Genomic DNA, 112,806 nt, shown 5'->3' with positions numbered 1-112,806 from the left:
AGGGGTCCGGATGCACCGGAACATACGCACGGTCGACGACGTCATGCTTCTCCTCGACGGCCTGTTCGCGCCGGGAGCCGACCGCTGGACCGCCGGCGCCGCCGACTGGTGGGACGGCTTCTACGAAGACCGCTCCCGCGAGATTCCGTTCTTCGTGGCGAAGCCCGACGAGAACCTTGTCTCGTACCTCGACCGGGGCTTGATCGAGCCTCGGGGCCGGGCCCTCGACCTGGGCTGCGGACCGGGCCGCAACGCCCTCCATCTCGCCTCCCGAGGCTTCCGGGTGGACGGTGTCGACCTCTCCCCGACCGCCGTCGCCTGGGCCGAGGAGCGGGCCCATGCTGCCGGGGCGGACATCCGGTTCCACTGCGGCGACGCCTTCGGTCCCGCGGCGGACGAACTCGGCGGTCCCTACGACCTGATCCACGACTCGGGCTGCTTCCACCACCTGCCGCCGCACCGCCGCGTCAGCTATCTCGCGCTGGTCGACCGCGCCCTCGCGCCCGGCGGCCACCTCGCCCTCACCTGCTTCGCCGCCGGAGCCGACGGCACGGGCTCCGAGCTGCCCGACGCCGACTTCTACCGCGCCTGTGGCCTCCAGGGCGGACTCGCCTACACACCGGAGTCGCTGCGCTGGATCTTCTCCGACTTCACGGAGGTCGAACTGCGCCGCATGCGTGACGAGCCCCCTCAGTCCCCGCACTTCGGCGAGCCCTTCCTGTGGACGGCGCTGTTCCGCCGGGCCGCCTGAGGTCCGCCTAGGCTCTGCTCTCGTGAAACACCACATCGACCCGGCCGAACTCGCCTCCGTCGGCGGATTCTTCGCCCTGCGCACCGAGCAGCCGCCGACCGGACCCCAGATGACATCGCTGGCACGGGTGTACGCGGGTGACAGCGGCCCCCTCGCGTTCCGCGTCGCCAAGGTCGGCGCACGGCTCGCCGCGCCCGACGAGCGCGTGGCCGTGTCCGTGGCGCAGTTGGGGCTCGCCGCGAGGTTGTGGTCGGTGGCGCTGGGCGCGGCCGTGCTGCACGGAGCGGTGCCCGGCCTCGACCCGGCGCGGCTGCACTGGGACGCGGACGGCAGCTCGCCCGACGACCTGTGGCTGACGGACCTCACGACGCGCCCCGCCGACGCCGCCGCCGTCAGGGATGTCGTGCAACTCGGCCATCTGGCGCCGCTGGCCGACGCCTTGCGCGCCCGGTACCGCATCTCCCCGCGCCTCCTGTGGGGCAACGCGGGCTCCGCGCTCGCCGGCGCGGCACGCGAACTGGACTCCTGGGCGCGGCGCACGGGCCGCCCGGACGCGGGGGAGCGCGCACGGGCCCTGGCCATCGACCTCTTCGACCACCCCGACCTGCGCGGCACCGGAACCCTCGACGGCACGGCCTTCCGGCGCCGCAGCTGCTGCCTCTACTACCGCTGCCCGAACGGCGGCCTGTGCGGCGACTGCTGCTTCGAACGGCCGCCCCAGAGGTCGGTGCGGGACTCTTCCCCGCCGGGCGCTTCTGGGTGACCATGAGGGAGCGAACGGCCGACGGCGAGGGCGGACGGACGGAGGGTTCTGCGTGCGAGTGGGACTGCTCACCCGGGAGTACCCGCCGGACGTGTACGGCGGCGCCGGCGTCCATGTCGAGTTCCTCGCACGGGAGTTACGTTCCCTGGTGGACGTCGACGTGCACTGCTGGGGAGAGCGGGGGGCCGCCGACGGACTCGTCCGCCATCAGGCCTGGGACGCGCTCGACGGCGCCAACGACGCCCTGCGCACCCTCTCCGTGGACCTCTCCATGGCGGCCGCGCTCACCGGCTGCGACCTCGTCCACTCCCATACCTGGTACGCCAATCTCGCGGGCCACGTCGGCAAGCTGCTGCACGGCGTCCCGCACGTCATGACCTCGCACTCGCTGGAACCCCTGCGGCCCTGGAAGGCCGAGCAACTGGGTGGCGGCTACGCCCTGTCGAGCTGGGCCGAGCGCACGGCCGTCGAGTCCGCGGACGCCGTGATCGCCGTGTCGCGCGGCATGCGCGCCGACATCCTCGGCTGCTACCCGGCGGTCGACCCGGCGAAGGTGCGCGTCGTCCACAACGGCATCGACACCGACCTGTACCGCCCCGACCCCGGCACGGACGTCCTGGAGAGCCTCGGCATCGACCCGAAGCGGCCCTACGTCCTGTTCGTCGGCCGCATCACCCGGCAGAAGGGCGTGCCCCATCTCCTGCGGGCCGCACTGAACCTGGACCCGGCGGCCCAGCTCGTCCTGTGCGCCGGAGCCCCCGACACCCCGGAGATCGACGCCGAGTTCCGCACCCTCTTCGAGGAGTTGAGCCGCTCGCGCGGTGGAGTCCACTGGATCCCGGAGATGCTGCCGCGTCGTCAGATCGTCCAACTCCTCACCCACGCACGGGTGTTCGTCTGCCCTTCGGTGTACGAGCCGCTCGGCATCGTCAACCTGGAGGCGATGGCCTGCGGCACGCCCGTCGTGGCCTCGGCCGTCGGTGGCATCCCGGAGGTCGTCACCGACGGCGCCACCGGGCTCCTCGTCCCGTACGGGGAGCGGGCGCCCGAGGCCTTCGAGGCACGGCTCGGGCACGCCCTGAACCACCTGGTCGCCGACCCGCGGACGGCGAGCGAGATGGGCGCCGCGGGACGCGAGCGTGCCGTGACGGAGTTCGGCTGGGCCGCGGTCGCCCGGCGCACCACCGATGTGTACGAGGAGTTACTCGAGTCCAAGTGATCCCAAGTCAGGGGGCGGCGCGATGCGCGGTGGACCTTCGGTGCTCGGAATCGTCCTGGCGGGTGGTGAGGGCAAGCGGCTGCTGCCCCTCACCGCGGACCGGGCCAAACCAGCGGTCACGTTCGGCGGCACCTACCGCCTCGTCGACTTCGTGCTCTCCAGCCTCGTCAACGGCGACATCCTGCGGATCTGCGTGCTCACCCAGTACAAGTCGCACTCCCTGGACCGCCATGTGACCACGACCTGGCGGATGTCCAGCCTGCTCGGCAACTACGTCACACCCGTCCCCGCCCAGCAGCGCCTGGGTCCGCGCTGGTACTCCGGCAGCGCGGACGCGATCCTGCAGTCGCTCAACCTGGTCCACGACGAACAGCCCGACTACATCGCGGTGTTCGGCGCCGACCACGTCTACCGCATGGACCCCCGGCAGATGCTGAACCAGCACTTCGAGAGCGGCGCGGGCGTGACCGTCGCCGGGATCCGGGTGCCGCGCTCGGAGGCCTCGTCGTTCGGCGTCATCTCTCCCGCACGGGACGGCACACGGATCGACCGCTTCCTGGAGAAGCCCACCGACCCTCCGGGACTGCCCGGCAACCCGCACCAGGTGTTCGCCTCCATGGGCAACTACGTCTTCACCACGAAGACCCTCGTCGACGCGCTCCAGCAGGACGCCGAGGACGCGCACTCGGTGCACGACATGGGCGGCTCCATCCTGCCGATGCTCACCGAACGCGGACTTGCCCAGCTGTACGACTTCGACGACAACCACGTCCCCGGCGAGACCCCACGCGACCACGGGTACTGGCGCGACGTCGGCACCCTGGACGCGTACTACGAAGCGCACATGGACCTGATCTCGGACCAGCCCGTCTTCAACCTGGACAACCGCCGCTGGCCCATCTACACCCATCCCGGCGGCCTGCCGCCGGCCAAGTTCTGCGCGGGCGGCATCGCGAGCGAGTCCATCGTCAGCCCCGGCTGCGTCATCCGCGGCCAGGTCACCCGCTCCGTCCTCTCGCCCGGCGTCACCATCGAGGAGGGCGCCGTCGTCCAGGGCTCGGTCCTGCACGACAACGTACGCGTGGGAAGGGGATCGGTGGTGCGGGGTGCCGTCCTCGACAAGAACGTGGACGTCCCGCCCGGCGCGACGATCGGCGTCAACCCCGAGCGGGACCTGGAGCTCTACACGGTGTCGAAGAGCGGCGTGATCGCCCTCGGCAAGGGACAGGTCGTGCCGATGTAGCCCCCGGACCACGCCCCTACAGCACCCGGCGTCTGCGCCCCAGCCACGTCTGCGCGACCACGACGACCGCCAGGAAGGCCCCGCTGACCACCTGCTGGTAGGCGGAGTCCAGCGAGCCGATCTGGTTGATGACGTTCTGGATCACCTTCAGGAGGAGTACGCCGACGAGCGAACCGCTGATGAAGCCGAATCCGCCGGTCAGCAGTGTGCCGCCGATGACGACCGCGGAGATCGCCTCCAGCTCCATGCCCGAGCCGAGGATGGTGACGCCCGAGACCAGCCAGGCCGCGTTGAGCGCGCCCGCAAGGCCCGCGCAGAGCCCGGAGAGCGTGTACACGGCGATCTTCGTGCGGGCCACGGGCGCGCCCATCAGCGCCGCGGCGTCCTCGTTGCCGCCCACCGCGTACACGTACTGGCCGAAACGGCTGCGGCGCAGCACCACCGCGCCGGCCACGAAGAGCACCAGGGTGATCCAGACGGGCGCGCCGACGCCGAGCAGCTTGCCCTGGCCGAGCGTCGCGAAGAACGAGTCCTTGTCGACCAGGTACGTCGTCGAGCCCTCGTCGGTGATCGACAGGAGGATGCCGCGCGCGCCCAGCATCGCCGCGAGCGTCACGATGAACGGGGCGAGCCGCGAACGGGCGATCAGCAGCCCGTTGACCAGGCCGATGAGCCCGCACACGGCCAGCGGAAGCAGCAGCGCCACCGCCGTCCCGTACCGCGAACCCCACGCCGCGAGCACCCCGCCGAGCGCGAACAGCGAGCCCACCGAGAGGTCGATGCCGCCCGTCACGATCACGAAGGTCATGCCGAGCGCGACGACGGCGAGGAAGGCGGAGGAGACCGCCATGTTCTCCAGGTTGTCGCCGGTCAGGAAGGTGTCGAAGCTGAGGGACGCCGCGATCACGGCGACGACCAGCGTGACCAGCGCGCCGTGCTGCTGCGCCAGGGCGCTGATCCGCTCGGAGCGGCTCGCGCCCGGCGGCTCGTCGTCGGTGCTCTTGGCGGGCTGCGACGCCTCGGAAATCACGGTGCCGGTCACCGCTTGCCCCTTTCCCGTGCCGCGTAGACGGCGAGAACGATCACCACGGCCTGGGCGATCTGCGTCCAGGAGGGCGGCAGATCGTGCTTGATGAGCGTGGCGGTGAGCAGTTGGATCAGTACGGCGCCCGCGACGGTGCCGCCGATCCGCACGCGCCCGCCGCTGAGCGGAGTACCGCCGACGACGACCGCGGTGATCGCCGAGAGCTCCATCAGATTGCCGAGCGACGTGGGGTCGCTCGCCGTGAGCCGGGCGGTCGCGAGGACGCCGGCGATCGCGGCGAGGGCGCCGGAGCAGACGTACACGAGAATCAGGACGCGGCGTACGGGGAGACCCGCGAGCCGGGCGGCCGGGCGGCTGTCGCCGATGGCGAGGAGCTGCCGGCCGAAGGTGGTGCGCCGCACGACGAACGCGACGAGCAGCGCGAGCGCCGCCGCGATCAGCACGAGATAGGGGATCCCGAGGACCGCCCCGGAGCCGAGTGACGCCATGTTCGGGTCGCGTACGTCCTTGAGCTGGGGGAGCAGCACCAGGGCGAGACCACGGCCCGCGACCATCAACGCCAGTGTGGCGACGATGGGTTGGACCCCGACGAACGCGACGAGCGAGCCGTTGGCGACGCCGATCACCGCTCCGCCGATGACGGCGACGAGCAGCGCGATCCACATCCCGTACCCGAGATAGAGCGAGAGGAGGGAGGTGGACAGGGCCATCACCGAGCCGACGGAGAGGTCCACGCCCTCGCTGCCGATGGCGAGTGCCATGCCCAGGGCGACGATGAGGACGGGCGCCACCTGGACGGCCTGGGTGCGGAAGTTCTCGGCGGAGAGGAAGTGCGGAGTGAAGGCGATGTTGACGAGGAGGAGGACGGCCACGCCCAGGTAGACGCCGTAGGTCTGCAGAAGCCGGAGCGCGCGGTCGCGGTCGGCGGTGAATCGGCCCAGGGCCAGCTCAGTCATGGGTCCCTCCGGCCGGGGTCGAGGCGATGGCGCGCAGGAGGGCTTCCTCCGTCACCCGGGGGCCTTTGAGCTCGTCGATCACTGTGCCGTCCTTCAGGACGACGACCCGGTCCGATCCCTCGATCAGCTCCTCGGAGTCGGAGGAGATGAGGAGGACCGCGAGCCCGTCGTCGGCCAGTTCGTCGATCAGCTTCTGGACCTCGGCCTTCGCGCCGATGTCGATGCCCCGGGTGGGCTCGTCGAGGAGCAGGACCTTCGGGTTCATCGCCAGCCAGCGGGCCAGCAGGACCTTCTGCTGGTTGCCGCCCGACAGCTCGCCCACCTTCTGGTGGGGGCCCGATGCCTTGATGCGCAGCCGCTTCATGAACGTGTCCACGATCGCGTCGATACGGCCCTCGTCCACCAGGCCGAAGCGGGCCAGGGACGGCAGTGCGGCCAGCGCGATGTTCTCCCGGACCGAGAGGCCGGGGACGATGCCCTCGGCCTTGCGGTCCTCGGGCAGCAGACTGACCCCGGCCCGGATCGCCGCGGGCGTCGAGCCGGTGCGGACCGGGGCGCCTGCGACGAGCACCTGCCCGGAGTCGGGCGGCAGCGCACCGGCGATGGCCTTCGCGGTCTCGCTGCGGCCCGAGCCGAGCAGACCGCCGAGGCCGACGACTTCACCAGACCGGATGTCGACGGACACGCCGTGCAGTTGGTGTCGGACCATCAGATCCCGTGCCTGGAGGACGGGTTGGGACTCCGCCTCGTGGCTCCCGGAGAATTTGGTCATGCCCTCCTCGCGTACGTCACCGATCTCGCGGCCCAGCATCAGCGACACCAGGCGGAGGCGGTCCAACTCCGCGATGGGGCCCGTATGCACGAGCTTTCCGTCCCGCAGCACCGTGACCGTGTCGCACACCTCGTACAGCTCGTCGAGGCGGTGGCTCACATAGATCACCGCGATGCCGCGGTCCCGCAGCATCCGGATCACCCCGAAGAGCGTCTGGACCTCGCGGGGTTCGAGCGACGACGTGGGTTCGTCCATGACGACGACCCGCGCGTCGACCGAGACCGCCCGGGCGAGCGCCACCATCTGCTGGGTGCCGACGCCGAGTTCGCGCAGCGGGCGGCGTACGTCGACCCGGATGCCGAGCCGCCGCAGCGCCTCGTCCGCCTCCCGGTGCATCCGGCGGAAGTCGATCAGGCCGAACCGGCCGCGCGGCTCCCGGCCCAGGAAGAGGTTGCGGGCCACGCTCATCAGCGGGACGAGATTGACCTCCTGGTAGATCGTGGAGATCCCCGCGTTCTGTGCTTCGAGGGGGGTGGAGAAGGCGATCTGCCGGTTCTGGTACGTCAGTTCGCCCGCGTCCGGCGCGTACACGCCCGTGAGGACCTTGATCAGTGTCGACTTGCCCGCGCCGTTCTCGCCGATCAGGGCGTGCACCTCACCCGCCCGCGCGGTGAAGTCGACGGCGTCCAGGGCGCGTACGCCCGGGAACGTCTTGGAGAGCCGGGTGACGGAGAGAACGCCGGACATATCAGTACGCCTTGCCCAGATCCGACTTGGCGTTGTCCTTCGTGTACGCGCTGTCCTTGATGACGATGTCCTGCGCCACCTTCTCGCCCTTGGTGAAGGTGTCCAGGGTCTGGAAGGCGAGCGGGCCGAAGCGCGGATTCGACTCGATGACGCCGTGGATCCAGCCGTCGACGATGCCCCGCACGGCGTTGCGCGTGCCGTCGACCGTCACGATCTTGACGTCGCCGGGCTTCTTGCCCGCGCCCTTGAGCGCGTTGACCGCGCCGAGGCCCATCTCGTCGTTCTCGGCGTAGATCCCGTCGATGTCCGGCTTGGACTGGATGAGCTGCTCGGTGACCTGCTGCCCCTTCTCGCGGGCGAATTCGCCGGTCTGCTTGAAGACGACCTTCAGTCCCGGCGCCTTGGCCTTGATGCGGTCCTCGAAGCCCTTCGTGCGTTCGGTGGTGACGTTGTTGCCCGCGGCGCCGAGCAGGATCGCGACCTTGCCCTTGCCGCCCGTCGCCTCGATCATCTGGTCGGCGGCGCGCTTGCCCTGCTCGACGAAGTCGGAGCCGATGAAGCTGACGTAGTCCTCGCAGGCCTTGGCGTTGATCTTCCGGTCGATGGTGACGATCGGGATGTGCTTGGCCGCCGCCGAGCGCAGCACCGGCTCCCAGCCGTCGGAGTTCAGCGGTGCGATGACCAGCAGGTCGGCGCCCTTGGCGATGAGGTCCTGTACGTCGCTGATCTGCTTGGAGAACTGCGACTGGGCGTTGGCGGTGAGCAGGTCGACGCCGCGCTTCTCGGCCTCGGCCTTGATGGACGCCGTCTCCGCGATGCGGAAGGGGTTGGCCTCCTTCTCCGACTGGGAGAAGCCCACTTTGGCGCTCCTCAGGTCCAGCTTCTTCCCGCCGTACGCGTCGATGGCGCAGGTCGCTCCGCCCGCGCCGGGCTCCGAGACGACCTGGCCAGAGTCGCCCTGGTCCTGCGACGCGGAGCTCTCGCCGCCGGTGCTGTCGTCCTCGGACTTGGCGCAGCCGGCGGCGAGCGCGAGGCTCGCGGCGAGACCGGCGGCGAGGAGGGTCCTGGCTGAGGTACGGCTGAGAAGTGTGGTCGGCTTCATGGAGTCCCCAAAACGGCACGGCCCCGGCGCTGAGAGCGCTCACGGGAAGATCGGCACTTGCGGTCAACTCGGCGGTACGGGGAGCTTTTTACATCGTTGGAAGGAGGCTGTAAACCCTCCGCGCAAGCTGCTTCCGCGCGGCTGTGCGCCGCCCGCTCACCGGCGGCCGAGCGTGCTCTCCCGCTCCACCAGCCGGAATTCCGCGGTGAGTTCACGCCCGGCGGGCTCCTTCGAACCCTCCAGGCTGCGCAGCAGCGAGGCCACCGCGAGCCGCGCGATGGCCTGCTTGTCGGGGGAGATCGTGGTCAGCGTGACCGCCCCGAACTGCCCCTCCGCCAGGTCGTCGAAGCCCACCACCGCCACGTCCCACGGCACGCGGAGCCCTCGCTCGTGCAGCACCCGCATCGCGCCGATGGCCACCAGGTCGTTGTACGCGAACACCGCGTCGGGCCGCACCCCCGCGTCCAGCATCCGCGCCATCGCCTTCGCCCCGTCCCAGCGGTCCCAGCCGCCGACCGGACCCACCAGGGAGTCCGGCGTCTCGATCCCGGACTGCGTCAACTCCTCGCGCCAGCCCTGGAGTCGCAGGTGGGCGGGGCGGTTCGCCGAGTCCGTGCGGGCGCCGAGATAGGCGATGCGGGTGCGGCCGCGCCCGACGAGATGGCGTACGGCGGTGCGGGCCGCGGCCACGTTGTCGATCGCGATGTGGTCGTACGGCAGCTCGTACTGCCGCTCGCCGAGCAGCACCAGCGGTACGTCGTCCTCGCGGGCCCGCAGGTCCTCCGCCTCCAGCTCCAGCGGGCTGAGGATGAGCCCGTCGATGACCCGCGCCCGGAAGCCCTGGCTGACCAGGACCTCCTGTTCGCGCTCGCCGCGGGTGTGGTCGAGCAGCACGGTGAAGTCGTGCTCGGCCGCCGCGTCGATGACCGCGCCGGCGAGCTCGGCGAAGTACGGGTTGCCCAGTTCGGGGAGGGCGAGCGCGATGATTCCCGTACGCCCTTTGCGCAGATGACGGGCCGTCAAGTTCGGTCGGTAGCCCAGCTCGTCGATGGCCTCCTGTACCCGCGCCCGCATCGCCGGGGTGACGTGCTGATACTTGTTCACCACGTTGGAAACGGTCTTGATGGAGACGCCCGCGCGCTCCGCGACATCCTTGAGGCTAACCCGCACGTGCAGCTCCCTGCGTCTCGATGCGCCCCCGACCGGGGGCGTTTGTCATGACCCTGGACAGTCCGCCCGGGGGCGTGCTGTCATGCCAACTGCCGTTCCTTCCAACGTTGTACAGACTCGTTGTACCGACTGGAGCGACGAGCCGCCACCCTTCCTCGGCCTTCCGGCACCGCCTTCAAGCAAGGAGGATCCGTGCGCCCCATCCCGAACCGAAGAATCCCGCACCGAAGAGTCCCGGACCGAGGATTCTCGGACCGAAGAAGCCCGCACCGACGGCTGCGGCACCGGATGATTCTGCTGCTCGCCGTCGCGCTCGCGTTCGCCGGTCTGACCGCCGTACCGGCCGCGACCGCAGCCGACGACGACCCGCCCGAAGTCCACGGCCTGAAGGGCGAGTACTACACCCAGTCCGCCCCCGGAGCCTTCGACTTCCACGAGCTGAAGGCCACCGGATTTGACCCCGGCATCGACTTCGACAACCTCGAACCGCGGCTGACCTTCGCCACCGGAAAGGCCGACGACGCCACCGTCCGCTGGACCGGAAAGGTCGTACCGGAGAAGACCGGACCGCACACCTTCTCCATGATCGGCGACAACGGCTTCCGTCTCTGGGTCGACGGGAAGCTCGCCATCGACCACTGGGTCGACGACTGGGACAAGGAACAGACCGCCCAGCCCGTCGAATTGACGGCAGGTCAGGCCTACGACATCAAGGTCGAGTACTTCGAGCACTACGGCGGCTCCAACCTCCATCTGCGCTGGACCGAGCCCGGCGGCAGCAAGGAGGCCGTCCCGCAGTCGGCCTTCCGGCTCCCCGACGGCTTCGAATACGACGGGGCCACCGCCGCCACGGTCCTCAAGGACGGCCGGACACTCAGGCTGGACTTCGCCCAGAAGCTGACCGCGCCCCCGAAGGGCCTCGCCGACCACATCGAGGCGGTCATCGGCGGCGCGAAATGGCCGCTCGGCACCGTCGAGCCCGACCCCGACGACCCGCGCGCGCTCCTCGTAGGCCTCAAGGAGCCCGTGGTCGGCAACAAGGAGGGCACGGCGAAGGGCACCGCCGAGGTCCGCTACGACGGAAAGGGCGGCCTGGCCGGCGACGACGGCAAGACGGTCGGCGCGTTCTGGAGCAGCGGCCCCAACCACTCCACGCACCAGCTGCGCACGAAGTGGGCCGACGAGGTGGGCCCGGACAACGCGCTGCCCGAGTACCCGCGCCCCCAGCTCACCCGCGACGCCTGGCGGAACCTCAACGGCTCCTGGCAGTTCGCCTCGGCGAAGGCGGGGGAGCGGCCCCCGTTCGGCAGGCAGCTCGACGAGAAGATCCTGGTGCCCTACCCCGTGGAGTCCCAGCTCTCCGGCCTCCAGCGGCACGAGGACCGCATGTGGTACCGCAGGACTTTCACCGTGCCCGAGGGCTGGAAGGTCGGCGACGGCAAGCGCCTGAGGCTCAACTTCGGCGCCGTCGACTGGCACTCCGAGGTGTACGTCAACGGCACCAAGGTCACCGAACACAAGGGCGGCTACGACAAGTTCAGCGCCGACATCACCAAGGCCCTGAAGCCCGGCCGCACCCAGGAGCTGATCGTCGGCGTCTACGACCCGACCGACTCCAAGGACGGCGAGAACCCGCCGGTCGGCAAGCAGCGCCTGGACCCGAGCGGCATCTGGTACACCCCCTCGTCCGGCATCTGGCAGACGGTGTGGATGGAGCCGGTGGCGGCCGACCACGTCGACTCCCTCAAGCTCACGCCGGACGTGGCCGCCAAGGAGGTCACCGTCGAGCCCAAGGGCGTACGCGACGGAGTGCCGGTCAGGGCGGTCGCGTACGAAGGCAAGACGAAGGTCGCGGAGGCGAGCGGCCGCACCGGGCAGCCGCTCAAGCTGAAGATCGCGAAGCCCCACCTGTGGTCGCCGGACGACCCCTTCCTGTACGACCTCAAGGTGACCGTCGGGAGCGACCGCGTCGCGAGCTACTTCGGGATGCGCTCCATCGCCGTGGAGAAGATCGACGGCACCCCGCGCACGATGCTGAACGGCAAGCCGCAGTTCCTGATGGCCACGCTCGACCAGGGCTTCTGGCCGGACGGCTTGCACACGGCCCCGACCGACGAGGCACTCGCGTACGACCTGAAGATGCACAAGGAGATGGGCTTCAACTCGGTCCGCAAGCACATCAAGGTGGAGCCCGACCGCTGGTTCTACTGGGCGGACAAGCTCGGCCTGATGGTGTGGCAGGACATGCCGTCGATGCGCTCCGACCGCAACCCGAGCACGGAGGCCCGCGCCCAGTACGAGCGCGAGATGAAGCAGATGATCGACGAGCACGCGAGCCACCCGTCGATCGTCATGTGGGTCACCTTCAACGAGGGCTGGGGCCAGTACGACCAGGGCCGTATCGCCACCCAGGCCAAGTCCTGGGACCCGACACGGCTGGTCAACGGAATGTCGGGCCTCAACCTCGGGGCCGACGGCGGCACCGGCGACATCATGGACGAACACGGCTACCCGAGCCCGGCGCTGCCGCCGCACCCCGACGGCAGACGCGCCCTGGTCAACGGCGAGTACGGCGGCCTCGGACTCGCCGTGCCCGGCCACGCCTGGTCCGTCCAGCAGAGCTATGTCGACGTGGACCCGGCGACGTACACGGACGACTACCTCACCAAGCTCGACGAGGTACGGGCGCTCGCCTGCAAGGGCGGCAACGGCGCCGTCTACACCCAGATCTCCGATGTGGAGGGCGAGTTGAACGGTCTGCTCACCTACGACCGGAGAGTCGTCAAGCCCGACGTGAAGCGGCTCAAGGCGGCGCACGAGTCCTTGATCGGCGACGTGTCGCGGCCGGATCCGGCGGGATGCACCGGTTCCTGAGGCTCCTGAGACGGCGCTGAGCGCTCCGGTCCCCGGCGGGCCGGAGCGCTCAGCACCTGAGGGATTCAGGGTGCGGGGTGCCTTGGGCCGGTCCGGCGGATCGCCGGTCGGTCAGCCGTGCGTCTCCTCAACTGTGCGGCGGTGGCGTCGTGCCGGGCTGGACCAGCCCGCATTGGTATGCCGCCGCGACTGCCTGAGCACGGTCGCGCACCCCCAGCTTTATGACGATCCTGCTGTAGTGCGTCTTCACCGTCGTCTCACTGATCACGAGGTGCCCGGCGATCTCCGCGTTCGACATCCCATGGGCGACCAGCGTCAGCACTTCACGCTCGCGAGCGGTGAGGTTCTCCATCTCTGCCGGAGTCGGCAGCAGCCGGTCAGGGCGGGCGGCGAACTCACGCAGCAGTTCCGGAGTGACGGAGGGGTCGAGCCATGCGTCACCGTCGGCCACCGCCCGCACCGCGCGGACCAGTTCTTCCGGCGCCGCGTCCTTCAGCAGAAACCCGGAGGCTCCGGCCCGCAGCGCCTGGATCACCGCCTCATGCACGTTGTACGTCGTGAGCACCAGCACCCGTACCGGAATGCCCTGCCCATTCGAGAACTGGTCCGCGGTAATGCGCCGTGTGGCCTCTACGCCGTCGACGCCGGGCATCCTGATGTCCATCAGGACGACGGTGGGCTGCAAATGTTCGGCGAGTTCGATGACCTGGGCCCCGTCATGGGCCTCACCGACAACCTCGATGTCCGGTTCCGCCGAGAGCAGCATGCCGATACCGGAGCGCACGAGCGGCTGGTCGTCTGCCAGGATCACACGGATCACGGGGCAGGTCCCTCCAATGTGGGGTTGAATCGTGTGGCTTCGGGGATCGGCAGGATCACGGAGAGCCTGTACCCCTCGCCGGTTGAGGCCACTGACAGGCTGCCGCCGAATACCTCGACGCGTTCCCGCAGGCCGGTGATGCCGTGCCCGGTGGACAGTTCGTCGGGCCGGGCGGACGGAGTTCCGGCGCCGTCGTCCTCGATCCCGACGCGCAGCGACGTGTCGCTCCAGAGCAGCGAGACCACTGCGCGGGAACCGGGTCCGGCGTGCTTCGTCACGTTCGTCAGCGCCTCCTGGACCACTCGGTAGACGGTCAGATCCAGGCTCTCCGGCACCTGGGGCCGACGCCCACGCTCTTCGCACACCACGGACACACCGGTGCGCCGCACGCTCTCGAAGAGCTGGTCAAGGCCGGCGAGTCCGCAGTGCGGTGAGGAGGTGGCGGGCTGGTCCGCGGCGCGCAGCAGTGTCAGCATGCGGCGCAGCTCACCCATCGCGTTTCTGCCCTGACTCTCGATGTCGCCGAGGGCAAGGGAAGCCCGGTCCGGGTCGCTGCGCAGCACCCGCTGCGCGCCGCCCGCCTGAAGGACCATCACGGTCACCGTGTGGGCGACGATGTCGTGCAGTTCGCGGGCGATACGAGTGCGCTCGTCGATGATCGTCCGGCGGGCCTCGGCGAGCCGGTTCCGCGTGTGCTCGGCCTTGGCTCTGCTCACCTGGACCCAACGGCCGAACAGGAACACTTCGATGTAGAGCGCCAGAAAGAACGTCAGCAGGCCCGCCAGGGCATGCCACCGTCGCTCGGCCGGCACGTGAATCAGGTCGAGCAGGATGGTCAGCCCCATGGGGACGACCGACACGGTCAGGGCCGCGAGTGCGGCTCGCAGGGGGCGTGTCACCACCACACTGAAGAGCCCTGCCAGAACCGTGAAGACCGGGCTGTAATCGAGCACCGAGACCAGACTGATCAGGCCGCACAGCACGGCGTGGAGCCAGAGCGCACAGAATCCGGCGACGGGCGCGGCCCGGAGCAGACACAGGGCCGCGCACGACGGGAGGGCCGCAAGCACCGTGATCAGTGCCTGGTAGCCGGTGGTGTCCGGGGCCACCAACCGGCCGAAGGCCACCATGTCCGGCACGACAACGGCCAGTGCCCGCCAGGCATCCTGCGCCGCCATACGCCCCAAACGAGTCGGATACCTCATGGTCAGGGCCGACGGCCGCCATCAGCCGGCGGCCGCTTTGGCTCGTGGCAGCATCCGCAGGCATTGCAGCCGCTGTCGGCGAATGTGGCGATGCTGTCGTGCATTTCGGCGGCCTTTCCCTCCTGGCCCGCGAAGGACCGAAGGGCCGGCACGGATTCCGGTACGCCGTCCCGGCTTGCGACGGCGGGCACCCCATAGCCGAGTGAAGAAAGCGCGGCCCACAGGTCGCCCTCGTGGTCCGTGATGGCCTCGCCGAGCTTCGCTGCCGAGTACTGCGGCACCTTCCGGCGCAAGGCGGACGGCTCGGCGAGAGTGAGCACCGCCAGACAGGCCCTGACCTTGCCGTCGTCCAGGCCCAGCAGGCGTACGTCAGTGACGCCGGTGGACTCGTTCCGTGGTCCGTCCGCCGAGCCGGACGTGATCACGACGTTCAGCTTCGACGCGGTGAGCAGGTGTGCCGGTGGATGCGGAACGAACACGACGTCGTCCGCGACGAGAACACCGGACGCGGTCGACGCGTCGTCCGACCGGACGGTGACGAGCGGCCAGTCAGTGGATGACTCAGATTTGTCGATCATGATGAACTCCGGGTGGGACGAGGTCAGCAGGACTGTGGGGGCCGGGGCCGCCCAGCGTGGCAGGTCGGGCACGCTGCGTGATCGAAGTCAACATCACGGCGGCGGGAGAACCTCGATGTCCGTCCGCCGCCCGGGGGCGGCACCTGGACCGGAGTACTGGCTGCGATCGGGGACCCGACGGCCATTTCGCGGCACACACCGATTGTCATCGGCCCTCCTTCGCCCTGCGTCAGCCCTGTGGCGTATTCACCGGATCGGGGCAGGCGACGACGCGGCGGGCCCGTGTACACCCCGGGGACGACGCGCCGGATCGGGGCAGAGGCGGACGCGGCGGGCACGGGCGGCGGTGGATGCTCTGAAGCGGATCGTCGGCCGTGAAAGCGCCATTGCCGCCAACCTCAGGCCATGGGGAATCGGCAGGCCATCACGGTGTACACCACCTTCGCAAAAGCCGAGGAGTCACCATGTCTGAAATCAGGGAAAAGACCGCGGGCACCCTGACGCACGCCGATGTCCAGTCGGTCGTCGACGGCACCTGTCTCGCGGTGCACATCCCGGGATTCGTTCCTCGAGTCGCCCTGGAAAGCGCCCGTGAAAAACTGCTCCATCATCCGGATCGCGGTGGTCTGAGTCAGGCGGAGGAGTTCGAGCGAGTAGGTTTCGCCTTCTCCGAGATAAGCGACGAGGCATCCCGCGACCGGTACTACGCGGAGGCCCGCGGAAACATCCAGCGCATGCGCGACCTCTTCGCGCCGTATGCCGCACCGAGCGATGTGCTGCGGCTGTTGCTGGAGGAGTCATGGGGCCCCGGAGCCAACCTGCTCCAGCTCGACGGGCGCAAGGCGTTCATCGGCATCTGCCGCTATCAGGGCAAGAGCGTCGACCTCAACCCGCACACCGACGCCCTCGAACGGAACCTGCCCGCAGAGTCCCGCCACACCCTCAAGGCCCAGCTGTCGGTCAACGTCTACATCAACATCCCCGAGGTCGGCGGCGAACTGGAGTTGTGGGGAGTGGAGCCGACCGCGGACGAGTACGACCGACTGCGCGGGCAGCGCACCTGGGGCATCGACCGCGCCCTGCTCGGCCCGCCCCGGACCGTGTTCAAGCCGGCCCCCGGTGACCTGCTGCTGCTCAACCCACGGCAGATCCACGCCGTTCGCCCCTCCGGCGACCAACCGCGCATCACCCTGGGGCACTTCATCGGCTACCACGGCGACAACCGTCCGCTCGAACTGTGGAGTTGAGGTCATCATGACCGAACAGAACACCGAGCACGTGCTCGACGGCCGTACCAAGGCGAGCTTCGGACAGGACGGCCGGAAGAACGATCTGTCCGGCCGCCGGGCCATCCTGCTGATCAGCGTGGGCCAGCGCTATCACGAGGGCGACAAACTCCGGGCCACCGTGGAACTGCTCAACCGCACAGGCTTCGGCCAGGTGACCATAGCGGTGGCGGACACCCTCCAGCGCACCAACTATCTCGCGTCCGATCCCGCCGATGCCCGTCGTCGCGCCCTGCGCGAGGGCGACGAATGGCTGGAGCGAAACGGCAAGATCCTCGGTCGGCTGAGCGTGCCGAATGACGTGCTCCGCTGGGACGACGCCCTGCTGGATCCGGATTACCCGCGCTTTCTCCGGCGCATCCGGGACACCTACCGGGACGATCCCGGATACCGGAGAGCGGTGGACTCCACCATCGGGAAATTCATCGACCGCATGATATCCCGGGACCCGCGCGTCGACATCCGCAAGGCATTCGACGGCTGCCTGTCCTATCTCATCGAGGAGTGCCCCATCATCCAGCCGATGTGGGCATACCAGGGGTATGACCACGTCGTCTACCCGCATCCCATGACCGATGCCATGGCCGCGACTCACCGGCTGTTCGTGGTCCACGAATATCCGGGCAAGGGCATCTGGCTCTCACTCAGGTTCAAGAAGCGGGCGGCCTCTCCGGCGGCCGCCTGACCCGACACAATCCGGCGTAGAGGACGCGTTCTGTGAATCCAGCAGCGAATGACCGCAAATGGTGGGCCTTCACCGGTGTCGGCCTGATCAGTTTCCTCGGCTGCATCGACCTGACCATCGTCAACACCGCGGCGCCACGCATCCAGGCCGACCTCGGGGCTTCGGTGACGGAGCTTCAGCTCATCGTCAACATGTTCATCGTCGCCCTGTCGATGTTCATGGTGGCGATGGGCCGGCTGGCCGACGCGCACGGCCGCCGCCGCGTCCTCTACGCCGGCACCGTCGTCTTCGCCCTGGCCTCCCTGGGAGCCGGTGCCGCTCCCGACACGGGCTGGCTGATTGCCTTCCGCTTCCTTCAAGGTGCCGCGTGCGCCGTGCTGTACACCTCCACCGGCGCCATCGTGCAGAACGCGTTCCCGCCCGAGCAGCGTGGCCGGGCGATGGGCGCGCTGTACGGCGTCAACGGCTTCGGCCTTGCCATCGGCCCGCTGCTCGGCGGAATCCTGGTGTCGGCGGCAGGCTGGCGCTGGGTGTTCTGGCTCAATGTGCCGCTCGTCGTGCTCGCTCTCGCGGTGTGCTTCTTCAGTGTCCGTGAGTCACGCGACGAAACGGCCGACGGCCGCCTTGACTGGCCCGGCCTCGTGCTGTCCGGCCTCGGCATCCCCGCCGCCGTCCTCGCCTTCACGCTCGGCGGCACCTGGGGCTGGACCAGCACGGCGACACTTGCCCTCGGCGCCTTCTCCGTCATCGCCCTGCTCGCCTTCGTCGTCGTCGAACGCCGCAGTGCCAACCCACTGCTGCACCTCGCCCTGTTCCGCAAGCCCGCCTTCGTCGGCGCCCTGTCCTCCGACTTCGCGCTGGCCTGCTTCTACACCACCGTGCTCTTCCTGATCCCGCTCTACCTGAGCGCGGTGCGCGGTCTGGACGGGTACGCCATCGGCGCCCTGTTGCTGCCGTGCACCGCCGTGATGGCGGTGCTTTCCCCCTTCATCGGACGCCTCATCGACCGCTTTGGCCCACGGCCGCTGCTGGCAGCAGGCTTCACGGCCTTCACCGTCTCGGCGCTGCTCCAGACCAGGCTGACGGCCGGCACCCCCCATCACCAACTGGCCTTCGCCCTGGTCGTGATGGGTGTCGGCTGGGCCTGCGTCCTCAGCCCGGCAACCGTGTCCGCATTGTCGGCTGTGCCGGAGCGGCAGGCAGGTCTGGCGGTCGGTTCCTCCTGGACCTTCCACAATCTGGGCGGTGCGATCGGTCTGGCCGCCTCGGTGGTCCTCTTCCGTTCCTTCGCCACCGACCGGCTGGGCAGCGAGCTGGCCCAGCACCACCAGGCGACCGGCTCCTGGACCGACGCGGTGGTCACCAACCCCGAGCACGCCGCCGATGTACTGGCCCGGGAGACCACGTTGTCCTCCGCGGAGGCTGGCCAGGTCTTCGGCGCGGCGTTCAGTCATGGCGTGCAGGCCGCGATGTGGCTGCTGGTCGCTGTCTCCCTGGCCGCCCTCGCCGTGGTCGCCTTGCTCTCCCGCCGGACGGGCGACGAGACCGCGGATGAGCCGGAGAACGTTCCCACGAGGCAGGCCACGTAAGGGTGCTGCGGTCCCGGACAGTCCCTAGGCGGAGGCCGCGGCCACAAAGAACGGAACGGCGATGAAGAGGCGGTCGGCCTCGGCGCGCCGGCGCTGCTCGGCGAGCCACGCGTCGGCCCGGTCGCGGCTGACGGCGCCGCTCGCGCAGGCCGGTTCGGCGAGCCTGGTGAGCAGCGACAGCATCGAGGGATCGGCGAACACGCTGGTGTGCGCCTCGACGGTGACGTCGTGGAAGCCGCCGTCCAGAAGCAGGTTGCGGTACTGGCGGCCGGCGCGGGGCGTGCCGAGGAGGTCGGCGCGGGCGTGCACGATGGTGCGCGTGAGGGTCGCGTCATCGGAGTCGACCATGATGGCGTCCCAGTCCTGCCCGACCAGGACGATCCGGCCGCCCGGACCGAGTACGCGCCGCGCTTCCGCCACCGCCCGCCCCGGCTCTTGCAGTACATGGAAGACCTTGTCGGCACGGTAGCCGCGCACGCTCGCGTCGGCGAACGGCAGATCCTCCGCCCCCGCCTCCCGGAACTCGCCCGCTGACGGCCACCGTTCCCGGGCCGCGGCCAGCATCCGCGGGTCGGGATCCACGCCCACCGCGTGCACACCGCGTTCGGACAGCTCGGCGACGGCGCGCCCGGCGCCGCAGCCGATGTCCACGACGGTCGAGCCCGGGACGGGAGACAGCAGTTCGTAGGTGCGGTCCCGCAGCCGGGTGGCGTCCGGCATCCGGTCCGCCGCGTCGAGGACGGACAGCAGGGCCTCGGTGTCGCGGTGTTCTCCCACCGCTTCCTGGTTCTTGGACATGGACCTCAGCCTGCGACTTAATGTCGGCATGAAGTCAAGCGCGGACAGCGGCGGTGGGATGAGCATCGGTGCTCTCGCGGCACGGTTCGGCCTGGCCACGCATGTGCTGCGGCACTGGGAGTCGATGGGGCTGCTGCACCCCGTACGGGACACGGGCGGGCGCCGCCGCTACGGCCCGGACGACCTCACCCGCGTGGCGACGATCCTCCTGCTCAAGGAGGCCGGGCTCGGCCTGGACACCATCAGGACCCTGTCCACCGCGGCCGACCGCGCCACCCGGCACGAGATCCTGCGCGCCGAGGCCGAGGCGCTCCGGTCGAGAATCGCCGCGGCCCGCGCCTCGTTGGAGCTCATCGAGGGCGGCATGAACTGCGAGTACGAGGACGTCACCCGGTGCCCGAACCACCGGCGGCTCATCGCCGAACGGATCGGTTCCCCGGTACCCGGCGCGCGGCCGGACCCCCACCGGGCTCAGGACGATTCCGCGGCGACCCGCCGAGCGTGATCGGGTTGAATGAGGTCGGTGGGGCAGCAGTGACCGAGGCCTGCGGGCGAGACGGGGGAACAGTGAGCGAGTGGGTACGGGCCGCGGCCCGCAACAACGCCGAGTGGTGCGACGCGGTCTGCCGTGCGCATGATCTGCCGGGGGAGTTCGGCGCCGGGGCGTGGAGCAACGCGCGGCGCACCCCGCCGCTCTATCCCGACGCGGTGACGCTCGGCCCCGATGTGTCGCCGGCCGATCTGGTGTCGCGTGTCGACACCGATTCACCCGGCTGCTCGGTGAAGGACAGCTTCGCCTGCCTGGACCTGGCGCCGCTGGGCTTCGAGGTGCTGTTCGAGGCGCAGTGGATCCACCGTGCGGCGGGAGAGCCGGTCAAGTCCCCTCCAGTGGACGTGAGTTGGTCATCACTCGTCGATGCGGACGCGCTGCCCGCGTGGGAGACGGCGTGGGGAGGCGGCGAGGAGGCGACCGGTCTGTTCCGCGAAGAGCTGCTCTCGTCCGGGGACACCACGTTCCTGTCCGGCACGGACCGCGAAGGGCGGATCGTCGCGGGTGCCGTCGTCAGCCGCAGCGATTCCGTCGCCGGTGTCTCCAACCTCTTCGCCCTGGGCGACGAGGAGGCCGCCTGGGCGGGCTGCCTCACCGAAGTCGCCCGGCGCTGGCCCGGCTTGCCCGTCGTCGGATACGAGGGCGGGGAGAGCCTGGAGGCGGCCGTCCGGCAGGGCTTCACCCCCGTCGGCCCGCTGCGGGTGTGGCTGCGGTCCGCCTGAGGCCGGGATGTGGGTGGGGGGTTGCCCCGAAGCCGCCTCCCACCCCTTGACGCGCGCGACGCGACCCCCGAAGAATGATCGCGTTCCGCACTCTGACAACGTTGTCCAAGGATGTCCAAGGAGGCGTTCCCACCCATGAGATGGACTCGACGGCTACGCGGCAGCGGGGTGGCGGTGGCTTCGGCCGCGCTTCTCGGGGGAGCCCTGGCCCTTCCGGCGGCACAGGCCGCCCCGGCGGGGGACGGGCAACTGACCGATCTGGTCAACCCGTTCATCGGCACCGAGAACGAGGGCAATACCTACCCCGGCGCCGCCGTGCCCTTCGGCATGGTCCAGTTCTCCCCGGACACCGGCCACAACACCGGATACGACCACTCCGACACGCACATCCGCGGCTTCTCGACCGTCCATCTCTCCGGAGTGGGCTGCGGGTTGGGCGGCGATCTGCCGGTCCTGCCGACCGTGGGGGACGTCAAGGAGACGGACTACGCCAAGTACGCGGCGGAGTTCAGCCATGACGACGAGAAGGCGAGCCCCGGCTCGTACAAGGTGGGCCTGAAGTCCGGCATCGACGCCGAGCTGACCGCCACCAAGCGCACCGGGGTGCAGCGCTACACCTTCCCGTCGACCGACAAGGCCAACGTCCTGCTCAACGCGGGGCAGTCGCTGCACAAGACGGGCTCGACCAAGGTCGAGATCCTCGACAGCCGCACGGTCCGTACGGCGATCACCGGCAGCGGCTTCTGCCAGGACACCAAGCCGTACACGGTCTACACGATCACCCGCTTCGACCGGCCCTTCAGCACGTCCGGCACCTGGAAGGGCGACACCGTCACCGAGGGCTCCAAGGAGTCGTCGGCGGGGGACGAGCGCAACGGCGCCTTCGTCCGGTTCGACACCTCCGAGGACCGCACGGTCGAGGCGACGACCGCACTGTCGTACGTCGATGCCAAGGGCGCCGCGCTCAACCTCCGTACGGAGGGCGGGCGTTCGTACGACCGTGTCGCGCAGGCGGCGCAGTCCGCGTGGGAGGACCGGCTGGACGACGTACAGGCGCGGGGCGGCAGCGAGACCGTGCGCCGGACCTTCTACTCGTCCCTCTACCGTTCCTTCCTCGCCCCGAACATCGGCAGCGACGTCGACGGCCGCTACACCGGCTGGGACCAGAAGGTCCACCGCGCCAAAGGATTCACGTACTACCAGAACTGGTCCCTGTGGGACACCTACCGCACCCAGGCCCAGCTCCTCGCGCTGCTCGCGCCGCGCGAGTCACGGGACATGGCACGCTCCGTCCTGAAGATCGACGAGGAGAGCGGCTGGCTGCCCAAGTGGGGCTACGGGACGGTCGAGACGAACATCATGACCGGCGACCCGGTCACCCCGTTCCTCACCAACGCCTACCAGCAGGGACTGCTCAAGGGGTACGAGGAGGAGGCCTACCGCGCGCTGAAGAAGAACGCGGACGGCGTGCCGCCCGCGGACTCCGCGCCGGTCGGACGCGAGGCGAACAAGGAGTACCTGAGCGACGGTTTCGCGCCGTTCATCAAGGGCCGCCCGCACGCCAAGCCCGGCGACTCCGACTACGACCACGGGGCGTCCGCCACCCTGGAGTACGCGCTCTCGGACGCGATGCTCGGGGAGATGGCCCGTGACCTGGGGCATGAGGCCGACGCGAAGCGGTATGCGGCACGGGCGCAGAACTACCGGAAGATCTTCGACGCCTCGACCGGATTCTTCCGTGCGCGGGACGCGGCGGGGGCCTTCACCGGTCCCGCCGACCCGGCCAAGAGCGAGGGCTTCCACGAGGGCACGTCCTGGCAGTACCAGTGGCTCGTGCCGCAGGACCTGCCCGGCATGGTCGGCCTGATCGGCGGCAAGAAGGCGACGAACGACCGCCTCGACTCCTTCTTCGCGTACGAGCAGCTCCTGAAGGACCCGGCGAAGACCGCCCGCGAGGTGTGGGTGAACGGTCCCTACGACTACTACAACGCCGACAAGTACAACCCGCAGAACGAGCCCGACCTGATCGCGCCGTACACCTATCTCTCCACGGGCCAGCCGTGGAAGACGACCGACGTGGTGCATGCGGCGCTGACCCTGTTCACCGACACCCCGACCGGCATGACCGGCAACGACGACCTCGGCACCATGTCCGCCTGGAACGTGCTGTCCTCGATCGGCGTCTTCCCCGTCCAGCCCGGCACGGACACCTGGGGCCTGTCGACGCCCGTCTTCGAGCGCGTCGACATCTCGCTCGACCGCCGCTACTACCCGCACGGGCGCCTCACCGTGAAGGCGCCGGGCACCTCGGACACCGACCGGTACATCCAGTCGGCGAGCAAGGACGGCGCCGACTACGCCAGGACGTATCTGACCACCGACGACATCCGGGACACCCGCGAGCTGTCCTTCGCGGTGGGCGACAAGCCCTCCGGGTGGGGCACGTCGGCGGACGCGGCGCCGCCGGCGCTGGGGTGACGTAGTCCACACGTCCCGCCCGTGCCCCAAGGGCGCCACATCAGCACCACGAGGCCCGCCTTCCTCAGGGAGGCGGGCCTTAATCTGTTGTTAACTGTGCGTAGCTTGATCGTACTTGACCGTAGTCGTCCGGCGGCGATTGACTGCTCGCTCCACCACACACCACCCCCCGCACCGCCTCCGACGCGAGAGCAGACACGTGACGACGACGACTCGGACAGCTGAGACCTCCTCCGACCTGCTCGCACCCCTCGACCTCGCCTTCTGGAACATAGAGACCGCCGAACACCCCATGCACCTGGGAGCCCTCGGCGTCTTCGCGGCCGATGCACCCGGCGCGGCCGAGCGCGCCGCCCGGCTCCTCGCGTCCCGCGCGGCCGCGGTGCCCGGCCTGCGGCTGCGCATACGGTCCGTCTGGCTGCCGGTCGGCGGGGCCGTCCGCGCGGTCGCGCCCGGCTTCGACCCGCTGGACCACGTCACCCTCGCCCCGCCCACGGCGGACTTCCACGCCGCCGCCGGCGCCCTGATGCAGCGCCCCCTGGAGCGCGGCAGGCCGCCGTGGGAGGCGCATGTGCTGCCGGGGCGGGACGGCACGTCGTTCGCCGTCCTCTTCAAGTTCCACCACGCGCTCGCCGACGGGCTGCGGGCCCTGATGCTCGCGGCGGCGGTCATGGACCCCACCGAGCTGCCCGCCGCGCGGCCGCTCCCCGAAGCCCCCGCCCCCTCCCGCTGGTCCTGGCTGCCCGACCCGCGCAAGCTGCCCGGCCTGGTCCGCGACACCGTCTCCGACGTCGGGCAGGCCCTGGACATCGGCACCTCCGTCGCCCGCGCCACGCTGGATGTGCGCTCGTCGGACGCGCTCACCTCCGAGGCCACCGGCACCCGCCGCACCGCGGGGGTGCTGCTCGACCTCGACGACGTGCACCGCGTCCGCAAGACCACCGGTGGCACCGTCAACGACGTACTGATCGCGGTGGTCGCCGGAGCCCTGCGCCGCTGGCTCGACGAGCGGGGCGACGGCAGCGAGGGCGTCGAGCCGCGCGCCCTCGTCCCCGTCTCCCGGCGCAGGCCGCGCGGCGCACAGCCGCCGGGCAACCGGCTCTCCGGGTATCTGGTCCGGCTGCCGGTGAGCGAACCGGACCCGCTGGCCCGGCTGCGGAGCGTGCGCGCCGCGATGGACCGCAACAAGGACGCGGGCCCGAACCGCGGCGCGGGCGCGGTCGCCCTGCTCGCCGACCACGTGCCGCCGCTGGGGCACCGCATCGGAGGCCCGGTCGTCGCACAGGCCGCCCGGCTGCTCTTCGACGTCCTGGTCACCAGCGTCCCGCTGCCCAGCCTCGGGCTGCGGCTCGGCGGCTGCCCGCTCACCGCCGTGTACCCCTTCGCCCCGCTTGCCCGGGGGCAGGCGCTCGCGGTGGCCGTGTCGACGTACCGGGGAGGCGTGCACTTCGGTCTCGTCGCGGACGCGGCCGCCGTGCCCGACCTGGACCTTCTCGCGGAGAGTGTCCGGGAGGAGATCGCCGGGCTCGTCACGGCGTGCGCCGAGGGCACGAGTTTGGTAGAGGGGGCCGCCGCTACGTAAAGTTGTCTTCTTTGGAGCTATCGCGGTCACCCTGACGGCCGCGAACCGAGTGACGCGAGGACAGCGGCGATGACGGTGACAGAGGACAGCCTGGAGGCTGCCGGTTCGGCCGATCCGGCCGGTGAGGCCGGCACGTACGGCCCCGGCATCGACCCCGACCGTCTCGCCGTCTGCCTCAGCGTGCTCGACGAGCTGGACCAGCTGGACGTCGACCACCCCGACGCCATCGCGGTGCGCCGCGCCACGGCCGGCATCTACCGGACCGTGAAGCAGCGCCGCCGCCAGGAGCGCAGGGCCGCCAAGACCGCCCACGACAAGGCGGTCACCGAGGCCACCGCGACGGGCTCCGCCGAGCGCATCGACGACGAGACCGAGGGCCTGCTGCCCTCCTCGCAGACCGAGGAGGGGCGGATCGCGGGGATACTCCAGCGCCCGCGCTCCTGCTACACCTGCAAGACCCGGTACGTGGAAGTCGACTACTTCTACCACCAGCTCTGTCCGGACTGCGCCCGCCTGAACCGGTCCAAGCGCGACGCCCGCGCCGACCTCACCGGCAAGCGCGCGCTGCTCACCGGCGGCCGGGCCAAGATCGGCATGTACATCGCGCTGCGGCTGCTCCGTGACGGCGCGCACACCACCATCACGACGCGCTTCCCCAAGGACGCCATCCGCCGCTTCAAGGCGATGGACGACTCGGCGGACTGGCTGCACCGCCTGGAGGTCGTCGGCATAGACCTCCGCGACCCGGCGCAGGCCGTGGCCCTCGCCGAGCGGGTCACCGAGGCCGGGCCGCTGGACATCCTGATCAACAACGCGACGCAGACCGTGCGCCGGCTGCCCTCCGCGTACGCCGCACTGGTCGACGGAGAGGGCGCGCCGCTGCCCGCCGGTGAGCTGCCCGCGCATTCCGTGATCGGCGCCTTCAACTCCGGGGCGGTGGACGGCCTGGCCGCGCTGCCCGTCGGCATCAGTGGCCTGGACGCGCAGAAGGTCGCCGACCTCGCGCTCGTCGCGGGCAACGCCAGCGTCGCCCGGCACCTGGACGGCACCGCCATCGACGCGGGCGGCCTGGTCCCGGACGTCGTCGAGTCCAACACCTGGGTGCAGACCATCGAGCAGATCTCCCCGGTGGAGCTGCTCGAGACCCAGCTGTGCAACTACACCTCGCCGTTCATCCTGATCAGCGCGCTGCGCGCGGCGATGGCCGACGCGGCGAAGAAGGCGGGCAGCGGCCGGGCGTACGTCGTGAACGTCTCCGCGATGGAGGGCGTCTTCGGCCGCGGCTACAAGGGCGCGGGCCACCCGAACACGAATGCCGCCAAGGCCGCGATGAACATGGTGACGCGGACCAGCGCCCAGGAGATGTTCCAGACCGACGGCATCCTGATGACGTCCATCGACACCGGCTGGATCACCGACGAACGCCCCCACTACGACAAGCTGCGCCTCGCCGAGGAGGGCTTCCACGCCCCGCTCGACCTGGTCGACGGAGCGGCCCGCGTCTACGACCCGATCGTGCGCGGCGAGGCGGGTGAGGACATGTTCGGCGTCTTCCTGAAGGACTACGCGCCGGGTAAGTGGTAGTGCGTCAGCGGTGAGGGGCGAGGCCTGATGCCCTCAGGCCTCGCCGGGCGCCGCGCGCAGCCGCTCATGCACGGCGTACGAGGCGGTGGCGGCGCCGGACGACGCGGCCCGTACCCTCGTCCCGCCGTCCACCAGCAGGTCCGCCCCCGTCACCCATTCGGCCGCGTCCGACACGAGCCAGGCCACGGCGCGCGCCACGTCCTCCGGTTCGCCGATGCGGCCGAGCGGCAGGCTCTCGGCGAGGCGCTCCTCGGCGCCGTCCCAGACGAAGCGGGCCATTTCGGTACGAATGAGACCGGGTGACACGGAGTTGACGCGGACCGACGGCGCCAGTTCGCCCGCCAGCTGTGCGGTCAGGTGCAGCAGCGCCGCCTTGCTCGTGCCGTACGCGCCGACGTTGGGCCCCACGTGGGCGGCGCCCTCCGAGCAGACGTTCACGACACGTCCGCCGTGCCCGCCCATCCAGGAGTGCCAGGCGAGCTGGGTCAGGCGGAGCGCGGCCTCGACGTTCAGGGCGAAGGCGGTGCGCCAGGTGGTGAGGTCCACGTCCATCAGCGCGCCGTAAGGGGCATTGGTCGCGGCGTTGTTCACCAGGACGTCGAGCCGCCCGAACTCCCTTGTCGCCAGGGCCACGCAGGCCCGCGCGTGAGCGGGGTCGGCGACGTCGCCCGCGAGCCCGACGACCTCGGCGCCTTCGCGGCGCAGCTCCGTCACGGCCGCCCGCAGCGCTGCCCTGTCACGGGCGGTGACCACGAGGCGGTGCCCCGACTCGGCGAGGGCACGCGCGACCGCGAGCCCGATTCCCCGTGAGGCCCCGGTCGTCAGAGCCACCGCGCCGTCCTTCGCCGCCCGAGTCGTCATCGGCGTACGGTCCCACGAAGTCCGGGAAAGGCCCATGGCCCGGACTCCGGCAGGGAGTTCCGAGCGCGCATGGCCACTCCCACACCCTGACCAACTGTCTGAAATCCACCCCTTCGGCGGCACCCATCGAGCGCGGGCCCGCTCATTTGGTTAATCTGGGGCGAACGGACGGCCGCAAGGGATCTACAAGCTCCCCCAAGCCGCCCCGGGACAGGCTCGCCACCAGGGCCGCGGTCCCGCCAAAGAACCGGCGCCACCGCGACCGAACTGACCGAACAGCCCTGTCCTTCCGTTACGCGACACAAAGGAGTGCGCGGTGACCCCAGATCTGACGAAGCAGGAAAAGCGACCGGCGGAACGAGGCGGCGAGCGGGCCGGCAGGCCACGCAAGCTGAGCAACCTCGACTCGTGGGCGAAGGCGGCCCCGATCCGCCTGGCCGGCTACGAGGACGACCTCGCGGAGCCGCACATCCTCCCCGGCATCGACTGATCCGACTGCTTCGCCGCGTGCCCCCCGCCGTTCCTGGTGGGGGGCACGCGGCGTTCACGGCGGCGTGGGCACGCGGCGTTCAGCGCGGATCGGCGGGCCGCGCCGCCGCTGTGGCTCTGTTCACGCACCTTCGCAGCTTCTCGTCATTCATGCCGCGCAGCGCATCACTGGCCATGGTGGCCACCGCGCCGATGACCTCGAACCCCGAGGGATCGAGCACTCCGGCGGCATCAGCCAGTGCCAGGGATTTCTCATCGGCCAAGTGCGGGGCCAATTCGAGGATGAGGGAGATCGCCTGTTCCCCGGGCGCGGCCGTGGCCGCCTCGCCGATGTGATCTGCTCCGCCCGCCGCCGCCCGGAGCGCCTTGTCGCTCCAGTTCTTGGAGCGCAGCTCGACGGCCAGTTCCCGCGCCGCTGCCAGCAGTTCCGCGTCGTCGCGGGGGCCACGGAGCTCGCGGGGAGCCAGGATGTCGATTGCCGCGAACTTCTTCCCCGTCATGGCCGCGACGACGCGCTCGACATTCCGGATGACCTCGTCGATGCGGCCGCGCTGCTGTTCCGGATCTCCCGCGTATTTCTCGGCGGTGTGGATGGAGTCCATGAGGTCTCGGGCGCGATCACCGACCTGCCGCCTCAAGAACAAGGCGGGGCTGTCCGTCAGCCTCTCCGTGATGGAGGGCACTTCAGTCTTCCTGGGATTCTCCGGAGAGTTGTACCGGATCCTCCCGAATTCCTTTGACACCGCCGTACACCCTTCTGTGCCGCCGGGAATTCGAGGCTACGGCAGCAGGCGGTGCCCCCGCCATGGTTCGGCGGGGGCACGGTCGGGCGGGGATTCAGTCCGTCACCTCAAGCTCGTGCAGGCCGTTGTAGTCGCCCTTGCCCAAGTAGCTCTTGGCGTTGCTGCAGACGTCCGCCGTCGGGGCCATCGTCAGGTTCTCGTGGCCGCTCGGGACATGGCCGAGGCCGAAGGCGTGGCCGAACTCGTGGGTCATCGTGGCCTCCAGGTAGTACTCGCTGAGGCAGGTGTTGCCGGCCCGCAGGAACGGGGCCTCGCTCGGGTTGTCGTTGATCTCGATGTCGGCCTCGTCGATGTACCAGCCGAACCACCAGGACTCGTACGTGCAGGTCGAGGCCAGGACGCCCTGGCGCCGGTCACCGAATCCGACGACGTTGTCGCCGTCGTCGTCGTCACAGGTGTCGAGGCCGATGTCGGTGCCCTCGTCCGTCGTGCCCTCGTACACCGCGTCGTCGGAGTCGAGGTCCTCGGCGAGACCGCAGCTGTTGCGGCCGAAGTCGACGTTGTCGGCCGACTCGGTGACCTCGTTCCTGATGGTGTTCCCGTCGAGATAGCCGGGCACCGACCCCTGGTTGAAGCGCCACTCCATGGGGTCGTCGTCCCAGCTGTCGCCGTCGTTGTTGAACGAGTACTCGCCGTCGTCGCACTTGGCGGGCGCGGCCTTGGCGCTCGGCGCCGCGTCGTCGGCGCGCCGCACGGTGGTCGTCACCTTGCCGTCGTGGCGGCGGACGCTGATGCTCACCGGCTGGTCCTGCGCGGCGTTCTCGCCCAGCTGCACCGAGTAGGTGACGCCCTTGTTCTCCTGCGTGGGCACACGGACGCCGAGGTCCCCCACCTTGATGAGCCGGCCGCGCAGATCGCAGTCCGCGAGCGAGACCGTCCTGCCGATGACCGACACCGGGACGGCGCGGTCGCTGTCGCCGGCACAGTACGCGGACAGCGGCGACTTCTTCGCATCCGACGGGTTCTGTGCCGCCTGTGACGATCCGGTGGACAGGCCACCGAGAAGCCCGGCGAGCGCGACCGTGGTTATGGCCATCGTCCTGGTTCTGCTGCGCATGCATCCCCCTGAAGTGCGTGACGTGTCCATGTCAGGAAAGCATTTCTCATGAGCGGGCGTCGAGCCATAAACCGGTTCATCACGGGGAATGTCTGGATCCGGGTGCGTCGTGTTGGTAGGGCTTCGGAATTCATCCGACGGGTTCGCGCGAATGTCCAAGTCCCGGCCGTGTGCGATGCATTGACACTCTCAGAGGGCGCTTGAATCATCGGATGTCATGACCGAATCGCGCTCGACCTTCGCGCCCCGTTCCCGTTCCCGCCCGCGTCCAGGCCGAAGACGGCTGTCGGGTGTCGCCGTCGCCCTGCTGCTGCTCGCCGCACCTGTCCCGGCCGCCGCCCACGCGCCGTCGTCCGCCGCCGTGGGCCCGCCCCGCACCGTCCCCGCCCTCACCGACTGGACGCCGGGGGAGGGGAGTTACCGCTTCGGTACGGACACCCGCCTGGTCGCCCACGGGAAGGCCGCCCGCGACGTCGCCCGCACCCTCGCGGACGATCTGCGTGCCGCCGGTGAGGGACGGGTGCCGGTCGCCGACGGGGCCCCGCGCGACGGAGACATCGTGATCGACGTCGACCCCGCGCGGCAGCGGCTCGGCGGCGAGGGGTACGAACTGCGTGCCGGGGAACGCCTGGAGATCACCGGCCGGACCGAGGCCGGCGCCTTCTACGGGACCCGCACCCTGCTCCAACTCCTCGCGCAGGGCGACCGTGTGCCGGCCGGCCGCACCGTCGACGTGCCCCGCTACAAGGAACGCGGCGTCGGCGTCTGCGCCTGCTACATCCACGTATCGACGCCCTGGCTGGAGAACCTCGTACGCGACATGGCGTACAACAAGCAGAACCAGCTGCTCCTCGAACTGAAGGTCAAGAGCGACAGGCACCCCGAGGCCAACAGCTGGGGCTACTACACCAAGAGCGAGATCCGCCGCCTCGTCGCACTCGGCGAGAAGTACCACGTCACGATCGTCCCGGAGATCAACTCGCCCGGGCACATGGACCCCTGGCTGGAGAACCGCCCCGACCTCCAGCTCACCGACTCCGACGGGAAGCCGCAGCCGTCCCGCCTCGACGTCACCAAGGACGAGGCGTTCGCGTACTACACGAGCCTCGTCGACGAGTACGCCCAGGTCTTCCCCGCCGAGTCCTGGCACATGGGCGCCGACGAGTACATGCTCGGCTCCGACTTCGCCAAGTACCCGCACATCCTGGAGTACGCGAAGAAAAAGTACGGCGAGCACGCGACGCCGCAGGACGCCTTCGTGGACTTCATCAACCGCGTGCACGCCTACGCGGCCGGCAAGGGCAAGCGGCTGCGCATCTGGAACGACGGACTGACCGGAGCGAACACCGTCCCCGTCGCCGCCGGGACCACGGTCGAGCACTGGCTGGACGTGCGGACCAAACCGAGTCAACTCATAGCCCAGGGTTATCCCTTGCAGAACGCGGCGTACTCCCTCTATCTCGTACGCGGCGGATTCCACACCGACACCAGGGCGCTGTACGACCAGTCATGGGATCCGCGCAGCTTCGAGGGCGAGAAGCTCGCCTCGCGGGACGGCATCACCGGCGCGAAGATCAGCCTGTGGCCCGACAACGGCCGGGGCGAGACCGAGAACGAGGTCGCGACCGCCATGGCCCGGCCGCTCAGCCATATCGCCCAGGTCACCTGGGGCGCCGCGCACCCCGACCCGACGTACGCCGAGTTCACCGCCCGCGCCGACGCCGTGGGGCACGCGCCCGGATGGCGTGACCTGACACGGCCGCCGGTGGCCGACGGGACGTACACCCTGCGCGACACCGAGGGACACGCCGAGCCCGTCGCGTACGAGATCAAGCGCACCGCCGACGGCTACGTCACCCTCAAGTCCGCGGCGACCGGCAAGTGCCTGGAGACCCGCAGCGGCAAGCTCACCCTCAACGTGCCACTGCAGCCCGGTACCGCCGTCACCCAGGAGACCTGCGACGCGGCGAACACGCTGCAGCGGTGGCAGCTCGCCGGGAGCGCGGGCGGCCACCGGCTCACCAACGCCATCACTCGGATGAGCGTGCACGTCACCGACGACGGACGGCTGCTCCAGTACCCCGACGACCAACAGGCTCCCACCGCCTGGACGTTGACCGCCTCCTGAACCGACGTGACGTCGGACCGATCGCCGGTCACCGACCACCAAACACCGGTCACCGACCACCGAGCCCCGAGCCCTGAGCCCTGAGCCCCGAGGGAGACCCGTACCTCCATGACCGTCAGCAGACGCACCTTCATGGCCGCCGCCGTCACCACGGCCGCCGCCGCGTCGAGCGCCTCGCTCGTGCCGACCGCCTTCGCCGCAGCCCGCCCGGCCGGCGGCGAACCGCCGTACCGCATCCCGATCAGCACCGCCGACTCCCCGGACGAAGTCGTCGCCAAGGCCTCCCGCGTCCGTCCGACGGAACGTCAGATCGCCTGGCAGCGACTGGAACAGACCGCGTTCCTGCACTTCGGGGTCAACACCTTCACCGGCCTCGAATGGGGCACGGGAGACGAGGACCCGAACGTCTTCCAGCCGTCGGCCCTCGACACCGACCAGTGGGCACGGGCCCTGCGCGACGGCGGATTCAAGCTCGCCATCCTCACCGTCAAGCACCACGACGGCTTTGTGCTCTACCCCTCCCGGTACACCAGGCACAGTGTGGTCGGCAGCAGTTGGCAGGGCGGCAAGGGCGACGTGCTGCGCTCCTTCGCCGACTCGCTGCGCCGGTACGGCATCAAGGTGGGCGTCTACATCTCGCCCGCCGACGAGAACCAGTACCTCGACGGCGTCTACGCCAACGGCAGCAAGCGGGCGCCCCGCACCATCCCCACCCTGACGGCCGACGACGACCGGGCGGGCGACGACCTCCGCTCCTTCACCCTCGATGCCACGGACTACGGCGCGCACATGCTCAACCAGCTCTACGAAGTCCTCACCGAGTACGGTCCCGTCGACGAGGTCTGGTTCGACGGCGCCCAGGGGCGCATCCCGCCGGACAAGGTGGAGACGTACGACTGGGACAGCTGGTACACGCTGATCCGCGCGCTCGCTCCGGACGCCACGATGGCCGTACGCGGACCCGATGTGCGGTGGGTCGGCAACGAGGGCGGGCTCGCGCGAGAGGACGAGTGGAGCGTCGTCCCGGTCAAGGACTCGGGCAACGGCAGCATCGACTACGCGCTGAAGTACGACGCACCCGACCAGGGCAGCAGGGACGCGCTCGCCGAGGCGCGGGCGGTCGCCCAGTACGTGCAGTGGTGGCCCGCGGAGTGCGATGTGTCGATCAGGCCCGGCTGGTTCTACCACGAGGACCAACAGCCCAAGTCCGTCGAGCAGTTGACGGACATCTGGTTCCGCTCGGTGGGCCGCAACTCGGTGCTGTTGCTCAACGTCCCGCCGGACAAGCGGGGTCTGCTGCCCGACGCCGACGTGGCCCGGCTGCGGGAGTTCCGCGAGCGGATCGGGCGCGAACTGCCCGAGGACCTCGCGCGGGGAGCACGGGCGCGGGGTGACGGCCGCCGTGCCTCGAACGCGGTCGACGGCGATCCGGACACGGCCTGGGAGTGCCCGGCCGCCTCGCGCGGGACGCTCACCGTCGACCTCGGCGGTGAGCGGGAGGTCGACCGGATCCGGCTCGGCGAGGACATCCGCCGGGGCCAGCAGCTGGAGCACGCGGTGATCGAGGCGCGGGTGTCCGGCGCGGGCTGGACCCTGGTGACCGAGGTCGCCACGGTCGGCGCGAGCCGGGTGCTGACGCTGGCCGCGCCGGTGCGGGCGCGGGAGTGGCGGCTGCGGGTGACGGGGTCACGGAACGCGGTGGCGCTCGCGGAGTTCGGGCTGTATCGGTCGCGGGTGTAGGGCGGTGGTCGGGCGGGGCCGCGCGCATGGGTGCGGCCCCGCCTGTGGGGACGGTCGCGGGGGCTGCGGTCCCGTCCGTGCGGACGGTCGCAAGGGCTGCGGCCCCCGCCCGCCACGGCGCCCGGTGTTACCGTCCCGCCATGTCCAAGCATGAGATAGACACCCTGACCGCGGAGTTCTTCGGTGCCTTCGACAACCGGGGCGGCAGGGCTGCCGACGTCGCCCGCCTCCGCCGGCTGATGCTGCCCGGGGCTGTGATCGTCGTGACCGGGCCGGACTTCAGGGCCTACACGGTCGAGGAGTTCATCGAGCCCCGCGAGCGGCTCCTGAAGGACGGCCGGCTCGTCGAGTTCTCCGAGTGGGAGACGTCCGAACGGACCGAGATCGAGGGCGACATCGCCTCGCGGTTCGGTACGTACGCCAAGTCCGGCGTCCTGGACGGCGCGGCGTTCGAGGGCGGCGGGTCGAAGACCTTCCAGTTCGTGCGTACGCCGGAGGGCTGGCGGATCGCCGCGTTCTCCTGGCACGACAAGGCCTGACCGGAGGGGCGGTCGGGCTGCCGCCTACTGCCGGGCGACCTTGCCGTCGCGGACCATCAGCGGCTCCGGCCGGTCCTCCTCGTGGAACCTGGTCCATCCGACGAGGACACCGGCCGGGCCGACGCCGCCTTATCGCTGGTGGCGGTCGACCGCCTTCCCCGCCGGCCAGTCGAGGAGTTCGCCCACGAGGCCGCAGTCGTCCGGGTGGATCTCCTGCCGGGCCATCAGCGCCCAGCCTCACCGCTCGCCGCGGACCAGGACGGAGGTGAGCGCCCCGCCCGCCTTCCATGCCGTGCCCTGCCGGCCGAGGGGCGGCATCGGCTCGTCCTCCGTGACGAGTTCGCCCGCCTCGTTCTCGCCGACGACCGGGAACTCCCGCACCATGGTCAGCCGCTCCGGCCGCGGACCGGGGCCCAGATGCCGGCGGAGCTCGGCGATCTCCTCGTCGGAGAGGTCGTCGCGCAGGTCGAGGGCGACCGAGAGTTCGTGGATGTCAGCCACGCCGGGAGCGTACTGGCGGGATCCGACGACGCGGCCCGGCGCGAGGGCCGCTCAGCCGCCGAGCCGTCCCGTGCTCTCCCGCTCGATCAGCCGCGGCAGCGGAACCTGGACCGTGGCGGCCGGGCCGCCGTCGAGGAGAGCGAGCAGCTCCCGCGCGGCCGTCCGGCCGAAGGACACCGTGTCGCGGGAGAGCGCGGTCAGCCAGGGGTGCACCATCCGGCACAGCGCCGAGTCCTCCCACGCGACCACCGACACGTCTCCCGGCACGCTGAAACCCAGGGAGGACGCCGCGGCGACCCCGGCCACCGCCATCACGTCGTTGTCGTACACGAGGGCCGTCGGCGGTGACGGGGCGCCGAGGACCCGGCGAGTCACCGCCGCGCCTTCCGCGTCGGAGTAGTCCGTGGTCACCGAGCGGACCTCGGTCATCTCGCGCCGCCCGGCCTCGGCCCGCAGCGTGCGGATGCGGCGCTCCGTGTGGGCCAGGCCCGGCAGCCCCGCGATGTGCACGATGCGCCGGTGGCCGAGGCCATGCAGATGGTCCACGACGGAGGCCATCGCCCCCGCGTCGTCCGCCCAGACCGTGGAGAGCCCCGGATGGTCCGCGCCCGGATCCGGTGCGCCGCCGGCCACCACGGCCGGCAGGCCCAGCTCGTCGAGGAGCGCGGGGCGCGGGTCGTCCGTGCGCGGGTCCACGACCAGGACGCCGTCCACCCGGTGCTCCGCCCACCACCGCCGGTACACCGCGCACTCGGCGGCCACGTCCTCCACCACCTGGAAGAGCAGACCGAGATGGCGCTCGGCGAGGACCTCCTGGATGCCCGAGATCAGCTGCAGGAAGAAGGAGTCGACGCCGAGCGTCCCGGCGGGCCGGGCGACGACCAGGCCCACCGTCGCCGAGCCCTCGCCGGACAGGGCGCGCGCCGCCGTGCTCGGCCGCCAGCCCAGCTGTTCGGCGACTCTGCGGACACGGTCGCGGGTGACGTCGGAGACTCCGGGCCGGTCGTTGAGCGCGAAGGAGACGGCGCTCTCGGAGACTCCGGCGCGGCGCGCGATGTCCTTCATGGTCGGCCGGCGTGCCGGGGACCGCTTGCCTTGCACCCGTGTTGCCCCTTTCCCGTTGCGCGCATACTAATGCGCTTGAGCCCGCCCACTCTAAAGCGCATTAGTCGATCGCCGCAAGAACTTCAACAGACCTCTCTGACCTGCATAGTTGATGACCGCTGAGGCGATTTTCCGGCGAATCCGTCGGCATCCATTGACTTTGTGTCCGCGTTCCATGCAAGGTCTGCCTCACGCTGGGCCGAGCAAAGGAGCCGTTTCACCGTGCGCATCTCCCGACACCCCCGCATCCCCCGAAGGGCAGTCGCCGCTGCCGCCGCCGTCGCCGTGCTCCTGCCGCTGAGCGCCTGCGGTGACGGCGGGGACGGCGGCGGGTCCAACGACGCCTCCGGCAAGATCGAGGGCGAGATCACCTTCCAGACCTGGAACCTGAAGGCCAACTTCAAGTCGTACTTCGAAGGAGTCGTCGACGGCTTCGAGGAGAAGTACCCCGGCACGAAGGTGAACTGGATCGACCAGCCCGGCGAGGGCTACGCCGACAAGATCAGCGCCGACGCGGCGGCCGGCACCCTCCCCGACGTCGTCAATGTCTCGCCCGACCTGGTGGCCCCGCTGGCCAAGGCCGGACTCGCCCTCGACCTCGACAAGGCCGCCGGGAAGTACGAGAAGGAGTATCTGCCCGGCGCGTGGAAGAGCCACCAGATACCGGGCATGGAAGGGACGTACGCCTTCCCCTGGTACCTCAACACCGGGCCGCTCTTCTACAACAAGCGGCTCTTCAAGGAGGCCGGCCTCGACGCCGACAAGCCGCCGACGACGTACGACGAACTCTTCGACGACGCGCTGCAGTTGTCGAAGAAGAGCAACCGAAAGACCGCCACCCTCGCCAACATCCCGACCATCGAGGACTTCGGGCGCTACGGCGTCCCGCTGATGGACAAGGACGGCACGAGGTTCACCTTCAACGGCCCCAAGGGCGTCGAACTCCTCACGAAGTACAAGAAGTTGTACGACGCGAAGGCGCTGGACGGGCAGGCGCTGAACGCCACGCCGGAGTCGACGGGCAAGAAGTTCCTCACCGAGGCCGTCGCCATGAACCCCGGAAGCGCCCTGGATCTCGGCAAGTTCAAGAAGGAGGCGCCGAGCCTCTACAAGAACATCGGGATCACGCCGATGATCAGCAACACCGGCAAGGACAACATGTACGTGATGGGTGTCATGGTGAACACCCGCACCAAGCAGACGCCCGCCGCCGTGGCCTTCGCGCACTATGTGACGGACGCCCAGCACCAGATGTCCTTCGCGAAGAAGGTCGCGATCTTCCCGAGCACCAAGGGCTCGCTCGACGACCCGTACTTCACCAAGGAGGACGGGACGGACGACACGCGCGTACGGATCGCCGCCGCCAAGTCCGTCAAGACCGCGGTCAATTACACGCCCGTGCTCTTCAGCGAGCAGATGAAGATCGAGCTGCGCAACAGCGTGGGCAAGGCCCTGCAGGGCAAGGAGAGCCCCAAAGAAGCGCTTGACAACGCTGTCAAGAACTGTGACCGGCTGCTGAAGCAGAGCTGAGACGATCCGGGACCGCCACCATGAAAAGCTCCAGCGCCGCCGCGCCGCCCCGACCGGGCCCCTCCCGTGGCCGCACCATACGTCGCCAACTGCCCTCCAGCCCCTGGCTGTTCGCGGCGCCCGGACTCGCGGTCGTGGGGATCTTCATCCTCTATCCGTTCGTCAGCACGATCATCAATTCCTTCACCGACAAGCGCACCCTGATCCCCGGGGAGTACGTCGGACTGGACAACTTCCGTGAACTGCTGCACGACGAGATGTTCTGGACCGGTCTGCGCAACAGCACTCTGTACGTCGTCGGGGTCGTCCCCGCGCTCGTGCTGCTGCCCCTGCTGCTCGCGATGCTCGTCCAGAAACACGTCCCCGGCATCACCTTCTTCCGGTCCGCCTTCTACACCCCGGTGGTCGCCTCCATCGTCGTGGTGGGCCTGATCTGGGTGTGGATGCTGGACGAACGGGGCCTGGTCAACGCGGTGCTTGAGGCCGTGGGCGTCGGCAAGGTCGGCTTCCTCAGCGACCAGTGGCTGCTGCTGTTCAGCGCCATGGCAGTCACGGTCTGGAAGGGCCTCGGCTACTACATGATCATTTATCTGGCCGCGCTCGCCAACGTGCCGCGCGAACTCCATGAAGCCGCGGCGGTGGACGGCGCCGGAGCGGTGCGCCGCTTCTTCACCGTCACCGTCCCCGCCGTGCGCTCCACCATGGTGCTCGTCGCAGCGCTGTCGTCGGTGGCCGCGTTCAAGGTCTTCTCCGAGGTCTATCTGATGGCAGGGCCCAACGGTGGCCCGGCCGGCGAGGACACCACCCTCGTCATGCTGGTGCAGCGCGTCGGCACCGGCCTCACCGGCCGCGTCGGCTACGCCTCGGCCATCTCCGTCGTCGTCTTCGTCGTCACCGTCACGCTGATGCTGCTCGTGCTGCGGGCGGACCGGAAGGAGGACGCGTGAGCACCGCCACCGACGTACGCAAGAGCGACTCCAGGCAGCAGGAGAAGGCTGCCGGGGGCAGGCCGCGGAAGAAGCGGCGGCGCGTCACCGACGAGAACGGCCGCCGGATGCCCGTATGGGAGATCGTCCTGCGCTACGCCCTCCTGCTCGGCGTACTCGCCCTGATGATCGGCCCGTTCCTCTGGCAGCTCTCCACGTCCCTGAAGGGGCCGCACGAGGACATCTTCAGCTCACCGCCGAAGTTCCTGCCGTCCGAACCGACCCTGCACAACTACGAGCGCGTCGCCGAGACCATCCCCGTCTGGGACTACGCCCTCAACTCCCTGAAGGTGGCCACCGCCAACGTGGTGACCAACTGCGTGGGCGCCACGCTCGCCGGCTACGCGCTGGCCCGCCTGCGCTACCGGGGCCGCAAGGTCGCCACGCTCGTCTTCATCCTCGCCATGCTGGTGCCCGTCGAGGGCATCATCATCGCCCAGTTCACGACCATGCGGGACCTCGGCCTGAACAACACCCTCATCGGCGTACTGCTGCCCGGCTGTGTCTCCGCGCTCAACGTGCTGCTGATGCGCAACGCCTTCCTCAATCTGCCGTACGAGATCGAGGAGGCGGCGTACGTCGACGGCGCGAACGTGTGGCAGCGGTTCCTGCGGATCGCCCTGCCCGCGGTCAAGGGCACGCTCGCCGTCGTGGCGATCTTCGCCTTCATGGGCGCCTGGGACGACTTCCTCTGGCCGCTGATCGTGCTGAGCGACCCCGACCGGTTCACCCTCACCATCGGCCTGAACTATCTGCACGGCACCTTCGCCAACGACGAACGGCTCGTCGCGGCGGGCACGGTCATCGCCGTGCTCCCGCTGATCGTGCTCTTCGCCTGTCTGCAGCGGTACTTCTTCCGCGGGGTGGGCGAGGGGGCGGTCAAGGGCTGAGGCCGAGACCGAGACCTGTGGCGGACGGGCGCTCACCGCTCGCCGCCCGTCGTACCGAAGAACATCCCCCGCACCCACGAGAACCAGGACTCGTATGCCTCGCACGCCTTCCGACGTGGTGCGCTTCGGCGCCAACTACACGCCGAGCCAAGGGTGGTTCCACCACTGGCTCGACTTCGACCTCGACGCCGTGCGCGCCGACCTCGACTCCATCGCCGCGCTCGGCCTCGACCACATCCGGGTCTTCCCCATCTGGCCGTACTTCCAGCCCAACCGCACCCTGATCCGGCCGCGCGCCGTCGAGCAGCTGGTCGCCCTCGCGGACGCCGCCGCCGAGCGCGGACTCGACGTCAACGTCGACGGCCTCCAGGGACATCTGTCGAGCTTCGACTTCCTGCCCGCCTGGACGCAGACCTGGCACCGCCGCAACATCTTCACCGACCCGGACGTCGTGGCCGGACAGGCCGAGTATCTGCGCACGCTGGCCGCCGCGCTCGCCGACCGGCCGAACTTCATCGGCATGACGATCGGCAACGAGGTCAACCAGTTCTCGGCGGGCCCGCACCCCGATCCCGACCGGATCACCGAGGAGCAGGCGGGGGAGTGGCTGCGGCGGGTGCTCGCCGCCTGTGAGGAGGGCGCGCCCGGCAAGCTGCATCTGCACGCCGAGTACGACGCCGCCTGGTACCAGGACGACCAGCCCTTCACCCCGGCGCAGGCCGCGCGGCTCGGCGGTGCGACGGCCGTCCACTCCTGGGTGTTCAACGGGACGGCGCAGCGGCACGGTCGGGACGGGGTGGCGACGGCGCAGCACGCGGCGTACATGATCGAGCTGTCCAAGGCGTGGGCGGACGATCCGCACCGGCCGGTGTGGCTCCAGGAGGTGGGCGCGCCGGCGCCGCTGATTCCCGCGGAGCACGCGGCGGGGTTCACCGAGGCGACGGTGGCGGCGGCGCTGGACTGTGCGGATGTGTGGGGCGTGACGTGGTGGTGCTCCCACGACGTGTCCCGGACGCTGGCGGACTTCCCTGAACTGGAGTACAGCCTCGGTCTGTTGACCAATGCAGGTGAGGTCAAGCCGGCGGGCGCGGCGATCGCCCGCATCGCGAAGGAGTGGCGGGGGCGGGAGTACGCGCCCGCGCCGCGGGGCACGGCTGTGGTGGTCGACGACGCCACGTCGCGGCGGTCTCAGTGCGCTCCGGGGGGTGCGGTGTTCGAGGCGTTCGCCCGTCTGGCGGGGGAGGGGGTACGGCCGACAGCGGTGCTGGCGAGCCGGGCGGGGGATGCGGCGCATCTCGCCGCGCGGGGCATCACGGAGGTCGTGCGGCCGGGGGAGGTCAGCTAGGTCAAGACGCTTTCTCTTCCCCGATCCCGCCCCTTCCCGAAGAGTGCGGCTCCGCCGCCCGGCGCTCGGTCGATCGCCCTCGGGCCCGTCTTCAAACGCCGTACGGGCTGAATGCCCAGCCCCTCCGGCGTTTGAGGAGCGGGGTCTGGGGCGGAGCCCCCACGCGGCGGAGCCGCAAAATGTCACAGCCGGGAAGGGGCGGGCTTGGGGAAGAGAACTCGCCCACCGCAACCCCCACTCGACCGGCGCAGAAGAAGCCCCTAGGAGACCTCTCATGCATGACGACCGCACCCTCATCGAAGCCCGCCTCAAGCGCGTCCTCGACGAACGCATCCGCCCCGCGGTCTACCCCCAGTCCGTCCCGCTGGACATAGCCGTCTGGACCGCCCCCGGCGAACCCGTACCCGTCGCCGAAGGACTCGCCGCGACCCCCGAACCGACCAAGGCAGGCGTCCGCTGGGGCGCCCCCTGGTCCACGAGCTGGTTCCGCGTCACCGGCACCGTCCCGGAAGAATGGGCGGGGAAGACCGTCGAGGCCATCCTCGATCTCGGCTTCGACGAGAACATGCCCGGCTTCCAGTGCGAAGGCCTCGTCTACCGCCCCGACGGCACCCCGGTGAAGGGCCTCAACCCCCGCAACCAGTGGGTGAGGATCGCCGCCCCCGCCACCGGCGGCGAAGACGTCCGGCTGCACGTCGAGGCCGCGTCCAACCCCGTCATCCTCGACTACCACCCCTTCCTGCCCACGCAGTTGGGCGACAAGGAGACCGCCGGCACCGAGCCGCAGTACACCCTCGCCCGCATGGACCTCGCCGTCTTCGACGAGACGGTGTGGCAGCTCGTCGTCGACCTCGAAGTGCTCGGCGAGCTCATGCAGGAACTGCCGACCGACTCCGCCCGCCGCTACGCCCTCGTCCGGGCCATCGGCCGCGCCCTCGACGCCGTCGACCTCCAGGACGTGAACGGCACGGCGGCCGCCGCCCGCGCCGAACTCGAAGAGGTGCTGAGCACCCCCGCCGAGCCCTCGGCCCACCGCATCAGCGCCGTCGGCCACGCGCACATCGACTCCGCGTGGCTGTGGCCGCTGCGCGAGACGGTGCGCAAGGTCGCCCGTACGACGTCCAACATGACCGCGCTCATCGAGGACGAGCCGGACTTCGTGTTCGCCATGTCCCAGGCGCAGCAGTGGGCCTGGGTGAAGGAGCACCGCCCCGAGGTGTGGGCGAAGGTCAAGAAGGCCGTCGCCGAGGGACGGTTCGTGCCCGCGGGCGGCATGTGGGTCGAGTCGGACACGAACATGCCGGGCTCCGAGGCGATGGCCCGTCAGTTCGTGCACGGCAAGCGGTTTTTCCTCGACGAGTTCGGCGTCGAGAACGACGAGGCGTGGCTGCCCGACACCTTCGGGTTCGCCGCCGGTCTGCCGCAGATCATCAAGGCGGCCGGTTCGAAGTGGCTGCTCACACAGAAGATCTCGTGGTCGCAGACCAACCGCTTCCCGCACCACACCTTCAACTGGGAGGGCATCGACGGCACGCGGATCTTCACGCACTTCCCGCCCGTCGACACGTACAACTGCTCCATGAAGGGCAGCGAAATCGCCCACGCGGCAAAGAACTTCAAGGACAAGGGCGTCGCCCGGCACTCCCTCGCGCCCACCGGCTGGGGCGACGGAGGCGGCGGCACCACCCGCGAGATGATCGCGAAGGCCGCGCGCCTGCGGGACCTGGAAGGCTCGGCGACCGTCGAGTGGGAGACGCCGGAGAAGTTCTTCGCGAAGGCCGAGGCCGAGTACCCGAACCCGCCCGTCTGGGTCGGCGAGCTCTACCTCGAACTGCACCGCGCGACGCTCACCAGCCAGGCCGGCACCAAGCAGGGCAACCGCCGCAGCGAGCACCTGCTGCGCGAGGCGGAGCTGTGGGCGGCCACGGCGGCCGTACGGTCGGCTGAATTCTCGTACCCCTACGAGGAGTTGGACCGGATCTGGAAGACGGTCCTGCTCCACCAGTTCCACGACATCCTGCCCGGCTCGTCCATCGCCTGGGTGCACAGGGAGGCGCGCGCGACCTACGCGGCGGTCGCCGACGAGCTGAACGGCATCATCGACGCCGCCCAGCGCGCGCTCGCGGGGAGCGAGGGGGCGGGGACCCTGCTCTTCAACTCCGCGCCCCACACCCGCGACGGCGTCCCGGCGGGCGGCGCGCGGCCGGCCGTCATCGACGGCCAGTCGGCCATCGCCTCACGGGCCGACGGCGGCTATGTCCTGGACAACGGTCTGCTGCGGGTCGAGATCGACGCCCGCGGTCTCGTCGTATCTGCGTACGACATCGCGGCCGACCGGGAGACCGTCGCACCCGGCCGGACGGCGAACCTGCCGCAGCTCCACGCGGACTTCCCGAACATGTGGGACGCGTGGGACGTCGACGAGTTCTACCGCAACACCGTCACCGACCTCACCGAGGCGGACGAGGTCGCGCCCGGCGACGACGGCGCGTCGGTCCGTGTCGTGCGCTCCTTCGGCGGCTCGCGCCTCACCCAGGTCCTGTCGCTCGCCCCCGGCGCCATGCGGCTCGACATCGACACCGAGGTCGACTGGCACGAGACGGAGAAGTTCCTCAAGCTCGCGTTCCCGCTGGACATCCACGCGGAGCGGTACGCGTCGGAGACCCAGTTCGGCCACTTCTACCGCGCCACGCACACCAACACCAGCTGGGAGGCCGCCAAGTTCGAGGCCTGCAACCACCGCTTCGTGCACATCGAGGAGCCGGGCTGGGGCGTCGCCCTCGTCAACGACTCGACGTACGGCCATGACGTGACCCGCACGGTCCGGGCCGACGACGCGGGGACGACCACGACCGTGCGCGTCTCGCTGCTGCGCGCCCCGCGCTTCCCCGACCCCGAGACCGACCAGGGCGTGCACCGCTTCCGGCACGCGCTGGTGCCGGGGGCGGCGATCGGCGACGCCGTGCGCGAGGGATACCGGATCAACCTGCCCGAGCGGAAGGTGTCCGGCGGCGCGGAGGTGGCTCCGCTGGTGACCGTCGACAACGACGCGGTCGTCGTCACGGCGGTCAAGCTGGCGGACGACGGCAGTGGTGACGTGGTCGTCCGTTTCCACGAGTCGCGCGGCGGCCGGGCGCGGGCCACGCTGACGGCGGGCTTCGAGGTCGGCTCGGTCACGGAGACGGATCTGCTGGAGCGGGAGCTGACCGATGCGCCCGCCCCGAAGCGGGCGGGCGACGCGACGACGGTCGCGCTGAGGCCCTTCCAGCTGATGACGCTGCGGCTGACACGGGCGTAGGAGCGGTTCGGTCGCCGGACGGGCGCAAGCACTCGTCCGGCGACCGGCGCGCCACGACTACCGGACCACGACTACCGGACCATGACTACTGCTCAGCCAGCTCGTAGCCCGCCTCCTCCACCGCGGCGCGCACCTTTGCGATGTCGAGGTTCCGGTCGCTGCCGACCGTGACGGTGCCGCCGTCGACGTCGACCGTCATGGCGGTGACACCGTCGACCAGCTGCAGCTCGTCGGTGACGAAGTCCGCGCAGTGCCCGCAGGCCATGCCGACCACGCCGTACACGGTCTCGGTCATGGGAACGCTCTCGGTCATGACGGCTCCTCCAGCGTGCGGGTGAGCATGTGGGACTGCCGCATCCGGCCGTCCTCGGCGAACCGGCCGAAGAAGTACACCTCGATGGCCAGGGACTTCTTCCGGGTCTCGACGTGCATCGTGTAGCGCGCGGCGAGCCGGTCGCCGTCGGTCTGCGCCTCGTGGACCTCCACGCGGTTGCCCGGCTTGGTCTTGCGTACGGGGCGGGTGTGCGCGAGCAGCTTCTCGCGGTCCATGCGGTGGCCGTCGGCGGTCTGGACGATGTCCGGGGTGTGGAAGCGGTCGAAGACGGGCTCCAAGTCCCCTTCGCCGCCGATGAGTTCCTCGTGGAACGACATGATGAAGCCGGCGATGAAAGCCTTGGGGTCGGCACCGAAGGGGTTCCGGGGATTCTTCGTGCTCGTGGCGCTCGCAGTGCTCATCGTGCTCCCGTCCTGCCGTCGACCGCTGCTGGTTTCTGCTGACCTCTACTGGTCTCTGCTGACTTCTGTGATTATCTCTTACACGCTGTAAGATATGTGCCGGCCGAAAAATTTGACAAGGTGTAAGAGATGACCCCGTCGCAGGCCCCACGCCGGCGCGCCGACGCCCGGCGCAGCAGGGCGGCCATCCTGGACGCGGCGCTCCCGCTCCTGAACGACCGCCCCGAGGCGAGTGTCGAGGCGGTCGCGACGGCCGCGGGCGTGACGCGGCAGACGGTGTACGCCCATTTCCCCTCGCGGGAGCGGCTGTTGGCGGCCGTGCTCGACCGGCTGACCGAGGAGGCCGTCACGGAGATGGACGCGGTGGATCTCGACGCGGGGTCCGCCGTGGACGCGCTGTTCGGGCTGCTTGAGGCGAGTGCCCGCAGTGTCGGACGGTATCCCTCGCTGCTGCGGACGATCGGTTCGCTGCCCGTCGCCTCAGCGCATGACGCGGACGACGCGGAACGTCATGCTCCGGTCGCCGAGCGGCTCGGCAGGGTGATCCGGCGCGGGCAGGCGGCGGGGGAGTTCGACGCGCTGCTCGCGCCCGACTGGCTGGTGACCGTCACCATCGGGCTCGCCCACGCGGCGGCCGGGGAGGTCGAGGCCGGCCGGATGACCGAGGCGCAGGCTGCCGGAGTGCTCCGGACCAGCCTGCTGAGGGTGCTCGGCGTGACCGACGCGGCCGGTCGGTGACGGTTGCGGGTGGCCTGCGACGTCAGTCGGTGGCGGTTGCTCGTGGCCCGCGAGGTCAGTCGGTGATGGTCACGCAGGGCAGGCCTACGCTGTCGCCGCCCCGGAAGCCCTCCGCGCAGAGCCGGGTGCCCGCCGGGAAGTGCCGCTGGGGGTAGGCCTGGTCGCGGTAGGTGCGGAACGCTTCGACGTCCTCCACCTTCGTGTTGGCGCTCCAGCCGTTCGTGGTCCACACACGGGCGCTGATCCGGTTCGGCTGGTTGGTGTTGGTGACCGACACCTCCACCCGGCCCAGATACGTTCCCGAGTCGTACGTCTCGATGCAGACGGAGTGGTTGCACCACTTACCGTCGGCCACCGCCGACGGCCCGGCGGCGATGACGCAGCCGAGCGCCGCGGCCACGGCGCCGACGACCGCGCCGATCTTCTTCGTGATGTGCTGCATGGTGGAGTGACCCTCGATCCTGATGTCCGGCCCCGCGGCGCGGTGCGGGGCTCCCGGCGGACCAACGCCGGGCAAGATCATCGGTTACGCGGGCGTACGCCCTCCGCGCCGGGACCGGTCCACTACGCGTCGAGCTGGGCCCGCAGCCACGACTCCACCTCGCCGACGTGCGCCGCCGCCGCGGCCCGTGCCGCCTCGGGGTCGCGGTCGACCAGCGCGCGATGGATCCGGGCATGCTCGCGGCGCGTCCGCTCGAACGCGCCCTCCTCCTGATAGCCCCGCCACACCCTGGCGCGGAACGTCCGCGACGAGAGGCCCTCCAGGATCGCGGCCATCGTGTCGTTGCCCGCCGCGAAGGCGATCGCGCGGTGGAAGGCGAGATCGTGGGAGAGGATCTCCTCCGGGTCGTCCGTGGCGTTCATCGCCTCCAAGTGCTTCTCCACATCGGCCAGTTGGTCGGCCGAGATGCGTGCCGCCGCCAGCGCCGTCGCCGTGGACTCCAGGACCCTGCGCACGGCCAGCAGCTCCACCAGGCGCGGTCCGCGCGACAGATCGGCGACGACGCCGAACGTCTCCAGGAGATCGCCGGCCTCCAGCTGTGTGACATAGATGCCCGAACCGTGCCGGGCCTCCAGGACCCCGAGCACCGTCAGTGCCCGGATCGCCTCCCGCATCGAACTGCGCGAGATGCCCAGCTGAGCCGCCAAGTCCCGTTCCGTGGGCAGCCGTTGCCCCGGTTCGAGGCGGCCCTCGCCGATCATCGCCTTGATCTGCTCGATGGCCCGCTGCGTCACGGTGCCCTTCTGTGGGGCGGCGGACTGGCCCGACTGGTCTGACTGGTCCACGTAAACGCTCCTCCACTGGACGGTGCGCCGCAGTCTAACCAGAGATGTGGTCTGACCACTACGGCCTGAAACCGGGGAAAGTTGACGCCAAGGGGTGTTGTGAGCGCCAAGTGGTCTGATAAATATTCGCCCAACAGTCGCCCACGCTCGATGAGGAGCCGTCAGATGGCCGGCAGGATTATTCGCAACAGGCCCACCGGGGCCGGGAGTTCGCGGGCGGTGCGGATCGCCGCTGCGGCCGCCTGCGCATCCCTCGTGCTCACGGCGTGCGGCAGCACGAAGGACACCGCGTCCGGTGGCGGCGGTGGCGGCGGGGGAGAGGGCAAGGTCGGGGTGATCCTGCCCCTGCTGACCTCGCCGTTCTGGCAGTCGTACAACGACTACGTACCGAAGATGGCGGAGTCCGAGGACGTCGACGCGATGAAGACCGTCAACTCCAACAGTGACCCCTCGCAGCAGATCACCGACATCAACAACCAGCTCAACCAGGGGGTCAAGGGGCTCGTCGTCGCGCCGCTCGACAGCGCGGCCATCTCCGCCGGTCTCGACCAGGCCGAGCGCAAGGGCGTGCCCGTGGTCGCCGTCGACGTCGCCCCCGAGAAGGGCAAGGTCGCCATGGTGGTGCGGGCCAACAACGTCGCGTACGGCGAGAAGGCCTGCGAATACCTCGGCAAGCAGGTCAAGAGCGGCAAGGTCATCCAGATCATGGGAGACCTCGCCTCGGTCAACGGCCGCGAGCGCTCCGAGGCCTTCCGCACCTGCGTGAAGAAGAACTACCCCAAGCTCAAGGTCCTGGAGATCCCCGCCAAGTGGGAGTCTGACACGGCCGCCTCCAAGCTGGACACGCTGCTGAACTCCAACCCCGACATCAAGGGCATCTACATGCAGGCGGGCGGCGTCTATCTCGCACCCACCCTGCAGACCCTCAAGTCCAAGAAGATGCTCAAGAAGACGGGCGAGAAGGGGCACATCACCGTCGTCTCGAACGACGGCATCCCGCAGGAGTTCGACGCCATCCGCAAGGGCCAGATCGACGCGACCGTCTCGCAGCCCGCCGACGCCTACGCCAAGTACGGCATGTACTACATCAAGGCCGCGATGAACGGAAAGAAGTTCAAGCCCGGCCCGACCGACCACGACTCCGAGATCGTCAAGCTGCCCAGCGGCATCCTCGAGGACCAGCTGCCCGCGCCCCTGGTCACGAAGGAGAACGTCGACGACTCCAAGCTCTGGGGCAACACGGTCAAATGAGTATGCCGATGAGCAAGCCCCCCACCGCCGGTCCGACGGCGCTCGTCGAGGCGGCCGGCGTCACCAAGCGGTACGGACCCACCGTCGCGCTGCAGGACGGCCGGCTGACCGTCCTGCCCGGTGAGTCCCACGCCCTCGTCGGCCGCAACGGCGCGGGCAAGTCCACCCTCGTCACCATCCTCACCGGACTCCAGGCCCCCGACGCGGGCACCGTCCGCTTCGACGGGGAGCCCGCGCCGCCGCTCACCGACCGAGACGCCTGGCGCCGCAAGGTGGCCTGCGTCTACCAGAAGCCGACGGTCGTGCCCGAACTGACCGTTGCCGAGAACCTCTTCATCAACCGGCAGCCCGAAGGCCGCGGCGGCTTCATCAGCTGGCGCAGGCTGCGGGCCGAGGCCGTGGACGTCCTCGACACCTGGGACGTGCGCGTCGACCCCGACGCGCGTACCGCCGACCTCAAGGTCGAGGACCGCCAAATGGTGGAGATTGCACGGGCGTTGAGCTTCGGGGCACGGTTCATCGTCCTCGACGAGCCGACCGCGCAGCTCGACAACCGCGAGATCGAGCGGCTCTTCACCCGCATGCGGGCCCTCCAGGATTCCGGCGTCACCTTCCTCTTCATCTCGCACCACCTCCAGGAGGTGTACGAGGTGTGCCAGACCGTCACGGTCCTGCGCGACGCCCGCTGGATCACCACCGCGCCCGTCGCCGAACTGCCGCGCGCCGCCCTCGTCGAGGCCATGGCGGGCGAGGCACTGACGGAACAGGCCGCCGCCGAGGAGCAGGTCGCACGGACCGGCGTCCCGGCCGACGCCCCGGTGCTGCTCGACGTCAAGGGCCTCACCAGCGAGTCGTACGCGGACATCGACCTGACCGTCCGCGGGGGCGAGGTCGTCGGCCTCGCCGGATCGAGCGGCAGCGGCAAGATCAACCTCGCGGAGACCATCGCGGGGCTGCACACGCCGACCGGAGGCACTGCCCGACTCGACGGCATGCTGCTGCCGTTCGGCGATGTCACCGCGACCCTGCGCGCCGGAGTCGGCTGCGTGCCGCGCGACCGGCACGACCAGGGCCTCGTCTTCGGCATGACGATCGGCGACAACGCCACCATGAGCGTCCTCGACCGGCTCGGGAAGTACGGATTCGTCGGCACCGAGCGCAAACGCGCATTCGCCGATGAGCTGATCGACCGCCTCGACATCCACGCCGAGGGTCCCGACCAGCCGGTGTCCGACCTGTCGGGCGGCAACGCGCAGAAGGTCGTGATGGCCCGCGCGCTCGCCTCCGACCCGAGACTGCTCGTCCTCATCAACCCCACCGCGGGCGTGGACGTGAAGTCCAAGGAGTCCCTGCTCGCCCGGATGGACAACGCACGCGAGGACGGCACGGCCGTGCTGGTCGTCTCCGACGAGCTGGACGACCTGCGCCGCTGCGACCGGGTGCTTGTCCTCTTCCACGGCCGGGTGGTCGCGGAGCACGAGGCGGGCTTCAACGACCACGACCTGATCGCCTCGATAGAGGGGGTGGGGCAACCGGGCCCCGACAGGGGCGCGGGACCGTCACATATGCGGCTCCGCCGCGCGAGCGCGACAAGCCCCCACCGGCCCGCGGCCAAAGAACAAGGAGACCACAGTGGCTGACCTCAAGGCCCCGGCCGCGACGGCACCGGACCTGACGGCGAAGACCGACAACGCCCGAGCCCAGGCGCGCTCGATGCTGTTGCGCCGAGCAAGGGAACTTGCCCTGGTCCCAGCACTCCTGCTGCTCATGCTCCTCGGCACCCTGGTGAACGACTCGTTCCTCACCGAGCGGAACCTCGTCTCCATCCTCGGCGCCTCCGCCGCCCTGGCGATGGTCGTGCTCGCCGAATCGCTCGTCCTCATCACCGGCAAGTTCGACCTGTCCCTCGAATCGGTCGTCGGCATCGCGCCCGCCGTCGGCGCGCTGCTCGTGCTGCCCGCCGCGCAGGCAGGCTTCGGCACCGAGATGCCGGCCGGCGTGGCGCTCCTCGCGATCCTGCTCGTCGGCGGAATCATCGGCGCCTTCAACGGCGTCCTCGTGGTGAAGCTGAAGCTCAACGCGTTCATCGTCACCCTCGCCATGCTGATCGTGCTGCGCGGACTGCTCGTCGGCGCGACGAAGGGCAAGACCCTCTTCGGGATGCCCGACGCCTTCTACACCCTCGCCACCTCCACCTTCCTGACCATCCCGCTCTCCGTCTGGCTCGCCGCGCTCGCCTTCGGCGTCGCCGGCTTCGTCCTCAAGTACCACCGCGTGGGGCGTGCCCTGTACGCGATCGGCGGCAACCCGGAGGCGGCGCGCGCCGCCGGAATCCGGGTCGAGCGCGTCATGCTCGGCGTGTTCGTCGTCGCCGGCTGCCTCGCCGCCGTCGGCGGACTCATGCAGACCGGCTACGTCGGCGCGATCAACGCCAACCAGGGCCAGAACATGATCTTCACGGTGTTCGCGGCCGCGGTCATCGGCGGCATCAGCCTCGACGGCGGCAAGGGCACCATGTTCGGCGCCCTCACCGGCGTACTGCTGCTCGGCGTCGTCCAGAACCTGCTCACCCTCGCCCAGGTGCCGTCCTTCTGGATCCAGGCCATCTACGGCGGAATCATCCTGGTCGCCCTGATGATCGCGCGCGTCACGACCGGGCGCGCACAGGACTGACCCGGCCCGTGCTGGTTGTGCCGCCTCCTTGCCCCTTTCCGGAAAGGCCTCCTGTGTCCCCGACTTCCGCCCGCATCACCGCGGTTGACACCTTCGACGTACGGTTCCCGACCTCACGGGAGCTCGACGGATCCGACGCGATGAACCCGGACCCCGACTACTCCGCCGCCTATGTGGTGCTCCGCACCGACGCGGACGACGGCCTGGAGGGCCACGGCTTCACCTTCACCATCGGGCGCGGCAACGACGTCCAGGTCGCCGCGATCCGCTCGCTGCGCCACCATGTGCTCGGCCGCTCTGTCGAGGAACTCTGCGCCGATCCGGGGACGTTGAACCGCGATCTGATCGGGGACAGCCAACTGCGCTGGCTCGGCCCCGAGAAGGGCGTGATGCACATGGCCATCGGGGCCGTCGTGAACGCGCTCTGGGACCTGGCGGCCAAGCGCGCGCACAAGCCGCTGTGGCGGTTCCTCGCCGACGCCGACCCGCAGTGGCTGGTCTCGCAGGTCGACTTCCGCTACATCGCCGACGCCATCACCCCCCAGGAGGCCCTGGAGATACTCCAGTTGGGGCGGCACGGGGCCGGGGAGCGGGAGGTCCTGCTGCGCGAGCGCGGCTTTCCCGGCTATACGACGTCGCCGGGCTGGCTCGGCTACAGCGACGAGAAGCTCACCCGGCTCGCCCGCCAGGCCGTCGCCGACGGCTTCACCCAGATCAAGCTGAAGGTCGGCGCGGACCTCACCGACGACGTACGCCGCTGCCGCACCGCCCGCGCGGCGATCGGGCCCGGCATCCGCATGGCGATCGACGCCAACCAGCGGTGGAACGTCGACGAGGCCGTCGAGTGGACCAGGGCGCTCGCCGAGTTCGACCCGTACTGGGTCGAGGAGCCCACCAGCCCCGACGACGTGCTCGGACATGCCGCGATCCGCGAGGCCGTCGCCCCGGTCAAGGTCGCCACCGGCGAGCACGTGCAGAACCGCATCGTCTTCAAGCAGCTCCTCCAGGCCGGCGCCATCGACGTGCTCCAGATCGACGCGGCCCGCGTCGGCGGCGTCAACGAGAACCTCGCGATCCTGCTGCTCGCCGCCAAGTTCGGCGTGCCCGTCTGCCCGCACGCGGGCGGCGTCGGCCTGTGCGAACTCGTCCAGCACCTCTCGATGTTCGACTACGTGGCGCTCGCCGGGACCACCGAGAACCGTGTCATCGAGTACGTCGACCATCTCCACGAACACTTCGTCGACCCGGTCGTGCTGCGCGCCGGCCACTACACGGCGCCCAGTGCGCCGGGCTTCTCGGCCACGATGCGTCCCGAGTCGCTCGCCGAGTTCACCTATCCGGACGGCGCCTTCTGGGCCGCCGACCTCGCCCAGCAGAAGCTTCAGCGGAAAGGAGCGGCGGCATGACCGACTTCGAGGGGCTGAAGGCCCTGGTCACCGGGGGAGCCTCCGGCATCGGACGGGCCACCGCCGAGCTGCTCGCCGCGCGCGGCGCCCGGGTCGCCGTGCTCGACCTCGACCCGAGCGGCGTGGAGAAGCCGCTCACCGGGTACCGCGCGGACGTCTCGGACGACGAGTCGGTACGCGAGGCTGTCGCCGCCGCGGTGGCCGACCTCGGCGGACTCGACGTACTCGTCAACAACGCCGGGATCGGCGCCCAGGGGACGGTCGAGGACAACGACGACGACCAGTGGCACCAGGTGCTCGACGTGAACGTCCTCGGGATCGTCCGCACCACCCGCGCCGCGCTGCCGCACCTGCGGGACTCCGGCCGCGCGGCGATCGTCAACACCTGCTCCATCGCCGCCACGGCGGGCCTGCCGCAGCGGGCCCTCTACTCGGCGTCCAAGGGCGCGGTGCTCTCCCTGACCCTCGCGATGGCCGCCGACCACGTACGCGAAGGGGTGCGCGTCAACTGCGTCAACCCCGGCACCGTGGACACCCCGTGGATCGGCCGGCTGCTCGACGCCGCTCCGGACCCGGCCGCCGAGCGGACCGCGCTCCAGGCCCGCCAGCCCACCGGCCGCCTGGTCAGCGCGGACGAAGTCGCGGGCGCCGTCGCCTACTTGGCCAGCCCGCTCTCCGGCGCCACCACCGGCACCGCCCTCGCCGTCGACGGCGGCATGCAGGGCCTGCGGCTGCGCCCGGCGAGCCGGTGAGCGGTATAGCGCGCCGCACCCTCGGACCCGGCGGCGTCGAGGTGACCGAGCTGTCCTTCGGCGCCGCCGGACTCGGCAACCTCTACACCCCGGTCACGGACGAGGCGGCGGCAGCGGCGGTCGACGCCGCCTGGGACGCGGGCATCCGCTGCTTCGACACCGCGCCGCACTACGGCATCGGCCTGTCGGAACGCAGGCTCGGCGCGGCACTGCGGGCCCGCCCCAGGGAGTCGTACACCATCTCCACCAAAGTGGGACGGCTCCTCGTGCCGGTCGAAGGGGCCGTCGGCGACGACCTCGGCCAGGGCTTCGCCGTGCCCGCGACCCACCGCCGCGTCTGGGACTTCAGCGCGGACGGCGTGCGCAGGTCCCTCGAAGAGAGCCTGGAACGGCTCGGCCTCGACCGGGTCGACGTCGTCTACCTCCACGACCCCGACGACCACGCCGAACAGGCCTTCCGCGAGGGCTATCCGGCCCTGGAGCGGCTGCGCGCCGAAGGAGTCGTCGGCGCGATCGGCGCGGGCATGAACCAGACGGCGATGCTCACGCGGTTCGTCCGGGACACGGACGTCGACGCCGTGCTGTGCGCGGGGCGCTACACGCTCCTGGACCAGAGCGCCCTGGCCGACCTGCTCCCGGCGGCGCAGGCGCGCGGTACGGCGGTGGTGATGGGCGGCGTCTTCAACTCCGGTCTGCTCGCCGACCCCAGGCCCGGCGCGACCTACGACTACACCGCGGCGCCCGCCGCCCTGCTGGACCGGGCCCGCCGCTTGCAGTCGACAGCCGAACGGCACGGCACCACCCTGCGCGCCGCCGCCCTCGCCTTCCCGCTGGCGCACCCGGCGGTGGCCGGCGTCCTGGTCGGCACCCGCTCGTCGGCCGAAGTCCGGGACACCGCCGAGCAGTTCGCGGCGAAGGTGCCGGTGGGCTTCTGGTACGACGTCATCGGGGAGGGGCTGCTGCCCGCCGACGCGCCCGTACCCGGAGAGAGCACCCGAGAGGACCGCCGAGAAGAACCCGGAGAGGACCGCCCATGAGAATCGCCCTGCACACCAAGGTGCGCGCCGACCGCGTCGCCGAGTACGACGCCGCCCACCGCGAGGTGCCCGCCGAGCTGGTCGCCGCGATCAAGGCCGCGGGCGCGTCCTCCTGGACGATCTGGCGCAGCGGCACCGATCTCTTCCACGTCCTGGAGTGCGAGGACTACGCCCGTATGCTCGCCGAGCTGGAGAAGCTGCCGGTCAACATCGCCTGGCAGGCCCGGATGACGGAGCTGCTTGACGTCGTCCACGACTACTCGGCCGACGGCGCGGAAGCGGGACTGCCCGTCGCATGGGAGCTGTGATGGGGGACGCAGGGGGAGCTGTGACGGCGGATGGGAACTGAGATGCGGACGGACGCGCCCTGGACGATCGACGCCCACCACCACGTGTGGGACCTCTCCGTACGCGACCAGGAGTGGATCACCGGTGAGGCACTGGCCCCGATCCGGCGGAACTTCTCCCTGGCCGACCTCGCTCCCGATGCGTACGCCGCCGGGGTCGCGTCGACCGTCCTCGTGCAGACGGTCACGGTCGCCGAGGAGACGCCCGAGTTCCTCGCCCTGGCCGCCGGGAGCGAACTCGTCGCGGGTGTCGTCGGCTGGACCGACCTCACCCGGCCCGACGCCGCCGAAGAGCTCGCCCGGCTGCGCCGGCTCCCCGGCGGCCGGCACCTGGTGGGCATCCGGCACCAGGTGCAGGGCGAGCCGGACCCGGAATGGCTGCTGCGCCCCGACGTGGGGAGCGGCCTGCGCGCGGTCGCCGACGCAGGCCTGGCCTACGACCTCGTGGTGCTGCCCCACCAGCTCCCGGCCTGCGTCGCGGCAGCCCGTCAGCACCCCGAACTCACCTTCGTGCTCGATCACTTGGGCAAGCCGCCGATCGCCTCCGGGGCCCTCGAACCGTGGTCGGCCGCCGTCCGCGCGCTCGCCGCGCTCCCCAACACGGTCTGCAAGCTCTCGGGCCTGGTCACCGAGGCGGACCCGGAGAACTGGACGGCCGACGATCTCCGCCCGTACGCCGACACCGTTCTGGAGGCCTTCGGTCCCGAGCGGCTGATGTTCGGCTCCGACTGGCCGGTCTGCACCCTTGCCGCGTCGTACGCCGAAGTCACCGACACAGCAAGGAAGTTGACCCATTGCCTCGACGAAAGTGAGCTGAAGGACGTGTTCGCGGGGACCGCCCGCCGCGTCTACCGCCTCTGACCCGTCGAGTCGACCCGTGTCGGCGGCAGGAACTCCCGCACATACGTCCGCTCCCAGCAGGCGCCCGTCGCGCGCAGCTCACGCCAGGTCGTGTACCGGTAGCGGAAGAGCCGCGCGCGGATGTACGCGGGCGGCGCGTCCGGCGGGAACGGCGAGCGGCGCAGCAGCCGCAGCGTGTCCCGGTCGCCGTCCAGGAGCCGCTCCACCAGCGGGCCGAACCACGGGCGGGCGTAGGCGGGGGAGAGCGCCGCGAACCACATCATCCAGTCGAGCCGGAGATGGTAGGGGGCGAACTGCCGCGGCCAGCGCCGCACATCACCGGGCTTGCCCTTGAAGTCGTACTCGAGCCACGTCGAGTCATGACGCGGCGTCACATCTGCCGTGCCCTCGACGGCGACCTCCATGCGCACGCGGCTCACGCTGCCGAACGCGCCGTAGGCGTTGACGAGATGGAGCGGATCGAAGGAGTAGTTCATGATCTGCCGCCGCGAGAGAAGGTTGCGGGCCGGGCGGTAACTCAGGCCGAGCAGCAGGGCGGTGACGCCGATGACGACCACCTCGTACCAGAGCGGAGCGCCCGGCGGATCCGCCGGTGTGCCCGTGCCGCCGAAGTCCACGACCGAGACGGCGAGGATGATCGTCAGCCAGTTCAGCCAGCAGAAGTTCCCCGAGAGGACCAGCCACAGCTGGGTCGCGATCATCAGGCAGGCCGCGGCCGTCGCGATCGGCTGCGGGGTGAACAGGAGGACGGGGACGACGAGTTGGGTGAAGTGGTTCGCGGCGGCCTCCATCCGGTGCAGCGGCTTCGGCAGATGGTGGAAGAACCAGCTCAGCGGGCCCGGCATCGGCTGCGTCTCGTGATGGAAGTACAGGCAGGTGAGCTTGCGCCAGCAGGCGTCCCCGCGCATCTTGATCAGCCCGGCCCCGAACTCGACGCGGAACAGCACCCAGCGGAGCAGGAAGAGCAGGAGCACGGGCGGCGCCGTCTCGTCGTTGCCCAGGAAGACGGCGAGGAAGCCCACCTCCAGGAGCAGGGACTCCCAGCCGAAGCCGTACCAGGTCTGGCCCACGTTCACGATCGACAGATACAGCGCCCAGGGCACGACCCACAGGAGCATGCCGCCCCACAGCGGAAGCAGCCCGTCGGCGCCCGCGAGCAGCGCCGCAGCGAACGCGCAGCCCGTCCAGCAGACGACGGCGAAGAAGCGGTCCGAGTAGTGCAGCTGGAAGAGGCTCGGCGCACGGCGGAACGGCACCCGCTCCACGTACCGGGGCACCGGCAGCATGCCGCGCTCCCCGATGAGCGCGCGGAACTGCAGCGCCGCGCCGAGGAAGGCGACGAGGTAGACGGCGGCCAGCGCCCGCTGGAAGACGAGACGGCCTAGCCAGTACTGATCTGCCGTGAACCACTCCACAAGGCCATCTTGCGCCCGAAACGGCCCCGCCCACCCCTCGGCCCGCCCGGCAGCGACGACTCGGCCAGCCCGGCAGTGAAGACTCGGCCCGCCCGGCAGCGACGACTTGCGGGCCGGACGTGGCTGCCTAAAAGAATGGGGACAAAGTGCCCGACGACAGGCGGGAGCCCAGGGTGCGCATGCCCACCAGGACCCATCGGACCCATGCGACGGCCTTCGCGATATCCGTGGCCCTCGCCGTAGCGGGCTGCTCCGGCGGGGGCGACAAGAGCGCCGACGGCGGCGGCCCCGAGCTGTTCATGCAGCCCGCCGCGGCCCAGGGCCCCGACCCCTTCACCGACTCCACCGCCACCGCCGCGGCGACCCCCTCGCCCGTCACCCGTTCGCCGCAACCGGCACCGAGCGGAACGTCCTCGCCGACGGCCCACCAGGGCGCGCGCTCCTACGTGGGCAGTACACCGGGCCTGTACGGCGGCACCCACTCCGTGGGCAGCTGCGACGTCGACGCGCAGGTCCGCTTCCTCACCGCCGACCAGGGCAAGGCCCGCGCCTTCGCCCAGGCCTCGGGCATCCCCCAGGCCGGCATCCCCGGCTTCCTGCGCGGACTGACCCCCGTCGTGCTGCGGGCCGACACCCGCGTCACGAACCACGGCTACCGCAGTGGTCAGGCCACCAGTTTCCAGTCCGTGCTGCAGACGGGCACCGCCGTCCTCGTGGACAACCGGGGGCTGCCTCGGGTGCGGTGCGCCTGCGGGAACCCGCTGAAGCCGCCGGTCGCGCTCCAGGGCACGCCCCGCCACCAGGGGCAGCAGTGGTCGGGCTACCGGCCGACGCAGGTGATCGTCGTGACCCCGGCGCCGAAGATCATCACGAACATCACCATCGTGAACATCGTCAACAACACCTGGATCGAGCGGCGCACCGGTGACCACAAGGGCCACCACGACCACCGGGTGCCCCCGCCGGACCCGACGCCCACACCCAGCACCCCGACGCCGAGCACCCCGACCCCCAGTACTCCGACGCCGAGCACTCCGACGCCGAGCACCTCGCCCCCCACGCCGAGCGACTCGGAGTCCAGCGAGCCGCCCGCCGATCCGGGCACCACATCGCCGGACTGCCCGACGCTCACCCCGCCCACCGGCTCGGACACGCAGGACCCGTCCCTCACCGAGGACACGGCCCCGATCCCGCCCGGCTGCCCCACCCCCTCGCCGCCGACCCTCTCCCCGGAGGAGCCCGGCACGCCGGAGGGCGACACCCTGCCGCCCCCGCAGCAGGACTCCGCGCCCGACACGCCCCTGACCAGCGATCCCGGCGGCTTCGAGAGCTGAGCGTGCGCGCCCGGGCCCGACAGCGAAGAATCATGAAGTGTCATGACGCCCACGTCACTGCCGGACGGCTGGCCAGCGGACCCGCGGCCGATCCTGGCGCTCAACCGCACAGGCTGCTTCGACTGGGACCTCGACAGCGGCCTGATGCATCTGGACGCCGCGGGGCTCGAGGTCTTCGACCTGCGGGCCGACGAGTACGACGGGCAGCCGGCGAGCCTCGCGGTGCGCGTCCCGCCCGTCGAGGCGCACCGCCTGGACGCGTACGTCTCGCACGCCCTCAAGGACGGCAGCCGCACCTACGGCATCTACTTCCGCATCCGGCTGCGCACCGGCGGACTGCGCTGGACGCACACCCAGGGCTACATCAAGCGGGACGCCACGGGCCGCCCGCGCCGCATCGTAGGCATCATCCGCGACGCCACCCAGGAGCTGGGCGACAGCACCGCACGCCGCGAGCGCGCCGACGAGGAGGAGGACAGGCGCCGCCGCACGAGCATCGTGCAGGGCACCACGGCGGCCCTCGCGCACGCCCGTACCGTGCGGGACGTCATCGACGTACTGAAGGACACCCACGGTCTGGCCCACCTGGGCGCGTCGAACCTCGTCATGGGCCTGGTGGAGGCCGGGCGGATCCGGCTCATCGCCGAGGGGCCGACGGGCAGCTTCGTGCCGGGCACCAAGTTCACGCGGATCGACGAGCAGTACCCGATGAGCGAGGCGGTGCGCACGCTCTCGCCGCGCTTCATCGAGACAGCCGCCGAGTTCGCCGCCTCCTACCCGGCCCTGTGGCCGCACATCGACCAGCTGGGCATCACCGCCGCCGCCTATCTGCCGTTGATCGCCCAGGCCCGGCCCATCGGCGTGCTCGGCCTGCTCTACCAGGACAAGACCGGCTTCACCGAGGAGGAACGCAACGTCCTGGTCGCACTCGGCAGCGGCATCGCGCAGAGCCTGCAGCGCGCCATGTTCTACGAGCAGGAGAAGGACCTCGCCCAGGGCCTCCAGCAGGCGATGCTGCCGCGCACCATCCCCGGCGTACCCGGCGCGGACATCGCGGTCCGCTACCGCTCGGCGGCGCTCGGCCGGGACATCGGCGGCGACTGGTACGACGTGATCCCGCTGCCCGGCGGCCGGGTCGGGGCCGTCATCGGCGACGTACAAGGTCATGACACGCACGCCGCCGCCGTCATGGGCCAGCTCCGCATCGTCCTGCGCGCGTACGCCACCGAGGGGCACACCCCCGCCACCGTCATGGCCCGCGCCTCCGGCTTCCTGCACGAGCTGGACACCGAGCGCTTCGCCACCTGCCTCTACGCGGAGGCCGACCTGTCGACGGGCGTGGTCCAGCTGGTGCGGGCGGGACATGTCGATCCGCTGCTCCAGCAGATGGACGGCAGCTGCCGCAGGGTGCCGGTCGACGGCGGGCTCCCGCTGGGCCTCTCCGCCGAGTTCGGGCAGCTCGAATACCCGGTCAGTACCGTCGAACTCGACGCGGGGCAGACCCTGTTGCTCTTCACGGACGGTCTCGTCGAGGAACCCGGCGCCGACCTCGACGACGGTCTGCGCGCCCTCGGCGATCTCGCCTGCTCGGGCCCGCGCGACCTCCAGGAACTCGCCGACCGGCTCTGCGGGATCGTGGACGAGCGGGGCGGCGACGACGACGCGGCCCTGCTGCTCCTGCGCCGCAGGCTGCTCGACGCGCCGCGCTCCGGCGGCCGGCTCCAGCAGCACGTCGGCCCCGGCGACCCGGAGGCGCTCGCCGAGGCCCGGCACATGATCCGGGCCGCCGTCCGGGCGTGGGGCTCCCGCGACCGGGCCGACGAGATCGAGCTGGTCGCCGACGAGGTCATCACCAACGCCCTGATGCACACCGACGGCGCGGCGATCGTGACGCTGCGCGTCCTCAGCGGTTCCGACCGGCGGCTGCGCGTCGAGGTCGAGGACTCCTCAAGCGCGCTGCCGCGCCGCAGGGAGGCGGGGGAGTCGGGGGTCTCGGGGCGCGGGCTGCTCCTGGTGGACATGCTCGCGGACGTATGGGGCGTGGACTCGCGAGGGACGGGCAAGTGCGTCTGGTGCGAGTTCATCGTGCCCGCGCGCGACGCGCAGGGGCCGCCGGGACAGGCGCCGCCGGACCAGGGTCAGGAGTGATCGGATGCCGGAACTCCCTGAGGTCGACGCGTTGCGCGCCTTCCTCACCGAGCAGCTCGTCGGCCACGAGATCGTCCGGGTGCTGCCCGTCGCGATCAGCGTCCTGAAGACGTACGACCCTCCGCTCACCGCCCTGGAGGGCCGCCCCGTCACGGCCGTGGCGCGGCACGGAAAGTTCCTCGACGTCGACGCGGACGGACTGCACCTGGTCACCCACCTCGCCCGCGCGGGCTGGCTGCACTGGAAGGACCGGCTGCCCGACGGCGTGCCGCGCCCCGGCAAGGGCCCGCTGGCGCTGCGGGTCGCGCTGGAGACCGGCGAGGGCTTCGACCTGACCGAGGCCGGCACACAGAAGCGTCTCGCCGTGTACGTGACCGAGGACCCGGCAGGGATCGCCGGCATCGCCCGTCTCGGCCCCGATCCGCTCGCCGCCGACTTCGACGAGGACCGTTTCGCGGCGCTCCTGGCCGACGAACGGCGGCAGATCAAGGGGGCGTTGCGCGATCAGACGCTGATCGCGGGCATCGGGAACGCGTACAGCGACGAGATCCTGCACGCGGCCCGCATGTCCCCGTTCAAGCTCACGTCGAGCCTGGCCAAGGAGGAGACCCATGGGTTGTATGTGGCGCTGCGGACCACGCTGAGCGAGGCGGTGGAACGCTCGCACGGGGTGGCTGCGGGCCGCCTCAAGGCGGAGAAGAAGAGCGGCCTGCGGGTGCACGGCCGTACCGGTGAGCCGTGCCCCGTCTGCGGCGACACCATCAGGGAGGTCTCGTTCAGCGACTCCTCGCTGCAGTACTGCCCCACGTGCCAGACGGACGGGAAGCCGCTCGCGGACCGGCGGATGTCGCGGCTGCTGAAGTAGCGGTCCCCGGCTTGTGAAGCAGCCGCGTTCAGCGGCGGTCCAGGGTCAGGAGGTGCTGCCCCGCCGTGGTGCGTACCTCGTACCGGTCGATGTCCTCGCGGGGGAGTGCGGCGGTCCCCTGAGTCGACAGCTCGTCCGACGGCGTGCCGACGGGCGCCTTCCACGTCGTCACCGGCTGCTCCGAGCCGTCGGTGCCGACGGCGACGAGTTCGCAGACGCGGGCGCCCCGCTCGTCGTGGATCCGGAGCCCGATGTCCGTGCCCCAGGTGCGGTCCTGCGTGGTGAGCGTCGCCGAGACGCCGCTGCGGCCGTCCCGCGCCGTGATGGTTTCCGGGCCGGAACCCTGTGCGGTGAGGTACGCCGTCGCGGGCCCCGCCACGGCGAGCACGACGCTCGCGGCGACCGCGCACAGCCACCGCTTGCGGACGGCTCCGCGCCGCAGCCCGACCTCGCCGAGCAGCCGGTCGAGGAGGCCGGGGCCGGGCTCGGCGAGCGGCTCGACGCGCGCCGGTGTCGCACGTACGTACAGCTCCAACTGCCGTGCTGTGGGCGCCAGTTGAGTGACCAGATCACGACAGGCCGGGCAGTCCATGAGGTGATCGTCGAAGCGGAAGGTGTCCGCCGCGTCGAGGACGCCGAGCGCGTAGGCGCCGGCGTCGCGATGCCGCTCCAGGGACCTCATGGCGTTCCTTGCGTTCCGTGGGGGTGGGGATGCTTCGTGCCCCCTCCCGTACGCAGCGGACCGCCGAATCACTCAAAAGGTGACGGTCAGAACAGATGGATCGCCAGATGGCCGAGGGGCAGGCCGAGCCGCCACGCCGCCGTCCACACCTTGGGCCCGTCGTCCTCGCTCCCCGGAGAGCCGCCGCCCGGCACGGCGTCCAGGTCGGGTGCGAGCAGCTCCGTCTCCTCCAGCCACTGCCAGGCCTGGTCGGCCAGCTCCAGATCGGGTGCGGGGGAGCCGGAAGCGGCCGCGTCCGCCGCGAGGAGGGCCATCCGCTCGGCGACCCAGTCCTGCCACGGCTGGTCATAAGCAGTCAGGGACAGCCAGGTCTCCAACTGGGACACGACACGGATGCCCGAAAGCTCGCCATTCGTGTCGGAGAGGAAAATAGTCAGGGCCAGAGCATCACGCCCTGCTCGGTATTCGAATGATGTCGGCGGCATCAAATCGCCGGTCCGCAGCAATTCGTCCGCGATGTACTCCGCGTACAACCAGGCCATCGGTACGGTCAGTTCGCCGCCGGGGTCCTCGGCGTTTCCTCGATTCTCGTGCAGCATCCCGTCTCGCCTTCCTCTGCCCGTGCCTGTCGCCGGCCTCTGGCCCCCAATCCGGAGCACGGATGAGGACAGCCGATTACCCAACAGGGGTGCTGAGCAAGGCGCTTTGCGGAACCTTGACCCGGGCCCCGGTTTCGTCGCAGGTCGGCGGGGCTCTGTTCTTCGTGTCACATGGCCGAAGGTTTTGAGTCCGTTTCAGGGACTATGGAGGCATTGCTGCTTGACTCGGCATTGTGCCCGAATGTGGATTCGTTTCGCCGAATATCCCCCATTCACGGAGCCTGGTCGATGACACAGCGCACACCGCAGGGAAGAGCCGTTCTGGCGGCCGCAATGATCGGAGCCACTCTCGCCGGGACGGCCGCGTGCACGGCGAATACGGAACGCGACGCGCGCCCGCACCAACCGAATCCGCAGGGCGAAATGCGGGGTGACGGTCACCGGGGCGGCCCGGCGCCGGCGCCCTCGGCCGCGGGCGGCGCCGCGGGCGCGCCACGGGCCTTCACCCTCATCGCCTCCGGGGACGTGCTCCCGCACTCCTCGATCATCCGCAGGGCCAACGCCGACGCGGGCGGCAACGGCTACGACTTCGCGCCGATGCTCTCGGGCGTACGGCCGGTGGTCTCCAAGGCGGATCTGGCGATCTGTCACATGGAGACGGTGTACGGCGCGAACGGCGACTACACCGGCTACCCCAGCTTCAAGTCCCCGCCGCAGATCGCCCGTGCCCTCAAGACGACGGGGTACGACTCCTGCTCCACCGCCTCCAACCACACCCTGGACGACGGGGCGGCGGGCGTGCGGCGGACGCTTGCCGCGCTCGACAAGGCGGGCGTCAAACACGCGGGCTCGGGCCGGACGGCCGCCGAGGGGCGGTCACCGGCGTGGCTGCGGGCGGGCGGGGCGAAGGTGGCCCAGCTCGCGTACACGTACGGCACGAACGGCTATCCGCTGCCGAAGGGCAAGCCGTGGACGGTGAACCTGATGCAGCGCGAGCGGATCGTCGCCGACGCGCGGGCGGCGCGGAAGGCGGGCGCGGACGTCGTCGTGGTCTCCCTGCACTGGGGCACGGAGTGGCAGGACGCGCCGGACCGCCGCCAGCTGAGCCTCGGGCGTCAGCTGACGTCGTCCCGGACGGGGGGCCGCCCCGACATCGACCTCATCCTCGGTACGCACGCTCATGTGCCGCAGGCGTACGAGAAGGTGAACGGGACCTGGATCATCTATGGCATGGGTGACCAGATCGCCGGGGACATGATCAACCATGCCGGAGCGAACGATCCCCGGGGCAACCAGGGGACGCTGGGCCGCTTCACCTTCGCCCCGCCGGCGACTGCGGGGGGCCGCTGGCAGGTCACGAAGGCGGAGTTCCTCCCGCAGTGGTTCAACACGGACACGGGCCGGGTGGTGAACCTGAACGCGGCGCTGGCGCGGGGCGCGGACGTCGGCGACATCCGGGACCGCATCCGAAGGGTGACGCTGAGCCGCGGGGCTGGGAAGCAGGGGTTGGTGATGGGCCGGTAGCCCACCCGCCCATCAGCCCGTCCGGCGTTTGCGGACGAACTCGGCGGAGCCGGTGCCGGCGGCTACTGCAACTGCCCGCTACCCGAGCCGAAGCAGCCACCCCCGCCCCGGCTCCACCCGAATCCCCTCGCCCGCCGCGAAGCCCCGCTCCGGCTGGAACCCCTCCACCTCGGGGGCGTACGCAGCCACGGCCTCCCCGCCGCTAGTGGTCAGCACGACGTCCACCGGCCCGGGCGCCCACGAGGCCACCGCCGCCACAAGACCCCCCGGCCCCTGCCACGTCGTCGCGAGCACGTCCTCCCGCCCGGTCGAGACCGACGGCGACGCCCACCACCCCGTCATCTCCGCCTCCGGCAGCCGCAGCAGGTCGAAGGCCCGCCACAATCCCCGCACATCCACCATCGGCGCCCGCCCGGTCATCCCGAAGACCAGCCCCCGCCAGGGATTCCCGCCGCCCTCCAGCATCTCGCCCAGCAACCCGAACGGCACCCCGGAGATCTCCACGAGCCAGTACGCGGGATCAGCCCCAAGACCCCCCTCGTAGTCGAACAGCTCACCCAGCCACAGCCGATCCACGTACGGCAACAGCTCCGCGTACAGATTCGCGCTCGACGCGAACCCGTCCGCCTCGCGGTACTGATTGCAGGAGTGCAGATCGACCAGCGGCGCCCGCTCCCCGGAACCGGAGGAAGCCAACGCCTTGCGCACCCGCTTCATCGTCCCCCGGTCGTACGCCACATCGTCGAGATAGAGCCCGTCCACCCCCACGACCCGCCGCAGCCGCTCGATCCCGCGCACATAGGAGTTGTGCCACCGCGACTCCCCGGACGTGACCACCGCGACGTCCCCGACGTCCGGCGCCACCCACCCCGGCACGTATCCCTCCCCGAGATGCTCCCGCAGCCACGCGTGCCCACCACCGGGCCCCGCCGCGAAGATCTCGTCCCCGAACCCGGCGAGCACCGGCAACTCCGGTGTGTGCCGCGTCAGTTCACGCACCGTGTCGTACACCTTGACCCGTATCCCGAGCCGATGCGCCTCCTCGGTGTACGAACGCAGCGCCGCCGCACCGAGCAGCGGATCGTTGATGTACGGATTGGGCGGCGTCGCATGATGCAGATTGGCGACGTTGGCGCCGTACTCGGCGATCTCCGCGGGCGACGCGTACGCGTGGTAGTAGCGCTCGGCCAGCTGACGCCCCGGCTCCAGCGGCTTGAACGGCGTCAGCAGCAGCCGGAACTCGAAGCACCGGCTCTCGCCCGCACGCAGCGCCAGCGGCCCGCTGAAGGCGCTGAGCCGCCGGACCCCCTCGGCGGTCCGCAGCCGTACCCCGCCCGCCCCGTCGTCGCCCGCCCAGGAACGCGGCGTGCGCAGCGGCTTCTCCCGGTAGTAGTTGGTGTTCAGCGGCCGCGCGTACCGCTCGTCGCGCAGACTCAGCTGAAGCCCGGCCGCCGGGTCGCCGAGCCAGAACGCGTCCTGGTTGCGGGTGGGGGTGTCCCAGTTCCAGTCGTACGACGACGGGCACATGCGACCGGTCATGCCGAGCCCCATCGCATACCTCGCGACCTCCTCGCGGACCGGCACGTCGAGCGTCACGTCGAGCCCGGTGTCGGCGGTGGCCTGCACGACGGCCCGTACGACGAGGAAGCCGTCCGCCTCCAACTCGCCCTGCACGGAGAGGATGACGTCCTGCCCCGTGGCACGCGTCGACCAGCTCGCCCGTGCCGGTCCCGGCCGGTCCAGGGTGAGCGGACCGAAGTCCAGCGGCCGGCCCACGTCCAGCGTGATCGGCGCGGCGAGCAGCTCACGGGCTGGCCCGTCGGTGCGCGTGCCGGCCGGAGTGAAGGTGGAGAGGATGCGACGGGGGAGACCATCCGTGCCCAGGTCAACCGTGCGGCCCAGGATCGAGAGGCGCCGCCCGTCGCTCTCGACGGGCGTGAACGGCGCCACCACCTCGTCGTCCTGCGCGTACGCCGAGTCCAGCCAGCCGAGCCGCGCGAGCCGCCACGGCTCCCCGGCACCCCCGTCGGCGACGGCGTCCGCGCCGATCGTGAGGCGCAACGGCAGGACCCGCTCCGGGGCGCCGGACGCCCGGACGGCGATCTCGCCCTCGTACAGGCCGGGTCGGGCATCCTCCGGGACCTCGACTCCGAACCAGAGCGCGTCCGCCCGCCCCGCACCGACATCCACCCGCCGCTCGAAGGCGCGGCCCCGCGCGTCGGTGCCGCCCGTGCTGAGGCACCGCACGGCGAAGGGCAGCCCCCGCACCTCGGCGCGGACGTCCGTCAGGTCAGCCAAGGCGTACAGCCCCACCTGGAGCGGGCGGAACTCGCCGCGGTCGGCCGTGGCCGTGTGCGGCGCGAAGGGGACCGACCGTGCCCAGCGGGCGGGCAGCCGCCGGTAGCGGCCGAGCGGATGGACTCTGTCCTCGCCGAAGAGGAGGAACTCCTCGGCGGCGTACGTGCGTTGGAGCCGCTCGCGTTCCTCCGCCGTCGCCGCGAAGCCCAGCGGCGCGAACGAGTCGACCGCGCTCGCCGCCTCGTACGCGAAGGCCTCCGCACGCGGCAGCTTCTCCCACCCCGCCGCCTCGTGCAGCCCGCAGCGGTGCACCCAGCCGGGGTCGGCGGTCCTGGTCGGCCTGCGGTAGTCGGCCTGCGGGTAGTAGGGCTTCCCGGTGTGCGCGTACGGGAGATAGTGCACGGCGTAGGTGCCGGGGCCGTCCACCGGCTCGAAGGCGATCCGTCCCGTCTCGTCCGTCACCTCCACGGTCACCGTGTTGCGCACCCGCTCCCCGGACGGGCCCACGACGATCACGTCGACGGACGCGGGCTCCGGGTCCTGACGCCGCCACGGAAGCCGTGCCGCGACGGCGGGCGCCGCGCTGTCGGTGGCGTCGGCGCGCACGAGTAGCCGGTGGTTGCCGTACATGTCGCTGTCCCAGGAGCCGATGCCGCATGCCAGCTCCGGATGACCGGTCTCACCCATCTGTGCTCCCCCAAGGGCGCTGTTTATTAGGTAAGTTTCTCAATCGCTCCGGGTCACACTGGAGATCAACCGATCGCGATGTCAAGGGGGACGCCTTGAATCGGGAAGCCCAGCCGGGTGAGTCCAAGAGAGCCCCGTCGGGTGGGCCCACGAAGGGGGAACCCATGAGCGGCGACCCATCGCTGCTGCGCCGCCTCAACACGGCCGCCGCCCTGCGTGTGCTGCGCGAGCGGGACGAGATCACCGTGCCCGAACTCGCCGCGCTCATCGGCGTGTCCCGGCCCACGGCCCAGGACCTCACGGCGCAGCTCCTGCGCGAGGGCCGCCTCGTGGAGCTGACGCCCGGCAGCGGCAGTGTGGGCAGGCCCGCCCGCCGGTTCCGCTTCCGGGCCGAGGCCGCCCACGTGCTCGGCGTGGACATCGGCGCGCACAAGATCCTGGTGCACGCCGCCGACCTGCTCGGCCGCACCGTGGCCACCCAGCGCGTCGCCGTCACGCCCGAACTGCCGGGCCCCCGGCGTCTGGACGCCGTCCGCGAGGCGATCGCGGGCTGTCTCGCCCAGCCGGCCGCGGCGGACGTCCGCCCGCTGGCCACCGGCGTCGGCACCAGCGGCATGGTCGACGCGGCCGGACGGGTCGTGGAGAGCGACTCGCTGCCGGACTGGACGGGCCGCGACCTGACCCGCGAACTCGCCGACGCCACCCACGGCCCCGTCGTCGTGGGCAACGACATCCAGCTCGCCACGCTCGCCGAGTGCACCGGGGGAGTGTCCGTCGGGGCCGGTGACTGCGTGTACCTGTACGTCGGCAACCGGCTCGGCATCGGCCTCTGGCTCCGCGGCGAACTGCACCGGGGACACCACGGAGCGGCGGGCGAGATGGTCGCGGGGGACGGCTGGGCCCACTGCTACCAGCGGCTGCTCGACTGGTTCGCGGGCCATGACGGCGCGGACCGGCCCACCAGGGAGAACGCGGCCCGCGCCGTGGTGACCGCCGCGGCGGCGGGCGACGGCGGAGCCCGCTACACCCTGCGCGCGTTCGCCGAGGGGCTCGCCGACAGCCTGGCTCGCCATGTCGCCGTACTCGACCCGCAGTCCGTCGTCCTCGGCGGCGGCATCTCCCGCGCGGGCGCCCTGCTCAGCGAGCCGTTCGCGGAGCGGCTCGCCGAGCGCTGCCCCTACGCGCCGACGGTGCAAACATCCGTACTCGGCGAGGAATCGACCGCAATCGGGGCAGCTCGCCTCGCACTGGAACACATCGAGCACGCCCCGCGGAAAAGTCCAACTCTCTAGGACCGACAGGTGGTTGACGGGCGGGGGTCACGCTTCGATGATGTGGCTCTCATTCGGCAACTTGGCTTCTTAATTGGCCGGATGCCGACTTACCTATTCCGTCGTGCCGCCAGGCCAGGGAGTACGTGTGACATCCCAAGGAACGCTGCGCAGGACCAAGGCCGCGTCGCCACCACCCGCGTCGGCCGCGAAACAGCAGGGCCCGCCGCGCCACCGGCCCGCCCCGCTGCGCGTCCGATTGCGGAACAACTGGGTGATGCTCGCCCTGATGGCCCCGGGCCTGCTCTTCTTCCTGGTCTTCTTCTACGTCCCGATGCTCGGCAACGTCGTCGCCTTCCAGGACTACCAGCCCTTCATCGGCTTCAAGGACAGCCCGCTGGTCGGCCTCGCCAACTTCCAGGAGCTCTTCGCCGACCCCGCGTTCTGGGAGGCCGTACGGAACACCCTGGCCTTCGCCGCGCTCCAGCTGATCTTCTTCTTCCCCGCCCCGCTGGCCCTCGCCCTGCTGATCAACAGCCTGGTCAGCCCGCGGATCAAGAAGTTCGTGCAGAGCGTCGTCTATCTGCCGCACTTCATCTCCTGGGTCCTGGTCGTCGCGCTCTTCCAGCAAGTCCTCGGCGGCGCGGGCCTGTTGAGCAACTATCTGCGCGACCACGGCATGTCGGCCCTCGACGTGATGACCGACCCGGGCACCTTCCCCTTGCTGATCACCGGACAGGTGATCTGGAAGGACATCGGCTGGGGAATGATCATTTACCTGGCGGCGCTCGCCAGCGTCGACCAGTCGCTCTACGAGTCGGCGGCCGTCGACGGCGCCGGACGCTGGCGCCGCATGTGGCACGTGACCCTGCCCGCCGTGCGCGGCGTCACGATCATGCTGCTCGTGCTTCGCCTCGGTGACGTGCTGTCCGTCGGCTTCGAGCAGTTCCTGCTCCAGCGCGACGCGGTCGGCGCACGCGCCTCGGAAGTCCTCGACACGTACATCTACTACCACGGCGTCGTCTACGGCGACTGGGGCGTCGGCGCCGCCGCCGGCCTGGTCAAGGGCGTCGTCGGAGCCCTGATGATCTACGGCGCCAACAAGGTCGCCCACGCCTTCGGAGAGCACGGGGTGTACAGCAAATGAGCAGCTTCGGATCCCCCCTGCGCACCCGCGCGGCCCGCGAGGAGCGGCCCGCCTGGGAAGAGCCGCCGACGAAGATCGGCTCGACCGCCAAGGCCGTCGTCATCACCGTCCTCTGCGCCGTGATGATCCTGCCCTTCGTCACGGTCCTCTCCACCAGCCTGGCGTCCCGCGCCGAGATCACCGAGTCCGGCGGCTTCGTCCTCTTCCCCACGGACCCGACCCTGGACGCCTACCGCACGATCCTCTCCGGCGGCATCGTCTCCCGTGCCGTCGTCGTCAGCGTCCTGATCACGCTGGTCGGCACGGCCCTCTCGCTCCTGACGACGATCGCCCTCGCCTACGCCCTCAGCAAGCGCGGTGTCCCCGGCAGCAAGCCGATCCTGCTGATGGTCCTGTTCACACTGCTCTTCGTGCCCGGCATGGTCCCGATGTACGTGGTGGTCAAGGAGCTCGGACTCCTGGACTCCTACTGGTCGTTGATCCTCCCCGTCATGATCAACGCCTTCAATCTGGTCGTCCTGCGGGCGTTCTTCATGAACATCCCCGAGGAGCTCTACCAGGCGGCGCGGATCGACGGCGCGGGCGACTGGCGGATCCTGACCCGCATCGTGCTCCCGCTCTCCAAGGGCGTCGTCGCCGTCGTCGGCCTCTTCTACGCGGTGACGTACTGGAACGCCTTCTTCAACGCGATGCTCTACCTCAACGACTCGGGGAAGTGGCCCATCCAGCTGGTCCTGCGCACCTACGTCGTGCAGGGCAAGTCCATCAGCGGCGACCAGTTGGGCGTCACGAACATGCCGCCCCAGCAGTCGATCTCCATGGCCGTCGTCATGATCGCGCTCATCCCGATCCTGCTGCTCTTCCCGTTCCTGCAGAAGTACTTCACCAAGGGCGTGCTCACCGGCGCCATCAAGGGCTGACCCCCCCGCCCCCTTCCAGACCCTGACACCTTCGCGGAGATTCCCATGACAGGCATGTCCCGACGCACCTTCCTCAGCCTCTCCACCGCCGTCGCCGCGGGAGCGGCCGCCACCTCGCTGACGGGCTGCGGCTCCTCGACGAAGAGGACGGGCGAGGCGGCATCGTCGAAGGTGAAGCTGCCTTCGTACGTTCCCTTCGCCGGGATCAGTCCCGACCTGGCGCCGAACGCGAAGGGGCTCTCGGCGGGGTTCCTCTCGTACCCCAAGGACCTGGTGCAGAGCGTCGCGAAGACCCCGGGCGACGGCTCGAAGATCACGATGCTCACGGAGATCTGGACGCAGCCGCCGACCCCCAAGGACTCCAACGCCTACTGGAAGAAGCTGGACAAGGAACTCGGCGTCGACCTGACCGCGATCCTGGGCACCGACCCCGGCTACGAGGAGAAGTTCTCCGCGGTCGTCGCGGGCGGCGACCTGCCCGACCTGCTGTGGATACCGCCCAACCAGGGCATCCAGCACATCGCCGAACTCCTCGAGGCCAAGTGCGCCGACATCACCGAGTACGTCTCGGGCGACGCGGTGAAGAGGTATCCGAACCTCGCCGCGATGACGCCCGCGCACTGGAAGACGGCCGTGGTGAACGGCAAGATCTGGGGCGCGCCCGTCCCGTACCCCGCGTTCGGCCAGGTCTTCGGCGGCAATCCCAAGGTCTGGGCGAAGGCGGACGGCATCCAGGCGAGCAGCCCCGAGGAGTTCCTCGCCAAGTGCAAGGAGGTCACCGGCGGCAAGGTCTGGGCCCTTGAGCCGATCTACGTCAACACCGCCAGCGTGATGAGCCAGTGCTTCGGCGCCCCGAACAAGTGGCGGCAGAACAAGGACGGTTCGCTCACCTGGTTCCAGGACACCGACGAGTACCTGGAAGCCCTCAACTTCGTCCTGAAGCTGAAGAAGGCCGGGGTCTTCTACCCGGGCAACCCCAAGATGGCCGACGCGTACACCAAGATGGCGCAGGGCTCGATCGGCGCCTGCGTCTTCGCGAACCCCTTCAACGCCCGCAAGGACACCCGTGTCCAGGACCCCGCCCTTGCCGCCGAGATCCTGATCCCCTTCGCCGCGGGCGGCCAGAAGCCCAACCACCACTACCACCTGGGCACCATCGGCTACACCGCCGTCAAGAAGGGCGACGAGAAGCGGGTGCGCATGCTGCTCGACGTCCTGAACTACCTGGCGGCGCCGTTCGGCAGCAAGGAGCGCGAGTTCCTCGAATACGGCACCGAGGGCGAGGACTTCACCTACGACAAGAACGGCTTCCCCGCCCGCACCAAGCAGGGCAAGCAGCAGGTCGAGGGCCTCTTCAGCGGACTCCAGACGTCGACGACCTCACCCTTCTCGATCATCGCGTCGAGCTTCCCCGGCGACGAGCGCGCCCAGGACGTCAAGGACGTGTACGCCGCCGAGAAGAAGCTCCTTGCGACCGCCGTCCAGAACCCGGTGGTCGGCCACTACTCCGACGCGTACACCCAGCACTACGGCCGCATGCAGACCGAGGCGGGGGACCTCGTCAACGACATCGTCAGCGGACGCAAGAAGCTCAGCGAGTGGAAGCCGTTCTGGTCGGAGTGGAAGAACAAGGGCCTGGACCAGATGGCGAAGGAGTTCGCCAAGTCGATCGAGAAGAGCGCCTGACCCGCCGGGTGGCTAGGGCGTCTTGTCCTGTACGTCGGTCTTGGCGAGCTCCGACTTCCGGTACGAGTAGCCGAAGTACACCAGGAGGCCGACCGCGAACCACACGGCGAACCGCACCCAGGTCTGCCACTGCAGGAACGTGATCAGCCAGATGGAGAAGACGACCCCGATGGCCGGCACGAACGGCATGCCCGGGCAGCGGAAGGTGCGCGGCAGATCGGGCTGCTTGTAGCGCAGCACGATCACCGCGACACAGACCACCACGAAGGCGAGCAGGATGCCGATGTTGGTCAGCTCGGCCGCCTCGCCGATCGGCAGGAACCCGGCGATGGCGGCCGACGCGACCCCGACGATCCAGGTCACGCGCGTCGGCACATGCCGCGTCTTGTGGGTCTTGGCGAACCACTTCGGCAGCAGCCCGTCCCGCGACATGCTGAACCAGACGCGGGTCACGCCGAGCATGAAGGTGAACATCACGGTGAGGATGCCGATGATCGCGCCGACGGCGATGACATCGGCGAGTCCGCCGAGCCCCACCGACTTGAAGGCGGTGGAGAACCCGCTCTCCGGGTCGATGTCCGTGTAGCTCTGCATGCCGGTGAGGACGAGACAGGCGAGGACGTACAGGACCATCGAGATGGCGAGCGAGTAGAGGATCGCCTTCGGCATGTGGCGCTGGGCGTCCTTCGACTCTTCGGCGGCCGTACTCATGGCGTCGTACCCGAAGACGGCGAAGAAGACCGTCGCCGCACCCGTGAACGCGCCGCTGACCCCGAAGGGGAAGAACGGCGAGTAGTTCCCGGTGTTGATGTGGAAGAAGCCGACCGCGATCACCACGAGCACGACGATGACCTTCAGGACGACGACGACCATCTCGAACCGCGCGGCGTTCTTGATGCCGAGGGTCAGCAGATACGCGATCAGCAGGCACAGCACCGCCGCGAACAGGTCGACCTTGTGCCCGTCGCCCGTGCCGGGCGCGCCCAGCATCCAGTTGGGCAGTTCGGCGCCCATGTCGCGCAGCAGGAAGTTGAAGTACCCGGAGATGCCGATCGCGACCACCGCCACGATCGCCGTGTACTCCAGGAGCAGGTCCCAGCCGATGAACCAGCCGGCCAGCTCGCCGAGCACCACATAGCCGTAGGTGTACGCCGATCCGGCCTTCGGGATGAGGCCCGCGAACTCGGCGTACGAGAACGCCGCGGCCGCGCTCGCGACACCGGCGATGAGGAACGAGACGAGGACCGCGGGTCCTGCCGTGCCGTTGGCGACGGTCCCGGCGAGGGTGAAGATCCCCGCGCCGATGATGCCGCCGACGCCGATCGCGGTGAGCTGCCACAGACCGAGCGTCCGGGCGAGCCCGCCGCCCGCCCCCGCCTCGGAATCTTCGATGTGTTCGATGGGCTTGCGGCGCAGTACGCCCTGCCCCATCCGGAGTCCCGCCATGAGCTCCACCCTCTTCGCCGACGGCCATGGGCTGACGGCGGATCATGATGGCCCAGGCAGGCCCGCGGCGATAGACGCCACACCACTCACATATGTGAGGGTTCAGCACTCTGGCGGGAGGCGGTTACGGCACCACGGTGACGGGCCAGCGGCCCGCCTTCACCAGGCGTACCGCGACCGATCCGACGATACGGTGGCCCGCCTGCTCGGAGGCGCCGACGACCACGGCATCGGCCTTGAGGTCGTCCGCCGCCGAGACGAGACCGCTGTAGGGGTCGCCGCGGAAGGTGTGGAACTCCCAGCGCACGTCGAATATCCCCTTCACCCGCTCGGTCGCCGCCCTGATCTCGGCGATCAGGCCCTCGGCGATCTCGTCGGTCGTCTCGGCGACGGGGGCGCCGAGCGCGGCGCCCGCGGCCATCACCGGCTGGACATAGACGACGGCGAGCAGGGCGCGCTGCCGCCGGGCGAGGCCTCCGGCGTAGGCCGCCGCCCGTAGCGAGGAGTCCGATCCGTCGACCCCGACGACGATGACCTTCGGCCCGTCGGTGCCGCGTTCGAACTGGTGGGAATGGTCTTCGGTCACAGCGCAGAGGTTAACGGAGCCCCCTGGGCGGCCCCGCCGAGGGCGGCCTTCCGCACGGCTGGTCCCATCGGGTGCATTCGCGGCCGGCCCTGGTGTTGCTGGTCCGCGCGCGCCTTCCGCCATGCGACGGATTAGTCATGAAAAAGGATCAGATGACTCCAGGGCGCCGCGCGTTGCTGCGCGGCGCCGCTGTCTTCGGTCTGGCCGCGACCGCCGGCTGCGTGGGCACGGGACGGCCCGGCACTCCGGGACCCTCGGCCTCCGCCAAGGCGCCGGCCGCAGGGCCGCCGGCCGCGCGCGCCCTCAAACCGTCCGCGTACCGCCTGCAGCCCATGGCCGGGTACGGACCGCCGCGCGCCGCCCGCGCCCTGCCACGCGTACGGCGCAAACCGATCCTGCGCGTGCCGGGGGAGGGCCGCTCCATGGTGCTGACCTTCGACGACGGCCCCGACCCCCGCTACACGCCCGGCATCCTGCGGACCCTGCGCAGACACGACGTACGCGCGATGTTCTTCGTCTGCGGCGAGATGGCCGTCGACAACTTGGACCTGCTGCGGGAGATGGCCGACGACGGGCATGTCATCGGCAACCACACCTGGACCCATCCGCTGCTGCCGAAGATGAGCCGCAGCGCGATGCGCGAGGAGATCGAGCGCACCTGCGACGTCGTCGAGAACGCCGTCGGCGAACCGCCCGCCTGGTTCCGGGCGCCCTACGGGGCCTGGAACCGCAACGCCTTCCAGATCGGCGCCGACCTGGGCATGGAGCCGCTCGCCTGGACCGTCGACACCCTGGACTGGACCGAGCCGGGGACCCGCACGATCATCCGGCGCGTACGGGCCGGTGCCGGACCGGGGGTCGTGGTGCTCTCGCACGACGCGGGCGGCGACCGTTCGCAGAGCGTCGACGCGCTGCGGACCTATCTGCCGGAACTCATCGACTCCGGATATCGGATTACGGTGCCGAGCCGCTATTCGATGTGATTTCCCCCCCGCCTGGTGGCCGTCAGCGGACGTCCACCAGGCGGGCGAAGACGACGACATTCCCGTCGTAACCGTTCTGCTTGGAGAATCCGCCGCCGCAGGTGATGACGCGCAGTTCCGCGCCGCCCTTGTCGCTGTATACGCGGTCGCCGGGGAAATCGTTCTTCTCGAAGACCTCGATTCCGTAGATCTCGAATACGGCGGTCTTGCGGTCCCGGCGCAGGACCTCGACGTGATTTCCCTTCTTCAGCGAACCCAGGCCGTAGAAGACGGCGGGCCCCTGCTGGTTGTCGACATGGCCGACGACCACGGAGGTGCCCTTCTCGCCCGGCGCGACGGCGCCGGTGAACCAGCCGGCCAGGTTCGGGTCCTGCGGCGGCGGCGCGTCCACCCAGCCCTCCGCGTCCAGGCCCACCGGCATCACCGGCGCGTCCACACGAATTCCGTCGATCTTGATCCGGTCGGCCGGCGAGAACGTCAGCGGGGCGACGCGCGGCCGGGCGCCGTCGGGCGCGCGGTCCGCCGCGGCGGCCGATGCGGGCTGTGGCGGACCCACGTCGAATTCCCCTGAACCATTCCGGATCAGCGCGAGGCCGGTCAGCAGAACAAGCGCCATCACGCCCCAGGGCGCGCGCTTCTTCTGCCTTTCCTCCTCTTCGGCCGGCTGGGACGAAGACATTCTCTGATCCCCTCTCAACACGGCGTACGAGCCGCGTCCGTTGCGCATAGGAGCACGCTAAGCGCGGTGCGCGCGACGGGCGACAGAGCGGGCGCGAACGGGTGGCGGCCATATCGGGCGTGCGCCATCCGAGTCGCGGCCCCAAGTAATTTTCTGACGGTCCGTGACCTGCGGCAATATCAGCTTGTAAGGCCGCGCCCCGGCGTGTCGCTCACCAGGACGGCCGATTCCCGAAATGCGGCTCTGTGCACGGCATCTGAGGGTCTGTCTGGGAGGCGCTCTCGCCGATCGACCGGGGACGGTTTCCCCGGGGCGTCTTCCGCGGAGGATTCACATGCGTACTTCTCGTATGCGCACCACTCGTGCTCTGGCGGTCGCGGTCACGGCGGGTGCGGTCGTGGGGCTCGCCGCCCCGGTCGCGGCGGCCTGGGACGACCCGAAGAACATCGTGGCCATGCCCAGCGTGATCGCGAGGGGCGGGCATCTGACGGTGACCGTGGAGGGCAAGTCCTGCATGAGCCCCGGCAGCAAGATCACGTCGAACGCCTTCCCGGACGCGACGCTGACGCCGATGCCGGGCGGAACCTCGGCCAGCGCCACCGCGATCGTCCACCAGCACGCCACTCCGGGTGCGCACAACATCACCGCGCACTGCATGGGCAAGCCCCCGCTCACCAAGCCCGCGGCCTTCACCGTCATCCACGGCGGTGTCCGCGGCGGTCTCGGCGGCAGCTCCAGTGAGGGGGCGACCAGCACCGACATGGCCATCGGCGGCGGGCTCGTGGCCGCCGCGGTGATCGGGGGCGGAGTGTTCTGGATGCGGCGCCGCACGGAGAACGCGGGCCGCGGCGTCTGACCGTACGCGGTCTTCCGCCTTCCTGGCCGGCGCGTCCCCCTTCCGCGCCGGCCAGGCGGCGGTCCGCCTCAGGAGTTGCCGTCGCCCGTGCGGCGGCGCGTCCAGTAGTACGCGGTGCCGAGCGTCCCCACGATCAGCACGCCGCCCAGCGCGATCTCATGCAGGTCGAGACCGCCGAGGCTGCCGCCGACGCCGGCCTTCACGCCGTGATGGACCGGGGCGGTGGGATGCACCGTCGGGTGCGAGGTGGGGCGGCCCGTGGCGATCGTGAGGTCCGTCGTCCCCTTCTCGCCCTTGCAGTCGAAGGTCACCTCGTACATGGCGCCCGGTTTGGCGTCCGGGAAGACCTGGGCGTTGACGGACTGCTGGCCCTTGGGGATATGGGCGTCGTCGAAGACGCCGGAGGTGACCGTGGTGTCGCCCTGGCAGCCGTCCACGCTGAGCGTGACCTGGCCGCCGGCGGCGATGGTCGAGGGGGTGACCCGGAAGCCGAACGACGTGATGTTGTTGCTCCCGCCGGGGTCGTCGGATATGGCCGCGGAAGCGGTGGGGGCGCCGAGGGCCAGGGCGGTGGCGGCGAGCACAGTGGCCGAGGCGACGCGTATCGCGCGCATGATGATTCCTCCGGTCCCCGAGGAGCAGCCGCGGACCTTCTTCCGCTTACACCTGAAATGCACCTCGATGCCCGAAACGCTAGGCAGGGAGCGGCGGGTCCGCGATCGGTGTCGCGCGAACGGGGCAATGCGGTGCGCCGGACAGGGGAACGGCGCGGGGTGTCGAGGGCGGGATGACGGCGTTTCAGGGGGCCGGGGGTGTAGGGCGCGGTGCCGCCTACTTCGGCGCCGCCCACACATGCGCGCCGCTGCCGCGCCACTCCACCAGGTGGGGGTCGTCCAGCGCCATGTCCGCGTCGCCCAGGCCCGAGCGGCGCAGGAACTCCACCAGGTCGCGGTCGTCATGGGCCACGCCCACCAGTTCGCCGCGCACGGTGATCCGGCGCCCGCCGTCGGGGGCGGGCGGGTGGACGACGATCGGTGTCTGCCAGGCCATGTCACCAGAGTGCGCCGCGCGGGCCCGCGGCGCAGCACGGTTTACGGCCGGTGCCGGCACGCCGGGCGACGGCACTTCCGTACGACTTCCCTTCTCCCGTGCGACCGCTGCCGCATCTCCCGTACGACTTCTGCCGAACGGCGGGGAGGTCTGCGCGGCGCGGCCGTGGCCGAACGGCCGGGACCTACGCTACGGACGATGACGATCGAGACTGTGGTGTTCGGTGTGGGGGAGACCCTCAAGAAAGACGACCGCTACTGGGCGTCCTGGGCGGACTGGCTCGGTGTGCCGCGACACACCGTCTCCGCGCTCGTCGGCAGCGTCGTCACCAGGGGCCGCGACCACGCGGACGCCCTGCGCCTGCTCAGCCCGGACATGGACGTCGCCGCCGCCTACCATGCCCGCGAGGCCGCGGGCCGCGGCGAGCACCTGGACGAGACCGACCTCTACCCCGATGTGCGCCCCGCGCTCGGCGGACTGCGGATACAGGGCATCCGCGTGATCGTGGCGGGCAATCAAAGCCCTCGTGCGGGCGAGCTCCTGCGCGACCTCGACCTGCCCGCCGACCTCGTCGTCACCTCGGAGGAGTGGGGCGTGGCGAAGCCGGACCCGTCGTTCTTCGCCCGCGTCGTCGAGGTCGCGCAGGCCGCGCCGGAGCGGACCGTGTACGTCGGTGACCACCCCGCGCACGACATCTACCCGGCGAAGGCGGCGGGCCTGCGCGCGGCGCACATCCGGCGCGGGCCCTGGGGCCACTGGTGGGCCGACGACCCGACCGTCGTCGACGCCGCGGACTGGCGGATCGACGACCTCACCCAGCTGGCCCCGGCCATCGGCGGCTCCCTCCAGGCCGTGTCGACCCGCTGAGTCGCATCATCGGCCTGAGTCGCATCATCGGCCTGAGCTGGCATCACCCCCCTAGGCCGTCGAGCAGTGCCTTCAAGGGATCCGCGCTGGCCGAGATGCCCCGGCTGTACGGGGCGTCGAAGTCCCAGATCAGGAAGAGCAGGAAGGCGAACAGGGCGGAGAAGAGCCCGGCGAGGATGAGTTCGCGCGGGGTGCGGCGGATCTGCAGGGCGAAGATCATGCCGATGGTGACCAGACCGCCGATGATCAGGCCGAACCAGACCACGCCGGGCATGGTCGCCCCCGCGCTGTCCGAACGGGCCCCGCGGGCCTCGTCCGCGGCGGCGACCTGGTCGACCAGCGGCTGATAGGCCTGCGCCTCGAAGTCGGACTTGGGTTCGTAGTCGGTCACGTCGTGCCGGACGCGGGCCAGCAACTTCTCCCCGCGGTCGGTGAGTTCACCGCGGTCGGCCATGGTGTTCCACTCCGTGGTGACCACATGGCTGACGTAGGCGTGGACGTCGCCGCGGATGCGGTCACGGACCTCGGGCGGGTAGATCCGCGACCGTTCGGACACTTCGTGCAGGGCCTGCGCCTCGGCCCGGACATGGTCCTCGGCGACGCCGCGGGCCTCCCAGACCCCGGCGATGGCGAGACCGAGCACGATCGCGTAGACCACACCGATCATCATCGTCATGTACTCGATGACGTCCGGAGTCTCCGATGCGTCGTAATCCGGACTGGTCCTGCGGTGCCGCAGCAGGGTGATGACGAGGACGACGGCGCACGCGGCCGCCATCGCGAGGGTGAGAACAAGCCATTCCGACATGGGGACCTCCGGCGGTCAGCGCGGCCGCAGCGCGGCGACGGCGAGCACCGCGGGCGCGGTGACGAGCAGGGTGAGCGAGACCAGGGACGGGCCGCTGCGGGGCGGCGTCTTGCGCGGCGCGGGGCGGTAGGAGGGGTAACTCACCGGGGACAGCGAGGCTTTGGGGCGGGCGGAGGGCGTGGGCTTCGGCTTCGGAGCGGGCTCGGCGGGCGGCGGTGGCGGCGGTGGTGGTGGCGGCTGCGGCGGAGGCGGCTCGACGCGTGGCGGAGGCGCCGGAGCGGGCGGCGGTGGAGGGGGCTGCGGAGGCGGCGGCGGTGGTTTCGGCTTGCGCGTGGGACCCGCCCTGCAGACCACTCCGTCACCCGCGACGGCCACGTTGTCGCCGCCCGGTCCCGAGCCGTCCTGGTCGATCGACGCATAGGCGCAGTCGTCGGCGGGCAGGGCCGCCGCGGTCGCCGGCGAACCGAGCAGCCAGGCGAGCACGAGCAGCGCGAGGACGCGTGTGACCAGGGCGGACATGCCCCGTGAGGATCCATACACGCCAGAGATCATGGGCAGCGTGTCCCGCTGCCACGCCGGTCGGACCCGATGATGACCCGAAGGTGCGTGTTCATGATCGCGGGGTTGACGCCCCTCGTCCCGGCGGCCCCCGCCGCCCCCGCGGCCCCGCTCCCCTCGCAAAGAATCTTGAGCCCCCGTTGAACGCGGCAGCCGCTGTGGCCCGTACCTAGGGCCATGCGTGACGCACCAAGGCGGCGCAACCACCGAACAGACAGCGGGAGTTACAGATGCTGCACCCAAGTGGGGGTTCCCCCAGGGCCTGGCGGAGCGCCTCGCTCGTAGCGACAGCTGCGGCCGTGCTGGCGCTGACGACGGCGTGCGGTCAGGAGAAGGGCGACCAGTCGCCGAACGGCCAGAACGTGGGCAACCAGGCCCCGGCCGAGGGCGGATACGGGGCCGGTGACGGGTACGGCGCGGACTCCGGCGACGCGAAGGAGGGGGCGGCGCAGGCCAAGGAGGCGGGTCAGCTCGCGGTCTGGGACAGCAAGAAGCTCGGCAAGGTCGTCACGGACAGCGAGGGCTTCACGCTCTACCGCTTCGACAAGGACACCGCCCAGCCGCCCAAGTCGAACTGCGACGGCGCCTGCGCCACCGCCTGGCCCGTCGTCTCCCCCAAGGGCGCGGTCGCCCCGCCCGGTGTGGACGCCTCCCTGATGGGCGAGGTCACCCGCTCCGACGGCAGCAAGCAGCTGACCATCGACGGCTGGCCGATGTACCGGTACGCCAAGGACACCAAGCCCGGCGACGCCAAGGGGCAGGGAGTGAAGGGCACTTGGTTCGCCGCGGCCCCCGACGGCAAGAAGGCCTCGGCGGACGCGGAACCGGCCCCCTCCGAGACCGAACCCGCCGACCTGGCAGGTCTTTCGACGCGCAATGACCCCAAGCTCGGCGAGATCGTCGTCGACAAGAACGGCATGACGGTCTACCGCTTCACCAAGGACTCGGCCTGGCCGATGAAGTCCGCCTGCACCGGTGCGTGCCTGGAGAAATGGCCGGTCGTGGCGCCGGTCGAGAAGAACGACACCAAGGGAATCCTCAAGAAGGGATTCGTCGTCTTCGACCGGCCCGACGGACAGCGCCAGCAGACCATCGACTGCTGGCCGCTCTACACCTTCGCCGGCGACAAGAAGCCTGGCGACACCAACGGCCAGGGTGTGGGCGGGACTTGGTACGCCGCGGGACCGGACGGAAAGCCCGTCGGCGCACCGCCGAAGTAGGACGCCGCGGCAGGGCGGCGGCCTCCGGCCGGGAAAGGGGGTCAGTCAGCAGGAGAGCGCGTACGGTCAGCCGGTCCGTTCCTTTCCCTCGGGGGGAGGGAACGGACCGGTTCTTTGGGTTGAAATTCGGCACTTGCCGCAGGCAGTGACCGAGAACGGACGACCAATTTCCGTTTTGACTCGCTCCATTGGCGGACGATCAGTAGCCTCACTTCGAACACCGGCTCGCCTCTACGCCTTGGAGTCTTGATGGAGCGTCCCGCCTGGGCCCCGCAGGGCATCGACATCACGATGCCCAGCGTGTCCCGCATCTACGACTACTACCTGGGCGGTTCGCACAATTTCGAGGTCGACCGGGACGCGGCCCGCCGGGCGATGGAGTTCATGCCGGGGCTGCCGAAGATCATGCAGGCGAATCGTGCCTTCATGCGCCGAGCAGTGCGTTTCGCCGTCGACGAGGGCATCACCCAGTTCCTGGACATCGGCTCGGGCATCCCCACCTTCGGCAATGTCCACGAGGTCGCGCAGCAGGCCGATCCCCAGGCGCGGGTCGTCTACGTCGACCACGACCCCGTCGCCGTCGCGCACAGCAGGGCCGTGCTCGAGGGCAACGACCGCGCGGGCATCGTCGCCGCGGATCTGCGCAAACCGCAGGACATTCTGGTCAGTTCGGAAGTGACCGGACTCCTGGACCTGGACCGCCCGGTGGCGCTTCTGCTCGTCGCCGTCCTGCACTTCGTCGAGGACGCGTACGATCCCTACACCGCGGTCTGTGAACTGCGGGACGCGCTCGCGCCCGGCAGCGTGATCGTGCTCACTCACGCCTCGTACGAAGGGATGCCGATCCCCGCCGAACAGGCCGGACAGACGGTCGGCGTATACAAGGACATCCGCAACCCACTGATCATGCGTTCGCGCGACGAGATCGCGCGGTTCTTCGAGGGATACGACATGGTGGAACCCGGCCTCGTGCCGATGCCGCGCTGGCGGCCCGAGACCGCGCCCGAGGAGGAGGATCCCTATGCCTTCTCCGGGTTCGCCGGCGTGGGGCGCAGGGCATGAGCGGGGAAGCGGACGGCCCCGAGGACAGAGTGCGCCGCTTCGCGACCATCTGGAGCCGGGCGATCTTCCCGGTGACGGCCACGTCGCTGACGCGGACCGAGTTCGAGCAGCAACTGGTGCCGCTCGCCCGGCGGTTGCGTGACGCCCTCCTGGAGCGGGTCTTCGACTCGGCCGAGGGACAGGCGGTCGGCGCGGCGCTGATCGGCACGCACTGCACCGACCCGGAGGCGCTCAGCCGCACGCTGGACTGCGTGGACGCCTATCTGGTCCTCTACTGCGGCGAGGACGGCCCCCAGGAGGAGCTGCGCGCCCGCTCGGCCCGGCTGCAGCACGCCGTCGCCGCGGGCTTCGCGGCCGCGCTGCGGGAGCGCACCCTCTCCGAGCAGGAGGCGATATCCCGGGCGGCCCTCAACGCCCGCAGTGTGGTCGCCGAGGCGCTGCACGCGAGCGAGGCCCGCTTCCGCGCGGTCTTCCACGGTGCGGCGATCGGCATCGGCATCGCCGACCTCACGGGCACAGTCCTCGAGGTGAACGACGCCCTCATCCGGATGTTCGGCGGCCTGGAGAACCAGCTGCGCGGACGCAATGTGGCGGAGTGGACGCACCCCGACGACTCCCCGCACGTATGGAAGCTCTACGAAGAGCTGGTGCGCGGCGAGCGCGAGCACTACCGCGTGGAGAAGGCCTTCTACCGCCCCGACGGCACTGTCCTGTGGACCAATCTGACGGTGTCGCTGCTGCGTGACGCGGACGGAGTGCCGCAGTACCAGCTGGCGTTGATGGAGGACACCACCGAGCGCCGGCTGCTGAATCTGCGGCTGCGCTACGAGGCGACGCACGACGCGCTCACCGGGCTGCCGAACCGGACGCTGTTCTTCGAGCGCCTGGAGAAGGCCCTCGCGGCGGGCGAGGGCGCCCGTTTCGGGCTCTGCTATCTGGACCTCGACGGATTCAAGACCGTCAACGACAGCCTCGGCCACGCGGCGGGCGACCGGCTCCTCGTCGAGGTCGCGGACCGGCTGCAGGCCTGCGCCACGGCGCCCGGCGAGATGGTCGCCCGGCTCGGCGGCGACGAGTTCGTGGCGCTGACCACGGGCCGCGACACGGAGGCCGAGGTCGACGAGCTCGCGGGCCGCATCATGCACGCGCTCTCCACGCCGATCCGCGTCGAGGGCCGCGAGCTGACCGTGCGCGGCAGCATCGGCATCGTCGAGGGCCCGGCCGGTGAGCGGGGCGCGGCGGAGGTGCTGCGCAGCGCGGACATCACGATGTACCGCGCGAAGTCGGCCGGCGGCAACCGCTTCGAGCTCGCCGACCCCGAGGCCGACGCCCGCGCGATCACCCGGCACGGCCTGACCACCGCACTGCCGGTCGCCCTGGAGCGCGGCGAGTTCTTCATCGAGTACCAGCCGCTGGTGCATCTCGGCGACGGCAGTGTGCGGGGCGCCGAGGCGCTCGTACGGTGGCTGCATCCGCAGCACGGCATCATCGGCCCCGACCGGTTCATCCCGCTCGCCGAACACACCGGCCTGATCGTGCCGCTCGGCCGCTGGGTCCTGGAGGAGTCGGTCCGCCAGGCCCGCACCTGGGAGGCGCGAACCTCCGAGGGGGCAGCCGCGGGCCCGCTGCGGGTGAACGTGAACCTGTCGCCCATGCAGCTGACCCACCCCGGCCTGGTCTCGGACACCGTGGAGATCCTGGAGCGCGCCGGGCTCGAACCGGGCGCGCTCTGCCTGGAGGTGACCGAGTCCGCGCTGATCGGCGCCGACGACGACCTGCTCAAGCCGCTGCGGCGGCTCGCCGAGATGGGCGTGGACATCGCGCTCGACGACTTCGGCACGGGCTACTCCAACCTGGCCAATCTGCGCCGCCTGCCGGTGAGCATCCTCAAGCTCGACCGTTCCTTCACGCAGGGGATGCAGCACTTCCCGGCCGACCCCGTCGACCTGAAGATCGTCGAGGGCATCGTCGCGCTCGCCCACAGCCTGGATCTGGCGGTCACCGTCGAGGGCGTCGAGACGGGCGCACAGGCGGACCAGCTGCGCGAGCTGGGCTGCGACACGGCCCAGGGCTGGTACTACGCCCGTCCGGGCCCGCCGGACCGACTCCACGAACTGGCCCTCGCGGACGCGACGAGCTGAGGCCGCGTGGTGATCCCTTGGGTGTACGCCTTCGTCGACCGGCCCGCTGACCGGTTCGGCAGGGCGTGTGCGTTCTGGACGGCGGTCACCGGAACGCGGCTGTCCGCGTTCCGCGGCGACGACGAGCAGTTCGTGACGCTGCTGCCGTCGTCGGGCGACGCGTACGTGAAGGCGCAGGCGGTCGGCGGCGGCCCCGGCGGCGCGCATCTCGACTTCGCCGTGGACGACATGGCGGCCGGCGCCCGCGAGGCCCGTGCGCTCGGCGCCGCTCCGGTCTTCGCGGAGGAGGGCCTGGAGGTCCTGCGCTCGCCGGGCGGGCAGTTGTTCTGCCTCGTGCCGTGGCAGGGCGAGCGGGAGCGCCCCGCGCCGCCGATCGCACCGGACGGGACCACGAGCCGCCTCGATCAGGTGTGCCTCGATGTGCCGCCGGGGCTGTGGGAGGCGGAGGCGGCTTTCTGGCCCGCCTTCACGGGGTGGTCGTCGCGCGCGGGTTCGCGCCCGGAGTTCCACCTCGTCGAACCGCCCGCGAGCCTGCCGATCCGGATCCTGCTGCAACGCCTCGACTCGGAGGGGCCGCCCGGAGCACACCTGGACTTTTCCTGTTCGGACCTTGAGGCGGACCGCGTCCGACACGAGAGCCACGGCGCGGAGACGGTGTCACGGGGCCCGCACTGGATCGTGATGCGGGACCCGGCGGGCGGAACGTACTGCCTGACGATCAGGAACCCCGATACGGGCAGGCTTCGGGCCCCGTAAGACGGGCCCCGAAGGGGCGCGGGGAACTGCGCGACCAGCCCCCACTGACCCGCAGATTCACCATCACGCCCCCGTTCACCGTTCCAAGAGCATCCGCTGCAACTCCCGCGCGGCCCGCGGCGGCGCCACATCGCTGCGGTGCGCCAGCGCGATCGTGCGGTGCAGCGTCGGCCGTGCCAGCGGCGTCATCCGCAGGCCCCGCCCGGCGCGCTCGGCCACCATGCGCGGGACGACCGCGACCCCGAGCCCGGCCTGCACGAAACCGAGAACCGCGTCCATCTCGCCGCCCTCGACGGCGAAGTCCGGCTCGAAGCCCTCGGCGCGGCAGGCCGCCACCGTCAGCTCCCGCAGGTCGTAGCCGTGCCGGAACATCACCAGGCGCTGGCGCTCCAGATCCGCGACCCGCACCGTCTTGCCGAGCCCCGGCGCGTCCGGCGACGACACCACGACGAGGTCCTCGCGCAGCAGCTCCACGGTCGTCAGGGCGGGGGACGGGCTGGGCAGCGGAAGGACGACGACGGCCAGGTCGAGGGCGCCGCGGGCCAGTTCGCGTACGAGGTCGTGGGAGCCGCCCTCCTCCAGGAGGAGCTGGATGCCCGGGTGCAGATCGTGAAAGGCCCGCAGCACCTCCGGAAGCAGGCCCGTGCAGACGCTGGGCGTAGCCCCCAGCCGGATCCGGCCGCGCCGCAGCTGGGCCAGCTCCTGCACCTCGATCCGCGCGGTGTCGGCGTCCGCGAGAATCCGCCGGGCCAGCGGCAGCAGCGCCTCGCCCGCGTCGGTCAGCGCGATGTTCCCCCGCGCCCTGCTGAACAGCTCCGCGCCGAGTTCCTTCTCCAGGGCGCGGACCTGCTGGGAGAGGGACGGCTGGGAGACGTGCACCTGCTCGGCGGCCCGGGTGAAGTGTCTGGTCTCGGCCACCGCGACGAAGTACAGAAGCTGCTGGAATTGCATACACAGCAGGGTACGGCCGATGATAGCCAACCGCTATCGAGATGAGCTGATCCATCTCTTGGACCGATCGGGACCTTCGGCCTTAGCGTCGGTGACATGGCTCTGGCAACGCGGACGGACCGACGACCGTCCATGACGCGCACGATCTGGGACTCATCCGTAGGCAAGAAGACGGTGATGGCGGTGAGCGGCCTGATCATGCTGCTCTACCTGGTCGCGCACATGATCGGCAACCTGAAGATCTTCTTCGGCCCCGAGGAGATCAACCACTACGCCCACTGGCTGCGCACGGTCGGCGAGCCCTTCATGCACTACGAGTGGACGCTCTGGCTGATCCGCGTGGTGCTCGTCGTCGCCGTGGTCGCGCACGCCACCTCCGCGTACCAGCTGAGCCGCCGCGACATCAAGGCGCGCCCGACGAAGTACGTCAACAAGAAGGCCGGCACGAGCTTCGCGACCCGCACCATGCGCTGGGGCGGCATCATCCTCGGCCTCTTCATCGTCTGGCACATCCTCGACCTGACGACCGGCACCGTGCACCCGGGCGGCTACGAGCACCTGCACCCGTACCAGAACATCATCGACACCTTCTCCACGTGGTACGGCAACGTCATCTACATCGTCGCCGTGGTCGCCCTCGGCTTCCACGTCCGGCACGGGCTCTGGAGCGCCGCGCAGACCCTCGGAGCGGGCAAGGCGACCCGTGACCGTGTCCTCAAGATCATCGCCAATGGCCTCGCGCTGTTCCTGACGGCGGGCTTCGTCGTCGTACCCGTGGCCGTCATGACCGGAGTGGTGAGCTGATGAACTCGTACGCCGAATACGCGACCGGCGAGCCGGTCGTCGACACCAAGGCCCCCGAGGGGCCGGTCGCCGAGCGCTGGGACACCCGCCGCTTCGAGGCGAAGCTGGTCAACCCGGCCAACCGCCGCAAGCACACCGTGATCGTCGTCGGCACCGGCCTCGCGGGCGGCTCCGCCGGCGCCACGCTGGCCGAACAGGGCTACCACGTCGTCCAGTTCTGCTACCAGGACTCCCCGCGCCGCGCCCACTCCATCGCCGCGCAGGGCGGCATCAACGCCGCGAAGAACTACCGCAACGACGGCGACTCCGTACACCGCCTCTTCTACGACACCGTCAAGGGCGGCGACTTCCGCGCCCGCGAGTCCAATGTGCACCGCCTCGCGCAGATCTCCGTCGAGATCATCGACCAGTGCGTCGCGCAGGGCGTGCCCTTCGCCCGCGAGTACGGCGGACTGCTCGACACCCGCTCCTTCGGCGGCGTACAGGTGTCGCGGACGTTCTACGCCCGCGGCCAGACGGGGCAGCAGCTCCTCCTCGGCGCGTACCAGGCACTCAGCCGCCAGATCGCCGCGGGGAACGTCGAGATGCATCCGCGTACCGAGATGCTCGACGTGATCGTCGTCGACGGACGGGCCCGCGGCATCGTCGCCCGCGACCTGATCAGCGGCAAGATCGAGACGTACTTCGCCGACGCGGTGGTCCTCGCCTCCGGCGGCTACGGCAACGTCTTCTACCTGTCGACGAACGCCATGAACTCCAACGCCACCGCGGTGTGGCGAGCACACCGGCGCGGCGCCTACTTCGCCAACCCGTGCTTCACCCAGATCCACCCCACCTGCATCCCGCGCACCGGCGACCACCAGTCCAAGCTCACGCTGATGAGTGAGTCGCTGCGCAACGACGGCCGGATCTGGGTCCCCAAGGCCAAGGGCGACGACCGCCCCGCCGACAAGATCCCCGAGGACGAGCGCGACTACTACCTGGAGCGCATCTACCCGTCCTTCGGCAACCTCGTGCCCCGCGACATCGCGTCGCGCGCCGCCAAGAACGTCTGCGACGAGGGCAGGGGAGTGGGCCCCGGCGGACAGGGCGTCTACCTCGACTTCGCCGATGCCATCCAGCGCATGGGCAAGAAGAAGGTCGAGGAGAAGTACGGCAACCTCTTCGACATGTACGCGCGGATCACCGCGGAGAACCCGTACGAGACGCCGATGCGGATCTACCCCGCCGTGCACTACACGATGGGCGGACTCTGGGTCGACTACGACCTGCAGACCACCATTCCCGGCCTGTTCGCGGTCGGCGAGGCCAACTTCTCCGACCACGGCGCGAACCGCCTCGGCGCCTCCGCCCTGATGCAGGGCCTGGCCGACGGCTACTTCGTCCTGCCGTCGACGATCAACGACTACCTCGCCCGCAATCCGCACCACGACGAGGTGACGGCCGAACACCCCGTCGTACGCGAGGTGATGGGCGAGACCGAGGACCGCATCACCAGGCTCCTCGCCGTCGACGGCGACCGCACGCCCGACTCCTTCCACCGTGAACTCGGCGAGCTCATGTGGGAGTTCTGCGGAATGGCACGTACGGAGACGGGCCTGCGCAAGGCACTTGAGCGCATCCCGCAGATCCGCGAGGAGTTCTGGCGCCGGATCAAGGTGCCCGGCACCGGCGAGGAGTTCAACCAGTCCCTGGAGAAGGCGAACCGCATCGTCGACTACCTGGAGCTGGCCGAGCTGATGTGCCTCGACGCCCTGCACCGCGCCGAGTCCTGCGGCGGTCACTTCCGCGAGGAGTCGCAGACCCCGGACGGCGAGGCGGCCCGCCGCGACGAGGAGTTCTCCTACGCCGCCGCCTGGGAGTTCACCGCCACCGGCGATGCCCCCGTCCTTCATAAAGAAGACCTCGTCTTCGAGTACGTCCACCCCACTCAGCGGAGCTACGCATGAAGCTCACCCTGCGCGTCTGGCGCCAGCAGAACGCCGACGCCGAAGGCGCCATGTCCACGTATGAAGTGGACGGCATCTCCTCCGACATGTCCTTCCTGGAGATGCTCGACACCCTCAACGAAGAGCTCATCGTCAAGGGCGACGACCCCGTCGCCTTCGACCACGACTGCCGCGAGGGCATCTGCGGCGCGTGCTCGCTCGTCATCAACGGCGACGCGCACGGCCCGGAGCGCACCACCACCTGCCAGCTGCACATGCGGTCCTTCAAGGACGGCGACACCATCGACATCGAGCCGTGGCGCGCCGCGGCCTTCCCGGTCGTCAAGGACCTGGTGGTGGACCGCTCGTCCTTCGACCGCATCATCCAGTCCGGCGGCTACATCAGCGCCCCGACCGGAGCGGCCCCCGAGGCACACGCCGCGCCCGTCCCGAAGCCGGACGCGGACTTCGCCTTCGAGCACGCGGAGTGCATCGGGTGCGGCGCCTGTGTCGCCGCCTGCCCCAACGGCTCGGCGATGCTCTTCACCTCCGCGAAGGTGAATCACCTCAATGTCCTTCCGCAGGGTGCTCCCGAGCGGGAGACGCGGGTCCTTGACATGGTGGCGCAGATGGATGAAGAGGGCTTCGGCGGCTGCACGTTGACCGGCGAATGTGCCACCGCCTGCCCGAAGGGGATTCCGTTGCCGTCCATCTCGGCTATGAACAAGGAATGGCTGCGGGCGACTCGGAAGGTCGGCCGGTAGTCACCCTGGAGGGGCCGGTGGAGACCCGCGGGTCCGATTGGGCTTGTCGCGCGGTTCCCCGCGCCCCTACGGGGCGCGTACCTTCTCCGCATGTATCCGGGAGCGTACGACCCCGCCAGAACGGCCGTCGTCACCGCCGACGGCACACGGACCCTCACCTACGGACAACTCGAAGAACGCTCCCTGCGGCTCGCGGATCATCTGCGGGCCGCGGGCTTGCGCCGGGGCGACCACTTCGCCCTGCTCTGCGACAACGATCCGCGCGCCCTGGAGGTCTACTGGGCGGCCCTGCGCTCCGGCCTCTATCTCACCGCCGTCAACCACCACCTCACGGCGGGCGAGGCCGCGTACATCGTCCGGGACTGCGGTGCCAAGGCGCTGATCGTCTCCGGCTCGCTCGCCGAACTGGGCGCGACCGTCCTGGAGCTGGCCGCCGGGCCGCCGATCGTGCTCGGCCTCGACGACGGGACGTACGAGAAGGCGCTCGAGGCCGCGTCCGCCGTGCCGCCCGCGCACCAGCCGCGCGGCACCGACATGCTCTACTCCTCCGGGACCACCGGACGCCCCAAGGGCATCAAGCCCGCACTGCCCGAGGGCGACGTGCGCGAGGAGCCCAGTACGTACGTCGTCGTCTTCCAGACGATGTACGGCTTCGGCGAGGACACCGTCTATCTGAGCCCCGCACCGATCTACCACGCGGCGCCCCTGCGCTTCTGCGGCGTCGTCACCGCGCTCGGCGGCACGGTCGTCCTGATGGACGCCTTCGACGCCGAGGGCGCGCTCGCCGCCGTGGAGCGGCACCGGATCACGCACAGCCAGTGGGTGCCGACGATGTTCGTCCGCATGCTGAAGCTGCCCGCCGAGGTGCGCGAGCGGTACGACCTGTCGTCGATGCGCACCGCCATCCACGCGGCAGCGCCCTGCCCCGTCGAGGTCAAGCGGCGGATGCTGGAGTGGTGGGGGCCGGTCCTGTACGAGTACTACTCGTCGACCGAGGGCAACGGCATCACGTTCATCTCGCCGGAGGAGTGGCTGCGCAAGCCTGGTTCCGTCGGCCAGGACGGGCTGCTCGGCGGGCTGCGGATCTGCGACGACGCGGGCCGGGAGCTGCCGGTCGGCGAGACCGGGATCGTCTACTTCGAGCGGGAGGAACTGCCGTTCCGCTACCACAACGACACCGACCGCACCCGCGAGGCCCAGCACCCCGAGCATCCCAACTGGACCACCACCGGCGACATCGGCCATGTGGACGAGGACGGCTACCTCTTCCTCACCGACCGCAAGGCGTTCATGATCATCTCGGGTGGTGTGAACGTTTACCCGCAGGAGGCCGAGGACTGTCTCGTCCTGCACCCCGCGGTCGCCGACGTCGCGGTCGTCGGGGTGCCGGACCCGGAGATGGGCGAGGCCGTCAAGGCGGTCGTGCAGCCGGCCGACGGGACGGCGCCCGGACCCGAACTGGAGCGGGAGCTGCTGGAGTTCGTCCGCGAACGCATCGCCCACTACAAGGCGCCGCGCTCGGTGGACTTCACCGACACGCTGCCCCGTACGCCCACCGGAAAGCTCGCGAAGTCCCGGCTGCGGAAGTCGTATTGGCCGTGAGGAGCGGCCGTAAGCAGCGGAAGCAAGCAGCGGCCGTGAGGAGGTGACCATCACCGGCGGCGTCGTGCGCGCGGCCCGACCGGCCTTCCCGCCGCACGGGTGATCTACTGGGCCCAGAGGCACGGGGGACCGTTCGTCCGACCGCAGCAGGAGGTACGCAGCATGCTCGTCGATCTCTCCGGCAAGACCGCTCTCGTCACCGGCTCCACCCAGGGCATCGGCGCCGCCATCGCGGCCGGCCTCGCCCGCGCCGGTGCGCGGGTGGCGGTCAACGGACGGTCCGCGGAGTCCGTCGACAAGGCCGTGGGACGGCTGAGGGAGGAGCACGGCGGCGCCGAGTTCCTCCCGGCTCCCGGCGACATCTCCACCGACGACGGCGCCCGTCAGGTGTTCACCGCCGTGCCCCATGCGGACATCCTCGTCAACAACCTCGGCATCTTCGGCGCCGCACCGGCCCTCGACATCGACGACGCCGAATGGCGCCGCTACTTCGAGGTGAACGTCCTGACCGCCGTACGGATGATCCGCCACTATCTGCCGGGGATGACGGACCGCTCCTGGGGGCGGATCCAGAACATCGCCAGCGACTCCGCGTTCGTCACGCCCGAGGAGATGATCCACTACGGCATGTCGAAGACGGCTCTCCTCGCCGTGTCCCGCGGCTTCGCCAAGGAAGCCGCGGGCACGGGCGTGACGGTGAACTCCGTGATCGCGGGCCCCACCCACACCGGAGGGGTGGAGGACTTCGTCTACGAACTCGTCGACCCCGCCCTGCCCTGGGACGTGGCCCAGCGGGAGTTCATGCGCGAGCACCGCCCGCAGTCCCTCATCCAGCGGCTGATCGAGCCGGAGGAGATCGCCCACATGGTCGTCTACCTCAGCTCGCCGCTGGCCTCCGCGACGACGGGCGGCGCACTGCGGGTGGACGGCGGCTACGTGGACTCGATCGCCCCGTAGCCCTCACCTGCGCAGCGGCCCCGGGCGGCCTAGTCGTTGGTGGTCACATGGACGTAGTCGACGACCAGCTGCTGCGGGAACGTCGTGCTGCCGTCCGGGTCGCCCGGCCAGTAGCCGCCCACCGCCAGGTTCAGGATCAGGAAGAACGGCTTGTCGAAGACCCACTGCTTGCCGCCCAGGTCCGCCGGGGTGCGGGTCTGGTAGACGTTGCCGTCGACGGACCAGGTGACCTTGTTCGGCGACCAGTCCACCGCGAAGGTGTGGAACTTGTCCGCGAACGCCTCGCCGCCGGGCAGCGTATAGCCCGCGCCGATGCCGCCGGAGCCGGAGTAACCCGGGCCGTGCAGGGTTCCGTGGACCGTGCTCGGCTCGAAGCCCACGTTCTCCATCACGTCGATCTCGCCGCTCTGCGGCCACCCCACGTCACCGATGTCGGCGCCCAGCATCCAGAACGCGGGCCACATGCCCTGACCGCGCGGCACCTTCATCCGGGCCTCGACATGGCCGTACGTCTGGGTGAACTTGCCCGCGGTGTTCAGCCGGGCCGATGTGTACTCACACGTTCCGTACCAGCACTGGTAGTTGCCGGGATTCTCCTTGCGGGCCGTGATGACCAGGTTGCCCTGGCCGTCGAGTGCCGCGTTGTTGTTGCCCGACGTGTAGTACTGCCGCTCGTGGTTGTTGACGTTGTCGCCGGTCTCGATCTGCCACTTGGAGCCGTCGACCGCCGACCCGGCGGGGCCGTCGAAGTCGTCGGTGAACGTGGCGGCCGCGGTGGTCGTCGTGGCCGAGGCGGCGGGTTCGGCCGACGCGCCGGACGGCATCGCGGTCAGGGCGGCGGCACCGCAGACGAGAGCGGCCGCGAGGGCCGTGCGGCGGCGGGTGGATGTACGCACTGTCATCACTTCGCTTCGCGTGGGGGGTGGTGCGGGGCGATGGGGCATGGCCCATGGGGAGCGATGGAGCGTGGCCTGTGGGGAACCGATGGAGCACGGCGTATGGGGAACCAAAGTGGCATGGGCATGCCAAACCAGTGTCGAGAACTGAACGCGGCGGGCGATCCCTCGCCCTGCTTTGTTCAGTACTTGATTTAAGGCACGCCCCGAGACGCCGTCAAGGAGTTGGTGCGGACCAACCTGCCGAGCCGGGCGTCAACTCCCGCGCCAGATAAGGCGCCGTACGGCTCCCCGCGGCCTCGGCCACCGCCGCCGGCGGCCCGCACGCGACGATCCTGCCGCCCTCGTCACCGCCGCCGGGGCCCAGGTCGATCACCCAGTCCGCGCCCGCCACCACCGCCATGTCGTGCTCGACCACCACCACCGAGTGACCCGAGTCGACCAGCCCGTGCAGCTGCCGCATCAGGACCTCGACGTCCGCCGGGTGCAGCCCGGTCGTCGGCTCGTCCAGGAGGTACAGCGTGTGACCGCGCCGCACCCGCTGCAACTCCCCGGCCAGCTTGATGCGTTGGGCCTCGCCGCCGGACAGCTCGGTGGCGGGCTGGCCGAGCCGCAGATAGCCGAGCCCCACGTCGAGCAGCGTCCGCAGGCTGCGGGCGGCGGCCGGGGTGTCGGCGAAGAACTCGGCGGCGGCCTCGACGGTGAGGTCGAGCACCTCCGCGATGTTCCTTCCCCGGTACGTCACTTGGAGTGTCTCGGGGTTGTAGCGCGCGCCCGCGCAGTCGGGGCACGGGGCGTAGGTGCTGGGCAGGAAGAGCAGCTCCACGCTCACGAAGCCCTCGCCCTGGCAGGTCTCGCACCGCCCGCCCGCCACGTTGAACGAGAACCGCCCGACGCCGAAGCCCCGCTCGCGCGCCGCGTCCGTCGCCGCGAAGACCTTGCGCACGACGTCGAAGAGGCCGGTGTAGGTGGCGAGGTTGGAGCGGGGCGTGCGGCCGATCGGTTTCTGGTCGACGGACACAAGGCGTCCCACGCCGTCCAGCTCCTCGGAGATCTCGCCGATGAGCGTGGACTTTCCCGAGCCGGAGACGCCGGTGACGGCGGTGAAGGTGCCGAGCGGGAACTCGGCCGTGACGTCGCGCAGATTGTGCCGGGTGACCGGTCCGACCTTCAGCCGGCCGCGCGGGGCACGCACCTCACGTACCGGAGCAGGCGCGCGGCCGAAGAGGAAGCGGGCCGTCGCGGATTCCGCGACGGACGCCAGCTCCGCCACCGGCCCGCTGTGCAGCACCTGCCCGCCGTGCTCACCCGCGTGCGGGCCCACGTCCACGAGCCAGTCCGCGTGGCGTACGACGTCGAGGTGGTGCTCCACGACGAACACCGAGTTCCCCGCGGCCTTGAGCCGGTCCAGGACGGTGAGCAGCGACTCCGTGTCCGCCGGATGCAGCCCTGCCGACGGCTCGTCCAGGACGTACACGACCCCGAAGAGCCCCGACCGCAGCTGGGTGGCGAGGCGCAGCCGCTGCAGCTCGCCCGTCGAGAGGGTGGGCGTCGCGCGGTCCGGGCTCACATAGCCGAGCCCCAGCTCGGTGATCGTGCCGATCCGGCCCAGCAGATCGGCGGTCAGGACCCGCGCCGCCTCCGAACCCGCCGCGCCCTCAAGACACTTGGCGAGTTCCGACAGCGGAAGCGCGGCCAGCTCGGCGATCGTGCGCCCCGCGAAGGTGACCGCGAGGGCCTCGGGCCGCAGCCTGCTGCCGCCGCACGCCGGGCAGTCGGCGCTCTCCAGGAACCGCTCGGCCTTGGTGCGCAGCGTCTGGCTCTTGGAGTCCGCGAACGTCTTCATGACATAGCGCCGGGCGCTCATGTACGTACCCTGATAAGGGCGTTGGATGCGGCCCGCGTCCCGCACCGGGTGCACGGTCACCACCGGCTGTTCGTCCGTGAACAGGATCCAGTCCCGGTCCCGCTGCGGCAGCTCCCGCCAGGGCCGGTCGACGTCGTGCCCGAGGGTGTCCAGGACGTCGCGCAGGTTCTTGCCCTGCCAGGCGCCGGGCCAGGCCGCGATCGCGCCCTCCCGGATCGACAGGGCCGGATCGGGGACGAGCAGCTCCTCGGTCGTCCGGTGCACCCGGCCGAGCCCGTGGCACTGAGGGCAGGCTCCGGCGGCCGTGTTCGGCGAGAAGGCGTCCGAGTCGAGCCGCTCGGCGCCCTCGGGATAGTCGCCGGCCCGCGAGAAGAGCATGCGCAGCGAGTTCGAGAGGTTGGTGACCGTGCCGACGGACGACCGGGACGTGGGCGCCGCGCGCCGCTGCTGGAGCGAGACGGCGGGCGGCAGCCCGGTGATCTCCCCGACGGCCGGCGCGCCCACCTGGTGGATCAGCCTTCGCGCGTACGGGGCGACCGACTCGAAGTAGCGGCGCTGGGCCTCCGCGTAGACCGTCCCGAAGGCGAGCGACGACTTCCCCGAGCCGGAGACGCCGGTGAAGACCGCGAGCACGTCACGCGGAATGTCGACGTCGACGTTCCGCAGGTTGTGCTCACGGGCACCCCGCACGCGTACGTACGGATCGTGGGGGCTGTGCATGGGGCGGACTCCGTACGCGGCTCGGGGGCAAACCCCACGATTCTAGGTCGCGGTCAGACCCGCGACCCGGGCGAGCCGCCGGTAGGAGTCGATCAGGCCCTCCCGGTCGTACGTACTCGTCGTGAGCAGCACCTCCTGTGCGCCACTCGCCTTGAGCAGCGTCTCCAGCTCGTCGGCGACCTGCTCCTCCGTGCCGTGGATGTGCCCTTCGAGCCCGGAGGCGTAGAAGCCGCGCTCCTTCTCGGTCATCGTCATCGCCGGTGACTCGATCCGCGCGGCCGGGGGCAGCGGCGGGAACGTGCCGTGGGTGCGTGAGTACGCCATCGACCAGGCCTCCGGGATCAGCAGACGGCGGGCCTCCTCGGGCGTGCCGGCCACCGCGATCGTGCCCGAGACGACGACGTACGGCTCGCTGGACCACTCCGACGGCCGGAAGGACGCGCGGTAGTGGTCGATGCCGCGGAGCATCTTCTCGCGGCTCCGGAGATCCCCGATGACCATCGGGAGCCCGGCCTCGGCCGCGATGGTGGCGCCCTCGCCGATGGCGAGGACGAACGGCGGGACGGTGAGGCCCTCGGCGGGCCGCGCGCGCACTCCCGTGTCCGAGGTGCCGCGGAACCAGCCGAGCAGCTCGGCGAGCTGTGCCGCGAAGTCCCCGGCGTCGTGCTTGTCCCTGCCCAGCGCCTTGCGCACCCCGTCGGTGAACCCGACCGAGCGGCCGAGCCCCATGTCGATCCGGCCGGGGAAGAGTGATTCGAGCACCCCGAACTGCTCGGCGACGACGAGCGGTTGATGGTTCGGCAGCATCACACCGCCCGTGCCGACCCGAATGCTCCGGGTCGCCGCGGCGACGGCCGAGGCCAGCACGGTGGGCGCGGATCCGGCGACCCCCGGCACACCGTGGTGCTCGGACACCCAGAAACGGTGGTAGCCCAGCGCCTCGACCTCCCGGGCGAGCCGCACGGTGTCACGCAGGGCCTCGGGCCCGTCGTGCCCCTCACGGGTGCGGGAACGGTCGAGTACGGAGAACCGGGTTGATTCGATCACTGAGCTCACGCAAGGTTCAACGCCTGGGCGCCGCCAGGATTCCCGCGCGGCCGGGTGGGCTCCCGTGGCATTGCCTACGCTGGGCCCGTGACGGAAGACAGCAGGCCACTGGCCGTATTCGACCTGGACGGCACCCTCGCGGACACGGCGCACCGGCAGCGCTTCCTGGAGCGCAAGCCGCGGGACTGGGCCGCCTTCTTCGCCGCGGCGCCGGACGATCCGCCGCTGGAGCGGGGCGTGGCGCTGGCCCTGGAGAGCGCCGAGGAGTGCGCGGTCGTCTATCTGACGGGCAGGCCCGAGCGGTGCCGCGAGGACACCGTGGCGTGGCTCGCGGCACAGGGGCTGCCCCAGGGGCGGATCTGGATGCGGCGCAACGACGACCGGCGGCCCGCGCGCCGCACCAAGCTGGAGATCCTCCGGAAGATCGCCCGGACGCGGGAGGTCCGGATGCTCGTGGACGACGACGAGCTGGTGTGCGACGAGGCCGAGCGCGCTGGCTTCAAGGTCGTCCGGGCACGCTGGGCGAGCACGTCCGCCGCGCTCAAGGACGCCCAGGAGCGGGAAGGGCGGACGTGATCTGCCGCAGGCGGTCAGGCGCTGTCGCCGTCCTCCAGACGGAATCCGACCTTCAGGCCGACCTGGTAGTGCTCGATCTGCCCGTTCTCGATGTGGCCGCGCACCTGGGTGACCTCGAACCAGTCCAGTGAGCGCAGCGTCTGCGAGGCGCGCGCGATGCCGTTGCGGATCGCCTGGTCGACGCCCTCGTGCGAGGTTCCGACGATCTCGGTGACCCGGTAGGTGTGGTTGGACATCAGAGGGTTCCTCTCCTCCGTGCGGTGGTGTCACGGCACTGCGGTGACGTCACTCCACCGTGCCCCACCACGCGGCGGTGCGCGAGGCGGTGGGCGAGGGCAGGGCGTCCGAGGGCACGGTTCCGGGCGCCTGATCGACGTACCGGATCACTGCTTTCCTCTTGACCCGCCCATTGGTACAGACCAAAATCCAGCCGTACCCGTTCGAGCCATGCGCTCACCCCCACGTCGGGCCGACCTTCCCCTGTCCGCAGGAAGAAAGTGACCCACGTGAGACCGCTCCGCCATGCCGTCGCGCCCCTGTCCCTCGTCCTCGCCGTCACCGCGCTGCTCCCCGGATGCGGGGTGCTGCCGGGCGGTGCGCAGGAGAAGCGGACGGTCACCGTGTGGCTGATGAAGGACAGCGCGTCGGCAGGCTTCATCAAGCGGTTCACCGCGGACTTCGAGGAGCGGCACGCCGACATCGACCTGGAGATACGCATCCAGGAGTGGACCGGCATCGGCGACAAGGTCAAGGCCGCGCTGAAGGCGGAGGACGGTCCCGACGTCATCGAGGTCGGCAATACGCAGGTCGCCCAGTACGTCGATGAGGGCGGCCTCTACGACCTCACCCTGGAGAGCGCGCGCGACCTCGGGATGAAGGACTGGCTGCCGGGTCTCGCCGAGCCGGGGCGGTACAACGGCAGTCAGTACGGGGTGCCCTGGTACGCGGCCAACCGTGTCGTCATCTACAACAAGGACCTCTTCGCGCGGGCCGGCATCAAGGAACCCCCGAAGACGCGGGAGCAGTGGCTCGCCGACACGGAGCGGCTCAACTCCGGGGGAAATCAGGGCATCTACCTCGCGGGCCAGGACTGGTACACCCTGTCCGGCTTCATCTGGGACGAGGGCGGCGACCTCGCCGAGGAGTCGAACGGCGTCTGGAAGGGCGGCCTGCACTCGCCCGCGGCACTGCGCGGCATGGAGTTCTACCGGCGGCTCCAGGCGCTGGGGTCGGGCCCCCGTGACGCGGACGAGGAGCATCCGCCGCAGGCCGGGGTGTTCGCGGGCGGTGACGTGGCGCAGATCGTCGCCGTGCCGGGCACGGCGCGGGCGATCGAGGCGAAGAACCCCGAGCTGAAGGGGAAACTCGGCTACTTCCCCATCCCCGGGAAGACGGCGGCGAAGCCGGGGGCCGTCTTCACCGGCGGCTCCGATCTCGTCGTGCGGGGGCGCACGGACGACCGCAAGGGTGCGGTCGCCGTGATCGAGGCGCTGGCGGGCCGGAAGTGGCAGACGGAGCTGGCCCGGACGATGAACTACGTCCCGAACAAGACGACCCTCGCCTCGGTCGTCTCCGGGGAGGAGGGGGTTGCCGCGATGGCGGCGGGCGCGGCGCGGGGTCGCGCGACCCCGGCCTCCCCGGAGTGGGCCGCCGTGGAGGCGGACAACCCCATCAAGGCGTACATGTCCAAGGTGCTCGGCGGGGGTGATCCGGCGGCGGAGGCCCGGAAGGCCTCGCGCCGGATCACCGCAGAGCTGGACGTGAGCGGGCCGTGAGCGGGCCGTGAGGGGGCCGCTCAGCCGCCGGACGGGACGAGCCGCGAGCCCTACCCCGCCACACTCAGCGACAGCGCGAAGCGGCCCCTCTCGTCCGTCCACCAATGCGTCAGCTTCAGGTCCGCCGCGGCCAGTTCCGTGCGTACTCCCTCCTCCCGGAACTTCGCCGAGATCTCCGTCCGCATCTCCTCGTGGCGCTCGAAGTCGACCGCCAGGTCGAGCGCCGGGATCTTCACCGTCTGCGCCGCGAGCGACCGCAGCCGCATCTCGATCCACTCGTGCTCGCGGTCCCAGACGGCGACGTGCGAGAACGCGTCGGGATCGAAGTCGGCGTCCAGTTCGCGGTTGATGACGGTCAGGACGTTCTTGTTGAACGCCGCCGTGACGCCCGCCCCGTCGTCGTACGCCGACACGAGCACCGACTCGTCCTTCACCAGGTCCGTGCCGAGCAGCAGCGCGTCCCCGGGGGACAGCAGCGCCCGTACGGACGAGAGGAACGCGGCGCGCTCGGCCGGCAGCAGGTTGCCGATCGTGCCGCCGAGGAACGCCACCAGGCGGGGGCCCGGCGTGCCCGGCAGGGCGAGGCCGCGGGTGAAGTCGGCGATCAGGGCGTGCACGTCCAGCGCCGGACGCGAGGCGAGCAGGGTGTTCGCGGCGCCCGTCAGCGCGCTCTCGCTCACGTCCACCGGGACGTACGTCCGCAGCGAGGGAAGCGCGTCGATCAGATGGCGGGTCTTCTCCGACGATCCGGAGCCCAGCTCGATCAGCGTCCGCGCGTCCGTCACCTCGGCGATCTCCGCCGCGCGGGTCTGCAGGATCTCCCGCTCGGCGCGCGTCGGGTAGTACTCGGGCAGCGTGGTGATCTCGTCGAAGAGCGCGCTGCCGCGTGCGTCGTAGAACCACTTCGGCGGCAGCGTCTTGGGCAGGCGGGTGAGGCCGTGCAGGACGTCGGCGCGCAGGGCGGCGTCGGTGGCGTCCTCGGGCAGGGTGCGGGTCAGCAGGAACGGGCTCACGCAGTGGGCTCCTTGAGCGGGGTCAGCAGGACATCGGTACGGCTGGCGGCGAGCAGCGTGCGGTCGGGCACCTGGCGCCAGTGCGGATCGTCGTCGTAGGGCTCGGAGGCCACGACGGTGCGGCGGCCCGGTTCGGCGAGGTACCAGAGGGTGTCGCCCCAGGCGGTCGCGGCGATCGTCTCGCCGTTGGTGAGCAGGAGATTGAGGCGCGATCCGGGGGCCGCCTCGGCGACCTCGACGACGGTGTCGGCCAGGGCCTGGCCCTCCTCGTCGCCCCCGCGCAGCCGGTGCAGGACGAGCGCCCACACCAGCGCGGAGTCGCAGCGCGCCTCCAGGGAGAGCAGTTCGGCGGCCGGGAGGCCCTCGGCCACCGGGGCGAGCGAGCGCGGCCAGCCCGTCACGGCGCCGTTGTGGCTGAACAGCCACGGCCCGGACGCGAAGGGCGCCGCCGCGGCCTCCCCGTCCGCGCCCGCCACCGTGGCATCGCGCACCGCGGCGATCAGCGCCCCGGACCGGACGACACGGGCGAGGTCGGCGAAGGACTGGTCGCCCCAGATCGGCCCGGTACGGCGATAGCGCGCGGGCACCGGATCGCCCTCGGCGTACCAGCCCACGCCGAAGCCGTCCGCGTTGACCGTGCCGTACCGCTGCTGCCGCGGCGCCCAGGACTGCCGGAACAGACTGTGCGCGGGCTCCACGAGCAGCTTGCCCAGCGGCTGCTCAGGCCCCAGGAAGGCGAGATGACGGCACATCAGGACACCCCCGTCGCACCGGGGCCCGGCCCCGCGTCGCGTGCCGTGCGGAACCCGGAGAAGATCTGCCGCCGCACCGGATGGTCCCAGTTGCGGAACGTGCCCCGGCAGGCCACCTGGTCCACGGAGAACGCCCCGCCGCGCAGCACCTTGTAGTCACCGCCGAAGAACACGTCCGAGTACTCGCGGTACGGGAACGCGGCGAAGCCCGGATACGGCAGGAAGTCGCTGGACGTCCACTCCCACACGTCGCCGATCAACTGGCGGACACCGAGCGGCGATTCCCCGGCCGGATAGCTTCCCGCGGGCGCGGGCCGCAGATGCCGCTGGCCCAGGTTCGCGCGCTCCGGGGTGGGGTCCGCGTCGCCCCACGGATAGCGCATCGAGCGACCGGACACCGGATCGTGCCGGGCCGCCTTCTCCCACTCCTCCTCGCTGGGCAGCCGCCGGCCCGCCCAGCGGGCGTACGCGTCCGCCTCGTACCAACTCACGTGCAGCACCGGCTCGTCCGGCGGCACCGCCTCCACCGTCCCGAAGTGACGGCGCAGCCACTGACCGGCCTCGCGGCGCCAGAACAGCGGCGCCGAGAGCTTGTTGGCCCGGATCATGTCCCAGCCCGCCGGGGCCCACCACCGCTGCTCGTCGTAGCCGCCGTCGGCGATGAAGAGCTGGTAGTCGGCGTTGGTCACCGGCGTCGTGTCGATGAAGAATGGCGGCACGACGCGGTGGTGCGCGGGACGTTCGTTGTCCAGCGCCCACGGTTCAGTGGACGTGCCCATCGTGAACGGGCCGCCGGGTACGAGGACTTCGGGCGGGCCCGTGAACGGCGGCGACGGCGCGGGATCCGGGGCGGTGAGCGCCGTCGGGCCCGAGCGGAGCTGATGCGTGATCAGCATCGTCTCGTCGTGCTGCTGTTCATGCTGCGCGATCATGCCGAACGCGAAGCCCGCGTCGGTCAGCGGAGAGCCGCGGAACGGGGTGCTCTCCAGGACGTCGAGCGCCCGCCCGCGCACCTCGGCCGCATAGCTGCGGGCCTCGGCGGGAGCGAGCAGCGGCAGGCTCGGCCGCTCGGCGCGGGGATGCTCGAAGGCGTCGTACAGTCCGTCGATCTCGGGCCGCATGGCGTCACGTCCCGCCACCGCCCGCAGCAGCCACAGCTCCTCCTGGTTGCCGATGTGCGCGAGGTCCCAGACCAGCGGTGACATCAACGGCGAGTGCTGCGCGGTGAGTTCGGGGTCCTCGACGCACGTGGTGAGGAGGGAGGTGCGGTCCCTGGCGGCGAGCAGTGCCGCCAGGGCGCGCTCCCGAAGGGACTCGGGGTCGCTGACGGTTCCGGTCATCGGAGGCTGCCCTTCTCGGTCTCGGTCTCGGTCTCGTTCGCGGAAGCGGGATCGAGGTCCCACGGCCAGCTGTTCGCGAGGTGCTGGTCCAGCAGATCGTCCGCAGGGCAGCGGCCCCGCGCGACGTACCGCTCGGCGTACGCGGCGACGGCGTCCCGCACCCGCGTGCTCGCACCCATCCGGGGCAGCGCGTCGACGGCGGCGGCGAAACAGGCCGCCGCGGCCTCGCGCAGCTCCGGGTCGGTCATCCCGAGCCGGGCGGCGTCCAGCCACAGCGGGCTGCGCGGCGCCGTGGGCGCGCCCGGCGGGCAGGCACGCTCGGCCAGCGGCTTGACCGTGCGGTACGCGGTCTCGGCGGCCTGCGGGTCGTCGAACAGCGCGCTCGTCACCGCGAGCGGCACGATCCAGCCGTCGGCGCCCGGCTGGGCGTCGACCATCCGCAGCTCCAGATGGCCGCGCGGCCGTACCGGCGGGAAGAGGGTGGTCAGGTGGTAGTCGAGGTCCTCACGGGTGGGCGGACGCGGCACGCCCGAGCGGGCCCAGGCGCGGAACGTCAGGTCCTCCGGCGCGGCCCAGTCCGCCCCCGCCTCCTCCGTCCTGACGCACATCACCGGCGCGTCCAGGGCGTGCCGCGTCCAGGCCGCCCGTGGCTCCATGTCCAGCGGCGGGGCCGCCGACGTGCCCGGATCGATGGCGGCCCAGACGGCCTGCCGGGTGGAGCGCCAGCCGGTGGCGCGCCCGTCCTGGAGCGGCGAGTTGGCGAACGCGGCGACCAGGACCGCGCCGAGCAGATGCGCGAGCCGCCAGCGCCGTCCGTAGCCGAGCGGGCCCGGCTCCTCGTGCCCCGCGTCCAGGCAGATCTGCACGGACGCGGTGGAGCACATCATGCGCCGGCCCGCGGGACCCGCACGGTCGAGATGGCACTCCATGGCGTCGTAGCGCGGCCGGTGCAGGATGCGGTGCGGCGGACGCCAGGGATCGGCACCGAGGCCGGTGAGCGTCAGATTCAGGGAGTCCAGTCGTTCGCGTACGACGGACAGATCGGCCGAGACGGCCGACACGCACTCCATCAGCGAGGCGGCGGGGAGCGAGCTGAGCTCCAGCTGGCCGCCCGGTTCGACGGTGATCAGGGAGTGCAGGGGCAGGGCCCGCAGTGCGGCGTAGGCCGCTTCGAGGCGGGCGGTGGACACGGGGTCGCGGAGCCGGTTCGGCTCATGGATCAGCCATTCCAGTTCGACACCGGTGGCGCGAGGTGGTCCTGTCTTGAAGCAGATGCCGCTGACCAGCGCCTCCGCCTCGGCCTCGGATACCGCGGTGCCGTACTTGGCGCGGTACGTCGTACAGTCTCCCTCGGGCATGCAGGGATCCTCCTGTTCACGGTTCCGCCTGGTCCATCGGTTGTGGACCACCCGGCCAACTCGATATGGGATGGACTGAGTTGGCCCGGATCGGCAGTGCTCGTCCCACCCAAGACGTTGTCGGCCGTTCGCACAAGAGTGCCCCTCTGGTCGCGCCGGTGCACGGCAATTCTGTTGCGACGGACGATGCGAACAGCTCACCATGCGTTCATGTACGAGTCGGGGGACAGGACGGGGGAGCGAGGGTGAGTGCCCGCCTGCGCGGGATCGCGCAGCAGACCGAGGAGATCGTCGCGGCGGGGCGTTACGTCACCGCCGGTGGCCGCGAAGTGGTGATCGCACCAGAGGTGGACGCCGCGCGCTCCGGCACGCGGATGTTCGGGCCCGCGGCGGTGCCGATGACACCGCCCGAGCCGACATCCACGGTAATCGAGGTCACCCCGGAGAGCAGCTTGGAGGCGGCGCACCGCCTCACGGGGACGGGCGGCGGGCCGGTGGCCGTGCTGAACTTCTCCTCGGCGCGCAATCCGGGCGGTGGCTATCTGAACGGGGCGCAGGCGCAGGAGGAGGCCCTGTGCCGGGCCTCCGCGCTGTACACGTGCGTGCGGTCGGCCAGGGAGTTCTACGACCACCACCGCGCCCACCGAGACCCGTTCTACAGCGACCGCGTCATCCACTCGCCGGGCGTCCCGGTCTTCCGCGACGACCGCGGACGGCTCCTCGACGAGGCGTACGCCGTCGGCTTCCTGACCGCGGCGGCGCCGAACGCGGGCGTGGTCAGACGGCAGACTCCGGAGCGCGCCGACTGGCTTCCGGGCGCCGTCGCCCATCGCGCCGAGCGGGTCCTGGAGACCGCCGTGGCCTGCGGCTACCGCAGGCTGGTGCTCGGCGCGTGGGGCTGCGGAGTCTTCCAGAACGACCCGGCGGACGTGGCGGACGCGTTCCTCGTCCAGTTCGAGGAAGGCGGCCGGTTCCACGGAACCTTCGAGCACATCGTCTTCGGGGTGCTCGACCGCACGCGCGGGACGGTGACGCGGAGCGCCTTCGAGCGGGCCTTCGCCGACATGGTGGCCGGGAGCCGGGCGTGACGGCTCGGAGCCGGATCTGACGGCTCAGCGCCAGCCGTACCGCTCCTGGAGCCGCCGCACGACCAGGTTGAACCGCATCCGGTCGATGGCGCACGCCTCACGCCGCATGCCCTGGTCGTGCACCCGAAGCACCCGGTCGATGTCGACCCACGAGTCACGGCCCTCGCGGTCCCAGGGCCCGCTGCCGATCGGCACCCACTCCTGGTCCCCGTCATGCCGCTTGCTCGACAACTGCACGGCGAGCAGCGTGCCCCGGTCCTCGCGCGCGACGACCAGGACCGGGCGGTCCTTGCCCCGCCCGTCGTTCTCCTCGTACGGAACCCACGTCCAGACGATCTCGCCGGGGTCGGGATCGCCGTCATGGGCGGGCGCGTACGTCGTGCGCACGCGGCCCACCTCGGACGGTTCGGCCTCGGTCGTCGCGGTGCGGCCGGTGCGGCCCGGGTTCGCGGACATCTGCGGTTCTTCGGTGTCGGCAGTCACGCGGGCCACCGTAGAGCCTGACTGGCCCAACCCGCAGGGCGGGTCCGGCCGGTGAGCCGCAGGCTCGGGCCATGGCACCCCCACGACACCTCCAGCACGCACGGGCCGCCGGCCTGCTCGCCCTGTGCGGCGCGGCACTTGCCGCCGCGGTCCCGCCGCCGCCCGCCCCCGCGGCGCCCTTCGCACCGCCCCCGCGCACCGTCTCCGGGTGGCTCCCCTACTGGGACCAGGAAGCCGCGTACAAGAACGCCCTGCGCCACGCCGGCCAACTGCACACCGTCAGCCCCTTCTGGTACCAGGCGAAATCGGCCGGACGGGTGGACGGCCACACCGGGGCGGGCTCGCGCCGGATCATCGCCGGGCTCCACAAGGCGGGCGTCAAGGTCGTACCGACCGTCATGGAGCGGATGAGCCCCGGCGCGCTCGCGTCCGTCGTCACCGACAAGAACCGCCGCGCACGGCACATCGACACGCTGCTCCGCGTCGTACGCAGCCGTGCGTACGACGGACTCGACCTGGACTACGAGACCATCGCGCCCACCGGCGACGCCGCCTACAAGAAGGTGCGCACCGGGTACGCGACGCTCGTGACCGACCTGTGCGCGCGGCTGCACGCGCTGCGCAAGCAGTGCGTCATCACCGTCTCGCCGAAGACGCGGATCAGCGGGCGGGTCTGGGACTACCGCAGGATCGGCGCCGCCGCCGACCGGATGCGCATCATGGCCTACGACCAGCACTGGGCCGAGGGCTCGCCGGGACCGCTCTCGTCGCCCGCCTGGTACGAGGAGATCCTGCGCCGCGCCACCGCCGAAGTCCCCGCCCGCAAACTGGAGATGGGCCTGCCCGGCTACGGCTGGGACTGGGGCGTCGGCAGCACCGCCCGCGCCAAGCACGTCACCTGGAAGGAGGCGGAGGCCCTGCGCCGCCGGGTCGGCGCGCCCTACCGCCTCGACCCCGAGTCGAGCACACCCCACTTCACGTACCGGGAAGGCGGCAAGAAGCGCACCGTCTGGTACCAGGACGCCCGCGGCACGGCCGCCCATCTGCCGGTCCTGCGGAAGTACGGCGTCCGCCACACGGTCCTGTGGGCCATCGGCTTCGAGGACCCGGCCCTGTGGCGGACGCTGGCCAAGGGCTAGCCGGCAACCGCGGGCCACTCCTCGTACCAGCGCCGGTCCGCCTCCAACTGCGCGGCCAGCGACACCAGGAGCGGCTCGCTGCCCGCCGGGCCGAGCAGCTGGGCGCCGACCGGAAGCCCGTCGCCCACGCGCCCCGCGGGCACGTTGACGCCGGGCCAGCCGAGCACGTTCCACGGCCAGGCGTAGGGGCACGCGGCGATCATCGCCTGGTCGGTGCGCCAGCCGTTCAGCTTGGCCAGGGTGCCGATGCGGGGCGGGGGAGCGGCCGTGGTGGGCGCGAGGACCACGTCGTACGTCCGGAAGATCGCACCCACGCGGCGGTGCAGGGCGCCTTCGGCACGCTTGGCCAGACGCAGCGGCGCACCGCCGAGGACGCGGCCCAGGCGGACGGCGTCCTTGGTGCGCGGGTCGAGCAGCCGGGGGTCGGGCACCTCTGCGGCCCAGTCGGCGATGCCGGCCGTGGCACGCGGCACGAAGTCGAGGCCGATCTGCCCGTAGCGCGGATCGGCCTCCTCGACGTCGTGCCCGAGCGCCGCGAGCCGGTCCGCGAGGACGATCACCTTGCGCCGCACCACGGGGTCGAGCCGCTTGGGCGTCGCGGTGAACGGCATCCGCAGGGAGAGCGCGATCCGCAGCCGCCCCGGCTCGCGGGTCGCCGCCTCGGTGGCGCTGATGGCGGGCGGCTTGTGCCGGTCGCCCTCGTGGTTGCCGCTCGCCGCGTCCAGGAGCAGCGCCGCGTCGGCGACGGTCCTGGCCAGCGGACCGTTGACGGTGATGCCGTTGAACGCCTCCGGCCAGGGCCAGGTGGAGATGCGGCCGCGCTGCGGCTTGATCCCGACCAGATGCGTCCAGGCGGCGGGGATGCGCACCGAGCCCGCGCCGTCCGAGCCGAGCGCGGCCGGGACCAGGCCCGCGGCCACGGCGGCCGCCGAGCCGCCCGACGAACCGCCCGGTGTGTGCCCGGTGTGCCAGGGATTACGGGTGTCCCCGAAGCCTGGCCCCTCCGTGAACGGCCACTGCCCCAGCTCACAGGTGTTGGTCTTGCCGACGATCACCGCCCCGGCCGCCCGCAGCCTGCGCACCGACTCGGCGTCCTCCTTCTTCGGCGGGAAGTCGCCCCGGCAGCCGAAGGCGGTCGGCTCGCCCGCGATGTCGGTGTCGTCCTTCACGGCGATCGGCACACCGAGCAGCGGCCGCCCCGTGGCGCCCGCCGCCAACTCCCGGTCGGCGGCGTCCGCCTCGGCGAGCGCGGCGTCCGCGCGGACCAGCTTGAAGGCGTTGAGCACCGGCTGCGAGGCCTCGATCCGGGCCAGCGTCCGCTCGGTCAGCGCGCGCGAGGTCACTTCTCCGGCGGCCAGCGCGCGGGCGGTCCGCTCCAGGCCGTCGGCACGGTCGGCAGTCATGTGGGGGCACCTTTGATCAGTGGACAGGTGCACGCACGCTAACCGGCGCGGGGGCAACGCGGAACGCGGGCAGGGAAGTTCACGCCGCGCACGCCTCCGGGGGAGCGCCCGACGGGGGCCCGGAGCGCCCGGACGCCCGCCTGGGGGCGCCCCTGAGGGGTCTGGAAAGATGAACCCCGACATGGTGCAGATACCGAATCAGCAGCCGACACAGCAGCCGGCACCGCAGCCCGGGCAGCCGTCCACGCAGCACTCCGTGCCAAACTCCGTGCCGACGAGTGCCGACGTCGCCCGCCTCGCCGGAGTCTCGCGCGCGACCGTCTCGTACGTCCTCAACAACACCAGCGCCGTCCGCATCAGCGAACCCACCCGCCGCCGTGTCCACGCGGCCGCCAAGGAACTCGGGTACGTCCCGCACGCCGCCGCCCGCAGCCTGCGCGCCGGGCACACCCGCGTGGTCCTGATGCCGACGCCGCAGATCCCGGTGGGCCCGCTCTTCAGCGAGTTCTTCAACGAGCTGCAGTGGGCGCTCAGCCGGTTCGACTACACCGTCGTGCAGTACGGCAGCCTGGGTCTGACCGGCGAGGACGCGGCCCGCGCCTGGGCCGAGCTGCGCCCGGTCGCGGTGCTCGCCCCCGACGCGTCGGCGCTCGGGGCGCGCGGTGTGAACGTACTGAAGAGGTCGGGCGCCAAGGCCGTCTTCACGCTCGGCCCGCAGCGGGCCGAGGGCGCGCACGCGCTGCTGATGGATCAGCGCAAGGTGGGGCAGTGCGCCGCCGAGCACCTCCTGGCGCGGGGCAGGCGGCACATCGGCGTCGTGGTCCCCGCCGACCCCGGCCTCGAACCGTTCGCACGGCCACGCGTCGAAGGCGTCCGCGCCGCACTGAACGGCACGGACGCCGGAATGACGGAGCTGCCCCTCGCCTACGACGAGGAGTCGGCGGCGCGGCTCGCCGCGGGCTGGCGCGAGCTCGGCGTCGACGCGGTGTTCACGTACAACGACGAGTTCGCGATGCTGCTGATGAGGGCGCTCCAGGACGAGGGAATCGGCGTACCCGAGGAGACCGCGCTCATCGGCGCCGACGACCTGATGCTCGGCAGACTGCTGCGGCCCCGGCTCAGCACCGTCCGCATCGAGCTGCCGTCGGGCCAGGGGCTCGCGGAGCTGGTCGACCGGACGGTGCGCGAACCGGCGCTCGAACCCGAGGTGCACGACGTGCTCGGCGCGACGGCCGTGCACCGCGGGTCCAGCTGACGTTCCGGGCGCTCAGGGGCCGGCAGCCGCGGCCTACTGCTCCTGCTGCTTCGCCTGCTCCTTGGCCTGCTCCTCGGCGACCGACTTGCGGACCTCGTCCATGTCCAGCTTCCTGGCCTGCCCGATCACGTCCTCCAGAGCGGCCTCCGGGAGCGCGCCGGGCTGCGCGAACACGGCCACCTGGTCGCGGACGATCATGAGCGTCGGGATCGACTGGATGCCGAAGGCCGCCGCGAGCTCGGGCTGCGCCTCCGTGTCCACCTTCCCGAAGACCAGGTCGGGGTTGGCCTCTGCGGCCTTCTCGTAGACGGGCGCGAACGACCGGCACGGACCGCACCAGGACGCCCAGAAGTCGATCAGGACGAACTCGTTGTCCGTGACCGTCTGGTCGAAGTTCTCCTTGGTGAGCTCCACAGTCGTGCTGCTCATGGTTGTTTCCCTCTTCCTGGTATCGGGTGAAGCCGCCTTGCACAACGGCCCGGGCCGTGGACGTATTCCGTCCGCGACCGGTGCCGCTCCGCGCGCGTACCCATGTGGCCTCGTCGCACACCTGGGACCACACTGGCTTCCATGACGGATTCAAAGGCGTACGACGTAGTGGTCCTGGGCGCCGGTCCCGTGGGGGAGAACGTCGCGGACCGGGCCCGCGCCGGCGGGCTGAGCGTGGCGGTCGTAGAGAGCGAGCTGGTCGGGGGTGAATGCTCCTACTGGGCGTGCATGCCGAGCAAGGCGCTGCTGCGGCCGGTCATCGCGCGTGCGGACGCGCGCAAGGTGCCGGGGCTGCGCCAGTCGGTGCAGGGTCCGCTGGACGCCGCGGCGGTCCTCGCGCACCGCGACGACTACACCTCGCACTGGAAGGACGACGGCCAGGTCGGCTGGCTGGACGGCATCGGCGTGGATCTCTACCGGGGCCACGGCCGTATCGCGGGCCCCCGCCGGGTGACCGTCACCGACCCCGACGGGCCCCAGGAGACGCTCACCGCACGGCACGCCGTCGCGGTCTGCACCGGCACCCGCGCGGCCCTGCCCGACCTGCCCGGCATCGCCGACGTCAAGCCCTGGACGAGCCGCGAGGCCACCAGCTCCGACTATGTGCCGGGCCGCCTCACGGTGGTCGGCGGAGGCGTCGTCGCCGTAGAGATGGCCACCGCCTGGCAGGCGCTCGGCGCGCAGGTCACGGTGCTCGTGCGGGGCGAGGGGCTGCTGCCGCGCATGGAGCCCTTCGCGGGGGAACTGGTCACCAAGGCGCTGACGGAGGCGGGCGCGCAGGTACGGACGGGCGTCTCCGTCACGGCGGTGCGGCGCGAGAACGGCACGGTCACGGCGACCCTCTCCGACGGGAGCACGCTCGACGCCGACGAGATCCTCTTCGCCACGGGCCGCGCCCCGCGCACCGACGACCTGGGCCTGGACACGATCGGCCTGGAGCCGGGCTCGTGGCTGCCGGTCGACGAGAGCCTGCGCGTCCAGGGCAGTGACTGGCTCTACGCGGTGGGCGACGCCAACCACCGCGCGCTCCTCACCCACCAGGGCAAGTACCAGGCCCGGATCGCGGGCGCCGCGATCACCGCCCGCGCGCAGGGCGTCCCCCTCCTGGAGACCGACCGCTGGGGAGCCCACTCCGCCACCGCCGACCACGCGGCCGTCCCGCAGGTCGTCTTCACCGACCCCGAGGCGGCGTCGGCGGGCCTCACCCTCGCCGAGGCGGAGGCCGCGGGACACCGCGTGCGCGCCGTCGACCAGGACATCGCGGGCGTGGCGGGAGCGGGCCTCTACGCGGACGGCTATGAGGGCCGCGCCCGGATGATCGTCGACCTCGACCGGAATGTGCTGCTGGGCGTGACCTTCGTGGGCCCCGGCGTCGGCGAGCTCATCCACTCGGCGACGGTCGCGATCGCGGGCGAGGTGCCGATCGACCGGCTGTGGCACGCGGTTCCGGCGTATCCGACGGTGAGTGAGGTGTGGCTGCGGCTGCTGGAGGCGTATCGGGGGTAGCGGGGACGTATGAGGGGCGAGCCCTCCCGCCGTCCGGTGGAGGCGGCGGGAGGGCTCGCGGTCCTCGTGATCACCGCGGTTTTGGTGAGGGTGCGTCAGCAGTCCGGTACGCCCTCGATCTTCTCGCCACCCACGAGATAGACGTTGCTGATCCACAGGGTGTCGCTGCCGCCGGGCAGCTCCACGTAGGACCACCAGCTGCTGGAGCCCTGGCCGGGCTCGGAGACGTGGTCGCCCAGCTTCTGGCAGAAGTCGATCAGCTTGCCGGGCCCGAAGGTGGTCGGCGACGGCGAACCGACGGACGGCTCGACGTGCAGCCGCACGTTGCTGGCCCAGACCTGGACTTCCTTGCCCGCATTGGCCTGTTCGGCCGCAGCGACGTGCCCCGGTGCCGAATCGGCGGAGGCGGCCGCAGGTGCCGCCAGTGCCAGCGCTCCGACGGCCGCGGCCAGCGCCACGTTCCGCCCTGTGTTCCGCAGAATCCTCATGTCCTTCTCCCCGTTGGTCGGTTGATCGCGCATGTCGGTGTCAGCTGTGGGTGCCGGCTGCCGGTGTCAGCAGACCGGTACGCCGGGCAGCTGGTCGTCGGGCGTGTCCACGAAGTAGCTGGCGATCCAGCCGCGCGAGTCGCCCCGCTCGATGAAGACCCACCACTCGTTGCCGCTCACCGTCTCGCCCTTGCGCTGGCACTTGGCCTCGAACTGCTGCCCCGGCTGCAACTTCCCGGACACCGTCGGGCAGTTCCCCGGCGACGGGAAGCCGTCGCAGGTCGCGGGGGACTGCGGGTTGTCCCGGACGTTCACGTCGGTCGCCCAGACGGTGAACGCGGCAGCCGCGCCGGCCTTCGGCGCCGGCTCGGCGGACGCGCTGCCCGCCGTCACCGCCAGACCGCCGACGGCCAGTGCGGCGGCGGCCACGCCGCCGGTCAGCAAGGTACGTACGCTCATGTCGTTCTCCCCGTGTAGTGCGTACTTCTCACGCGCTACACGACGGGCGGACTCCCGCTGTATGACACCAAATCATGTGGCGTACATCACATGCGTGCTGATGGTGTGTCACCTCAACACCCGGCGTCAGGAACCGTCGCAGTCCGGCACCTCCGCGCTGTTGCGCGTACGGACGCCGGGGAGCCAGCCCTCCGTGCCCCGCGCGGTGCGCACCAGATACCAGCGGGTGGACGTGATGCCCTGCTCGTCCCGTACGAGGGTGCCGTCCGTGACGACGCACAGCGCCTCGACGCGGTCGCCGTGCCAGACGCGGGCCGCGCGGTTGCCCGGCGCGGCGTACTGCTCGTGCGGATCCTTCGCGACGCGCAACGCGCATTCCAGCGTGCGCAGTTCACGGCAGGCGGACTCGGCGTTGTGCACCGTGACGGTCACCGGGCGGGTGCCTGCGGGCGGCGCCGGTTCGGGGTCCGTGCTCGGGCGGACCAGCCACCAGGAGCCCAGCGCGACCACGCCGACCAGGACCGCCGCGAGCACCAGGGACCAGCGGGGGCGGCGTTCGCTCCCCGCGCCGCCGAGCGCGGGAAGGCGGTCGCTCCAGGAGCGGCGGCGCTTGGCGGGGGCATCGGCCTGGATCCGCTCCCACAGGCCGTACGGGACCTCGATCTCCCGGTCAGCCGCGCGCAGTTGGGTCCGCAGCGCGGCGACTGTGGCGTCCTCGGCCGGGATTCCGGCGCCGTCGGCCGGGTCCTCGGCGGGAGGCGGGCCCAGCGGGTCCGGAACTGCGTTCATGACGACCTCCCGTCCTCGCGTCGTTGCCCGGATCCCGATGTCCGCCGGTCATCCTGCGCCGTGCGCGGCGACTCGTCGAGCGGCGGTGACCCGTCGAGCGGCGGTGACCCGTCGAGCAGGCCGCGCAGGCTGTCGAGGGCCCGGGCGCGGTGCCGGGCCGCCGTGCCCCGGTGCACCTTCATGATCTTCGCCGCCTGGTCGATGGTGTAGCCGTCGAGGTCGACGAGGATGACCACCCCCGCCTGCCGCGCCGACAGCCTGCTCAGCAACCGTACGGCCTCCAACTCGCCCTGCCGCCGCTCGATGCCGCCGTCCCAGGCGGCGCCGACGGCTCCCGGCCCGGTGTCCCGCTCGACGTCGTCGACGAGGACCTGCCGCCGCTCCTTGCGGTACGTGTCCCGCACGGCACTCATCAGCGCCGAGAAGGCGTAGGCGTAGGGCTCGGGATGGGAGAGCAGCCGCTCGGGGCGGCCCGCCAGCTTGAGATACGCCTCGTGCACCGCGTCCTCGGCGAGCTGCCGGGAACCGGAGATCATCACGGCTCTGCGGTACAGCCGGGGCAGCAGCCCGCAGAAGAGGTCGTCGAACGGGGACTTGCCGGGCGGGGGCTCTTTGGGCTCTGGGGGCCGTTGGGGCTCATTGGGCATCGCGGCAGGAAGCTACCCAGTGGCGCCCGTATCAATCTGATGGTCCGTCATGAAGGTGCGGGCCAACGCGAGTACGTCGATGCCCTCGTGAATACGCGGATGCCCTCGTCCGGAGTGGCGTCGGACGAGGGCATCGCAGGGGGTACTACGGGTCAGCCCTTGCGGGTCTTGACCTCTTCGGTGAGGGCGGGGACGACGTCGAAGAGGTCGCCGACGACGCCGTAGTCGACCAGGTCGAAGATCGG

General features: G+C 70.8%; 102 protein-coding genes. 57 read left to right on the top strand and 45 right to left on the bottom strand.

Translation table 11 applies throughout. The annotated features are described in order from the left end of the window. The first annotated feature begins 10 nt into the window (after nt 1–10). Genes ACIBKX_RS07490 through glgC form a run of 4 tightly spaced genes read left to right on the top strand, consistent with a single transcriptional unit; the run spans nt 11 to nt 3,976 of the window. Entirely contained in the window at nt 11–751 is a 741-nt protein-coding gene (locus tag ACIBKX_RS07490; protein ID WP_363270949.1) for a methyltransferase domain-containing protein, read from the top strand. Nucleotides 752–785: 34 nt separating this feature from the next. After that, the gene (locus tag ACIBKX_RS07485) at nt 786–1,514 is read left to right on the top strand and encodes an IucA/IucC family C-terminal-domain containing protein (RefSeq protein WP_363271170.1); all 729 of its coding nucleotides are present in this window, start codon (nt 786–788) and stop codon (nt 1,512–1,514) included. A 52-nt stretch (nt 1,515–1,566) separates the two neighbouring features. After that, the gene (glgA, locus tag ACIBKX_RS07480) at nt 1,567–2,733 is read left to right on the top strand and encodes a glycogen synthase (protein ID WP_363270948.1); all 1,167 of its coding nucleotides are present in this window, start codon (nt 1,567–1,569) and stop codon (nt 2,731–2,733) included. Between the two features lie 22 nt (nt 2,734–2,755). Next, a complete protein-coding gene (glgC, locus tag ACIBKX_RS07475) occupies nt 2,756–3,976 on the top strand; it encodes a glucose-1-phosphate adenylyltransferase (RefSeq protein WP_363270947.1) in 1,221 nt (406 codons plus the stop codon). Nucleotides 3,977–3,992: 16 nt separating this feature from the next. Here glgC and ACIBKX_RS07470 read toward each other — a convergent pair whose 3' ends face one another. The 5 genes from ACIBKX_RS07470 to ACIBKX_RS07450 form a co-directional block, all read right to left on the bottom strand. After that, complete coding sequence (locus tag ACIBKX_RS07470) at nt 3,993–5,018, bottom strand: ABC transporter permease (protein WP_399375677.1); 1,026 nt, start codon at nt 5,016–5,018, stop codon at nt 3,993–3,995. Further along, entirely contained in the window at nt 5,015–5,977 is a 963-nt protein-coding gene (locus ACIBKX_RS07465) for an ABC transporter permease (protein WP_363270946.1), read from the bottom strand. Before ACIBKX_RS07465 ends, ACIBKX_RS07470 begins: the two co-directional genes overlap by 4 nt. Next, nucleotides 5,970–7,496 (bottom strand): sugar ABC transporter ATP-binding protein, encoded by a 1,527-nt coding sequence (locus ACIBKX_RS07460; RefSeq protein WP_363270945.1) that lies wholly within the window; start codon nt 7,494–7,496, stop codon nt 5,970–5,972. The genes ACIBKX_RS07465 and ACIBKX_RS07460 overlap by 8 nt, the downstream gene beginning before the upstream one ends. 1 nt (nt 7,497) lies before the next feature. Then, nucleotides 7,498–8,598 (bottom strand): ABC transporter substrate-binding protein, encoded by a 1,101-nt coding sequence (locus ACIBKX_RS07455; RefSeq protein WP_363270944.1) that lies wholly within the window; start codon nt 8,596–8,598, stop codon nt 7,498–7,500. A 156-nt stretch (nt 8,599–8,754) separates the two neighbouring features. After that, nucleotides 8,755–9,768, bottom strand: coding sequence for a LacI family DNA-binding transcriptional regulator (locus tag ACIBKX_RS07450; protein ID WP_363270943.1), 1,014 nt, complete (start codon nt 9,766–9,768; stop codon nt 8,755–8,757). 288 nt (nt 9,769–10,056) lie between these two features. Between ACIBKX_RS07450 and ACIBKX_RS07445 the strand changes: the two genes are divergently transcribed. Further along, nucleotides 10,057–12,642: a PA14 domain-containing protein gene (locus ACIBKX_RS07445; protein ID WP_363271168.1), complete on the top strand. Its 2,586-nt coding sequence runs from the start codon at nt 10,057–10,059 to the stop codon at nt 12,640–12,642. 127 nt (nt 12,643–12,769) lie between these two features. On the opposite strand, the gene ACIBKX_RS07440 is transcribed toward ACIBKX_RS07445, so the two are convergent. The 3 genes from ACIBKX_RS07440 to ACIBKX_RS07430 are packed head-to-tail and all read right to left on the bottom strand — an operon-like array spanning nt 12,770 to nt 15,317. Then, complete coding sequence (locus ACIBKX_RS07440; RefSeq protein WP_363270942.1) at nt 12,770–13,462, bottom strand: response regulator transcription factor; 693 nt, start codon at nt 13,460–13,462, stop codon at nt 12,770–12,772. Beyond that, complete coding sequence (locus ACIBKX_RS07435; RefSeq protein ID WP_363270941.1) at nt 13,459–14,640, bottom strand: sensor histidine kinase; 1,182 nt, start codon at nt 14,638–14,640, stop codon at nt 13,459–13,461. The genes ACIBKX_RS07440 and ACIBKX_RS07435 overlap by 4 nt, the downstream gene beginning before the upstream one ends. A gap of 29 nt (nt 14,641–14,669) precedes the next feature. Beyond that, nucleotides 14,670–15,317 carry a hypothetical protein gene (locus tag ACIBKX_RS07430; RefSeq protein WP_363270940.1) on the bottom strand — a complete coding sequence of 216 codons (648 nt, stop codon included), beginning with the start codon at nt 15,315–15,317 and terminating at the stop codon, nt 14,670–14,672. 392 nt (nt 15,318–15,709) lie between these two features. On the opposite strand from ACIBKX_RS07430, the gene ACIBKX_RS07425 reads away from it, so the two are divergent. From ACIBKX_RS07425 to ACIBKX_RS07415, 3 genes are read left to right on the top strand one after another with little or no spacing between them, the layout of a single operon-like run. Further along, on the top strand, nt 15,710–16,492 hold the full coding sequence (locus ACIBKX_RS07425; protein WP_363270939.1) for a hypothetical protein: 783 nt from the start codon (nt 15,710–15,712) through the stop codon (nt 16,490–16,492). Between the two features lie 7 nt (nt 16,493–16,499). Then, nucleotides 16,500–17,216: a tRNA-dependent cyclodipeptide synthase gene (locus ACIBKX_RS07420; protein WP_363270938.1), complete on the top strand. Its 717-nt coding sequence runs from the start codon at nt 16,500–16,502 to the stop codon at nt 17,214–17,216. 32 nt (nt 17,217–17,248) lie between these two features. Then, on the top strand, nt 17,249–18,805 hold the full coding sequence (locus ACIBKX_RS07415; RefSeq protein ID WP_363270937.1) for an MFS transporter: 1,557 nt from the start codon (nt 17,249–17,251) through the stop codon (nt 18,803–18,805). Between the two features lie 24 nt (nt 18,806–18,829). Here the strand turns inward: ACIBKX_RS07415 and ACIBKX_RS07410 are convergent, their stop codons facing one another. Beyond that, nucleotides 18,830–19,603 carry a methyltransferase domain-containing protein gene (locus ACIBKX_RS07410; RefSeq protein WP_363270936.1) on the bottom strand — a complete coding sequence of 258 codons (774 nt, stop codon included), beginning with the start codon at nt 19,601–19,603 and terminating at the stop codon, nt 18,830–18,832. Nucleotides 19,604–19,631: 28 nt separating this feature from the next. Between ACIBKX_RS07410 and ACIBKX_RS07405 the strand changes: the two genes are divergently transcribed. From ACIBKX_RS07405 to ACIBKX_RS07385, 5 genes are all read left to right on the top strand, one after another. Further along, nucleotides 19,632–20,108 (top strand): MerR family transcriptional regulator, encoded by a 477-nt coding sequence (locus tag ACIBKX_RS07405; RefSeq protein ID WP_363270935.1) that lies wholly within the window; start codon nt 19,632–19,634, stop codon nt 20,106–20,108. Between the two features lie 62 nt (nt 20,109–20,170). Then, a complete protein-coding gene (locus tag ACIBKX_RS07400) occupies nt 20,171–20,875 on the top strand; it encodes a hypothetical protein (protein WP_363270934.1) in 705 nt (234 codons plus the stop codon). 135 nt (nt 20,876–21,010) lie between these two features. Next, a complete protein-coding gene (locus ACIBKX_RS07395) occupies nt 21,011–23,353 on the top strand; it encodes a GH92 family glycosyl hydrolase (RefSeq protein WP_363270933.1) in 2,343 nt (780 codons plus the stop codon). Between the two features lie 199 nt (nt 23,354–23,552). Continuing rightward, nucleotides 23,553–24,935 carry a wax ester/triacylglycerol synthase family O-acyltransferase gene (locus tag ACIBKX_RS07390; RefSeq protein ID WP_363270932.1) on the top strand — a complete coding sequence of 461 codons (1,383 nt, stop codon included), beginning with the start codon at nt 23,553–23,555 and terminating at the stop codon, nt 24,933–24,935. Nucleotides 24,936–25,004: 69 nt separating this feature from the next. Continuing rightward, on the top strand, nt 25,005–26,519 hold the full coding sequence (locus ACIBKX_RS07385) for an SDR family NAD(P)-dependent oxidoreductase (RefSeq protein ID WP_363270931.1): 1,515 nt from the start codon (nt 25,005–25,007) through the stop codon (nt 26,517–26,519). Between the two features lie 33 nt (nt 26,520–26,552). Here ACIBKX_RS07385 and ACIBKX_RS07380 read toward each other — a convergent pair whose 3' ends face one another. Next, a complete protein-coding gene (locus tag ACIBKX_RS07380; RefSeq protein ID WP_363270930.1) occupies nt 26,553–27,380 on the bottom strand; it encodes an SDR family oxidoreductase in 828 nt (275 codons plus the stop codon). Between the two features lie 316 nt (nt 27,381–27,696). On the opposite strand from ACIBKX_RS07380, the gene ACIBKX_RS07375 reads away from it, so the two are divergent. Next, nucleotides 27,697–27,870, top strand: a complete 174-nt coding sequence (locus ACIBKX_RS07375) for a hypothetical protein (RefSeq protein WP_167828876.1) — start codon at nt 27,697–27,699, stop codon at nt 27,868–27,870. A gap of 79 nt (nt 27,871–27,949) precedes the next feature. Here the strand turns inward: ACIBKX_RS07375 and ACIBKX_RS07370 are convergent, their stop codons facing one another. Continuing rightward, complete coding sequence (locus tag ACIBKX_RS07370; RefSeq protein ID WP_399375676.1) at nt 27,950–28,471, bottom strand: hypothetical protein; 522 nt, start codon at nt 28,469–28,471, stop codon at nt 27,950–27,952. A gap of 235 nt (nt 28,472–28,706) precedes the next feature. After that, nucleotides 28,707–29,729, bottom strand: coding sequence for a matrixin family metalloprotease (locus ACIBKX_RS07365; protein ID WP_363270928.1), 1,023 nt, complete (start codon nt 29,727–29,729; stop codon nt 28,707–28,709). Between the two features lie 217 nt (nt 29,730–29,946). On the opposite strand from ACIBKX_RS07365, the gene ACIBKX_RS07360 reads away from it, so the two are divergent. The 3 genes from ACIBKX_RS07360 (at nt 29,947) to ACIBKX_RS07350 (ending at nt 34,136) form a co-directional block, all read left to right on the top strand. After that, entirely contained in the window at nt 29,947–31,857 is a 1,911-nt protein-coding gene (locus ACIBKX_RS07360) for a family 20 glycosylhydrolase (RefSeq protein WP_363270927.1), read from the top strand. 108 nt (nt 31,858–31,965) lie between these two features. Then, nucleotides 31,966–33,597 (top strand): alpha-L-fucosidase, encoded by a 1,632-nt coding sequence (locus tag ACIBKX_RS07355; RefSeq protein WP_363270926.1) that lies wholly within the window; start codon nt 31,966–31,968, stop codon nt 33,595–33,597. Between the two features lie 140 nt (nt 33,598–33,737). Continuing rightward, the gene (locus ACIBKX_RS07350) at nt 33,738–34,136 is read left to right on the top strand and encodes a DUF4440 domain-containing protein (protein ID WP_363270925.1); all 399 of its coding nucleotides are present in this window, start codon (nt 33,738–33,740) and stop codon (nt 34,134–34,136) included. Nucleotides 34,137–34,373: 237 nt separating this feature from the next. Here the strand turns inward: ACIBKX_RS07350 and ACIBKX_RS07345 are convergent, their stop codons facing one another. Then, nucleotides 34,374–34,637 carry a hypothetical protein gene (locus ACIBKX_RS07345; protein WP_363270924.1) on the bottom strand — a complete coding sequence of 88 codons (264 nt, stop codon included), beginning with the start codon at nt 34,635–34,637 and terminating at the stop codon, nt 34,374–34,376. Nucleotides 34,638–34,688: 51 nt separating this feature from the next. Then, nucleotides 34,689–35,702, bottom strand: coding sequence for a LacI family DNA-binding transcriptional regulator (locus tag ACIBKX_RS07340; RefSeq protein WP_363270923.1), 1,014 nt, complete (start codon nt 35,700–35,702; stop codon nt 34,689–34,691). Between the two features lie 261 nt (nt 35,703–35,963). Here ACIBKX_RS07340 and ACIBKX_RS07335 point away from each other — a divergent pair, with 261 nt between their 5' ends. From ACIBKX_RS07335 to ACIBKX_RS07315, 5 genes are all read left to right on the top strand, one after another. Continuing rightward, nucleotides 35,964–37,271, top strand: a complete 1,308-nt coding sequence (locus ACIBKX_RS07335) for an extracellular solute-binding protein (protein WP_363270922.1) — start codon at nt 35,964–35,966, stop codon at nt 37,269–37,271. A gap of 20 nt (nt 37,272–37,291) precedes the next feature. Continuing rightward, the gene (locus ACIBKX_RS07330; RefSeq protein WP_363270921.1) at nt 37,292–38,218 is read left to right on the top strand and encodes a sugar ABC transporter permease; all 927 of its coding nucleotides are present in this window, start codon (nt 37,292–37,294) and stop codon (nt 38,216–38,218) included. A gap of 107 nt (nt 38,219–38,325) precedes the next feature. After that, entirely contained in the window at nt 38,326–39,147 is an 822-nt protein-coding gene (locus tag ACIBKX_RS07325) for a carbohydrate ABC transporter permease (protein ID WP_363271167.1), read from the top strand. A 94-nt stretch (nt 39,148–39,241) separates the two neighbouring features. Beyond that, nucleotides 39,242–40,492: a glycosyl hydrolase gene (locus ACIBKX_RS07320; protein WP_363270920.1), complete on the top strand. Its 1,251-nt coding sequence runs from the start codon at nt 39,242–39,244 to the stop codon at nt 40,490–40,492. A gap of 274 nt (nt 40,493–40,766) precedes the next feature. Beyond that, nucleotides 40,767–43,790 carry a glycoside hydrolase family 38 C-terminal domain-containing protein gene (locus ACIBKX_RS07315; protein ID WP_363270919.1) on the top strand — a complete coding sequence of 1,008 codons (3,024 nt, stop codon included), beginning with the start codon at nt 40,767–40,769 and terminating at the stop codon, nt 43,788–43,790. 85 nt (nt 43,791–43,875) lie between these two features. On the opposite strand, the gene ACIBKX_RS07310 is transcribed toward ACIBKX_RS07315, so the two are convergent. Both ACIBKX_RS07310 and ACIBKX_RS07305 read right to left on the bottom strand, forming a co-directional pair. After that, a complete protein-coding gene (locus ACIBKX_RS07310; protein ID WP_363270918.1) occupies nt 43,876–44,103 on the bottom strand; it encodes a heavy-metal-associated domain-containing protein in 228 nt (75 codons plus the stop codon). After that, complete coding sequence (locus ACIBKX_RS07305; protein ID WP_363270917.1) at nt 44,100–44,525, bottom strand: nuclear transport factor 2 family protein; 426 nt, start codon at nt 44,523–44,525, stop codon at nt 44,100–44,102. The genes ACIBKX_RS07310 and ACIBKX_RS07305 overlap by 4 nt, the downstream gene beginning before the upstream one ends. Before the next feature lie 129 nt (nt 44,526–44,654). On the opposite strand from ACIBKX_RS07305, the gene ACIBKX_RS07300 reads away from it, so the two are divergent. Further along, nucleotides 44,655–45,263 carry a TetR/AcrR family transcriptional regulator gene (locus ACIBKX_RS07300; RefSeq protein WP_363270916.1) on the top strand — a complete coding sequence of 203 codons (609 nt, stop codon included), beginning with the start codon at nt 44,655–44,657 and terminating at the stop codon, nt 45,261–45,263. A gap of 55 nt (nt 45,264–45,318) precedes the next feature. Here ACIBKX_RS07300 and ACIBKX_RS07295 read toward each other — a convergent pair whose 3' ends face one another. Further along, nucleotides 45,319–45,705 (bottom strand): hypothetical protein, encoded by a 387-nt coding sequence (locus ACIBKX_RS07295; RefSeq protein WP_363270915.1) that lies wholly within the window; start codon nt 45,703–45,705, stop codon nt 45,319–45,321. Between the two features lie 122 nt (nt 45,706–45,827). Next, nucleotides 45,828–46,550 (bottom strand): FadR/GntR family transcriptional regulator, encoded by a 723-nt coding sequence (locus ACIBKX_RS07290; RefSeq protein WP_363270914.1) that lies wholly within the window; start codon nt 46,548–46,550, stop codon nt 45,828–45,830. A 165-nt stretch (nt 46,551–46,715) separates the two neighbouring features. On the opposite strand from ACIBKX_RS07290, the gene ACIBKX_RS07285 reads away from it, so the two are divergent. From ACIBKX_RS07285 to ACIBKX_RS07250, 8 genes are read left to right on the top strand one after another with little or no spacing between them, the layout of a single operon-like run. Continuing rightward, nucleotides 46,716–47,801 carry a sugar ABC transporter substrate-binding protein gene (locus ACIBKX_RS07285; protein WP_363270913.1) on the top strand — a complete coding sequence of 362 codons (1,086 nt, stop codon included), beginning with the start codon at nt 46,716–46,718 and terminating at the stop codon, nt 47,799–47,801. An 8-nt stretch (nt 47,802–47,809) separates the two neighbouring features. After that, nucleotides 47,810–49,441 carry a sugar ABC transporter ATP-binding protein gene (locus ACIBKX_RS07280; protein WP_363270912.1) on the top strand — a complete coding sequence of 544 codons (1,632 nt, stop codon included), beginning with the start codon at nt 47,810–47,812 and terminating at the stop codon, nt 49,439–49,441. Then, nucleotides 49,434–50,474 (top strand): ABC transporter permease, encoded by a 1,041-nt coding sequence (locus ACIBKX_RS07275; protein WP_363270911.1) that lies wholly within the window; start codon nt 49,434–49,436, stop codon nt 50,472–50,474. Before ACIBKX_RS07280 ends, ACIBKX_RS07275 begins: the two co-directional genes overlap by 8 nt. Before the next feature lie 53 nt (nt 50,475–50,527). Further along, complete coding sequence (locus tag ACIBKX_RS07270) at nt 50,528–51,880, top strand: L-fuconate dehydratase (protein ID WP_363270910.1); 1,353 nt, start codon at nt 50,528–50,530, stop codon at nt 51,878–51,880. Continuing rightward, nucleotides 51,877–52,632: an SDR family oxidoreductase gene (locus ACIBKX_RS07265; RefSeq protein ID WP_363270909.1), complete on the top strand. Its 756-nt coding sequence runs from the start codon at nt 51,877–51,879 to the stop codon at nt 52,630–52,632. The genes ACIBKX_RS07270 and ACIBKX_RS07265 overlap by 4 nt, the downstream gene beginning before the upstream one ends. Beyond that, complete coding sequence (locus ACIBKX_RS07260) at nt 52,629–53,669, top strand: aldo/keto reductase (RefSeq protein WP_363270908.1); 1,041 nt, start codon at nt 52,629–52,631, stop codon at nt 53,667–53,669. Before ACIBKX_RS07265 ends, ACIBKX_RS07260 begins: the two co-directional genes overlap by 4 nt. Further along, nucleotides 53,666–53,977, top strand: a complete 312-nt coding sequence (locus ACIBKX_RS07255) for an L-rhamnose mutarotase (protein ID WP_363270907.1) — start codon at nt 53,666–53,668, stop codon at nt 53,975–53,977. Before ACIBKX_RS07260 ends, ACIBKX_RS07255 begins: the two co-directional genes overlap by 4 nt. Nucleotides 53,978–54,007: 30 nt before the next feature. Then, the gene (locus ACIBKX_RS07250) at nt 54,008–54,877 is read left to right on the top strand and encodes an amidohydrolase family protein (RefSeq protein ID WP_363270906.1); all 870 of its coding nucleotides are present in this window, start codon (nt 54,008–54,010) and stop codon (nt 54,875–54,877) included. Here the strand turns inward: ACIBKX_RS07250 and ACIBKX_RS07245 are convergent. Beyond that, on the bottom strand, nt 54,865–56,292 hold the full coding sequence (locus ACIBKX_RS07245; protein ID WP_363270905.1) for a lipase maturation factor family protein: 1,428 nt from the start codon (nt 56,290–56,292) through the stop codon (nt 54,865–54,867). The genes ACIBKX_RS07250 and ACIBKX_RS07245 overlap by 13 nt on opposite strands. A 179-nt stretch (nt 56,293–56,471) precedes the next feature. Here ACIBKX_RS07245 and ACIBKX_RS07240 point away from each other — a divergent pair, with 179 nt between their 5' ends. From ACIBKX_RS07240 to ACIBKX_RS07230, 3 genes are read left to right on the top strand one after another with little or no spacing between them, the layout of a single operon-like run. After that, nucleotides 56,472–57,626: a DUF6777 domain-containing protein gene (locus ACIBKX_RS07240; protein ID WP_363270904.1), complete on the top strand. Its 1,155-nt coding sequence runs from the start codon at nt 56,472–56,474 to the stop codon at nt 57,624–57,626. A gap of 42 nt (nt 57,627–57,668) precedes the next feature. After that, complete coding sequence (locus ACIBKX_RS07235; RefSeq protein WP_363270903.1) at nt 57,669–59,774, top strand: SpoIIE family protein phosphatase; 2,106 nt, start codon at nt 57,669–57,671, stop codon at nt 59,772–59,774. Between the two features lie 4 nt (nt 59,775–59,778). After that, nucleotides 59,779–60,639, top strand: a complete 861-nt coding sequence (locus ACIBKX_RS07230) for a DNA-formamidopyrimidine glycosylase family protein (RefSeq protein ID WP_363270902.1) — start codon at nt 59,779–59,781, stop codon at nt 60,637–60,639. Nucleotides 60,640–60,667: 28 nt separating this feature from the next. On the opposite strand, the gene ACIBKX_RS07225 is transcribed toward ACIBKX_RS07230, so the two are convergent. Continuing rightward, complete coding sequence (locus ACIBKX_RS07225; protein ID WP_363270901.1) at nt 60,668–61,321, bottom strand: zf-HC2 domain-containing protein; 654 nt, start codon at nt 61,319–61,321, stop codon at nt 60,668–60,670. Nucleotides 61,322–61,407: 86 nt separating this feature from the next. Continuing rightward, nucleotides 61,408–61,920, bottom strand: coding sequence for a hypothetical protein (locus ACIBKX_RS07220; protein ID WP_363270900.1), 513 nt, complete (start codon nt 61,918–61,920; stop codon nt 61,408–61,410). 423 nt (nt 61,921–62,343) lie between these two features. Here ACIBKX_RS07220 and ACIBKX_RS07215 point away from each other — a divergent pair, with 423 nt between their 5' ends. Further along, a complete protein-coding gene (locus tag ACIBKX_RS07215; protein ID WP_363271166.1) occupies nt 62,344–63,444 on the top strand; it encodes a CapA family protein in 1,101 nt (366 codons plus the stop codon). Between the two features lie 78 nt (nt 63,445–63,522). Here the strand turns inward: ACIBKX_RS07215 and ACIBKX_RS07210 are convergent, their stop codons facing one another. Further along, complete coding sequence (locus ACIBKX_RS07210) at nt 63,523–66,429, bottom strand: glycoside hydrolase domain-containing protein (protein WP_363270899.1); 2,907 nt, start codon at nt 66,427–66,429, stop codon at nt 63,523–63,525. A gap of 164 nt (nt 66,430–66,593) precedes the next feature. On the opposite strand from ACIBKX_RS07210, the gene ACIBKX_RS07205 reads away from it, so the two are divergent. The 4 genes from ACIBKX_RS07205 (at nt 66,594) to ACIBKX_RS07190 (ending at nt 71,453) form a co-directional block, all read left to right on the top strand. Further along, nucleotides 66,594–67,721 (top strand): ROK family transcriptional regulator, encoded by a 1,128-nt coding sequence (locus ACIBKX_RS07205; protein WP_363270898.1) that lies wholly within the window; start codon nt 66,594–66,596, stop codon nt 67,719–67,721. 127 nt (nt 67,722–67,848) lie between these two features. Further along, a complete protein-coding gene (locus tag ACIBKX_RS07200; RefSeq protein ID WP_363270897.1) occupies nt 67,849–68,847 on the top strand; it encodes an ABC transporter permease subunit in 999 nt (332 codons plus the stop codon). Continuing rightward, nucleotides 68,844–69,767, top strand: a complete 924-nt coding sequence (locus ACIBKX_RS07195) for a carbohydrate ABC transporter permease (protein ID WP_363270896.1) — start codon at nt 68,844–68,846, stop codon at nt 69,765–69,767. Before ACIBKX_RS07200 ends, ACIBKX_RS07195 begins: the two co-directional genes overlap by 4 nt. A gap of 54 nt (nt 69,768–69,821) precedes the next feature. Beyond that, the gene (locus ACIBKX_RS07190) at nt 69,822–71,453 is read left to right on the top strand and encodes an extracellular solute-binding protein (protein ID WP_363270895.1); all 1,632 of its coding nucleotides are present in this window, start codon (nt 69,822–69,824) and stop codon (nt 71,451–71,453) included. 12 nt (nt 71,454–71,465) lie between these two features. On the opposite strand, the gene ACIBKX_RS07185 is transcribed toward ACIBKX_RS07190, so the two are convergent. Together ACIBKX_RS07185 and ACIBKX_RS07180 are read right to left on the bottom strand one after the other, a co-directional pair. After that, entirely contained in the window at nt 71,466–72,899 is a 1,434-nt protein-coding gene (locus ACIBKX_RS07185) for an amino acid permease (protein ID WP_363270894.1), read from the bottom strand. A gap of 124 nt (nt 72,900–73,023) precedes the next feature. Beyond that, nucleotides 73,024–73,485 carry a universal stress protein gene (locus ACIBKX_RS07180; protein WP_363270893.1) on the bottom strand — a complete coding sequence of 154 codons (462 nt, stop codon included), beginning with the start codon at nt 73,483–73,485 and terminating at the stop codon, nt 73,024–73,026. A gap of 137 nt (nt 73,486–73,622) precedes the next feature. On the opposite strand from ACIBKX_RS07180, the gene ACIBKX_RS07175 reads away from it, so the two are divergent. After that, on the top strand, nt 73,623–74,468 hold the full coding sequence (locus ACIBKX_RS07175; protein WP_363270892.1) for a polysaccharide deacetylase family protein: 846 nt from the start codon (nt 73,623–73,625) through the stop codon (nt 74,466–74,468). Nucleotides 74,469–74,490: 22 nt separating this feature from the next. Here ACIBKX_RS07175 and ACIBKX_RS07170 read toward each other — a convergent pair whose 3' ends face one another. Continuing rightward, on the bottom strand, nt 74,491–75,147 hold the full coding sequence (locus ACIBKX_RS07170; protein WP_363270891.1) for a class F sortase: 657 nt from the start codon (nt 75,145–75,147) through the stop codon (nt 74,491–74,493). A 349-nt stretch (nt 75,148–75,496) separates the two neighbouring features. Between ACIBKX_RS07170 and ACIBKX_RS07165 the strand changes: the two genes are divergently transcribed. Continuing rightward, the gene (locus tag ACIBKX_RS07165; protein WP_363270890.1) at nt 75,497–76,003 is read left to right on the top strand and encodes a hypothetical protein; all 507 of its coding nucleotides are present in this window, start codon (nt 75,497–75,499) and stop codon (nt 76,001–76,003) included. Nucleotides 76,004–76,071: 68 nt separating this feature from the next. Here the strand turns inward: ACIBKX_RS07165 and ACIBKX_RS07160 are convergent, their stop codons facing one another. Both ACIBKX_RS07160 and ACIBKX_RS07155 read right to left on the bottom strand, forming a co-directional pair. After that, nucleotides 76,072–76,617, bottom strand: a complete 546-nt coding sequence (locus ACIBKX_RS07160; RefSeq protein ID WP_363270889.1) for a hypothetical protein — start codon at nt 76,615–76,617, stop codon at nt 76,072–76,074. Between the two features lie 217 nt (nt 76,618–76,834). Beyond that, entirely contained in the window at nt 76,835–77,053 is a 219-nt protein-coding gene (locus ACIBKX_RS07155) for a hypothetical protein (protein WP_363270888.1), read from the bottom strand. A 198-nt stretch (nt 77,054–77,251) separates the two neighbouring features. Between ACIBKX_RS07155 and ACIBKX_RS07150 the strand changes: the two genes are divergently transcribed. Continuing rightward, on the top strand, nt 77,252–77,920 hold the full coding sequence (locus tag ACIBKX_RS07150; RefSeq protein ID WP_363270887.1) for an HAD family hydrolase: 669 nt from the start codon (nt 77,252–77,254) through the stop codon (nt 77,918–77,920). Between the two features lie 43 nt (nt 77,921–77,963). Here the strand turns inward: ACIBKX_RS07150 and ACIBKX_RS07145 are convergent, their stop codons facing one another. Both ACIBKX_RS07145 and ACIBKX_RS07140 read right to left on the bottom strand, forming a co-directional pair. Further along, nucleotides 77,964–78,728: a hypothetical protein gene (locus ACIBKX_RS07145; RefSeq protein ID WP_363270886.1), complete on the bottom strand. Its 765-nt coding sequence runs from the start codon at nt 78,726–78,728 to the stop codon at nt 77,964–77,966. Between the two features lie 15 nt (nt 78,729–78,743). Then, nucleotides 78,744–79,247, bottom strand: a complete 504-nt coding sequence (locus ACIBKX_RS07140; protein WP_363270885.1) for a hypothetical protein — start codon at nt 79,245–79,247, stop codon at nt 78,744–78,746. Between the two features lie 269 nt (nt 79,248–79,516). On the opposite strand from ACIBKX_RS07140, the gene ACIBKX_RS07135 reads away from it, so the two are divergent. The 4 genes from ACIBKX_RS07135 to ACIBKX_RS07120 all read left to right on the top strand — a co-directional run bounded on the left by ACIBKX_RS07135 (nt 79,517) and on the right by ACIBKX_RS07120 (nt 84,465). Then, nucleotides 79,517–80,506 (top strand): SCO0930 family lipoprotein, encoded by a 990-nt coding sequence (locus ACIBKX_RS07135; RefSeq protein ID WP_363270884.1) that lies wholly within the window; start codon nt 79,517–79,519, stop codon nt 80,504–80,506. Nucleotides 80,507–80,755: 249 nt separating this feature from the next. Further along, complete coding sequence (locus tag ACIBKX_RS07130) at nt 80,756–81,568, top strand: SAM-dependent methyltransferase (protein WP_363270883.1); 813 nt, start codon at nt 80,756–80,758, stop codon at nt 81,566–81,568. Next, nucleotides 81,565–83,709 carry an EAL domain-containing protein gene (locus ACIBKX_RS07125; RefSeq protein WP_363270882.1) on the top strand — a complete coding sequence of 715 codons (2,145 nt, stop codon included), beginning with the start codon at nt 81,565–81,567 and terminating at the stop codon, nt 83,707–83,709. Before ACIBKX_RS07130 ends, ACIBKX_RS07125 begins: the two co-directional genes overlap by 4 nt. A gap of 6 nt (nt 83,710–83,715) precedes the next feature. Then, a complete protein-coding gene (locus ACIBKX_RS07120; RefSeq protein WP_363270881.1) occupies nt 83,716–84,465 on the top strand; it encodes a VOC family protein in 750 nt (249 codons plus the stop codon). Between the two features lie 75 nt (nt 84,466–84,540). Here the strand turns inward: ACIBKX_RS07120 and ACIBKX_RS07115 are convergent, their stop codons facing one another. Further along, a complete protein-coding gene (locus ACIBKX_RS07115; RefSeq protein WP_363270880.1) occupies nt 84,541–85,416 on the bottom strand; it encodes a LysR family transcriptional regulator in 876 nt (291 codons plus the stop codon). Between the two features lie 132 nt (nt 85,417–85,548). Between ACIBKX_RS07115 and ACIBKX_RS07110 the strand changes: the two genes are divergently transcribed. From ACIBKX_RS07110 to ACIBKX_RS07090, 5 genes are all read left to right on the top strand, one after another. Beyond that, nucleotides 85,549–86,220 carry a succinate dehydrogenase gene (locus ACIBKX_RS07110; protein ID WP_363271165.1) on the top strand — a complete coding sequence of 224 codons (672 nt, stop codon included), beginning with the start codon at nt 85,549–85,551 and terminating at the stop codon, nt 86,218–86,220. Beyond that, nucleotides 86,220–88,169, top strand: a complete 1,950-nt coding sequence (locus tag ACIBKX_RS07105; protein WP_363270879.1) for a fumarate reductase/succinate dehydrogenase flavoprotein subunit — start codon at nt 86,220–86,222, stop codon at nt 88,167–88,169. Before ACIBKX_RS07110 ends, ACIBKX_RS07105 begins: the two co-directional genes overlap by 1 nt. Then, nucleotides 88,166–88,912: a succinate dehydrogenase/fumarate reductase iron-sulfur subunit gene (locus tag ACIBKX_RS07100; RefSeq protein WP_363270878.1), complete on the top strand. Its 747-nt coding sequence runs from the start codon at nt 88,166–88,168 to the stop codon at nt 88,910–88,912. Before ACIBKX_RS07105 ends, ACIBKX_RS07100 begins: the two co-directional genes overlap by 4 nt. A 90-nt stretch (nt 88,913–89,002) precedes the next feature. Beyond that, a complete protein-coding gene (locus ACIBKX_RS07095; protein ID WP_363270877.1) occupies nt 89,003–90,514 on the top strand; it encodes an acyl-CoA synthetase in 1,512 nt (503 codons plus the stop codon). A gap of 162 nt (nt 90,515–90,676) precedes the next feature. Continuing rightward, nucleotides 90,677–91,471: an SDR family oxidoreductase gene (locus ACIBKX_RS07090; protein WP_363270876.1), complete on the top strand. Its 795-nt coding sequence runs from the start codon at nt 90,677–90,679 to the stop codon at nt 91,469–91,471. A gap of 29 nt (nt 91,472–91,500) precedes the next feature. Here the strand turns inward: ACIBKX_RS07090 and ACIBKX_RS07085 are convergent, their stop codons facing one another. The 3 genes from ACIBKX_RS07085 to ACIBKX_RS07075 all read right to left on the bottom strand — a co-directional run bounded on the left by ACIBKX_RS07085 (nt 91,501) and on the right by ACIBKX_RS07075 (nt 96,010). Beyond that, complete coding sequence (locus ACIBKX_RS07085) at nt 91,501–92,373, bottom strand: glycoside hydrolase family 16 protein (protein ID WP_363270875.1); 873 nt, start codon at nt 92,371–92,373, stop codon at nt 91,501–91,503. A gap of 211 nt (nt 92,374–92,584) precedes the next feature. After that, nucleotides 92,585–94,954 (bottom strand): excinuclease ABC subunit UvrA, encoded by a 2,370-nt coding sequence (locus tag ACIBKX_RS07080; RefSeq protein WP_363270874.1) that lies wholly within the window; start codon nt 94,952–94,954, stop codon nt 92,585–92,587. A 42-nt stretch (nt 94,955–94,996) separates the two neighbouring features. Then, nucleotides 94,997–96,010: an LLM class flavin-dependent oxidoreductase gene (locus ACIBKX_RS07075; RefSeq protein WP_363270873.1), complete on the bottom strand. Its 1,014-nt coding sequence runs from the start codon at nt 96,008–96,010 to the stop codon at nt 94,997–94,999. Nucleotides 96,011–96,088: 78 nt separating this feature from the next. Between ACIBKX_RS07075 and ACIBKX_RS07070 the strand changes: the two genes are divergently transcribed. Continuing rightward, the gene (locus tag ACIBKX_RS07070; protein WP_363270872.1) at nt 96,089–96,577 is read left to right on the top strand and encodes a hypothetical protein; all 489 of its coding nucleotides are present in this window, start codon (nt 96,089–96,091) and stop codon (nt 96,575–96,577) included. 14 nt (nt 96,578–96,591) lie between these two features. On the opposite strand, the gene ACIBKX_RS07065 is transcribed toward ACIBKX_RS07070, so the two are convergent. After that, the gene (locus ACIBKX_RS07065) at nt 96,592–96,813 is read right to left on the bottom strand and encodes a dodecin (protein WP_363270871.1); all 222 of its coding nucleotides are present in this window, start codon (nt 96,811–96,813) and stop codon (nt 96,592–96,594) included. A gap of 270 nt (nt 96,814–97,083) precedes the next feature. Between ACIBKX_RS07065 and ACIBKX_RS07060 the strand changes: the two genes are divergently transcribed. Further along, complete coding sequence (locus ACIBKX_RS07060) at nt 97,084–98,352, top strand: extracellular solute-binding protein (RefSeq protein ID WP_399375674.1); 1,269 nt, start codon at nt 97,084–97,086, stop codon at nt 98,350–98,352. 50 nt (nt 98,353–98,402) lie between these two features. Here ACIBKX_RS07060 and egtD read toward each other — a convergent pair whose 3' ends face one another. From egtD to egtA, 4 genes are read right to left on the bottom strand one after another with little or no spacing between them, the layout of a single operon-like run. Next, nucleotides 98,403–99,365, bottom strand: a complete 963-nt coding sequence (gene egtD, locus ACIBKX_RS07055; RefSeq protein WP_363270869.1) for an L-histidine N(alpha)-methyltransferase — start codon at nt 99,363–99,365, stop codon at nt 98,403–98,405. Further along, entirely contained in the window at nt 99,362–100,117 is a 756-nt protein-coding gene (gene egtC, locus ACIBKX_RS07050; protein WP_363270868.1) for an ergothioneine biosynthesis protein EgtC, read from the bottom strand. Before egtC ends, egtD begins: the two co-directional genes overlap by 4 nt. Further along, nucleotides 100,117–101,457 (bottom strand): ergothioneine biosynthesis protein EgtB, encoded by a 1,341-nt coding sequence (egtB, locus tag ACIBKX_RS07045; protein ID WP_363270867.1) that lies wholly within the window; start codon nt 101,455–101,457, stop codon nt 100,117–100,119. Before egtB ends, egtC begins: the two co-directional genes overlap by 1 nt. Further along, nucleotides 101,454–102,815: an ergothioneine biosynthesis glutamate--cysteine ligase EgtA gene (egtA, locus tag ACIBKX_RS07040; protein WP_363270866.1), complete on the bottom strand. Its 1,362-nt coding sequence runs from the start codon at nt 102,813–102,815 to the stop codon at nt 101,454–101,456. The genes egtB and egtA overlap by 4 nt, the downstream gene beginning before the upstream one ends. A 245-nt stretch (nt 102,816–103,060) precedes the next feature. Here egtA and ACIBKX_RS07035 point away from each other — a divergent pair, with 245 nt between their 5' ends. Beyond that, on the top strand, nt 103,061–103,903 hold the full coding sequence (locus ACIBKX_RS07035; RefSeq protein ID WP_363270865.1) for a TIGR02452 family protein: 843 nt from the start codon (nt 103,061–103,063) through the stop codon (nt 103,901–103,903). A gap of 24 nt (nt 103,904–103,927) precedes the next feature. Here the strand turns inward: ACIBKX_RS07035 and ACIBKX_RS07030 are convergent, their stop codons facing one another. Continuing rightward, the gene (locus ACIBKX_RS07030; protein WP_399375673.1) at nt 103,928–104,386 is read right to left on the bottom strand and encodes a type II toxin-antitoxin system PemK/MazF family toxin; all 459 of its coding nucleotides are present in this window, start codon (nt 104,384–104,386) and stop codon (nt 103,928–103,930) included. Nucleotides 104,387–104,457: 71 nt separating this feature from the next. Here ACIBKX_RS07030 and ACIBKX_RS07025 point away from each other — a divergent pair, with 71 nt between their 5' ends. Then, on the top strand, nt 104,458–105,525 hold the full coding sequence (locus tag ACIBKX_RS07025; RefSeq protein WP_363270864.1) for a glycosyl hydrolase family 18 protein: 1,068 nt from the start codon (nt 104,458–104,460) through the stop codon (nt 105,523–105,525). Here ACIBKX_RS07025 and ACIBKX_RS07020 read toward each other — a convergent pair. Then, a complete protein-coding gene (locus ACIBKX_RS07020) occupies nt 105,522–106,928 on the bottom strand; it encodes an amidase (protein WP_363270863.1) in 1,407 nt (468 codons plus the stop codon). The two genes, ACIBKX_RS07025 and ACIBKX_RS07020, sit on opposite strands and share 4 nt — an antisense overlap. Before the next feature lie 181 nt (nt 106,929–107,109). Here ACIBKX_RS07020 and ACIBKX_RS07015 point away from each other — a divergent pair, with 181 nt between their 5' ends. Further along, on the top strand, nt 107,110–108,183 hold the full coding sequence (locus ACIBKX_RS07015) for a LacI family DNA-binding transcriptional regulator (protein ID WP_363271163.1): 1,074 nt from the start codon (nt 107,110–107,112) through the stop codon (nt 108,181–108,183). A 33-nt stretch (nt 108,184–108,216) separates the two neighbouring features. Here ACIBKX_RS07015 and trxA read toward each other — a convergent pair whose 3' ends face one another. Next, entirely contained in the window at nt 108,217–108,612 is a 396-nt protein-coding gene (gene trxA, locus ACIBKX_RS07010) for a thioredoxin (RefSeq protein ID WP_363270862.1), read from the bottom strand. A gap of 141 nt (nt 108,613–108,753) precedes the next feature. On the opposite strand from trxA, the gene ACIBKX_RS07005 reads away from it, so the two are divergent. Further along, nucleotides 108,754–110,178 (top strand): NAD(P)/FAD-dependent oxidoreductase, encoded by a 1,425-nt coding sequence (locus ACIBKX_RS07005; RefSeq protein ID WP_363270861.1) that lies wholly within the window; start codon nt 108,754–108,756, stop codon nt 110,176–110,178. Between the two features lie 95 nt (nt 110,179–110,273). Here the strand turns inward: ACIBKX_RS07005 and ACIBKX_RS07000 are convergent, their stop codons facing one another. The 4 genes from ACIBKX_RS07000 to ACIBKX_RS06985 all read right to left on the bottom strand — a co-directional run bounded on the left by ACIBKX_RS07000 (nt 110,274) and on the right by ACIBKX_RS06985 (nt 112,561). After that, nucleotides 110,274–110,666 (bottom strand): peptidase M23, encoded by a 393-nt coding sequence (locus ACIBKX_RS07000; RefSeq protein WP_363270860.1) that lies wholly within the window; start codon nt 110,664–110,666, stop codon nt 110,274–110,276. A 66-nt stretch (nt 110,667–110,732) separates the two neighbouring features. Beyond that, the gene (locus ACIBKX_RS06995; protein WP_363270859.1) at nt 110,733–111,125 is read right to left on the bottom strand and encodes a hypothetical protein; all 393 of its coding nucleotides are present in this window, start codon (nt 111,123–111,125) and stop codon (nt 110,733–110,735) included. 126 nt (nt 111,126–111,251) lie between these two features. Further along, on the bottom strand, nt 111,252–111,914 hold the full coding sequence (locus ACIBKX_RS06990; protein ID WP_363270858.1) for a hypothetical protein: 663 nt from the start codon (nt 111,912–111,914) through the stop codon (nt 111,252–111,254). Then, nucleotides 111,911–112,561: an RNA polymerase sigma factor gene (locus ACIBKX_RS06985; protein ID WP_363270857.1), complete on the bottom strand. Its 651-nt coding sequence runs from the start codon at nt 112,559–112,561 to the stop codon at nt 111,911–111,913. The genes ACIBKX_RS06990 and ACIBKX_RS06985 overlap by 4 nt, the downstream gene beginning before the upstream one ends. Nucleotides 112,562–112,806: the final 245 nt, after the last annotated feature.

Source organism: Streptomyces sp. NPDC050658 (genome assembly GCF_044457025.1).
GTDB lineage: Bacteria > Actinomycetota > Actinomycetes > Streptomycetales > Streptomycetaceae > Streptomyces.
Note: the sequence above shows the minus strand (reverse complement) of the source record. Positions and strands in the feature narration are given on the sequence as shown.

Excerpts from the sequence above, each read along its gene's own strand:
- ACIBKX_RS07490 (WP_363270949.1), top strand. The coding sequence starts at position 11 with ATGCACCGGAACATACGCACGGTCGACGACGTCATGCTTCTCCTCGAC.
- glgC (WP_363270947.1), top strand. The coding sequence starts at position 2,756 with ATGCGCGGTGGACCTTCGGTGCTCGGAATCGTCCTGGCGGGTGGTGAG.
- ACIBKX_RS07465 (WP_363270946.1), bottom strand. The coding sequence starts at position 5,977 with ATGACTGAGCTGGCCCTGGGCCGATTCACCGCCGACCGCGACCGCGCG.
- ACIBKX_RS07460 (WP_363270945.1), bottom strand. The coding sequence starts at position 7,496 with ATGTCCGGCGTTCTCTCCGTCACCCGGCTCTCCAAGACGTTCCCGGGC.
- ACIBKX_RS07455 (WP_363270944.1), bottom strand. The coding sequence starts at position 8,598 with ATGAAGCCGACCACACTTCTCAGCCGTACCTCAGCCAGGACCCTCCTC.
- ACIBKX_RS07445 (WP_363271168.1), top strand. The coding sequence starts at position 10,057 with ATGATTCTGCTGCTCGCCGTCGCGCTCGCGTTCGCCGGTCTGACCGCC.
- ACIBKX_RS07435 (WP_363270941.1), bottom strand. The coding sequence starts at position 14,640 with ATGGCGGCGCAGGATGCCTGGCGGGCACTGGCCGTTGTCGTGCCGGAC.
- ACIBKX_RS07425 (WP_363270939.1), top strand. The coding sequence starts at position 15,710 with ATGTCTGAAATCAGGGAAAAGACCGCGGGCACCCTGACGCACGCCGAT.
- ACIBKX_RS07420 (WP_363270938.1), top strand. The coding sequence starts at position 16,500 with ATGACCGAACAGAACACCGAGCACGTGCTCGACGGCCGTACCAAGGCG.
- ACIBKX_RS07410 (WP_363270936.1), bottom strand. The coding sequence starts at position 19,603 with ATGTCCAAGAACCAGGAAGCGGTGGGAGAACACCGCGACACCGAGGCC.
- ACIBKX_RS07405 (WP_363270935.1), top strand. The coding sequence starts at position 19,632 with ATGAAGTCAAGCGCGGACAGCGGCGGTGGGATGAGCATCGGTGCTCTC.
- ACIBKX_RS07395 (WP_363270933.1), top strand. The coding sequence starts at position 21,011 with ATGAGATGGACTCGACGGCTACGCGGCAGCGGGGTGGCGGTGGCTTCG.
- ACIBKX_RS07385 (WP_363270931.1), top strand. The coding sequence starts at position 25,005 with ATGACGGTGACAGAGGACAGCCTGGAGGCTGCCGGTTCGGCCGATCCG.
- ACIBKX_RS07380 (WP_363270930.1), bottom strand. The coding sequence starts at position 27,380 with ATGACGACTCGGGCGGCGAAGGACGGCGCGGTGGCTCTGACGACCGGG.
- ACIBKX_RS07370 (WP_399375676.1), bottom strand. The coding sequence starts at position 28,471 with ATGGACTCCATCCACACCGCCGAGAAATACGCGGGAGATCCGGAACAG.
- ACIBKX_RS07365 (WP_363270928.1), bottom strand. The coding sequence starts at position 29,729 with ATGCGCAGCAGAACCAGGACGATGGCCATAACCACGGTCGCGCTCGCC.
- ACIBKX_RS07360 (WP_363270927.1), top strand. The coding sequence starts at position 29,947 with ATGACCGAATCGCGCTCGACCTTCGCGCCCCGTTCCCGTTCCCGCCCG.
- ACIBKX_RS07355 (WP_363270926.1), top strand. The coding sequence starts at position 31,966 with ATGACCGTCAGCAGACGCACCTTCATGGCCGCCGCCGTCACCACGGCC.
- ACIBKX_RS07350 (WP_363270925.1), top strand. The coding sequence starts at position 33,738 with ATGTCCAAGCATGAGATAGACACCCTGACCGCGGAGTTCTTCGGTGCC.
- ACIBKX_RS07340 (WP_363270923.1), bottom strand. The coding sequence starts at position 35,702 with ATGAAGGACATCGCGCGCCGCGCCGGAGTCTCCGAGAGCGCCGTCTCC.
- ACIBKX_RS07330 (WP_363270921.1), top strand. The coding sequence starts at position 37,292 with ATGAAAAGCTCCAGCGCCGCCGCGCCGCCCCGACCGGGCCCCTCCCGT.
- ACIBKX_RS07325 (WP_363271167.1), top strand. The coding sequence starts at position 38,326 with ATGCCCGTATGGGAGATCGTCCTGCGCTACGCCCTCCTGCTCGGCGTA.
- ACIBKX_RS07320 (WP_363270920.1), top strand. The coding sequence starts at position 39,242 with ATGCCTCGCACGCCTTCCGACGTGGTGCGCTTCGGCGCCAACTACACG.
- ACIBKX_RS07315 (WP_363270919.1), top strand. The coding sequence starts at position 40,767 with ATGCATGACGACCGCACCCTCATCGAAGCCCGCCTCAAGCGCGTCCTC.
- ACIBKX_RS07310 (WP_363270918.1), bottom strand. The coding sequence starts at position 44,103 with ATGACCGAGAGCGTTCCCATGACCGAGACCGTGTACGGCGTGGTCGGC.
- ACIBKX_RS07305 (WP_363270917.1), bottom strand. The coding sequence starts at position 44,525 with ATGAGCACTGCGAGCGCCACGAGCACGAAGAATCCCCGGAACCCCTTC.
- ACIBKX_RS07300 (WP_363270916.1), top strand. The coding sequence starts at position 44,655 with ATGACCCCGTCGCAGGCCCCACGCCGGCGCGCCGACGCCCGGCGCAGC.
- ACIBKX_RS07295 (WP_363270915.1), bottom strand. The coding sequence starts at position 45,705 with ATGCAGCACATCACGAAGAAGATCGGCGCGGTCGTCGGCGCCGTGGCC.
- ACIBKX_RS07285 (WP_363270913.1), top strand. The coding sequence starts at position 46,716 with ATGGCCGGCAGGATTATTCGCAACAGGCCCACCGGGGCCGGGAGTTCG.
- ACIBKX_RS07280 (WP_363270912.1), top strand. The coding sequence starts at position 47,810 with ATGAGCAAGCCCCCCACCGCCGGTCCGACGGCGCTCGTCGAGGCGGCC.
- ACIBKX_RS07265 (WP_363270909.1), top strand. The coding sequence starts at position 51,877 with ATGACCGACTTCGAGGGGCTGAAGGCCCTGGTCACCGGGGGAGCCTCC.
- ACIBKX_RS07255 (WP_363270907.1), top strand. The coding sequence starts at position 53,666 with ATGAGAATCGCCCTGCACACCAAGGTGCGCGCCGACCGCGTCGCCGAG.
- ACIBKX_RS07250 (WP_363270906.1), top strand. The coding sequence starts at position 54,008 with ATGGGAACTGAGATGCGGACGGACGCGCCCTGGACGATCGACGCCCAC.
- ACIBKX_RS07240 (WP_363270904.1), top strand. The coding sequence starts at position 56,472 with ATGCCCACCAGGACCCATCGGACCCATGCGACGGCCTTCGCGATATCC.
- ACIBKX_RS07235 (WP_363270903.1), top strand. The coding sequence starts at position 57,669 with ATGACGCCCACGTCACTGCCGGACGGCTGGCCAGCGGACCCGCGGCCG.
- ACIBKX_RS07230 (WP_363270902.1), top strand. The coding sequence starts at position 59,779 with ATGCCGGAACTCCCTGAGGTCGACGCGTTGCGCGCCTTCCTCACCGAG.
- ACIBKX_RS07225 (WP_363270901.1), bottom strand. The coding sequence starts at position 61,321 with ATGAGGTCCCTGGAGCGGCATCGCGACGCCGGCGCCTACGCGCTCGGC.
- ACIBKX_RS07220 (WP_363270900.1), bottom strand. The coding sequence starts at position 61,920 with ATGCTGCACGAGAATCGAGGAAACGCCGAGGACCCCGGCGGCGAACTG.
- ACIBKX_RS07215 (WP_363271166.1), top strand. The coding sequence starts at position 62,344 with ATGCGGGGTGACGGTCACCGGGGCGGCCCGGCGCCGGCGCCCTCGGCC.
- ACIBKX_RS07210 (WP_363270899.1), bottom strand. The coding sequence starts at position 66,429 with ATGGGTGAGACCGGTCATCCGGAGCTGGCATGCGGCATCGGCTCCTGG.
- ACIBKX_RS07205 (WP_363270898.1), top strand. The coding sequence starts at position 66,594 with ATGAGCGGCGACCCATCGCTGCTGCGCCGCCTCAACACGGCCGCCGCC.
- ACIBKX_RS07195 (WP_363270896.1), top strand. The coding sequence starts at position 68,844 with ATGAGCAGCTTCGGATCCCCCCTGCGCACCCGCGCGGCCCGCGAGGAG.
- ACIBKX_RS07190 (WP_363270895.1), top strand. The coding sequence starts at position 69,822 with ATGTCCCGACGCACCTTCCTCAGCCTCTCCACCGCCGTCGCCGCGGGA.
- ACIBKX_RS07185 (WP_363270894.1), bottom strand. The coding sequence starts at position 72,899 with ATGGCGGGACTCCGGATGGGGCAGGGCGTACTGCGCCGCAAGCCCATC.
- ACIBKX_RS07175 (WP_363270892.1), top strand. The coding sequence starts at position 73,623 with ATGAAAAAGGATCAGATGACTCCAGGGCGCCGCGCGTTGCTGCGCGGC.
- ACIBKX_RS07170 (WP_363270891.1), bottom strand. The coding sequence starts at position 75,147 with ATGTCTTCGTCCCAGCCGGCCGAAGAGGAGGAAAGGCAGAAGAAGCGC.
- ACIBKX_RS07165 (WP_363270890.1), top strand. The coding sequence starts at position 75,497 with ATGCGCACCACTCGTGCTCTGGCGGTCGCGGTCACGGCGGGTGCGGTC.
- ACIBKX_RS07160 (WP_363270889.1), bottom strand. The coding sequence starts at position 76,617 with ATGCGCGCGATACGCGTCGCCTCGGCCACTGTGCTCGCCGCCACCGCC.
- ACIBKX_RS07155 (WP_363270888.1), bottom strand. The coding sequence starts at position 77,053 with ATGGCCTGGCAGACACCGATCGTCGTCCACCCGCCCGCCCCCGACGGC.
- ACIBKX_RS07150 (WP_363270887.1), top strand. The coding sequence starts at position 77,252 with ATGACGATCGAGACTGTGGTGTTCGGTGTGGGGGAGACCCTCAAGAAA.
- ACIBKX_RS07145 (WP_363270886.1), bottom strand. The coding sequence starts at position 78,728 with ATGTCGGAATGGCTTGTTCTCACCCTCGCGATGGCGGCCGCGTGCGCC.
- ACIBKX_RS07140 (WP_363270885.1), bottom strand. The coding sequence starts at position 79,247 with ATGTCCGCCCTGGTCACACGCGTCCTCGCGCTGCTCGTGCTCGCCTGG.
- ACIBKX_RS07135 (WP_363270884.1), top strand. The coding sequence starts at position 79,517 with ATGCTGCACCCAAGTGGGGGTTCCCCCAGGGCCTGGCGGAGCGCCTCG.
- ACIBKX_RS07130 (WP_363270883.1), top strand. The coding sequence starts at position 80,756 with ATGGAGCGTCCCGCCTGGGCCCCGCAGGGCATCGACATCACGATGCCC.
- ACIBKX_RS07125 (WP_363270882.1), top strand. The coding sequence starts at position 81,565 with ATGAGCGGGGAAGCGGACGGCCCCGAGGACAGAGTGCGCCGCTTCGCG.
- ACIBKX_RS07115 (WP_363270880.1), bottom strand. The coding sequence starts at position 85,416 with ATGCAATTCCAGCAGCTTCTGTACTTCGTCGCGGTGGCCGAGACCAGA.
- ACIBKX_RS07110 (WP_363271165.1), top strand. The coding sequence starts at position 85,549 with ATGACGCGCACGATCTGGGACTCATCCGTAGGCAAGAAGACGGTGATG.
- ACIBKX_RS07105 (WP_363270879.1), top strand. The coding sequence starts at position 86,220 with ATGAACTCGTACGCCGAATACGCGACCGGCGAGCCGGTCGTCGACACC.
- ACIBKX_RS07100 (WP_363270878.1), top strand. The coding sequence starts at position 88,166 with ATGAAGCTCACCCTGCGCGTCTGGCGCCAGCAGAACGCCGACGCCGAA.
- ACIBKX_RS07095 (WP_363270877.1), top strand. The coding sequence starts at position 89,003 with ATGTATCCGGGAGCGTACGACCCCGCCAGAACGGCCGTCGTCACCGCC.
- ACIBKX_RS07090 (WP_363270876.1), top strand. The coding sequence starts at position 90,677 with ATGCTCGTCGATCTCTCCGGCAAGACCGCTCTCGTCACCGGCTCCACC.
- ACIBKX_RS07085 (WP_363270875.1), bottom strand. The coding sequence starts at position 92,373 with ATGACAGTGCGTACATCCACCCGCCGCCGCACGGCCCTCGCGGCCGCT.
- ACIBKX_RS07080 (WP_363270874.1), bottom strand. The coding sequence starts at position 94,954 with ATGCACAGCCCCCACGATCCGTACGTACGCGTGCGGGGTGCCCGTGAG.
- ACIBKX_RS07065 (WP_363270871.1), bottom strand. The coding sequence starts at position 96,813 with ATGTCCAACCACACCTACCGGGTCACCGAGATCGTCGGAACCTCGCAC.
- egtC (WP_363270868.1), bottom strand. The coding sequence starts at position 100,117 with ATGTGCCGTCATCTCGCCTTCCTGGGGCCTGAGCAGCCGCTGGGCAAG.
- egtB (WP_363270867.1), bottom strand. The coding sequence starts at position 101,457 with ATGACCGGAACCGTCAGCGACCCCGAGTCCCTTCGGGAGCGCGCCCTG.
- egtA (WP_363270866.1), bottom strand. The coding sequence starts at position 102,815 with ATGCCCGAGGGAGACTGTACGACGTACCGCGCCAAGTACGGCACCGCG.
- ACIBKX_RS07025 (WP_363270864.1), top strand. The coding sequence starts at position 104,458 with ATGGCACCCCCACGACACCTCCAGCACGCACGGGCCGCCGGCCTGCTC.
- ACIBKX_RS07020 (WP_363270863.1), bottom strand. The coding sequence starts at position 106,928 with ATGACTGCCGACCGTGCCGACGGCCTGGAGCGGACCGCCCGCGCGCTG.
- ACIBKX_RS07015 (WP_363271163.1), top strand. The coding sequence starts at position 107,110 with ATGGTGCAGATACCGAATCAGCAGCCGACACAGCAGCCGGCACCGCAG.
- trxA (WP_363270862.1), bottom strand. The coding sequence starts at position 108,612 with ATGAGCAGCACGACTGTGGAGCTCACCAAGGAGAACTTCGACCAGACG.
- ACIBKX_RS07005 (WP_363270861.1), top strand. The coding sequence starts at position 108,754 with ATGACGGATTCAAAGGCGTACGACGTAGTGGTCCTGGGCGCCGGTCCC.
- ACIBKX_RS07000 (WP_363270860.1), bottom strand. The coding sequence starts at position 110,666 with ATGAGGATTCTGCGGAACACAGGGCGGAACGTGGCGCTGGCCGCGGCC.
- ACIBKX_RS06995 (WP_363270859.1), bottom strand. The coding sequence starts at position 111,125 with ATGAGCGTACGTACCTTGCTGACCGGCGGCGTGGCCGCCGCCGCACTG.
- ACIBKX_RS06990 (WP_363270858.1), bottom strand. The coding sequence starts at position 111,914 with ATGAACGCAGTTCCGGACCCGCTGGGCCCGCCTCCCGCCGAGGACCCG.
- ACIBKX_RS06985 (WP_363270857.1), bottom strand. The coding sequence starts at position 112,561 with ATGCCCAATGAGCCCCAACGGCCCCCAGAGCCCAAAGAGCCCCCGCCC.